100 protein-coding genes and 1 tRNA gene (1 of these 101 running past the window's edge) are annotated in these 113,687 nt (G+C 64.2%); 60 read left to right on the top strand and 41 right to left on the bottom strand.

The window, feature by feature from the left end; all coding sequences use genetic code 11:
• Positions 1–517 carry the 3' portion of an AzlC family ABC transporter permease gene (locus AZSP09_RS12305; RefSeq protein ID WP_152090203.1) on the top strand. It extends 227 nt beyond the left edge of the window, so only the last 517 of its 744 coding nucleotides appear in the window; its start codon lies off the left edge, out of view; the stop codon is at positions 515–517.
• A complete protein-coding gene (locus tag AZSP09_RS12310) occupies positions 514–816 on the top strand; it encodes an AzlD domain-containing protein (protein ID WP_152090204.1) in 303 nt (100 codons plus the stop codon). Before AZSP09_RS12305 ends, AZSP09_RS12310 begins: the two co-directional genes overlap by 4 nt.
• 4 nt (positions 817–820) lie before the next feature.
• On the opposite strand, the gene ccoG (AZSP09_RS12315) is transcribed toward AZSP09_RS12310, so the two are convergent.
• On the bottom strand, positions 821–2,200 hold the full coding sequence (ccoG, locus tag AZSP09_RS12315) for a cytochrome c oxidase accessory protein CcoG (RefSeq protein WP_152090205.1): 1,380 nt from the start codon (positions 2,198–2,200) through the stop codon (positions 821–823).
• A 322-nt stretch (positions 2,201–2,522) separates the two neighbouring features.
• On the opposite strand from ccoG (AZSP09_RS12315), the gene AZSP09_RS12320 reads away from it, so the two are divergent.
• The 5 genes from AZSP09_RS12320 to nosZ all read left to right on the top strand — a co-directional run bounded on the left by AZSP09_RS12320 (position 2,523) and on the right by nosZ (position 7,172).
• On the top strand, positions 2,523–3,158 hold the full coding sequence (locus AZSP09_RS12320; protein ID WP_014235985.1) for a cytochrome c oxidase subunit 3 family protein: 636 nt from the start codon (positions 2,523–2,525) through the stop codon (positions 3,156–3,158).
• A 14-nt stretch (positions 3,159–3,172) separates the two neighbouring features.
• Complete coding sequence (locus AZSP09_RS12325) at positions 3,173–3,481, top strand: hypothetical protein (RefSeq protein WP_014235986.1); 309 nt, start codon at positions 3,173–3,175, stop codon at positions 3,479–3,481.
• A 157-nt stretch (positions 3,482–3,638) separates the two neighbouring features.
• The gene (locus tag AZSP09_RS12330; protein ID WP_232058793.1) at positions 3,639–3,956 is read left to right on the top strand and encodes a helix-turn-helix domain-containing protein; all 318 of its coding nucleotides are present in this window, start codon (positions 3,639–3,641) and stop codon (positions 3,954–3,956) included.
• Positions 3,957–3,977: 21 nt separating this feature from the next.
• Positions 3,978–4,685 carry a Crp/Fnr family transcriptional regulator gene (locus AZSP09_RS12335; RefSeq protein WP_152090207.1) on the top strand — a complete coding sequence of 236 codons (708 nt, stop codon included), beginning with the start codon at positions 3,978–3,980 and terminating at the stop codon, positions 4,683–4,685.
• Positions 4,686–4,874: 189 nt separating this feature from the next.
• Complete coding sequence (gene nosZ, locus AZSP09_RS12340) at positions 4,875–7,172, top strand: Sec-dependent nitrous-oxide reductase (RefSeq protein WP_152090208.1); 2,298 nt, start codon at positions 4,875–4,877, stop codon at positions 7,170–7,172.
• Positions 7,173–7,388: 216 nt separating this feature from the next.
• Here the strand turns inward: nosZ and AZSP09_RS12345 are convergent, their stop codons facing one another.
• From AZSP09_RS12345 to gatC, 5 genes are all read right to left on the bottom strand, one after another.
• The gene (locus AZSP09_RS12345) at positions 7,389–8,807 is read right to left on the bottom strand and encodes an aminotransferase-like domain-containing protein (RefSeq protein ID WP_043798743.1); all 1,419 of its coding nucleotides are present in this window, start codon (positions 8,805–8,807) and stop codon (positions 7,389–7,391) included.
• A gap of 128 nt (positions 8,808–8,935) precedes the next feature.
• Positions 8,936–10,483: an Asp-tRNA(Asn)/Glu-tRNA(Gln) amidotransferase subunit GatB gene (gene gatB / locus AZSP09_RS12350; RefSeq protein WP_152090209.1), complete on the bottom strand. Its 1,548-nt coding sequence runs from the start codon at positions 10,481–10,483 to the stop codon at positions 8,936–8,938.
• Between the two features lie 28 nt (positions 10,484–10,511).
• Positions 10,512–11,048 carry a hypothetical protein gene (locus tag AZSP09_RS12355; RefSeq protein ID WP_014235992.1) on the bottom strand — a complete coding sequence of 179 codons (537 nt, stop codon included), beginning with the start codon at positions 11,046–11,048 and terminating at the stop codon, positions 10,512–10,514.
• Between the two features lie 5 nt (positions 11,049–11,053).
• The gene (gatA, locus tag AZSP09_RS12360; protein WP_152090210.1) at positions 11,054–12,523 is read right to left on the bottom strand and encodes an Asp-tRNA(Asn)/Glu-tRNA(Gln) amidotransferase subunit GatA; all 1,470 of its coding nucleotides are present in this window, start codon (positions 12,521–12,523) and stop codon (positions 11,054–11,056) included.
• A gap of 64 nt (positions 12,524–12,587) precedes the next feature.
• Entirely contained in the window at positions 12,588–12,875 is a 288-nt protein-coding gene (gatC, locus tag AZSP09_RS12365; RefSeq protein ID WP_014235994.1) for an Asp-tRNA(Asn)/Glu-tRNA(Gln) amidotransferase subunit GatC, read from the bottom strand.
• 127 nt (positions 12,876–13,002) lie between these two features.
• On the opposite strand from gatC, the gene AZSP09_RS12370 reads away from it, so the two are divergent.
• The 6 genes from AZSP09_RS12370 (at position 13,003) to AZSP09_RS12395 (ending at position 19,696) form a co-directional block, all read left to right on the top strand.
• On the top strand, positions 13,003–14,046 hold the full coding sequence (locus tag AZSP09_RS12370) for a rod shape-determining protein (RefSeq protein WP_014235995.1): 1,044 nt from the start codon (positions 13,003–13,005) through the stop codon (positions 14,044–14,046).
• A gap of 156 nt (positions 14,047–14,202) precedes the next feature.
• The gene (gene mreC / locus AZSP09_RS12375; RefSeq protein WP_014235996.1) at positions 14,203–15,141 is read left to right on the top strand and encodes a rod shape-determining protein MreC; all 939 of its coding nucleotides are present in this window, start codon (positions 14,203–14,205) and stop codon (positions 15,139–15,141) included.
• Between the two features lie 3 nt (positions 15,142–15,144).
• Positions 15,145–15,666 carry a rod shape-determining protein MreD gene (gene mreD / locus AZSP09_RS12380; protein WP_014235997.1) on the top strand — a complete coding sequence of 174 codons (522 nt, stop codon included), beginning with the start codon at positions 15,145–15,147 and terminating at the stop codon, positions 15,664–15,666.
• Between the two features lie 10 nt (positions 15,667–15,676).
• Positions 15,677–17,578: a penicillin-binding protein 2 gene (mrdA, locus tag AZSP09_RS12385; RefSeq protein ID WP_014235998.1), complete on the top strand. Its 1,902-nt coding sequence runs from the start codon at positions 15,677–15,679 to the stop codon at positions 17,576–17,578.
• Positions 17,565–18,665 (top strand): rod shape-determining protein RodA, encoded by a 1,101-nt coding sequence (gene rodA, locus AZSP09_RS12390; protein ID WP_014235999.1) that lies wholly within the window; start codon positions 17,565–17,567, stop codon positions 18,663–18,665. The genes mrdA and rodA overlap by 14 nt, the downstream gene beginning before the upstream one ends.
• Complete coding sequence (locus tag AZSP09_RS12395) at positions 18,662–19,696, top strand: septal ring lytic transglycosylase RlpA family protein (RefSeq protein ID WP_152090211.1); 1,035 nt, start codon at positions 18,662–18,664, stop codon at positions 19,694–19,696. The genes rodA and AZSP09_RS12395 overlap by 4 nt, the downstream gene beginning before the upstream one ends.
• Here the strand turns inward: AZSP09_RS12395 and AZSP09_RS12400 are convergent, their stop codons facing one another.
• The 5 genes from AZSP09_RS12400 to AZSP09_RS12420 all read right to left on the bottom strand — a co-directional run bounded on the left by AZSP09_RS12400 (position 19,697) and on the right by AZSP09_RS12420 (position 28,424).
• Positions 19,697–22,321 carry a bifunctional diguanylate cyclase/phosphodiesterase gene (locus tag AZSP09_RS12400; RefSeq protein WP_152090212.1) on the bottom strand — a complete coding sequence of 875 codons (2,625 nt, stop codon included), beginning with the start codon at positions 22,319–22,321 and terminating at the stop codon, positions 19,697–19,699.
• 83 nt (positions 22,322–22,404) lie between these two features.
• Entirely contained in the window at positions 22,405–22,743 is a 339-nt protein-coding gene (locus AZSP09_RS12405; protein ID WP_014236002.1) for a P-II family nitrogen regulator, read from the bottom strand.
• Positions 22,744–22,761: 18 nt separating this feature from the next.
• Positions 22,762–25,872, bottom strand: coding sequence for an efflux RND transporter permease subunit (locus AZSP09_RS12410; protein ID WP_014236003.1), 3,111 nt, complete (start codon positions 25,870–25,872; stop codon positions 22,762–22,764).
• 117 nt (positions 25,873–25,989) lie between these two features.
• The gene (locus tag AZSP09_RS12415) at positions 25,990–27,177 is read right to left on the bottom strand and encodes an efflux RND transporter periplasmic adaptor subunit (protein ID WP_130459583.1); all 1,188 of its coding nucleotides are present in this window, start codon (positions 27,175–27,177) and stop codon (positions 25,990–25,992) included.
• Entirely contained in the window at positions 27,177–28,424 is a 1,248-nt protein-coding gene (locus tag AZSP09_RS12420; protein WP_130459582.1) for a TolC family protein, read from the bottom strand. The genes AZSP09_RS12415 and AZSP09_RS12420 overlap by 1 nt, the downstream gene beginning before the upstream one ends.
• 328 nt (positions 28,425–28,752) lie before the next feature.
• On the opposite strand from AZSP09_RS12420, the gene AZSP09_RS12425 reads away from it, so the two are divergent.
• From AZSP09_RS12425 to lipA, 5 genes are all read left to right on the top strand, one after another.
• On the top strand, positions 28,753–29,922 hold the full coding sequence (locus AZSP09_RS12425) for a D-alanyl-D-alanine carboxypeptidase family protein (RefSeq protein WP_014236006.1): 1,170 nt from the start codon (positions 28,753–28,755) through the stop codon (positions 29,920–29,922).
• Between the two features lie 27 nt (positions 29,923–29,949).
• Complete coding sequence (locus tag AZSP09_RS12430; protein ID WP_152090213.1) at positions 29,950–30,813, top strand: D-amino acid aminotransferase; 864 nt, start codon at positions 29,950–29,952, stop codon at positions 30,811–30,813.
• Between the two features lie 23 nt (positions 30,814–30,836).
• Positions 30,837–31,136: an HP0495 family protein gene (locus AZSP09_RS12435; protein ID WP_014236008.1), complete on the top strand. Its 300-nt coding sequence runs from the start codon at positions 30,837–30,839 to the stop codon at positions 31,134–31,136.
• Positions 31,137–31,219: 83 nt separating this feature from the next.
• Entirely contained in the window at positions 31,220–31,777 is a 558-nt protein-coding gene (lipB, locus tag AZSP09_RS12440) for a lipoyl(octanoyl) transferase LipB (protein WP_232058899.1), read from the top strand.
• Positions 31,774–32,742 (top strand): lipoyl synthase, encoded by a 969-nt coding sequence (lipA, locus tag AZSP09_RS12445; protein ID WP_152090215.1) that lies wholly within the window; start codon positions 31,774–31,776, stop codon positions 32,740–32,742. Before lipB ends, lipA begins: the two co-directional genes overlap by 4 nt.
• A gap of 370 nt (positions 32,743–33,112) precedes the next feature.
• Here the strand turns inward: lipA and AZSP09_RS12450 are convergent, their stop codons facing one another.
• A complete protein-coding gene (locus AZSP09_RS12450; RefSeq protein WP_152090216.1) occupies positions 33,113–36,883 on the bottom strand; it encodes an SIR2 family NAD-dependent protein deacylase in 3,771 nt (1,256 codons plus the stop codon).
• 496 nt (positions 36,884–37,379) lie between these two features.
• Here AZSP09_RS12450 and AZSP09_RS12455 point away from each other — a divergent pair, with 496 nt between their 5' ends.
• Positions 37,380–37,874, top strand: coding sequence for a thermonuclease family protein (locus AZSP09_RS12455; RefSeq protein WP_152090217.1), 495 nt, complete (start codon positions 37,380–37,382; stop codon positions 37,872–37,874).
• A 106-nt stretch (positions 37,875–37,980) separates the two neighbouring features.
• The gene (locus AZSP09_RS12460; protein ID WP_152090218.1) at positions 37,981–39,576 is read left to right on the top strand and encodes a hypothetical protein; all 1,596 of its coding nucleotides are present in this window, start codon (positions 37,981–37,983) and stop codon (positions 39,574–39,576) included.
• A gap of 102 nt (positions 39,577–39,678) precedes the next feature.
• Here AZSP09_RS12460 and AZSP09_RS12465 read toward each other — a convergent pair whose 3' ends face one another.
• From AZSP09_RS12465 to AZSP09_RS12475, 3 genes are read right to left on the bottom strand one after another with little or no spacing between them, the layout of a single operon-like run.
• Positions 39,679–40,680, bottom strand: coding sequence for a hypothetical protein (locus AZSP09_RS12465; RefSeq protein WP_152090219.1), 1,002 nt, complete (start codon positions 40,678–40,680; stop codon positions 39,679–39,681).
• Complete coding sequence (locus AZSP09_RS12470) at positions 40,664–41,773, bottom strand: DUF3696 domain-containing protein (protein ID WP_197739014.1); 1,110 nt, start codon at positions 41,771–41,773, stop codon at positions 40,664–40,666. Before AZSP09_RS12470 ends, AZSP09_RS12465 begins: the two co-directional genes overlap by 17 nt.
• Positions 41,773–42,969, bottom strand: a complete 1,197-nt coding sequence (locus AZSP09_RS12475; protein WP_152090221.1) for a DUF262 domain-containing protein — start codon at positions 42,967–42,969, stop codon at positions 41,773–41,775. Before AZSP09_RS12475 ends, AZSP09_RS12470 begins: the two co-directional genes overlap by 1 nt.
• A gap of 258 nt (positions 42,970–43,227) precedes the next feature.
• Here AZSP09_RS12475 and AZSP09_RS12480 point away from each other — a divergent pair, with 258 nt between their 5' ends.
• Together AZSP09_RS12480 and AZSP09_RS12485 are read left to right on the top strand one after the other, a co-directional pair.
• On the top strand, positions 43,228–43,614 hold the full coding sequence (locus tag AZSP09_RS12480) for a hypothetical protein (RefSeq protein WP_152090222.1): 387 nt from the start codon (positions 43,228–43,230) through the stop codon (positions 43,612–43,614).
• Between the two features lie 78 nt (positions 43,615–43,692).
• Entirely contained in the window at positions 43,693–44,148 is a 456-nt protein-coding gene (locus tag AZSP09_RS12485) for a 3'-5' exoribonuclease (protein ID WP_152090223.1), read from the top strand.
• A gap of 15 nt (positions 44,149–44,163) precedes the next feature.
• Here AZSP09_RS12485 and AZSP09_RS12490 read toward each other — a convergent pair whose 3' ends face one another.
• Positions 44,164–44,859 (bottom strand): metallophosphoesterase family protein, encoded by a 696-nt coding sequence (locus tag AZSP09_RS12490; protein WP_152090224.1) that lies wholly within the window; start codon positions 44,857–44,859, stop codon positions 44,164–44,166.
• 47 nt (positions 44,860–44,906) lie between these two features.
• A complete protein-coding gene (locus tag AZSP09_RS12495; RefSeq protein WP_152090225.1) occupies positions 44,907–45,710 on the bottom strand; it encodes a WYL domain-containing protein in 804 nt (267 codons plus the stop codon).
• A 70-nt stretch (positions 45,711–45,780) separates the two neighbouring features.
• Here AZSP09_RS12495 and AZSP09_RS12500 point away from each other — a divergent pair, with 70 nt between their 5' ends.
• From AZSP09_RS12500 to AZSP09_RS12515, 4 genes are read left to right on the top strand one after another with little or no spacing between them, the layout of a single operon-like run.
• Entirely contained in the window at positions 45,781–47,241 is a 1,461-nt protein-coding gene (locus AZSP09_RS12500; RefSeq protein ID WP_172974754.1) for a Wadjet anti-phage system protein JetA family protein, read from the top strand.
• Positions 47,231–47,917: a DUF4194 domain-containing protein gene (locus AZSP09_RS12505; protein ID WP_172974755.1), complete on the top strand. Its 687-nt coding sequence runs from the start codon at positions 47,231–47,233 to the stop codon at positions 47,915–47,917. Before AZSP09_RS12500 ends, AZSP09_RS12505 begins: the two co-directional genes overlap by 11 nt.
• A complete protein-coding gene (locus AZSP09_RS12510) occupies positions 47,914–51,315 on the top strand; it encodes an SbcC/MukB-like Walker B domain-containing protein (protein WP_152090228.1) in 3,402 nt (1,133 codons plus the stop codon). Before AZSP09_RS12505 ends, AZSP09_RS12510 begins: the two co-directional genes overlap by 4 nt.
• Complete coding sequence (locus tag AZSP09_RS12515) at positions 51,312–52,574, top strand: Wadjet anti-phage system protein JetD domain-containing protein (protein ID WP_152090229.1); 1,263 nt, start codon at positions 51,312–51,314, stop codon at positions 52,572–52,574. Before AZSP09_RS12510 ends, AZSP09_RS12515 begins: the two co-directional genes overlap by 4 nt.
• A 53-nt stretch (positions 52,575–52,627) precedes the next feature.
• Here the strand turns inward: AZSP09_RS12515 and AZSP09_RS12520 are convergent, their stop codons facing one another.
• Genes AZSP09_RS12520 through AZSP09_RS12535 form a run of 4 tightly spaced genes read right to left on the bottom strand, consistent with a single transcriptional unit; the run spans position 52,628 to position 57,086 of the window.
• Positions 52,628–53,650 (bottom strand): TniQ family protein, encoded by a 1,023-nt coding sequence (locus tag AZSP09_RS12520; protein ID WP_172974756.1) that lies wholly within the window; start codon positions 53,648–53,650, stop codon positions 52,628–52,630.
• A 1-nt stretch (position 53,651) separates the two neighbouring features.
• A complete protein-coding gene (locus AZSP09_RS12525; RefSeq protein ID WP_197739015.1) occupies positions 53,652–54,548 on the bottom strand; it encodes a TniB family NTP-binding protein in 897 nt (298 codons plus the stop codon).
• Entirely contained in the window at positions 54,538–56,442 is a 1,905-nt protein-coding gene (locus tag AZSP09_RS12530; protein ID WP_152090231.1) for a Mu transposase C-terminal domain-containing protein, read from the bottom strand. The genes AZSP09_RS12525 and AZSP09_RS12530 overlap by 11 nt, the downstream gene beginning before the upstream one ends.
• Positions 56,439–57,086 (bottom strand): TnsA endonuclease N-terminal domain-containing protein, encoded by a 648-nt coding sequence (locus AZSP09_RS12535; RefSeq protein WP_152090232.1) that lies wholly within the window; start codon positions 57,084–57,086, stop codon positions 56,439–56,441. Before AZSP09_RS12535 ends, AZSP09_RS12530 begins: the two co-directional genes overlap by 4 nt.
• Positions 57,087–57,422: 336 nt before the next feature.
• Here AZSP09_RS12535 and AZSP09_RS12540 point away from each other — a divergent pair, with 336 nt between their 5' ends.
• From AZSP09_RS12540 to fumC, 8 genes are all read left to right on the top strand, one after another.
• Positions 57,423–58,574, top strand: coding sequence for an HD-GYP domain-containing protein (locus AZSP09_RS12540; RefSeq protein WP_152090233.1), 1,152 nt, complete (start codon positions 57,423–57,425; stop codon positions 58,572–58,574).
• On the top strand, positions 58,571–59,239 hold the full coding sequence (locus tag AZSP09_RS12545) for a histidine phosphatase family protein (protein ID WP_130459574.1): 669 nt from the start codon (positions 58,571–58,573) through the stop codon (positions 59,237–59,239). The genes AZSP09_RS12540 and AZSP09_RS12545 overlap by 4 nt, the downstream gene beginning before the upstream one ends.
• A complete protein-coding gene (locus tag AZSP09_RS12550; protein WP_152090234.1) occupies positions 59,236–63,528 on the top strand; it encodes a PAS domain S-box protein in 4,293 nt (1,430 codons plus the stop codon). The genes AZSP09_RS12545 and AZSP09_RS12550 overlap by 4 nt, the downstream gene beginning before the upstream one ends.
• 97 nt (positions 63,529–63,625) lie before the next feature.
• Complete coding sequence (locus tag AZSP09_RS12555; RefSeq protein WP_152090235.1) at positions 63,626–65,647, top strand: TonB-dependent receptor; 2,022 nt, start codon at positions 63,626–63,628, stop codon at positions 65,645–65,647.
• 29 nt (positions 65,648–65,676) lie between these two features.
• Positions 65,677–66,825: a PepSY-associated TM helix domain-containing protein gene (locus tag AZSP09_RS12560; RefSeq protein WP_152090236.1), complete on the top strand. Its 1,149-nt coding sequence runs from the start codon at positions 65,677–65,679 to the stop codon at positions 66,823–66,825.
• Positions 66,826–66,900: 75 nt separating this feature from the next.
• Positions 66,901–68,361 (top strand): permease, encoded by a 1,461-nt coding sequence (locus AZSP09_RS12565; protein WP_152090237.1) that lies wholly within the window; start codon positions 66,901–66,903, stop codon positions 68,359–68,361.
• A gap of 2 nt (positions 68,362–68,363) precedes the next feature.
• A complete protein-coding gene (locus tag AZSP09_RS12570) occupies positions 68,364–68,606 on the top strand; it encodes a thioredoxin family protein (RefSeq protein ID WP_014236032.1) in 243 nt (80 codons plus the stop codon).
• Positions 68,607–68,671: 65 nt separating this feature from the next.
• The gene (fumC, locus tag AZSP09_RS12575) at positions 68,672–70,063 is read left to right on the top strand and encodes a class II fumarate hydratase (protein ID WP_152090238.1); all 1,392 of its coding nucleotides are present in this window, start codon (positions 68,672–68,674) and stop codon (positions 70,061–70,063) included.
• A 10-nt stretch (positions 70,064–70,073) separates the two neighbouring features.
• Here the strand turns inward: fumC and AZSP09_RS12580 are convergent, their stop codons facing one another.
• The 3 genes from AZSP09_RS12580 to AZSP09_RS12590 all read right to left on the bottom strand — a co-directional run bounded on the left by AZSP09_RS12580 (position 70,074) and on the right by AZSP09_RS12590 (position 72,793).
• The gene (locus tag AZSP09_RS12580) at positions 70,074–70,460 is read right to left on the bottom strand and encodes a c-type cytochrome (RefSeq protein WP_172974757.1); all 387 of its coding nucleotides are present in this window, start codon (positions 70,458–70,460) and stop codon (positions 70,074–70,076) included.
• 180 nt (positions 70,461–70,640) lie between these two features.
• The gene (ccoG, locus tag AZSP09_RS12585) at positions 70,641–72,056 is read right to left on the bottom strand and encodes a cytochrome c oxidase accessory protein CcoG (RefSeq protein WP_152090240.1); all 1,416 of its coding nucleotides are present in this window, start codon (positions 72,054–72,056) and stop codon (positions 70,641–70,643) included.
• Positions 72,057–72,076: 20 nt separating this feature from the next.
• Positions 72,077–72,793: an MBL fold metallo-hydrolase gene (locus AZSP09_RS12590; protein ID WP_172974758.1), complete on the bottom strand. Its 717-nt coding sequence runs from the start codon at positions 72,791–72,793 to the stop codon at positions 72,077–72,079.
• Between the two features lie 277 nt (positions 72,794–73,070).
• On the opposite strand from AZSP09_RS12590, the gene AZSP09_RS12595 reads away from it, so the two are divergent.
• Positions 73,071–74,420 (top strand): sigma-54 interaction domain-containing protein, encoded by a 1,350-nt coding sequence (locus AZSP09_RS12595; RefSeq protein WP_130459565.1) that lies wholly within the window; start codon positions 73,071–73,073, stop codon positions 74,418–74,420.
• A gap of 167 nt (positions 74,421–74,587) precedes the next feature.
• Here the strand turns inward: AZSP09_RS12595 and AZSP09_RS12600 are convergent, their stop codons facing one another.
• Entirely contained in the window at positions 74,588–75,097 is a 510-nt protein-coding gene (locus tag AZSP09_RS12600; protein ID WP_050804257.1) for a TlpA family protein disulfide reductase, read from the bottom strand.
• 12 nt (positions 75,098–75,109) lie between these two features.
• Here AZSP09_RS12600 and AZSP09_RS12605 point away from each other — a divergent pair, with 12 nt between their 5' ends.
• The 3 genes from AZSP09_RS12605 (at position 75,110) to AZSP09_RS12615 (ending at position 78,484) form a co-directional block, all read left to right on the top strand.
• On the top strand, positions 75,110–75,814 hold the full coding sequence (locus tag AZSP09_RS12605) for a DUF4197 domain-containing protein (protein WP_152090242.1): 705 nt from the start codon (positions 75,110–75,112) through the stop codon (positions 75,812–75,814).
• A gap of 196 nt (positions 75,815–76,010) precedes the next feature.
• On the top strand, positions 76,011–78,020 hold the full coding sequence (locus tag AZSP09_RS12610; RefSeq protein ID WP_152090243.1) for a UvrD-helicase domain-containing protein: 2,010 nt from the start codon (positions 76,011–76,013) through the stop codon (positions 78,018–78,020).
• Between the two features lie 167 nt (positions 78,021–78,187).
• Positions 78,188–78,484 (top strand): hypothetical protein, encoded by a 297-nt coding sequence (locus AZSP09_RS12615; RefSeq protein WP_014235723.1) that lies wholly within the window; start codon positions 78,188–78,190, stop codon positions 78,482–78,484.
• 107 nt (positions 78,485–78,591) lie between these two features.
• Here AZSP09_RS12615 and AZSP09_RS12620 read toward each other — a convergent pair whose 3' ends face one another.
• Positions 78,592–79,035, bottom strand: a complete 444-nt coding sequence (locus AZSP09_RS12620; RefSeq protein WP_152090244.1) for a c-type cytochrome — start codon at positions 79,033–79,035, stop codon at positions 78,592–78,594.
• 129 nt (positions 79,036–79,164) lie between these two features.
• Here AZSP09_RS12620 and AZSP09_RS12625 point away from each other — a divergent pair.
• Positions 79,165–79,241: transfer RNA gene (locus tag AZSP09_RS12625), tRNA-Arg, on the top strand.
• Positions 79,242–79,340: 99 nt separating this feature from the next.
• On the opposite strand, the gene AZSP09_RS12630 is transcribed toward AZSP09_RS12625, so the two are convergent.
• Positions 79,341–79,661, bottom strand: coding sequence for a hypothetical protein (locus AZSP09_RS12630; RefSeq protein ID WP_152090245.1), 321 nt, complete (start codon positions 79,659–79,661; stop codon positions 79,341–79,343).
• Positions 79,662–79,817: 156 nt separating this feature from the next.
• Here AZSP09_RS12630 and AZSP09_RS12635 point away from each other — a divergent pair, with 156 nt between their 5' ends.
• From AZSP09_RS12635 to nifA, 3 genes are all read left to right on the top strand, one after another.
• Entirely contained in the window at positions 79,818–80,897 is a 1,080-nt protein-coding gene (locus AZSP09_RS12635; protein WP_152090246.1) for an HD domain-containing phosphohydrolase, read from the top strand.
• A gap of 97 nt (positions 80,898–80,994) precedes the next feature.
• The gene (locus tag AZSP09_RS12640; protein ID WP_152090247.1) at positions 80,995–82,857 is read left to right on the top strand and encodes a GGDEF domain-containing protein; all 1,863 of its coding nucleotides are present in this window, start codon (positions 80,995–80,997) and stop codon (positions 82,855–82,857) included.
• Positions 82,858–82,950: 93 nt separating this feature from the next.
• Positions 82,951–84,684, top strand: a complete 1,734-nt coding sequence (gene nifA, locus AZSP09_RS12645) for a nif-specific transcriptional activator NifA (RefSeq protein ID WP_014236046.1) — start codon at positions 82,951–82,953, stop codon at positions 84,682–84,684.
• 152 nt (positions 84,685–84,836) lie between these two features.
• Here nifA and AZSP09_RS12650 read toward each other — a convergent pair whose 3' ends face one another.
• Both AZSP09_RS12650 and AZSP09_RS12655 read right to left on the bottom strand, forming a co-directional pair.
• Positions 84,837–85,265 carry an ArsC/Spx/MgsR family protein gene (locus tag AZSP09_RS12650; RefSeq protein WP_152090248.1) on the bottom strand — a complete coding sequence of 143 codons (429 nt, stop codon included), beginning with the start codon at positions 85,263–85,265 and terminating at the stop codon, positions 84,837–84,839.
• 153 nt (positions 85,266–85,418) lie between these two features.
• Positions 85,419–85,988 carry a hypothetical protein gene (locus AZSP09_RS12655; protein WP_014236048.1) on the bottom strand — a complete coding sequence of 190 codons (570 nt, stop codon included), beginning with the start codon at positions 85,986–85,988 and terminating at the stop codon, positions 85,419–85,421.
• A 333-nt stretch (positions 85,989–86,321) separates the two neighbouring features.
• Between AZSP09_RS12655 and nifB the strand changes: the two genes are divergently transcribed.
• From nifB to AZSP09_RS12685, 6 genes are all read left to right on the top strand, one after another.
• Positions 86,322–87,845: a nitrogenase cofactor biosynthesis protein NifB gene (gene nifB / locus AZSP09_RS12660; protein ID WP_130459556.1), complete on the top strand. Its 1,524-nt coding sequence runs from the start codon at positions 86,322–86,324 to the stop codon at positions 87,843–87,845.
• A 44-nt stretch (positions 87,846–87,889) separates the two neighbouring features.
• Positions 87,890–88,105 carry a 4Fe-4S binding protein gene (locus AZSP09_RS12665; protein WP_014236050.1) on the top strand — a complete coding sequence of 72 codons (216 nt, stop codon included), beginning with the start codon at positions 87,890–87,892 and terminating at the stop codon, positions 88,103–88,105.
• A gap of 156 nt (positions 88,106–88,261) precedes the next feature.
• On the top strand, positions 88,262–88,678 hold the full coding sequence (locus AZSP09_RS12670) for a HesB/IscA family protein (RefSeq protein WP_014236051.1): 417 nt from the start codon (positions 88,262–88,264) through the stop codon (positions 88,676–88,678).
• 10 nt (positions 88,679–88,688) lie between these two features.
• On the top strand, positions 88,689–89,183 hold the full coding sequence (gene nifT, locus AZSP09_RS20385) for a putative nitrogen fixation protein NifT (protein WP_014236052.1): 495 nt from the start codon (positions 88,689–88,691) through the stop codon (positions 89,181–89,183).
• Between the two features lie 5 nt (positions 89,184–89,188).
• The gene (locus AZSP09_RS12680) at positions 89,189–90,046 is read left to right on the top strand and encodes an SIR2 family NAD-dependent protein deacylase (protein WP_152090249.1); all 858 of its coding nucleotides are present in this window, start codon (positions 89,189–89,191) and stop codon (positions 90,044–90,046) included.
• Positions 90,047–90,051: 5 nt separating this feature from the next.
• Entirely contained in the window at positions 90,052–90,471 is a 420-nt protein-coding gene (locus AZSP09_RS12685) for a hypothetical protein (protein ID WP_152090250.1), read from the top strand.
• A 40-nt stretch (positions 90,472–90,511) separates the two neighbouring features.
• On the opposite strand, the gene AZSP09_RS12690 is transcribed toward AZSP09_RS12685, so the two are convergent.
• The 5 genes from AZSP09_RS12690 to AZSP09_RS12710 form a co-directional block, all read right to left on the bottom strand.
• Positions 90,512–90,727, bottom strand: coding sequence for a DUF3820 family protein (locus AZSP09_RS12690; protein ID WP_014236055.1), 216 nt, complete (start codon positions 90,725–90,727; stop codon positions 90,512–90,514).
• Entirely contained in the window at positions 90,724–91,173 is a 450-nt protein-coding gene (locus AZSP09_RS12695; RefSeq protein WP_152090251.1) for a MaoC family dehydratase, read from the bottom strand. The genes AZSP09_RS12690 and AZSP09_RS12695 overlap by 4 nt, the downstream gene beginning before the upstream one ends.
• A gap of 100 nt (positions 91,174–91,273) precedes the next feature.
• Complete coding sequence (locus AZSP09_RS12700; protein ID WP_172974759.1) at positions 91,274–91,897, bottom strand: protein phosphatase CheZ; 624 nt, start codon at positions 91,895–91,897, stop codon at positions 91,274–91,276.
• A gap of 93 nt (positions 91,898–91,990) precedes the next feature.
• Positions 91,991–92,914 carry an ADP-ribosyl-[dinitrogen reductase] hydrolase gene (gene draG / locus AZSP09_RS12705; protein WP_152090253.1) on the bottom strand — a complete coding sequence of 308 codons (924 nt, stop codon included), beginning with the start codon at positions 92,912–92,914 and terminating at the stop codon, positions 91,991–91,993.
• Positions 92,915–92,927: 13 nt separating this feature from the next.
• A complete protein-coding gene (locus AZSP09_RS12710) occupies positions 92,928–93,779 on the bottom strand; it encodes an NAD(+)--dinitrogen-reductase ADP-D-ribosyltransferase (RefSeq protein WP_014236060.1) in 852 nt (283 codons plus the stop codon).
• Between the two features lie 381 nt (positions 93,780–94,160).
• On the opposite strand from AZSP09_RS12710, the gene nifH reads away from it, so the two are divergent.
• From nifH to AZSP09_RS12730, 4 genes are all read left to right on the top strand, one after another.
• The gene (gene nifH / locus AZSP09_RS12715) at positions 94,161–95,036 is read left to right on the top strand and encodes a nitrogenase iron protein (protein WP_014236061.1); all 876 of its coding nucleotides are present in this window, start codon (positions 94,161–94,163) and stop codon (positions 95,034–95,036) included.
• A gap of 82 nt (positions 95,037–95,118) precedes the next feature.
• Entirely contained in the window at positions 95,119–96,561 is a 1,443-nt protein-coding gene (nifD, locus tag AZSP09_RS12720) for a nitrogenase molybdenum-iron protein alpha chain (protein ID WP_014236062.1), read from the top strand.
• A 132-nt stretch (positions 96,562–96,693) separates the two neighbouring features.
• A complete protein-coding gene (nifK, locus tag AZSP09_RS12725; protein WP_014236063.1) occupies positions 96,694–98,214 on the top strand; it encodes a nitrogenase molybdenum-iron protein subunit beta in 1,521 nt (506 codons plus the stop codon).
• Positions 98,215–98,278: 64 nt separating this feature from the next.
• The gene (locus AZSP09_RS12730; protein ID WP_014236064.1) at positions 98,279–98,626 is read left to right on the top strand and encodes a 2Fe-2S iron-sulfur cluster-binding protein; all 348 of its coding nucleotides are present in this window, start codon (positions 98,279–98,281) and stop codon (positions 98,624–98,626) included.
• Between the two features lie 212 nt (positions 98,627–98,838).
• Here AZSP09_RS12730 and AZSP09_RS12735 read toward each other — a convergent pair whose 3' ends face one another.
• The 3 genes from AZSP09_RS12735 to sigZ form a co-directional block, all read right to left on the bottom strand.
• The gene (locus AZSP09_RS12735) at positions 98,839–99,078 is read right to left on the bottom strand and encodes a thioredoxin family protein (RefSeq protein WP_152090254.1); all 240 of its coding nucleotides are present in this window, start codon (positions 99,076–99,078) and stop codon (positions 98,839–98,841) included.
• Between the two features lie 9 nt (positions 99,079–99,087).
• On the bottom strand, positions 99,088–100,143 hold the full coding sequence (locus AZSP09_RS12740) for a permease (RefSeq protein WP_152090255.1): 1,056 nt from the start codon (positions 100,141–100,143) through the stop codon (positions 99,088–99,090).
• Between the two features lie 96 nt (positions 100,144–100,239).
• On the bottom strand, positions 100,240–100,803 hold the full coding sequence (sigZ, locus tag AZSP09_RS12745) for an RNA polymerase sigma factor SigZ (RefSeq protein WP_014236067.1): 564 nt from the start codon (positions 100,801–100,803) through the stop codon (positions 100,240–100,242).
• Between the two features lie 140 nt (positions 100,804–100,943).
• Between sigZ and ubiU the strand changes: the two genes are divergently transcribed.
• From ubiU to AZSP09_RS12770, 5 genes are all read left to right on the top strand, one after another.
• Entirely contained in the window at positions 100,944–101,957 is a 1,014-nt protein-coding gene (gene ubiU / locus AZSP09_RS12750) for a ubiquinone anaerobic biosynthesis protein UbiU (RefSeq protein ID WP_152090256.1), read from the top strand.
• 17 nt (positions 101,958–101,974) lie between these two features.
• The gene (locus tag AZSP09_RS12755; protein ID WP_014236069.1) at positions 101,975–102,886 is read left to right on the top strand and encodes a U32 family peptidase; all 912 of its coding nucleotides are present in this window, start codon (positions 101,975–101,977) and stop codon (positions 102,884–102,886) included.
• A gap of 1 nt (position 102,887) precedes the next feature.
• A complete protein-coding gene (gene ubiT, locus AZSP09_RS12760; protein ID WP_152090257.1) occupies positions 102,888–103,385 on the top strand; it encodes a ubiquinone anaerobic biosynthesis accessory factor UbiT in 498 nt (165 codons plus the stop codon).
• 185 nt (positions 103,386–103,570) lie between these two features.
• Positions 103,571–105,598, top strand: a complete 2,028-nt coding sequence (locus AZSP09_RS12765; protein WP_152090258.1) for a methyl-accepting chemotaxis protein — start codon at positions 103,571–103,573, stop codon at positions 105,596–105,598.
• A gap of 98 nt (positions 105,599–105,696) precedes the next feature.
• On the top strand, positions 105,697–106,032 hold the full coding sequence (locus AZSP09_RS12770; protein WP_130459542.1) for a hypothetical protein: 336 nt from the start codon (positions 105,697–105,699) through the stop codon (positions 106,030–106,032).
• 54 nt (positions 106,033–106,086) lie between these two features.
• Here AZSP09_RS12770 and nfi read toward each other — a convergent pair whose 3' ends face one another.
• Together nfi and AZSP09_RS12780 are read right to left on the bottom strand one after the other, a co-directional pair.
• A complete protein-coding gene (gene nfi / locus AZSP09_RS12775; RefSeq protein ID WP_152090259.1) occupies positions 106,087–106,740 on the bottom strand; it encodes a deoxyribonuclease V in 654 nt (217 codons plus the stop codon).
• A 10-nt stretch (positions 106,741–106,750) separates the two neighbouring features.
• Entirely contained in the window at positions 106,751–107,911 is a 1,161-nt protein-coding gene (locus AZSP09_RS12780; RefSeq protein WP_152090260.1) for an alkaline phosphatase family protein, read from the bottom strand.
• Between the two features lie 138 nt (positions 107,912–108,049).
• Here AZSP09_RS12780 and AZSP09_RS12785 point away from each other — a divergent pair, with 138 nt between their 5' ends.
• Positions 108,050–109,339: a sensor domain-containing diguanylate cyclase gene (locus AZSP09_RS12785; RefSeq protein ID WP_172974760.1), complete on the top strand. Its 1,290-nt coding sequence runs from the start codon at positions 108,050–108,052 to the stop codon at positions 109,337–109,339.
• A gap of 72 nt (positions 109,340–109,411) precedes the next feature.
• Here AZSP09_RS12785 and AZSP09_RS12790 read toward each other — a convergent pair whose 3' ends face one another.
• A complete protein-coding gene (locus AZSP09_RS12790) occupies positions 109,412–111,241 on the bottom strand; it encodes a PHA/PHB synthase family protein (RefSeq protein ID WP_152090262.1) in 1,830 nt (609 codons plus the stop codon).
• A gap of 18 nt (positions 111,242–111,259) precedes the next feature.
• Positions 111,260–112,294, bottom strand: coding sequence for an MBL fold metallo-hydrolase (locus AZSP09_RS12795; RefSeq protein ID WP_152090263.1), 1,035 nt, complete (start codon positions 112,292–112,294; stop codon positions 111,260–111,262).
• Positions 112,295–112,527: 233 nt separating this feature from the next.
• On the opposite strand from AZSP09_RS12795, the gene AZSP09_RS12800 reads away from it, so the two are divergent.
• Both AZSP09_RS12800 and AZSP09_RS12805 read left to right on the top strand, forming a co-directional pair.
• Complete coding sequence (locus tag AZSP09_RS12800; RefSeq protein ID WP_152090264.1) at positions 112,528–112,998, top strand: MerR family transcriptional regulator; 471 nt, start codon at positions 112,528–112,530, stop codon at positions 112,996–112,998.
• Positions 112,999–113,083: 85 nt separating this feature from the next.
• The gene (locus AZSP09_RS12805; RefSeq protein ID WP_152090265.1) at positions 113,084–113,548 is read left to right on the top strand and encodes a PaaI family thioesterase; all 465 of its coding nucleotides are present in this window, start codon (positions 113,084–113,086) and stop codon (positions 113,546–113,548) included.
• Positions 113,549–113,687 lie beyond the last annotated feature (139 nt).

Raw genomic sequence — 113,687 nt, forward strand, 5'->3', positions numbered from 1 at the left:
CGGCGTGGGCGCTCCCCTTCTGCTCATGGTCGGCGCCGCCGCGGTGCTCAACCTGCGCCATGCCCTGTACAGCGCCTCGGTGGCGCCCCTGCTGGGACATCTGCCATGGCGCTGGAAGCTGGCCCTGGCCTATCTGCTGACCGACGAGGCCTACGCCGCCGCCATTCCCTACCTGCTCGATCCGGCCCACAAGGCAGTGCGCCACTGGCTGCTGCTGGGCAGCGGCCTGGCCCTGTGGAGCAGCTGGCAACTAGCCACCCTGGCCGGGGTGCTGCTGGGACGGGGGCTGCCGGCGGATCTGCCCCTGGACTTCGCCCTGCCCCTGACCTTCATCGCCATCGTGGTGCCCCTCATCGACAGCCGCAGCCGGCTGGCGGCGGCCCTGGTGGCGGCGGCCGTGGCCGTGGTTGCCGCGGCGCTGCCCTACAAGCTGGGCCTGTTCTGCGCCGCCCTGGCCGGTCTGGCGGCCGGCGTCCTGCTCCTGCCCCGGCGGGGCATAGGGGAGCCGCGGCCATGAACGGCGAGCTGTGGCTGTTGTTCGGGGCGGCGGGGCTGCTGACCTTCCTCATCCGCCTCTCCTTCATTGCCGCCGAGGGGCGTTACCGGGCGCCCGCCTGGTTCGTTGCCGCCCTGCCGTTCGTGCCCATCGCCGCCCTTAGCGCCCTGGTGGCGCCGGAACTGTTCCTGGCGGCCGGGGAATTGCGCCTGGGGCCCCGCTTCTGGGCCGGCCTGGTGGCCATCGCGGTGGCGGCCTGGCGGCGCAATACCCTGCTCACCATCGGCAGCGGCTTCCTGGCCTTGTGGCTGTTCTCCTGAACCCTCAGGGCAGGACGAAGGTGCTGCGCTCCTCCCGCCGGGTACGCGGATCGTCCATGGCGACAATGTGGAAGCGGATGGGCTGGATGCCTTGCCGCTCCGCCGGCCCCGGGACGGCCACGGTGACATGGACCGGGGCCGTGGCGCCGGCGGGGGCGGCGAAGCGCTGCGCTCCCTGGATCCGGATGCCCGGCAGGCCTTCCGCCCGCACTTCGAATTCCCGCTCCTGCTCCGCCAGGTTCATCAGCTTCAGGGTGTAGGCGTTCTCGAAGTCGCCCTCCGCCGTTTCCCGCACCAGGGAGCCCCGGTCCCGCAGCACGTCCACCAGCAGCAGGGAGCGCTCGGACAGGGTCCAGGCGCCGAGCAGGGTGAAGCAGCCCAGCACCGTGGCGTAGACCGCCAGGCGGGGCCGCTTCCAGTGGCGCGAACTCTGCCGGCCGCTGGCCAGTTCGGTTTCCGAGGCGAAGCGGATCAGGCCCCGGGGGCTGCCCACCTTGTCCATCACCGTATCGCAGGCGTCGATGCACAGGCCGCAGTTGATGCACTGGTATTGCAGACCGTCCCGGATGTCGATGCCGGTAGGACAGACCTGGACGCAGATGCCGCAGTCGATGCAGTCGCCCTGGCCGCTCTGCCGCCTGGCGCCGCGGGGTTCGCCCCGGGCCGCGTCATAGGCCACGTTGCGGGTTTCCGGATCGAACATGACACCCTGGAAGCGGGAGTAGGGGCACATGTGCTGGCACACCATCTCCCGGGTGAAGCCGGCCTGCACATAGGTGAACAGGGTGTAGAAGATCAGCCAGAAGGCTTCCCAGGGGCCCAGGGTGAAGGCGGCCAGGTGGGGCAGCAGCTGCCGGATGGGGGTGAAGTAGCCGACGAAGGTGATGCCGGTCCACAGGGCGATGGCCAGCCACAGGCCGTGCTTGGCGCCCTTGCGCAGCAGCTTGTCAGCGTCCAGGGGCCGCTCGGCCAGCTTCAGGCGGGCCAGGTGGTCCCCTTCCACCTTGGCCTCCACCCACATGAAGATGCTGGTGTACACCGTCTGGGGACAGGCGAAGCCGCAGAAGAGGCGGCCGGCCACGGCGGTGACGAGGAACAGGCCGGTGGCCGAGAGGATCAGCACCAGGGCCAGCAGCAGGGCATCCTGGGGCCACAGCACCAGGCCGAAGAGGTACAGCTTCTCGTGCACGATGTCGAACAGCAGGGCCTGGCGGCCATCCCACTCCAGCCAGCAGGCGCCGTAGAAGACGATCTGGGTGGCCCACACCATGAGCCAGCGCAGACTGTTGAAGCGGCCGCTGACGGCCCGGGGGTGGATCTGGCGCTTGTTGCGGTACAGGGCGATGCGGGCGCTCTGTACCTTGTTGACGGTCTTGTGGCTCATGCTCGGTCTTTCGCTGGCAATGGGAATAGGGGGATTTCCGTTGCTGCGAGTAGAACACCGGCCAGGATTCGTATACAGATTCAGTAAGTCGTGTTTTCGATAGGAACAGATTGCCGGCCGACCTTCATCCAGGGCACTCCCAGACCTGCACATGGCCTTGATTCCCATCAAATTATTGCCCCGATCCGAAGTGCCAGACTGGGAGTCCCGGCTGTTCCCATGGAAAAGCTCACCGGCTGTACCCGCTGCCGGGCGGCGGGACGGGGAACAATGGGGCCCATGTCCGGACAGTCCGGACCGTGGGGTCATGAGGAGAAGCAGGATGGAGGCGGTCATCAAGCCGGAAATCGACATCGGCGGCCTGGGGCAGTCCGGGCCGGGGCATAGCCTTGCCCAGGGCAGGGGCTGGATTCCCGGCAACAAGGGCATCTGGGTCGGCATCACCTGCGAATTCGTCGAATTCGCCCTGATGTTCGCCGTCTATTTCATCGCCCGGGCCCATTACCCCGAGGCCTTTGCCAACGGTTCGGAACTGCTCAACAAGACGGCGGGCACCACCATCACCGTGCTCATGGTCACCAGCAGCTTCTTCGTCGCCTGCGCCGTGGCGGCCCTGCGCGCCGGCCGGCCCCGGCGGCAGGCGGTGCTGTGGCTGGTGGCGGCCCTGGTGGTGGCCCTCGGCTACCCGGTGGTGAAGGTCTACGAGATTACCGGCAACCTGGCCCAGGGCATCGACGGCAGCGCCGGCATTTTCTACACGGTCTATTACTACCTGACCTTCAACCATCTGGTGCACGCCTCCTGGGGCATCCTGGGCATGCTCTGGGTGCTGGTGCGGCTGGTCCTGGGCGGTTATTCCCGGGAGGACCACAGCGGCCTGGAGGCCCTGGCCAGCTACTGGCACGCCACGGACATCATCTGGCTGATCCTCTATCCCCTGTTCTACGTCCTGGCCTGAAGGAGACCGACGCCATGCATCCGTCCTCCCCGTCTTCCCTGCTGCCGCCCGGCGCACCGGTTCTGCCCTGGCTGGCCCTGGTGGTCCTGACCTTCCTCAGCCTGTTCCTGGGGGAATGGTTCCACGGGGCGGCCTGGCTACCCCTGCTGGTGGCCGCCATCCTGTGGGGCAAGGGCACCCTGGTGGCCCGCCATTTCATCGAATCCCACCGGGCCCACCCCTTCATCGCCTGGCTGTTGCGGGCCTTCATCCTGCTGACACCCCTGCTGCTGTTGCTCACCGCCTTTTTCGGCCGGCCGGTGGCCCGCTTCTTCTCCCTGTAATCGCGTACTCCCACCAGCCCCGGTCCGCCTGTCCCAGGCACCGGGGCTTTTTTGTCGTCCGGGGCAACTGTTCCTAGCGAATTAGCGAAGTTCTGACGCTGTTATTGCCGGCAGGGGAATGGTCTACTCGGCTCCCATACAGTTCTTGGAGCCGGTGATGAAAGTCGTTGCCCTGTTGGTTCAGCCCAGCGGTGTGGAGTGGGATATGGCGGACATGGCGGAAATGGCAGCCCGCCTGCCAGGCCTGATTCCCCTGGAGTCCGTTGTCCCGGGGGAAGTGCCGGATGCCTTGTCCCTCAGCTGGGCCCCATTGCCGGCCGCCGCTCCGGGGGCCCCGGGCAAGAGCCTGAGGGAGTTGGAGCGGGAATTCCTGGAGCGGGTCCTGGCGGAATACAAGGGCAACAAGAGCGCGGCGGCCAAGTCCCTGAAGATGCATCGCCGCACCCTGCAGCGCAAACTGGCCCGCGGCTCCTAGTCGCGAATTGGAGGCGAGCCGATGCGCAACCTGCTGCCAGGTCTGATTGCCAATACGGAGCAGGGACTGGCCGACCGTCATGTCTGCCTGCGGCGCTACGGTCCCGGCCGCCTGGTACTGGACGGCTACGACCGGCCGGGCCTGTTCTACATCCAGCATGGCCGCATGGAACTGTTGATCACCACGGCGGACGGCAACGAGCGCTGCATGCGCATCCTCGCCGAATCCGACCTGTTCGGCCTGGAATGCCTCCATGCCGGGGCCACGGTGCCGGGCTACCAGGTGCGGGCTGTCACCTATTCCTCCGTGGTCCACGTGGATGTGGAACTGCTGGACCTGTGGCTGGCCACCGTGCCCGAGTTCCGGCACCGGCTGGCGGCCCGCATCGCCGCCGACATCGCCCGCCTGGAACAGGAGCGGGAAAAGACCGTGGCCTTCTCCGTGGCCGAGCGGCTGGTCTGCTACCTGCGTTGCGGCGAGACCTGCGCCCATTTGTCGCCGGCACCGCCGGAGCCGGCGGGCCCCCTGCCCATGGCCATCCTGGCGCGGCGCATCGGCTGCAGCCCGGCCTATCTTTCCCGGGCCGTGCGCAAGCTGGCCCAGCAGGGCGTGGTGCAGCGGGTCAATCACCTGCCCCGCATCGACCGCATGGAAAACTTCTCGCCCTGTCCCTGCAGCGTCGTGCCGGAAGGCGGCGAGCTGCGCCATGCCCTGCGCCGCTTGGCTTGAGGTGCCCCGCGGCCGGCTACGGTTTTGATATCGGTGCCGATCTGTAGCTATCGGAAATCCGGTGTTCTGCCCCCGTTCCCCGGAGAGTCCCGGTGGTTTACTGACGCGGCAGTCATGGCAGCCCGTTTGCTGCCGTGGCGTCCGCCTCCGTCAGGGAGGCGGGTCCATATTTCAAAAGGGGAGCGTTCAATGAAACCTCAAAAACCCATTGCGGCCTTTCTCGCCGCAGCCCTGGGCATCGGCGCCCTGTGGGCCGGCTCGGCCGCCGGGGCCGAGTCCTTGCAGGACGTGATGAAGCGCCGCAACCTGTCCCAGCAGGACCTGCTGGCGGCGGCCAAGACCTATGTGCCGACGGGCAAGCGCGACGAGTTCGTCGCCTTCTCCTCCGGCGGCCAGTCCGGCCAGGTGATCGTGTATGGCATTCCCTCCATGCGCATCCTCAAGTACATCGGCGTGTTCACCCCCGAGCCCTGGCAGGGCTACGGCTACGACGAGGAATCCAAGGCGGTGCTGGCCCAGGGCAGGATCGACGGCCGCGACATCACCTGGGGCGACACCCACCACCCGGCCATGTCCGAGACCCAGGGCAAGTACGACGGCCAGTTCCTCTTCATCAACGACAAGGCCAATCCGCGCCTGGCGGTGATCGACCTGCGGGACTTCGAGACCAAGCAGATCGTCGCCAATCCCATCTTCCGCTCCGAGCACGGCGGCGCCTTCGTCACTCCCAATACCGAGTACATCATCGAGGCGGCCCAGTACGCGGCACCCCTGGACAACAAGAAGTTCGTGCCCCTGGAAGAGTTCAACGAGAAGTACCGGGGCGGCGTCACCTACTGGAAGTTCGACCGCAAGGAAGGCCGCATCCAGACCAAGGACTCCTTCTCCGTCGAACTGCCGCCCTACAGCCAGGATTTGTCCGACGCCGGCAAGGGCCCCTCCGACGGCTGGTCCTTCACCAACTCTTTCTGCTCCGAGCGCTATGTGGGCGGCATCGAGAAGGGCCGTCCGCCCTATGAAGCCGGCTGTTCCGCCAAGGACACCGACTACATGCACGTGGTGAACTGGAAGAAGGCCGCCGAACTGGTGGCCAAGGGCATGGCCAAGAAGATCAACGGCCACAACGTGCTCTCCATCGAGACGGCGGTGAAGGAAGGCATCCTCTTCCTCATTCCCGAACCCAAGTCGCCCCACGGCGTCATGGTCTCGCCGGATGGAAAATTCATCACCGTTTCCGGCAAGCTGGACACCCACGTCATCGTCTATTCCTGGGAGAAGATCCAGGCCGCCATCAAGGCCGGCAACTTCGAGGCCAAGGACGCCTACGGCATCCCGGTGCTGGGCATGAAGGAGACCCTGCACAAGACCGTGCAGGTGGGCCTGGGCCCGTTGCATACCCAGTACGACTCCAAGTCGTGCGTCGCCTATACCTCCCTCTATGTGGACAGCCAGATCGCCAAGTGGGACTACTGCGAGGGCCGGGTGCTGGACAAGATCGCGGTGCATTACAACGTGGGTCACCTGATGACCATGGAAGGCGACTCCATGGACCCCAAGGGCCGCTACCTGGTGGCCATGAACAAGCTCTCCATCGACCGCTTCACCCCGGTGGGCCCCCTGCACCCGCAGAACCACCAGCTGATCGACATCAGCAACGACAAGATGCAGCTGCTGTACGACATGCCCATCCCCCTGGGCGAGCCCCACTACGTCGTTGCCATCGATGCCGCCAAGCTGAAGCCCGGCGTCCGCTACAAGGTGGGCACCAACAGCCGCACCGATGCGCCGAGTGCCGGTGCCGTGCGGGCCGGTGAAGAGAAGACGGTGAGAAAGGGCAACAAGATCGAGGTCTTCGGCACCCTGATCCGCTCCCACATCACCCCGGAAACCATCGAGGCCGAGGTGGGCGACGAAGTCACCATCCACCTGACCAACCTGGAACGGGCCCAGGACGAGACCCACGGCTTCACCGTCTCCACCTACAACGTCCACGCTTCCGTCGAGCCGGGCAAGACCGTCACGGTGAAACTGAAGGCCGACAGGGAAGGCGTCTATCCCTACTACTGCACCGAGTTCTGCTCCGCGCTGCACCTGGAAATGCAGGGCTACCTCCTGGTCAAGCCGAAGGGCTGGAAGGCGACCAAGACCGCCGGTGCCGAGAAGGCGATCTACAGCGAAGACGACTACAAGAAGCAGCTGAAGAAGGTGGCCGATACCCAGGCCGTCATCGATCAGGTGGTCGGCTACATCACCTCCGTGAATTACAAGGATTTCCCGGACGTGGTGAACATGATGGACGACGCCGTCGATCAGCTGAACAAGATCAAGGACGCCAAGGCCAAGCATGAAGACGCTGCCAAGAAGAAGGACTGGAACCAGGCCACCCTGTGGGCCGAGCAAGTCTGGCAGTACCAGGTGAAGGCAGCCGACCTCGGCCTGCGCGCCAAGACCTATCTGGAACAGAACGGCGCCCGCAAAGGCAAGTAGGCAGCGCCCGCCAAAGAGTTACACGGCAGCAGCACTGCGGGGAACGGCCTTCGGGTCGTTCCCCATTTTTTTGAGGTGGGGCAGCGGCGGCTGCCCGTGCCGTCGCGACGGACGTCCCGTCACGGACCCAGCAAGCGTTCTTTATGAGGATTCGGCGGGAGGGGAAAATCGGGAGGGGGAAAAAGTGCGGCGGGGCCGCGCCCCGCTTCAGTGCCCTTAGCGGGGCAGTAGGCTGTCGATGATCTGGCCGAGGACGGCGATGGCCTTTTCCGTCGCCGGCGTCCATGGGTGGCCGTAGTTGAGGCGCAGGCAGTGGCCGTATTCCCGCTTGGCGGAGAAGATGGGGCCGGGGGCGATGCTGATGCCCTGGTCCAGGGCCAGCCGGTGCAGCGCCAGGGTGTCCACGCCCGGGGGCAACTCCACCCAGAGGAAGTAGCCGCCGCTGGGCCGGGCCAGCCGGGTGCCGGCGGGGAAATGCCGCTCCACGGCACCGACCATGGCGATCTCCTGCAGGGAGAAGGTGCGGCGCAGGCGGCGCAGGTGGTTGTCGTAGCCGCCGTGCTTGAGGTATTCGGCCAGGGCGATCTGCACCGGCACCGTGGTGGCCAGGCTGGTGGTCAGCTTGAGGCGCTGGATCTTCTGGGTGAAGCGTCCGCCGGCCACCCAGCCGATGCGGTAACCCGGTGCCAGGGACTTGGAGAAGGAGGAGACGTGCAGCACCAGGCCGTGCCGGTCCTCGGCCTTGGCGTGGGCCGGCGCCTGGTCACCGAAGTACAGTTCGGCGTAGACGTCGTCCTCGATCAGGGGCACCTGGTAGCGGGCCAGCAGGGCCACCAGCTCGGCCTTGCGGGCGTCGCTGAGGCTGCCGGTGATGGGGTTGGAGAAGTTCAGCATGCACAGGCAGGCCTTGATCGGATGCTGCCGCAGGGCATCCTCCAGGGCTGCCAGGCTGATGCCTTCCCGGGGGTGGGTGGGGATTTCGATGACCTTCAGGCCGAGGCGCTCGATGGCCTGGAGATTGGCGTAGAAGGTGGGGGATTCGATGGCCACCAGGTCCCCGGGCCGGGTCACGGCCTGCAGGCAGAGGTTGAGGCCTTCCATGGCGCCGGAGGTGACGACGATTTCCTGGGGCGAGACGTTGGCGCCCCGGGAAAGGTAGCGCAGGGCGATCTGGCGGCGCAGTTCCTCGTTACCCGGCGGCAGGTCGGTGACTGTGGCCCGCGGGTCCAGGTGGCGGGCGGCGGCGGCGAGGCAGCGGCCCAGCTTGTCCAGGGGGTACAGCTCCGGGCTGGCGAAGCTGGAGCCGAAGGGCACCACCGCCGGATTCTTGACGCTTTCCAGAATCTCGAAAATGAAGTCGCTGACATCGAGGGCGGTGGATTGGCCCTGGGGCCGGGTCATTTCCGGCTCGGGCAGGGCCTGGCCCAGCCGGGCCCGGACGAAGTAGCCGGACTTGGGCCGTGCCTCGATCAGCCCCCGGCCTTCGAGCAGGTAGTAGGCCTGCAACACCGTCACCGGACTGACGTCGTGGATGCGGCAGGCCTGGCGCACCGAGGGCAGCCGGTCGCCGGCCCGCAGCAGGCCGTCGCTGATCAGCTTTTCCGTTTGCAGGGCGAGGGTCTGGTAGCGGCTCATGGCAGCCATGGTAATGAAGCGCCCCCCGTTCCGGAAAGAGGTGAATCAAATCCGGGAAAAAGCGGGGCCGGCAAAGAAAAAGGGCAGCTGCTGCTGCCCTTTTCGGGAGTCTGGCCAAGGCTTGGCAATCAGCCGCCCAACTTGGCCTTGAGCAGGTCGTTCACCTGCTGGGGATTGGCCTTGCCCTTGGCCGCCTTCATCACCTGGCCCACCAGGGCGTTGAAGGCCTTTTCCTTGCCGGCCTTGTACTCGGCCACGTTGGCGGCGTTGGCGGCCAGCACCTCGTCCACCAGCTTCTCGATGGCGCCCGTGTCGGTGATCTGTTTCAGGCCCTGATTCTCGATCACTTCGTCGGCGCTGGCGCCGTCGCCGTTCCACAGGGCCTCGAATACCTTCTTGGCGATGTTGTTGGAGATGGTGTTGTCGGCGATGCGGGCGATGAGGCCGGCCAGCTGGGCGGCACTCACCGGGGAGGCGGCGATGTCCTTGTCCTCCTTGTTGAGGCGGGCGGAGAGTTCGCCCATGATCCAATTCGCACAATTTGCTTGCACTTTAAAACGAGCAATATCGATATGAACAGGCAAGTCCGACTTCCGCTCATCAGTTGGAATAGCGGAGGCAATAACTTTTGTCATGTCGACAGTATTTAGGCAGTTAGCGACCGTAGCTTCATAGTATGCAGAAATTTCTACCGATCCAGTAAGCACCGTGGCTGCATAAGGGGAAAGACCATAGTCACTAATAAAGCGCTGGCGCTTGGCTTCGGGCAGCTCCGGCAGGGTGGCCTTGGTGCGCTCCACCCACTCCCGGGAGATGACCAGGGGCAGCAGGTCGGGATCGGGGAAGTAGCGGTAGTCGTGGGCGTCTTCCTTGGTGCGCATGACCCGGGTCTCGCCGGAATCCGGGTCGAACAGCACGGTGGCCTGCTGGATCTTGCCGCCGTCTTCCAGGGTGTCGATCTGCCACTGGATTTCGTAGTCGATGGCCTGCTGCAGGAAGCGGAAGGAGTTGAGGTTCTTGATTTCGCGACGGGTGCCCAGGGGCTCGCCGGGGCGGCGCACGGAGACGTTGGCGTCGCAGCGGAAGGAGCCTTCCTGCATGTTGCCGTCGCAGATGCCGATCCAGCGCACCAGGGCGTGCAGGGCCTTGGCGTAGGCCACGGCCTCGGCGGAGGAGCACATGTCGGGCTCGGTGACGATCTCCAGCAGGGGGGTGCCGGCCCGGTTGAGGTCGATGCCGGACTTGCCGTGGAAGTCCTCGTGCAGGGACTTGCCGGCATCCTCTTCCAGGTGGGCCCGGGTCAGGCGCACCACCTTCTCGTAAGCCTTGTCACCCTGGCCGACCTGGATGCGCACACCGCCGCCCACCACCACCGGCAGCTCGAACTGGCTGATCTGGTAGCCCTTGGGCAGGTCCGGGTAGAAGTAGTTCTTGCGGGCGAAGACGGACTTTGCCGCCACCTCGGCGCCGATGGAGAGGCCGAACTTGATGGCGCATTCCACGGCGCCCCGGTTCAGCACCGGCAGCACGCCGGGCAGGGCCAGGTCCACGGCGCTGGCCTGGACGTTGGGCTGGGCGCCGAAGGCGGTGGAGGAGCCGGAGAAAATCTTGGATTGGGTGGAGAGCTGTGCGTGGGTCTCGATGCCGATGACCACTTCCCAGTTGCGTGCGCTCATGTCGTTCTCGAAAGCAAAAATTCAAGCGTTAAAAACAGCTGCGGCGTTCCAGCTGGATGGGCCACAGGTAATCCACGGCCTCACCGCTGCATTGGGCCTGGCAGCCGTTGAAAGCCACCGTCACTTTCTTGTCCTGCTCCCACATGCGCACCGAGCAGCCGTCGGCGGCGGCCAGGCGCACCTGGGGCAGGGTTTCCACCTGGCGGAAGTCCTTCAGGGCGAACTGGCAGGAGCCCTTCTTCGGCACATCCACCTTGGCGGTGAAGCGTTTCACTTCGGCTTCCTTCACCTGCAGCTGGATGTTGCCCCGGTAGCCGGTGGGATCGCGGAAGGCGCAGTTGCCGGCGACGTTGAGGGGCCGGGTGGGGATGGGCTTCAGGTTGCGGCCGTTGAGGTGCTTCAGGGGCCGGCTGAAATCGTACTTGTCCGCCGGCGGCGGTTCGCTGGCCACGTTGTCCGGCAGAGGTTCGGCAGGGGGGGGCGGCGTGGCGCATCCGGCAAGGATCGTGGCGATGATGCCGCCAAGAACCAGTACCCATGCGCCGCGGCGACCAGGCAGCCCCATCCGCCTTACTCCAGGCCGGCGGGCGCGCGCCCGTGCCAGTCGGTGACCTGCTGGTAGCGGTGGGCGACGTTGAGCAGGCGGGCTTCGTCGAAGTAGTTGCCGATCAGCTGCAGACCCACCGGCAGGCCCTCGGCAAAGCCGCAGGGCAGGGACATGCCGGGCAGGCCGGCCAGGTTCACGGCGATGGTGTAGATGTCGGAAAGGTACATCTGCACCGGGTCGCCGGCCTTGTCGCCGAGCTTGAAGGCGGTGGAGGGGCTGGTGGGCCCCAGGATCACGTCGCACTGCTTGAAGGCGGCGACGAAATCCTCGGCAATGAGCCGGCGGATGCGCTGGGCCTGCAGGTAGTAGGCGTCGTAGTAGCCGTGGGAGAGCACGTAGGTGCCGATCAGGATGCGGCGCTTCACCTCGGCGCCGAAGCCCTGGGCCCGGCTCTTGGCGTACATGTCGTCCAGGCTGTCGTACTCCGGGGCGCGGTAGCCGTAGCGCACGCCATCGAAGCGGGAGAGGTTGGAGCTGGCCTCGGCCGGGGCGATGACGTAGTAGGCCGGCACCGACAGCTTCATGTTGGGCAGGCTCACTTCCACCATCTCGGCACCGAGGGTCTTGTACTGCTCGATGGCGGCCTGGATGGCGGCCATCACGGCGGCGTCGCAGCCTTCGCCGAAGAACTCCTTGGGCAGGCCGATCTTGAGGCCGGCCAGGGGCTTGGCGGCAGCCGGGGCGTTCAGTTTCCGGGTGTAGTCCTCCACCGGGCGTTCCAGGCTGGTGGAATCCTTGGGGTCGAAGCCGGCCATGGCGTTGAGCAGCAGGCCGCAATCCTCGGCGGAGCGGGCCATGGGGCCGGCCTGGTCGAGGGAGGAGGCGAAGGCGATCATGCCCCAGCGGGAAACCACGCCGTAGGTGGGCTTCAGGCCGGTGAGGTTGCACAGGGCGGCGGGCTGGCGGATGGAGCCGCCGGTGTCGGTGCCGGTGGCGGCCGGCGCCAGACGGGCCGCCACGGCGGCGGCGGAACCGCCGGAGGAGCCGCCGGGCACCCGGCTCTGGTCCCAGGGGTTCTTCACCGGGCCGAAGAAGGAGGTTTCGTTGGAGGAGCCCATGGCGAACTCGTCCATATTGGTCTTGCCCAGATTCACGGCGCCGGCGGCGTCGAATTTCTGGATCACCGTGGCGTCGTAGGGGCTGACGAAGTTGGCCAGCATCTTGGAGCCGCAGGTGGTGAGCCAGCCCTCGGCGCAGAAGATGTCCTTCTGGGCCAGGGGGATGCCGGTCAGGGGGCCGGCGTCGCCAGCGGCGAGGCGGGCGTCGGCCGCCTTGGCCTGGGCCAGGGAGCGCTCCGGCTGGGTGGAGACGTAGGCGTTGATGGCCGGGTTGAGCCGGTTGATGCGGTCCAGATACAGCTGGGTCAGCTCGACGCTGGAGATCTTCTTGCCGGCCAGGGCCTGGGCGAGTTCTTTAAGGCTGGAATTGAGCATGGTCGGTAGGGAGCGAGTCGGGGGCAGGGGAGGGCGCGAAGCAAGGGCGCGGCAGCGCTCCCGCCTATTCGATGACCTTGGGCACCAGGTAGAGCCCGGCTTCGGTTTCCGGCGCCACGGCCTGGAAGGCGGCGCGGCGGTCGCTTTCGCTGACCACGTCGTCCCGCAGGCGCTGGGCCAGGTCCTGGGCGTGGGCCATGGGCTCGACCCCCTGGGTGTTCACGGCCTGCATTTCCTCGATCAGGGAGAAAATGCCGTTGAGGTGCTCGAGGGTGGTCTGGACTTCCGCTTCGGAGGTTTCGATGCGGGCAAGATGGGCGATGCGCCGGACCTGATCGGGAGTAAGGGACATGGGCTGGCTGGGGGTGAAAGCCGGCGAAGCGCCGGGTGATTAAATTCTAGGCAAAAACTTATGCTGCAAAGCGATATAAGGTATCATAAATCCCCTTCTCCCCGCTGTTTTACGGATTCAATACCCCATGTTCGGCTTTCTCCGCAGCTACTTCTCCAACGACCTGGCCATCGACCTGGGCACCGCCAACACGCTGATCTACGTGCGCGGTCAGGGCATCGTTCTCGACGAACCCTCCGTGGTCGCCATCCGCCTCGAAGGCGGACCCAACGCCAAGAAAACCATTCAGGCAGTCGGCAAGGAAGCCAAGCAGATGCTCGGCAAGACCCCCGGCTCCATCACCGCCATCCGCCCCATGAAGGACGGCGTGATCGCGGACTTCACCGTGACCGAGCAGATGCTCAAGCAGTTCATCAAGAAGGTCCACGATTCCCGCATGTTCTCCCCCTCGCCGCGCATCATCATCTGCGTGCCCTGCGGCTCCACCCAGGTGGAACGTCGCGCCATCCGCGAATCCGCCATCGGCGCCGGCGCCTCCCAGGTGTACCTGATCGAGGAACCCATGGCCGCGGCCATCGGTGCCGGCCTGCCCGTGGCCGACGCCACCGGCTCCATGGTGGTGGACATCGGCGGCGGCACCACCGAAGTGGGCGTCATCTCCCTGGGCGGCATGGTCTATGCCGGTTCCGTGCGGGTGGGCGGCGACAAGTTCGACGAAGCCATCATCAACTACATCCGCCGCAACTACGGCATGCTGATCGGCGAGACCACCGCCGAGAACATCAAGAAGGAAATCGGCTCCGCCTTCCCCGGTTCCGAAGTGAAGGAAATGGAAGTGAAGGGCCGCAACCTGGCCGAGGGCATTCCCCGCAGCTTCACCATTTCCTCCAACGAAATCCTGGAAGCCCTGACCGATCCCCTGAACCAGATCGTCTCCGCCGTGAAGAGCGCCCTGGAACAGACCCCGCCCGAACTGGGCGCGGACATCGCCGAGAAGGGCATGGTCCTGACCGGCGGCGGCGCCCTGCTGCGGGACCTGGACCGTCTGCTGATGGAAGAGACCGGCCTGCCCGTGATCGTTGCCGAAGACCCCCTGACCTGCGTGGTGCGCGGCTCCGGCATGGCGCTGGAAAAGATGGACAAGCTCGGCAGCATCTTCGCCTCCGAGTAAGGCCGCACCGGGTGAGGATGAGCATGGAACGGGAACGCCAGCCGATCCCCGACACCCCGCTCTCCTCCCTTCCCACCACCGCCCCGGCCAGTGCCGGGGCTTGGTTTTTTCCGCAGCCTTCGCGGCGCGGTCATGTAACCCCCCGGAAAGTCTGACGTGGCCGGCATCGACCACTCTCCACCGCCATTCTTCAAGCGCGGCCCGGCTCCCCTGGCCCTGCTCTCCCTCTATCTGGGCCTCTCCATCTCCCTGATGGTGCTGGACCACAAGTTCCATTACCTGGAATGGGTGCGCCAGGGCGTGGCGGTGTTCACCACTCCCCTGCAGATGCTGGCCCATGCGCCCTCCAAGGGCTTCTCCCAGGTGGACGAGTATTTCGCCAGCCTGATCTCCCTGCAGAAGGAAAACGACCAGCTCAAGCATACCCAACTGGAGGCGGCCACCATCCTGCAGCGGCACCAGCACCTGGAGGCGGAGAACCGCCACCTGCGCGAGCTGCTGGGGGTCAAGGAGCGCCTGCCCACCGGCGGCCAACTGGCCCAGATACTCTATGCCGCCCGGGACCCCTTCTCCCGCCGCGTCATCGTGGACAAGGGCATGCAGGACAACGTGCTGGCCGGCCAGCCGGTGGTGGACCACCTGGGCGTCATCGGCCAGGTGACCCGGGTCTATCCCCTGCTTTCCGAAATCACCCTGATCACCGACAAGGACCAGGCCGTGCCCGTGCAGGTGGTGCGCAGCGGCCTGCGCTCCGTCGTCTTCGGCCTCGGCAACGGCCAGCTGGAGCTGCGCTACATGCCGGCCAACGCCGACGTGCAGAACGGCGACGTGCTGGTGACCTCGGGCCTGGACGGCATCTTCCCCGCCGGCTTCCCGGTGGCCAAGGTGGTGCACATGGAGCGGGACACTACCTACTCCTTCGCCCGCATCATCTGCGTCCCGGTGGCCGGGGTCGAGCATTTCGGCGAAGTGATGATCCTCAACCCGCGGGAGGCCCTGCCGCCCCGGCCGGCCGAGGCCTCTGCCACCCCGGCCGAAGGTGACAAGCCTGCCTCCTCCAAGGTGCGCCGCATCAAGCGCAGCGTCGGGAACTAAGCCATGCAGCCGACCTTTACCTCCTCCCGCATCCTGCTGCCGGTCCGGCCCTGGTTCATCACCCTGACCCTGGTGCTGGCCCTGCTGCTCAATCTGATGCCCACCGCCCACTGGCCCGGGGTGCCCGACTGGGTGGCCCTGGTGTTGTGCTTCTGGAGCGTGCGCGAATTCCGCAAGGTGAGCATGGGCTGGTCCTTCATCCTGGGCCTGGCCATGGACGTGGCGGACGGCAGCCTCATGGGCCAGCACGCCCTGGCCTACGTGCTGATGAGCTACATCGCCTCCAGCCTGTCCCGCCGCATCCTGTGGTTTCCCCTGCTGCAGCAGGCGCTGCAGGTCTTTCCCCTGTTGTTCATGGTGCAGGTCCTGCAGCTTGCCGCCCGCATGGCCACCGGCGCTGCCTTCCCCGGCTTCGGCTACCTGATCGGCCCCCTGGTGGCGGCCCTGCTCTGGGTTCCCGCCACCTACGTCCTGCTCCTGCCCCAGTACCAGCCCGTGGAGCGGGACGAGAACCGCCCCATCTAAGCAGCAGGCCATGCGCTATACCGACCTCAGCAGTTCGGACCGGGAACAGGAGCAGTTCCGCTTCCGCCTCGGCTTCGCCGCCGGCATGGTGCTGCTGTGCTTCGTCATCCTCTTCGCCCGTTTCTTCTGGCTGCAGGTGGTGAAGCACGACTACTACTCCACCCGGGCCGAAGAGAACCGCATTTCCCTGGTGCCCATCATCCCCAACCGGGGCCTGATCGTGGACCGCAACGGGGTGGTGATGGCCCGCAACTATTCCGCCTTCACCCTGGAAATCACCCCCTCCCGCCTGCAGGAAGACCTGGAGACGGTGATCGAGCAGATCGGCACCCTGATCCCTATCACGCCCAAGGACAGGAAGCGCTTCAAGAAACTGATGGAGGAGTCGAAGAACTTCGAGTCCATCCCCATCCGCACCCGCCTTTCCGACGACGAGGTGGCCCGCTTTGCCGCCAACCGTTACCGTTTCCCCGGCGTCGAGGTGAAGGCCCGGCTGTTCCGCCAGTATCCCCTGGGGGACGTGGCTTCCCATGCTCTGGGCTACATGGGCCGGATCAACGACAAGGATCTGGAGACCATCGACAACGCCGAGCAGACGCCCAACTACAAGGGCACCGAGCACATCGGCAAGGCCGGCCTGGAGCAGAACTACGAGTTCCAGCTGCATGGCGAGACGGGCTACGAGGAAGTGGAAGTGGATGCGGGTGGCCGGGCGGTGCGGGTGCTGTCGCGCACGGCGCCGGTGTCCGGCAACAACCTGTCCTTGACCCTGGACTCCAAGCTGCAGGAGATCACCGAGCAGGCCTTCGGCAGCCGCCGCGGTGCCCTGGTGGCCATCGAACCGTCCACCGGCGGCATCCTGGCCCTGGTCTCCAAGCCCACCTACGACCCCAACCTGTTCGTGGACGGCATCCGCGGCGACGACTGGGACGGCCTCAACACCGACCCGGACAAGCCCCTGCTCAACCGGGCCATCTACTCGGCCTATCCGCCCGGTTCCACCTTCAAGCCCTTCATGGCCCTGGCGGCCCTGGTCCAGGGCAAGCGCACCCCCTCCCAGGCCATCGCCGATCCGGGCTATTTCAACTTCGGCGGCCACCAGTTCCGGGACGACAAGAAGGGCGGCCACGGCATGGTGGACATGTACAAGTCCATCGTCGAATCCTGCGACACCTACTACTACATCCTGGCCAACGACATGGGCATCGACAACATCGCCGCCTTCATGGGCCAGCTGGGCCTGGGCCAGCGCACCGGGGTGGACATCCAGGGCGAGAGCGAGGGTGTGCTGCCCTCCCAGGCCTGGAAGAAGCGCCGCTTCAAGAAGCCGGAGCACCAGAAGTGGTATGCCGGCGAAACCATCTCCATCGGCATCGGCCAGGGCTACAACGCCTACACGCCGATCCAGCTGGCCCAGGCGGTGGCCACCATCGCCAACGACGGGGTCATGTACCGGCCCCATCTGGTGAAGTACATCACCAACAGCCGCAGCGGCGAGAAGACCATGGTGGAGCCCCAGCCCATCCGCGACCTCAAGCTCAAGCCGGAACACCTGGCGGTGATCAAGAACGCCATGGTCGGGGTGAACAAGGCCGGTACCGGGGCCCGGGCCTTCGCCGGCGCCGGCTACGAATCCGCCGGCAAGACCGGTACCGCCCAGGTGTTCAGCCTGAAGGGCGAGAAGTACGTGGAGGGCGCCACCAAGCACCACCTGCGGGACCACTCCCTGTTCATCGCCTACGCCCCGGCGGAGCAGCCCAAGATCGCCCTGGCGGTGATCGTGGAGAACGGCGGTTTCGGCGCCGCCGCTGCCGCCCCCATCGCGCGCATGGTGCTGGACTACTACATCCTCGGCAAGGTGCCCAAGGGCCCGGCCAACGAGGACGAGGAGGGCGACGATGGAGGCCATTAGGCGCTACTGGTACAAGGCCATCGAGCACCTGGACGGCCCCCTGCTGACCATTGCCCTGGTGATCCTGGGCATCGGCACCGCCACCGTCTATTCCGCCACCTACATCGGCCTGAGCCGCATGGGGCCCCAGGCGGTGAACCTGCTGATCGCCTTTTCCGTGATGTGGATGGTGGCCCAGGTGCCGCCCCAGAAGCTGCTGCGCTTCGCCGTGCCCCTCTACGTGCTGGGGGTGATCCTGCTGCTGGCGGTGTGGCTGTTCGGCATCAAGGTGAACGGGGCCCGGCGCTGGCTGCATGTCGGCGTCACCCGCATCCAGCCCTCCGAGATCATGAAGATCGCCATGCCCCTGATGCTGGCCTGGTACTTCCACAAACACGAGGCTGCCCTGCGCTGGCGCCATTACGCCACGGCCTCCATGCTGCTGCTGGTGCCGGTGGCCTTCATCATCAAGCAGCCGGACCTGGGCACCGCCATCCTGGTGCTGGCCGCCGGCTTCTACGTCATCTTCTTCGCCGGCCTGTCGTGGAAGGTCATCGTCGGCCTCATCGCCGCCGGCGCCGCCGCTGCGCCCTTCGCCTGGACCATGCTGCACGACTACCAGCGCAAGCGCATCCTGACCCTCATCGACCCCACCTCCGATCCTTTGGGCACGGGCTACCACATCATCCAGTCCACCATCGCCATCGGCTCCGGCGGCATCATCGGCAAGGGCTGGCTCAACGGTACCCAGACCCACCTGGAGTTCATCCCGGAAAAGCACACCGACTTCATTTTCGCGGTCTTCTCCGAGGAATGGGGCCTGATCGGCAACCTGGTACTGCTGCTCCTCTACCTGCTGCTCATCGGCCGCTGCATGATGATTGCCGCCAACGCCCCGACCCTGTCGTCGCGTCTCCTGGCCGGCGCCATCTCCCTCAATTTCTTCACCTACGCCTTCGTCAACATGGGCATGGTGAGCGGCATCCTGCCGGTGGTGGGGGTGCCCCTGCCCTTCGTCAGCTACGGCGGCACGGCCCTGGTGACCCTGTTCCTCGGCCTCGGTATCCTGATGAGCATCCACACCCATCGCATGCTGGTGAAGAAATGAAGCGTTCCCTCCTGCCGGGCCTGTGCGGCGCCTTCCTGCTGACCCTGCTGGCGGCCTGTGGCGGCCCGGCGCCGCGCATTGAGCGGGCGCCGGAGGCCGGTGCCCGGCCGCCGGCCAAGAGCGGCATGAAGCCCAATCCCCTGGCCCGCCGGGGCGGCGGCTTCTACAAGGACGACGGCCTGCCCGAGGAAATTCCCGAGAACATCGACGACATTCCCGATGCCGAACCCCGCTGGGAGCCCCTGCACCGCTTCGCCAACAGGCCCTACGTGGTGCTGGGCAAGGAATACGTGCCCATGACCCGGCTCCAGCCCTACAAGGTGCGCGGCATCGGCAGCTGGTATGGCAAGAAATTCCACGGCCAGAAGACCTCCATCGGCGAGCCCTACGACATGTTCGCCATGACCGCGGCCCACCCGACCCTGGCCATTCCCTCCTACGCCCGGGTCACCAACGTGGCCACCGGCAAGTCGGTCATCGTGCGCATCACCGACCGTGGGCCCTTCCATGCCGACCGGGTGATCGACCTCTCCTTCACCGCCGCCTACCGCCTCGGCTACGTGGCCAACGGCAGCACCGCGGTGGAAGTGGAATCCATCGTCCTCGAACCCGGCGCCACCTATGCCGCTGCGCCGGCCCTGGAAGTGGCCGCCATCAAGCGCCAGACGGCACGCCAGGAAGCCCGCCCGGCGCTGGTGAGGGAGGAGAGGGACCCCATCGCCGAAATGGCCATGGCGGCCCAGGCCCAGGACGAGCCTGTCGCCGCACCGGCACCCGCCCCGACTACCGTCGCCGGCGTCGGCAACGTCTTCCTGCAGCTTGGCGCCTTCTCCAGCCAGGACAATGCGGAAAGCCTGAAGGCCAAGCTGGCCCGGGAACTGGACTGGCTCACCGACGCCATCCAGATCCAGAGCAAGGGCGGCATGCACCGCATTCACGTGGGCCCCTACCGGGACCGCATGGAGGCGGACAAGGTGGCCGAGCGCATCCGCCTGGCCCTGGGCTTCAAGCCCACCTTCGTCACCCGCTGATCAGGCGTTGCGCCTGGCCAGGTAGGCGGCGAACTCGTCCGCCGGCATGGGGCGGCCGAAGTGGAAGCCCTGGGCCTCGTCACAGCCGTGGCGGTGCAGGATCTCCAGCTGCTCCGCGGTTTCCACCCCCTCGGCGATGACCCGCAGGCGCAGGCTGTGGCCCATGCTGATGATGGCCACGGCGATGGCCTGGTCGTCCGCATCGGCAACGATGTCGCGGACAAAACTCTGGTCGATCTTCAGCTTGTCGATGGGAAAACGCTTCAGGTAGGAGAGGCTGGAATAGCCCGTGCCGAAGTCGTCGATGGACAGCATTACCCCCATTTCGTCCAGGCGGCGCAGGCAGCGCACCGTGGCTTCCGCATCCTCCATCACCGTGCGTTCCGTCAGTTCCAGCTCCAGGTAGCGCGATTCCAGGCCGGTGCGGCGCAGCAGCTCGGCCACGCTCTCGTGCAGCTCGCTCTGGCGCAGCTGCACCGCCGAGAGGTTCACCGCCACGGGGATGGCCGGCAGGCCGGCCTCCTGCCAGGCCCGGTTCTGACGGCAGGCCTCGTACAGCACCCAGTCGCCGATGGCGCCGATGAGACCCGAATCCTCGGCCACGGGAATGAAACGGGCCGGCGGTACCATGCCCAGCTCCGGGTGCAGCCAGCGCACCAGGGCCTCGGCGCCGATGACCCGGCCGCTGCCCATGTCCACCTGGGGCTGGTAGTGCAGCACGAATTCCTGCCGCTCCACCGCCTGGCGCAGGGCGTTCTCCAGCACCAGGCGCTCGAAGGCCAGCACGTTCATTTCGGCGGTGAAGAACTGGTAGGCGTTGCGCCCCGATTCCTTGGCCTGGTACATGGCCGTGTCGGCGTTCTTCAGCAGGCTCTGGAAGTCCCGGGCGTCGTGGGGAAAGAGGCTGATGCCGATGGAGGGGGTGACGGTGAGCTGGTGGCCGTCGATGACGAAGGGCTGGCCCACCCGGTCGATGATCTTGCGCGCCACCTGGGAGGCCCCGTCCAGCTGGGCGTCGGCCAGCACCACCACGAATTCGTCGCCGCCCAGGCGCGACACCGTGTCCGAATCCCGCACGCAGCCCTTGAGGCGCTGGGCCACGGACTGCAGCAGGCGGTCGCCGGTGAAGTGGCCGAGGGAATCGTTCACCGTCTTGAAATTGTCCAGGTCGATGAAGAGCAGGGCTAGGGTCTCCTGTTCCCGCTCGGCGGCGGCCAGGCACTGGCTGACCCGGTCGTGCAGCAGGGTGCGGTTGGGCAGGCCGGTGAGTTCGTCGAAATAGGCCAGCTGGTGGATGCGGTCTTCCTGCCGGCGCTTTTCCGTGATGTCCTCCTTCACCGCGACGAAATGGGTGATGCGCTGGTTGTCGTCGGTGATGGGGGAGATGGTGGCGTGTTCCCAGTACAGCTCGCCGTTGCGCCGCCGGTTGTGGAACACCCCTTCCCATTGGCCGCCGCTGGCGATGGTGGACCACAGCTCCTGGTACACCTCCAGGGGCGTCTCGCCGGACTTGAGCACGCTGGGCTTGAGGCCCACCGCCTCCTCGGCGCTGTAGCCGGTGGTGCGGGTGAACTTGGGATTGACGTACTCGATGACGCCGTTGGTGTCGGTGATGACGATGGTGGCCGGGCTCTGCTCCACCGCCCGGGAGAGCTGGCGCAGTTGCAGTTCGGCGCGCTTGCGCTCGGTGGCGTCCTCGACGATGGCGATGCCCCCCAGCAGCTGGCCGCACTGGTCCAGCACCGGCGCCGCCACCAGGGAAACCCACAGCTGGCGGCCGCTGAGGCTGGCGCGGTATTCGCCCTCGAAGCGCCCGGTGCGGCCCTCCAGCACTGCCGCCAGGGCCGGCAGGGGGCGCTGGTCCTGCAGCTTGGCCATGTCCAGGTCCTGCAGCCGCTCCAGGGGGACGCCGATGATGTTGGCGAACTGCTGGTTGCTGTAGGTGATGTGCAGCTCGGTGTCGTAATGGATGATGCCGGTAGGACAGAACTCCAGCAGGCGCAGGTAGCGCTCCTCCAGGGAGTGCAACTGGGCCTGGCTCTGGCGCAGGGCCGCGTGCTCCAGGGCCAGGCTCACCAGGTTGGCCAGGGCCACGCCCAGCAGGCGCTGTTCCTCGTTCCAGGGCCTGGCCGGCCCCGCCTGCTCGTGGCAGAGAACGCCGGCCAGGCGCCCCTGCTGGCGCACCGGGTAGTCGAGCAGGGCGCCGATGCCATGGGGCGTCAGGTAGGCGTCGTTGAGGTCCCGGGTGGCCGGGTGGTGCAGGGCGTCGTCGGCGACGATGGGCTCGCCGCTTTCCAGGGCGGCGAAGTAGGCCGGGCAGTCGGCCTCCTGCAGGCGCTGGCCGCTGCTGTGGCAGCCGCCGGCCCGTTCAAAGAGATCGGCGCAGCGGATGGTGCGCTGGCTGTCGTCGAACAGCCAGATGCCGACCCGGTCCACGCCGAGCAGCCGGGCGGCGGTTTCGGTGAGGTAGGGGTAAATCTCCTCCAGCCCGGCCTGGGCCAGAAACTCGGCCCGGCTCAGGCGCTCCAGCCAGGCAGCCCGGGACGGTGCACCTGGCCGGGGGCCGGCGGCGCACTGCTCTGTCTCGGGAAAAGCTGGCCAGGGGGGATGGGGGGGAAACGGCATCGGCGACTACCTCCATCGCCCCATGATGCCTGCCGCATCGTGAAATCTGCCTTGCGCTGGATCAAATCAGCCCGGTGCCGGGTTCAGATGGAATCCTTGCCCGGCATGGTCTTGAAGATGAAGGCGGCCCGGTCCACCGGCGTCACCCACACCAGGCCGTCGCCGATCTGGCCGGTCTGGGAGACGGCGATAATGCGGTCCACGATCACCGTGGCCAGGTCGTCGTCGGCGATGATCTCGATGCGCACCTTGGGGGTGTAGTCGGTCAGCTCTTCCTTGATGTTGTGCGGCACGTGGCGGGAGGGCGCGCTGCAGCCCTCCGCCTTGCTCACCGTCATGCCGGGAAAGCCCGGGATGTCCCGCAGGGCCTCGCGCAGGGCGGGCAGCTTGTTGGGGCGCACTACGGCCTTGATTTCCTTCATCGGTGCGTCTCCTTACAGTTAGGCTTCCACCGGCTCTTCGTCGAACCAGCGGTAGAGGGTGGGCAACACCACCAGGGTCAGCAGGGTGCAGGTGATGAGGCCGCCGATGACCACGATGGCCAGGGGGCGCTGCACTTCGGAACCGGGGCCGGTGGCGAAGAGGAAGGGAATGAGGCCGAGCATGGCCACCGTCGCCGTCATCATCACCGGGCGGAAGCGCAGGATGGCGCCCTTGGTCACCGCTTCGTCAAGGCTGGCGCCTTCCTGGCGCAGGCTGCGGATATAGGATACCAGCACCACCCCGTTGAGCACGGCGATGCCCCACAGGGCGATGAAGCCCACCGAGGCCGGCACCGAGAGGTACTCGCCGGTCACCGCCAGGCCGATGATGCCGCCGATGGAGGCGAAGGGCAGCACCAGGATGATGAGGCTGGCCATGCGCAGCGAATTGAAGAGCAGGAACAGCAGGAAGAAGATGGCGCCGATGGTGATGGGGATGATGATGGTGAGGTGCCCCAGGGCCCGCTCCATGTTCTGGAACTGGCCGCCCCACTCCAGGTAGTAGCCTTCCGGCAGCTTGATCTTCTCCGCTACTTTCTGCTGCAGTTCGGCGACGAAGCTGCCCAGGTCCCGGTCCTTCACGTTCACGCCGACCACGATGCGGCGCTTGGCCGTCTCCCGGCTGATCTGGGCCGGACCGTCGGCCAGGCGGATCTCCGCCAGGGCTTCCAGGGGCACCTGGGCGCCGCCGGGGGCGCTGACCAGGATGTGGCGGATGGCTTCCACGTCGTTGCGGAATTCCTTGGGCAGGCGCACGGTGGCGGAGAAGCGGCGTTCGCCCTCATAGACGTCGGTGGCCACCTTGCCGCCGATGGCGGTCTCGATCACGTCGTGCACGTCGGCGGCGTTGAGGCCGAGACGGGCGATGGCCTGGCGGTCGATCTCGATGATCAGGTATTGCTGGCCGGAGATGCGCTCCACCCGCATGTCCTGGGCGCCCTGGATGGACTGGGCCACCTTGGCGATTTCCTCGGCCTTCTTCTTCAGGGTGTCCAGATCGTCGCCGAAAACCTTGACGGCGATGTCGGAACGGACCCCGGTGACCATTTCATCCACCCGGTCGGAGATGGGCTGGGCCATGACGATCTGTACCCCGGGTAGGGCCTTCAGCTTGTCGCGCATGGCCTCGGCGATGTCGTCCTGGTTCCAGCCGGAGGGCCATTCGCTGCGCGGCTTGAGGCTGACGATGGGGGTGGATTCGTTGGGGCCCTGGGGGTCGGCCGGCGATTCGCCGCGGCCGACGCCGGAGACGGCGGACTTGACCCCCGGCACTTCCATCACCAGCTTCATGGCCTGCATTTCCATCTTGATGGATTCATCCAGGGAAATGTTGGGCACCCGGTTGATGCCCGGCACCACGGAGCCTTCCTTCATCTCCGGGATGAAGGCGGTGCCAAGGAAGGGCAGGATGGCCAGGGTGGCGACGAAGACGCCGACGCACAGGGTCACCGTCTTCCTGCCGTTGGCCAGGGACCAGTTGAGCATCTTCAGGTAGGGCTTCTTCATGGCGGCGATGGCCCGGGTGTCGTGGTCGCCCTGGCCCGGCGGCACCTTCAAGAGGTAGGAGCAGAGCACCGGCGACAGGGTCAGGGACAGCACAAGGGAGACGGCCAGGGCGATGGCGATGGTGTAGGCGAGGGGGGCGAACATCTTGCCCTCCATGCCCTGCAGGGTCATCAGGGGCAGGAACACCAGGATGATGATGCCGACGCCGAAGATCACCGGCGTCGCCACTTCCTTGACCGCGTTGAAGATGATGCGGATACGCGATTCCCCCGTTTCCGCCTTGCGCCCCAGGTAGGCGAAGGCGTTCTCCACCACCACCACCGAGCCGTCCACCATGAGGCCGATGGCGATGGCCAGGCCCCCCAGGGACATCAGGTTGGCCGAGAGGTTGATCTGGTTCATGGCCATGAAGGTGAGCAGGGGCGTCAGCACCAGGGTGGCGACGACGATGATGGAGGAGCGCAGGTCGCCGAGGAACAGCAGTAGCACCACCACCACCAGAAAGACACCTTCGATCAGCACCTTGGTCACGGTCCACAGGGCCGCGTCCACCAGCTCGGAGCGGTCGTAGTAGGGCACGATCTTGAGGCCGCCGGGCAGCATGTCCTTGTCGTTGATCTCCTTCACCCGCTCCTGGATGCGGCCGACGATCTGCTTGGCGTTGCCGCCGGCCAGCATCATCACCACGCCGCCCACGGATTCGGTGACGCCGTTCTTCACCAGGGCGCCCTCGCGCACCGCGTGGCCCAGGTCCACCGTGGCCACGTCGCGGATGTACACCGGCACCCCGTCCCTCTCCTTCAGCACGATGGAGCGGATGTCGTCCAGGTCCCGCACCAGGCCCACGCCGCGGATCAGGTACTGCTCGGCGTAGTGGGGTAGCACGCCGCCGCCGGAGTTGGCGTTGTTGCGGCCCACGGCCTGGTACACGTCGGCCACGGTGAGCTTGAAGTGGCGCAGCTTGTCCGGGTTCACCAGCACCTGGTACTGCTTGACGAAGCCGCCCTGGGAGTTGATTTCGGCGACGCCGGAAATGGAGCGCAGCAGGGGCCGCACCACCCAGTCCTGGGCGACGCGGCGCTGGGTCAGCTCCTCCGGGGTCAGGGCCCGCTCACCGTCGTCGGGCCGCTCCAGGGTGTACTGGTAGATCTCGCCGAGGCCGGTGGAGACGGGCCCGAGCACCGGGGTGATGCCCTCGGGCAGGCGCGAACCCACTTCCAGCAGGCGTTCCATGACCAGCTGGCGGGCGAAATAGACGTTGGTGCTGTCGGTGAACACCAGGGTGATGAGGGAGAGGCCCGGCTTGTTCAGGGAGCGCATCTCCGTCAGGCCGGGCAGGCCGGTCATGGCGATTTCCAGGGGCACCGTGGCGAAGCGCTCCACCTCCTCCGGCGAGCGGCCGGGGGCCTCGGTGGCGATCTGCACCTGGATGTTGGTGACGTCGGGGAAGGCATCCACCGACAGCTTGCGCGCGGCGTTGAGGCCGAACACCAGCAGGGCGACGGCGATGACGACGACGATCAGGCGTTGTTTGAGGGCGGCGCGAATCAGGGATTCGATCATGACATTCCTTCGATGCCCGGAAAGGCAATCAGCAAGCCACTCTCCAGCATGTGTATGTGAAGAGTGGCGTCTTTACTGCGTTGTGGCGATGCTGCCTGTGAAAACCGGAGCCGGGGCTCAGCTGCCCTCCAGCTCCTTGCGCTTGCGTTCGTTGTTGAGGTGGAAGGCGCCTTCCACCACCACCACTTCGCCTTCCTTGAGGCCGGACTGCACCGGCCGCACGCCGCCGGCTTCGGCGCCGAGGATGACCGGGGTCAGGCGGTACTGGCCGGGAGCGACCTGGACGAAGACGTGCTCGTTGTTGTCCTCCCGCACCACGGCGGCGGCGGGCACGGCCAGCTTGGGCATGGCCTTGCCGGCGATGAGCATGGTGGCCAGCATGGCCGGCTTGAGGCGGCGGTCCGGGTTTTCCACTTCGGTGCGCACCAGAACGGTGCGGGTTTCCGGGTTGAGGGTGTCGCTGATGTAGATCAGCCGGCCGGTGAGCTTTTCGCCGGCCAGGGAGGGAATGTCCAGTTCCACCGACTGGCCGGTGCGCACCAGGGCGGCCTGCTGTTCCGGCACGTCGGCCACGGCCCACAGGCGGGAAAGGTCGGCCACGGTGAACAGGGCGTCGGCCGGTTCCACCACCTGGCCCTGGGTCACCTTGCGTTCCACTAGAGTGCCGGGAATGCTGGCCACCACCGGGGTGAGGGAGTTGATGGTGCCGCGGCTGGCGAGGGAGGCGATGTCCCGGGGTGCCATGCCCAGCACCCGCAGCTGGTCTTCCGCCGCCTGGCGTTCGGCCTGGGTCACGGCGGCTTCGCTTTCCCGGCGCTGCAGTTCGGCCTTGCCGATGACGTCGGCGGCGAAGAGGTGCTGGGCCCGCTCCACGTTGTTCCGTTCCAGGCTGGCCCGGGCGTTGGCCTTGAGGAAGGTCAGCTGGGCTTCGCCGAGGACGGTGGAGTTGATGATGGCCAGGGGCTCGCCGGCCTTCACCTCATGGCCGAGCTGGCCGCTGATCTGGGTGACGCGGCCGGTGACGGTGGCGCCGATGCGGGCGATACGCTGCTCGTCGAAGTCCAGGCGGCCGGCCACGCGCAGGGTCTCGCTGACCGGCACGCTGCCCACCGGCGCCAGCTTCAGCTGGGCCTGCAGGGCTTCCGGCGCGGTCACCAGATTGGGGTCGGTGGGGGCGGCGGCGACCGGGGCCGGCTCCTTGCCGCAGGCCGTCAGCAGGCTGACGCCGGCGGCCAGGAGCAGGGCGGTGAAGGCGGGGGCGAGGCGGCGCGCGCTACGCGGGGACTGGGGGGCGGGGGCGGACATCAGTGCTTTTCCTCTTGGGCGGGAGCGGTCAGGGCGCCGGTGAGACGTTCGATGTCCACGGCGGCGGCCCGCAGTTCATAGCGGGCGGCGATCAGTTCGTTGCGGGCGGCCCGGTACACCCGCTGGGCGTCCAGGTAGTCGAGAATGCCGCGCTCGCCGAAGCGGTAGGCCGATTCGGCCACCTTGAGGGCGGCTTCGGCCTGGCGCACGATGCCCTGCTCCAGGGCATTGACCTGGGCGGCGGCGATCTGGTGCTGCTGGTAGGCGTTTTCCAGGGCCTGGCCGAGACCGAATTCCATCTGCTCGAGCAGGTTGCGGGCCCGGGAAAGATTGGCGCTGGCCTCGCCCACGGGGCCGGAGCGGCGGTCCCACAGGGGAATGGTGACGGCGATGCCGACGCGGGAGGTCTTCAGGTCCGGCTCTTCGTCGCTGCTGGCCTTGAGCGCCACTTCCGGGGTGCGCATGCGGCGCTGCAGGTCCAGCTGGTGTTCGGCCTGGGTCAACTGGGCCCGGGCCTGGGCCAGGTCCGGGCTGCGCTGCAGCAGGGTCTGGCGCAGTTCGGGCAGGCTGCCCACGTTGAGGGGCAGCTGGGTGGTGGCCGGCACTTCGAAGTCCGCCGGCAGGCCGGTGCCCACGTTGCGGCGCAGGGCGGCCTTGGCCTGGGTCAGGCGCAGCAGGGTGCTCTGGGTCACTTTCTGGGCATTGAGCAGTTCCGCATCGGCCTTGATCAGCTCGTAGCGGGGCGCCTCGCCGACGCCGACCCGCACGCTGACCCGGGTGCGGATGGCTTCCATGAGGGCCTGGTCTTCCTGGGCCGCCTTCAGTTCGGCCTGGCGCCGCAGCACCTCGTAGTAGCCCAGCTTCACGCTGGCCAGCACCTCATGCTCGTAGCCCCGGCCGGCGGCGCTGGTGGCTTCCAGATTGGCGCTGGCGGCATCGATGCGGGCCGAACGCACCCAGGGCAGGTCCAGGCGCTGGGTGAAGGTCATGGTCTTGACGTTGCCGGGATTGGCGCCCGCTACCCGGGCCTTGGCGTCGCCGCTCTGGTATTCGATCTCCGGGTTGGGGAAAGCGCCGGCGGTGGTGACGCCGGAGCGGGCCGCCTCCACCGCGTCGCGGGAGGCCTGCAGACCCCGGTTGCCGGAGCGGGCCAGTTCCAGCAACTGGTCGAGGGAATAGACGTCGGCCAGGGCGCTGCCGCACAGCAGCAGTCCCAGCAGGGAGAGGAGAGCGATCTTGGTTTTCATGGGGTTGTCTCAGCAAAGGCCATGCCACAGGGCACAACCATGCCCCGGGCGCGCTCCATGAGGAGCGTAACCGATCCAGGACTTCTCAGGGAATGCCGTCAGGATGCGGCGATGGGGGGCGAATCCGCCGGGGTGTCACGCCAGGGTCAGAAACCTGACCGAAAACTGACACGGGCGAGTATAACGCACCGCCCAGGTGCATCGTGTCAGTGAGTTCACTTACTGCGGCAAGTCCCTAAGATCGGCAGGTTACGGCCGGTCCCGGCCGGAAGGGCCTGCCCGGCTGCGCTATAATCAAGCGCTTTTCTCCCGCTGGAGCCTGACCGGCATGTCTGACCGAATTTCCCGCCGCTTCTCTTCCGTTTTCCGTGCATCCGTCCTCGCCGGCTGCGCTTCCCTGCTGCTGGCCGGCCCCGCCGGCGCCCAGCAGATGCCCCCGGCTCCCGGCATCGCCGCCAAGGCCTGGCTGCTGGTGGAATTCGGCTCCGGCCAGACCCTGGTGGCCGAAAACGCCGACCAGCGCGTCGATCCCGCCTCCCTGACCAAGCTGATGACGGCCTACCTGACCTTCTCCGCCCTCAAGCAGGGCGTGCTGAAGCTGGACCAGGGCGTGCCCGTCACCGAGAAGGCCTGGCGCACCGGCGGCTCCAAGATGTTCATCAAGGTGGGCACCCAGGTGCCGGTGGAAGACCTGATCAAGGGCATGATCGTGCAGTCCGGCAACGACGCCTGCGTCGCCCTGGCCGAGGCCATCGCCGGCTCCGAGGAGCGCTTCGCCCAGATGATGAACCAGGAGGCGGCCCGCCTGGGGATGAAGAACACCCACTACATGAACGCCACCGGCCTGCCCGATCCGGAGCACTACGCCACCGCCCGGGACCTGGCCACCCTGACCACCGCCATCATCCGCGACTTCCCCACGGAGTACGCCAAGTACTACTCCATGAAGGAATTCCGCTACAACAACATCACCCAGCCCAACCGCAATCGCCTGCTGTGGGCCGATCCCACGGTGGACGGGGTGAAGACCGGCCACACCGAATCCGCCGGCTACTGCCTCATTTCCTCCTCCAAGCGCGGGCCCCGGCGCCTGCTCTCCGTCCTGCTCGGCGCCGAGAGCGACGGCATGCGCGCCCAGGAATCCCTCAAGCTGCTCAACCACGGCTTCCAGTATTACGACGCCGTCTCCCTGTACACCAAGAACCAGACCGTGTCCGAGCTGAAGGTGTTCAAGGGCAAGGACAACACCGTCCGCGCCGGCTTCCAGAACGACTTCATCCTGGCCGTGCCCAAGGGCTACTCGAGCCGGATCCAGGCCCAGCTGGAATCAAAGCAGCCCCTGGTGGCCCCGGTGAGCCAGGGCCAGGTCATCGGCACCATGAAGGTCAGCCTGGACGGCAAGCCTTACGGCGAATACCCGGTGGTGGCCCTGGACGCCGTGCCCGTGGCCGGCATCCTGGGGCGCGGCATCGACAGCATCAAGCTGTGGTTCAAATAAACCGCTCCCCTAGCTGACGGAGGGAACATGCTGGCCTACCTCAACGGCAACTACCTGCCTCTGGACGAGGCCCGCATTTCCCCCATGGACCGGGGCTTCCTCTTCGGCGACGGCGCCTACGAGGTGATCCCGGTCTATTCCCGGCGCCCCTTCCGCCTGCAGCAGCACCTGGAGCGCCTGGAGCGCACCCTGGCCGCCCTGCAGCTGGCCAATCCCCTCTCCAAGGAGCAGTGGGCGGAGGTGGTGCAGCGTCTGGTCGATGACCACGGCAGCGAGGACCAGGGCGTCTACCTGCAGGTGACCCGGGGTGCCGCCCCGGTGCGGGACCAGGCCTTCCCCAGGCCGGCCGTGGCCCCCACCATCTTTGCCTACGCCGACCGCCTGCCGACGCCCTCCGCCGAACTGCTGGCCACGGGGGGCACCGCTCTTACCGCCGAGGATTTCCGCTGGTTGCGCTGCGACCTGAAGACCGTCTCCCTGGTGGCCAACGTGCTGCTGCGCCAGCTTTCCGCCGCTGCCGGCTGCACGGAGACCATCCTGCTGCGGGACGGCCTGGTCATGGAAGGCTCCGCCTCCAACGTGCTGGTGGTGCAGGACGGGGTGATCCTGGCGCCGCCCAAGAGCAATCTGATCCTGCCCGGCGTCACCTACGACGTGGTGCTGGAACTGGCGGCGGCCAACGGCATTCCAACCCAGGTACGTCCGGTGGCAGAAGCGGAACTCCGCGGCGCCGACGAGGTCTGGGTCACATCCTCCACCAAGGAAGTGCTGCCCATCACCCGCATCGACGACGCCCCCGTGGCCGACGGCAGGCCCGGCCCCCTGGCCGCCCGCATGAATGCGCTGTACCAGGACTTCAAGAATCAGGTGATGCGCCGCGCCGACGCCTGAGCCGAATCGAGCAAGAGAACACCATGAGCCAGACCCCAGCCAATCCCGACAATCCCCAAAGCCGGCAGGAAACCCTGCTCGAATTCCCCTGCGCCTTCCCCCTCAAGATCATGGGCAAGATGGAAGTGGATTTCGCCCAGACCATCCTTACCGTGGTGCAGAAGCACGATCCGGAATTCGACGGCGCCTCCATGGAAATGCGTCCCTCCAGCAAGGGCACCTACATCTCCCTGACCTGCACCGTCACCGCCACCTCCAAGGAGCAGCTGGACAACCTGTATCGGGAACTGTCCGGCCACCCCCTGGTGAAGGTGGTGCTGTAAGCGGCGGCGGACGGACCTAAGTGATTTCCCCGCTGGTCATCCGCGAACTGGGTCGGGCAGACTACGTGCCCACCTGGGAGGCGATGCAGGCCTTCACCGCCGCCCGCACCCCGGAAACCCCGGACGAGCTGTGGCAGGTGGAACATCCGCCGGTCTACACCCTGGGTCAGGCGGGCAAGCCGGAGCACGTGCTGCGGGACATCGGCATTCCACTGGTGAAGATCGACCGGGGCGGCCAGGTCACCTACCACGGCCCCGGCCAGGCGGTGGTGTACCTGCTGCTGGACCTGCCCCGGCGCAACCTCAAGGTGCGGGAACTGGTGAACCGCATCGAGCAGGCGGTGATCGACCTGCTGGCCGAATACGGCGTCAATGCCGAGCGCCACGACGGCGCCCCCGGCGTGTACGTGGGTCTGGCCAAGGTGGCGGCCCTGGGCCTGCGCATCCGCAACGGCCGCAGTTACCACGGCGTCAGCCTCAATGTGGACATGGACCTGTCGCCCTTCCAGGCCATCAACCCCTGCGGGTATGCCGGCATGCCGGTGACCCAACTGAAGGACCTGGGCGTGGCCCGGACCCTGCCACAAGCAACGGCGGACCTTACCCGGCATCTCGTGGCACAACTGGAGAAGACTCAATGAGCAGCGAACGCGGCGTCAAGCAAAAAGGCGAACTGAAGACCGCCCGGATTCCCATCAAGATCGTGCCGGTCGAAGAGACGCTGAAAAAGCCCAGCTGGATTCGCGTCAAGGCCGGCAACGACGCCGGCCGCTTCGGCGAGATCAAGCAGCTGCTGCGGGAACAGAAGCTGCACACCGTGTGCGAAGAGGCCGCCTGCCCCAATATCGGCGAATGCTTCGGCCGGGGCACCGCCACCTTCATGATCCTGGGCGACATCTGCACCCGCCGCTGCCCCTTCTGCGACGTGGGCCACGGCAAGCCCCTGCCCCCCGATCCCCTGGAGCCGGCCCATCTGGCCGAATCAGTCTCCAAGCTCAAGCTCAAGTACGTGGTCATCACCAGCGTGGACCGGGACGACCTGCGGGACGGCGGCGCCCAGCACTTCGTGGATGTCATCAAGGCGGTGCGCGAATCCTCCCCCAAGACCACCATCGAGACCCTGGTGCCCGACTTCCGCGGCCGCCTGGAAGTGGCGGTGGACGTGCTCGGCCAGGGCCTGCCCGACGTGCTCAACCACAACCTGGAAACCGTGCCCCGCCTCTACAAGCAGGCCCGCCCCGGCGCCGATTACGAACACTCCCTGCAGTTCCTCAAGCAGTTCAAGGCCCGCTATCCCCAGGTGCCGACCAAGTCCGGCCTGATGGTGGGCCTGGGCGAGACCGACGAGGAAATCCTCGAAGTCATGCGCGACCTGCGGGCCCACGACGTGGAACTGCTGACCATCGGCCAGTATCTGGCCCCCTCCAACCACCACCTGCCGGTGCAGCGCTACGTCCATCCCGACGTGTTCAAGATGTACGAGGAAAAAGCCAAGGAAATGGGCTTTTCCGGGGCCGCCTGCGGCGCCATGGTGCGCAGCTCCTACTGGGCGGACCAGCAGGCCCATACTGCCGGCGTGGTTGTAAATTCCAACGATAAAAGCTAATGAACAATGATATTGGCTAATTTCCATTGATCATGACTACTAATAGCCATAAAGCGAAAGCCACTCTTATGAGTGGCTTTTTTTTCGTCTGGTCGTCGGCCAGAGCCGCCATCGCGTTCTACCGATAACAGCCGTTCGCGAATGTCCGCTGTCCCTCCGGTTGAACGGCCTTGCTGTCCATTTCTGGATCATAAAACTTCGGGCGTCGGGGTTCGCACCTTGCACATTTCGGTCGGTCACTTTCAAAGCGCGGACAGACAGCCGCCTACTTCCTCTAGAGGATCATGCCAGTGCAAATCGTCTGAAATACGATACGAGACCATCCTGTCGGCAAGAAGCGGTCATCGCGGCCGCCAAGAATCGAGGAAAACTAGCTAGCTGGGCCAACTGCAAAACGTACCTCGGGAAGAGCGTCCGTCTTGGCCGCACTTAGCATATCTTGCAGAGCGCGATCATCAGGATAGTATCTGGCAAGCGTTCCCGCCACCTTCACGCATGCTTCTCGAATTGACGACGCGCTAATGGCTTCCTGGCTTTTGGGTTCGATGCTTGCGTAGTCCATTGCCGCAAATAGATTCGGTATCGCTGCGATCAGCGTTTCCGTTTGCTCCTGGGACAAACGCTGTTTCTCGATAAGCTCGCCCGCAACCCATATCAATTGCTGCAAGCCGATAGTCCGCCCTGACTCGATAATCACAATCACCCTTGCAATAAGGCGCTCCAGAGACCGGGGCATGCTCGACTCGTTCGTCAATTCCACCCATTTATTGACCGTGAGAGCTGCATAGCCGACTTCACGCGAATCGTTGCGCTGTAACGATTTTCGAATAATTTGTTCGACCGAAGTGGCCACTTCATCATTGATATGCGTGAAATAAGCCAACGCTATCGCCGCGCTGAATGCGCCCTCAGCCTCATCGATGAATGCCCGCAAGCACGCAAATCGCTCAACGGTCTTCGCGTCGTCAGATAGCGCTGGCGTGATCGCATAGGAAAGCGCATTACCGATGCTCTCAACAACCTGCCTCCGGGCGTCGCGAAGGAAGTCTTCGTCACCATTGATCGTTGGACGGTACATGACCAGACGGTCGAACAACACCAACGCGTGCTCCGCTGTTGGAAACAGTCGCGTCGCGTCGTTGACTGCCGCATTGGCCATCCCGATATAAGTCGAGGCAGCCTCATCAATCTCGGGCGACGGATAGACTCGTAAGTCTGCCTGCGTCCTGGTCAGAAGGTCTTCGCCATGCTCGTACAGGCGATGGTATACCTGTCGCTTGACTTGACTGGGATCGGATGCGGGCAAGAACAGCATGGCGTGCGGCAAGAGATTTGTTGACGAAGGCAGGGCTCGATAGTCCGGCGGATCACCCCAAAGTGCGCAGGCCAATTTCTGCCGCTCGTTATCTGCGAGAAACCCGTTCCTTGCCAACGGAAGAAGTCGCTTCAGAGCGGTGCCGCGTGATAGCCCCCTATTTGTCGCGACGAAGCCTATCAACTCGTCAATTCGCCGTTCCAGACCAAGATACATAGCACGAGCGTTGAGATGGTCAATAGTCGGATTAGGCCAGCGCGGAAAATTGCCGCCCATCACTTCGCACTGCAACGGGAAATCCAATATGTCCGGCAGCAAGTCTCCACGGTCGACTTTGGGGATGCTGTCCAGCGAGTGAGTTATCAGGCCACCGATGACCTCGGACAGCCAATGATGCTGGAAGTCTTGTTGCTTGCCGATCGAAATGGCAAGCCGAAATATCTCCTTGGCCTTTTCCGGCGATACCCTGACCACCAAACGGGCAAGAACCTCCATTTGCACGCGAAGCATGGTCAATGCGCTGCCTTGCTGCTCGTCGGTGCCTTTTTGGCGCAGGGCGCACCAGTATCCAATGGCCTTCAATACCCGCTCAACCAGCCTGTCCGCCGCTTCCTTAGACATTCTTGCCACACCAACACGGGTAAAGACGTCCTTGATTGACAGTGAACTTTCGCTCGATGCCGCTCGAATGGCCAAGGTGTAATCCCACAGTTCGACGCCGATACCACCGGACAGGACCAGCTTCTCGGCGGTACCTGCAAGGAGATTGACATGCAGGAAAGCACTGCCGGACCGCAGTGGAATCCCCACGTTCGTCGTCAATCCGTCCAGCATCAGGAAGTCAGACGTCTCGTTGCTGAAGGAAACCCTCTTGGAATTATCTCGATACGCGCCCTGTTCAAATGAGGGTTCGATCGGATTGCGATCCTTCCAATACTTTTCTTGGCGCTCGATAGCCTTGCCCCGGATGTTCTCGATCCAAGTCCAGGGGTCACACTTCCATTCGCGGTACATGCTTTCGGCAAACGCAGGCAATTTCTCCTGGGCTCCATCATGTGTGCCTCGACGGATGGACTCCAACAACCAGTGTGCCCACATCAGACGAGACAAAATAGGAATTGAATTTCGATCGCGCCGATGAAACTCCCGTAGATCACCGTAGGCCTTGGCAATCAATTGATCGGCTTCGCCCGATTTTCCGAGTTCCATCAACAATGCTGCCTGCCGAAGCGGCCAAACCCGATCTTCGCCGACCATTCGCTGCACGGCAGCGTCCATCCCTGCGTAGTCAAGCGCGTCGCGCGCCGTAAGCGCTTTGTGGTACGCCAGTTCGGCAGCAGCGTCTGGCAGAAATCGAGCATGACGCTCCAAAATGGCTACCAAGGCCTCGACGTGCTGGGTCATGACTTGACGCTCCTCAGCGCTTTCCGCGGTTAGCCAACGGCTATTTCTGAGCAGCACCACGCAGATTTCCAACTGCTGGCGGCTGCTTAACGCGCATGGCTCGTCGGGATCTGCAACGCGAGCCATGGCCTCTGCCAGCCAAGGAAAGATGTACTCCCACATGATGCCGTATCGCCAAGCAATTTCGTACAGCAGCTTGGCGCGATCGTCCGAGGAGAGCGCAGCAAGATTTTGGGCGGTCGGGAACGGGTCATTCAATTGATGTCGAATCTGCCAGCGTACGGATGGCGGGCACAGCAGCCATCCCGGGTACGATTCACGGCTGACCCTTAATGCTTCCAACTGTGCCGATAGTAATGAGGCCGCATACTCCGGCTCCTTGAACTGACGCATGTGATCGTCCGGCGCAACTTGCTGACGATGCAAGCCTACTGCTGCCCACTCATGTGGCTTCAGCCTGGAATTGCCTTCGACGCTCAACGCCTGCAGGAATAATTCGATCGCCAGCCGATGTCGTTGGTCGCGGTCGTCAACGTGCTTGACTGCGTTCCAGAGGTCGACTGGGGCGACGTTCATCGACTCCAGGTGCTTTCGCCGTGCCGCTGTCAGATTGAGTGCCCCGACCAGGTATATTTTTCGAGCATGCCCGGCCAGATGATCTCTTACCCATCCAGACCACTGGAGAAAATTTGGGTCGTCGCCCGAGAAGCCGAGCAGGCAAAGCTCGTTTTCGATAAATACCTGCCGAGCGAAATTGACGAAAGGCGCAAACTTGGTTGGATAAGTCCGGTAGTCCTCTTGTGCGCCGATAAAAGTCTCCGTGATGCCGATCGTACCGTGAAGCTTTACGATTCTGGGAGAAGGGGCCCATGCCAAGTCGGACGGTTTGGTAACCGGTGTGTAATAGGGGCGATGGACGTCCTTTGCCGCACGCTCCAACAGAGTGTCCCAGTTGGTGGTCATGATTTCCGACCACGGCAACTCCAATAGCGACTTGTAGAGCTCTCCTACCCGCCAGGCATCATCATCGATATCGGAACGAATCCGATCATTGAACGCAGCTTGCCCGAAGTAGGCGCGATACTCCTCTGCAACGCGCAATGGATCCAGGAAGCTAATGTCCTTATCGTCAGGATTGAGCTCTGCTGCGAGCTTCCTGCTGAAGTCGTTCCAGAGCGGCATCTTCTTTTCGCCACCCACATGATGCGCGGCACTGCGGCTGAAGCCAGCCCCGATCATGATGGCCGCACCATGCTGGCAGCTATCAAGCTTATACAGGGCGGATGCCAGTTTCCTGATTGCAGGATAGTCGGAGAGGTCGTTTATCGCATACATCGGATTCACCGTTAGAGCTAACGAGTTGTCATATTTAGGTTGAACTGAATAGTAACCCACGGTTGAATCATTCAATGTACGTTGCATGGCCGAACTCCTGGTAGGCGTCGCCGCTAGATATGTCGATAGCCGGGGCCGTGCCTAGACACCGAACATTGAAAGGAACCATGCTCGAGGCCGCAACGTGTAAGGACCGGACTCAACGCTCAATAAATTGGACGTCGGTTTTCGACCGGATAAGCTTCAATGAGGACGAAGCGGAAAGCTGTCATTTGCTCAAATTGAGCAGCGATGCCATCCGTCCGCAACGGCCGAAAAGAAGAGTTTCAATCAACCAAACTAACTTGCCCGGTATTGTTCAATATTCGAATGCCATTAGAATGAAAAACGGATTCCAATGGGGTATGCGTTATGATTCTTGCCACTATTCCGGTTTCAAAACTCAAAGAGATGCTGCGGTTTAACCAGATTGCCACCCAGCGACGACTGTGTCGAAACAGGATGTCGGTCATTGTCATGGCAGATGGTCAGTGTGTTATGGCCCTAGGTCGGGACGCCTCCCTGAGCTGTCGGTAGGAGTCCTATGCGGTTTGCACTGTTTTGCCTAGCCACTTTCATTTTTGGATCCGCATGTGCTGATCAACTGATAGGGCGGGTGGTCTCCATTGCCGATGGAGACACCTTGACGGTATTGGATCGTTTTCAGGTCCAGTACAAGATTCGCCTCGTCGGAATTGATGCTCCGGAAAAACGTCAGCCGTTTGGATCTGGCTCCAAAGCTAGCCTAGCTTCACTATCCTTTGGCAAGACAGTAACGGCTGATTGGCACAAGCGAGACCGCTATCAGCGCATCGTCGGAAAAGTATGGTGTGACAACCAGGACGCAGGCCTAGCCCAAATAGGGAAGGGTATGGCTTGGTGGTATGAGACCTATGCAAAAGAGCAAGAGGTTACTGACCAACACCTGTATAGCCAGGCTCAGATGCGTGCTCGCAGCGAAAGAATCGGCTCGTGGCAGGACGGCAATCCCTCGCCCCCATGGACATGGCGAAGGACTCTGAAGCATGCTGATCGATAATCCTTTATTGGCGTATCGGGACCATGATCCTGCTTCTAGATGTGAATTCCAACGATAAATGACAGCGGACACCGATATCTGAGAATCGACAAGGCTATTCGAGAACATGAATCCGGATAGCCAGCCGACTCTTCCCAACTTAACGCCCGATGATCGGGTTTGGCGGTTGGATTGGTTTGGCGAGTGTGCCTACCCTGGTGGTGTTCGGCGCTACGCTCAGCCCAGTATCAAAGTTTCACTGTCAGCTCTGAGGTGTGATCCGTCTGATCACACTGCTTTACTTCTTCCAGATAGCACCGATCATCAGCACTCCCATGAAGCCTGGGTGCCGGTTGCTGCTTTGCCCATCCTCGCAATTGGTGACCTTTGGCAGTACGGGCACCAGATCGCCTCGCCTAGCTATCAGAGGGAACTGTTCAAGGGATTGCGGATATCCCATGAGACGAGTGCCTTTGTGAAGGCGGGGCTCGCCATTGACGAGCATTTTCTATTGCCGCTGAGCCATCATCCTTGGCATCGATTGCATACGCAGTCCTATTGCGTTGCTGTCACCATGGCAGACGGCCGTCGACTGCTGGTTCCTTGCGTGGAGCTCATCCGGTTCTACTTTGGCTCTTCAGGAAACTTCCTGCAGCGCCTGTTTACGTCCCCTTTAACGTCTGCTGCCTTGTGGACCAGCAAGCGACTCAACCCAGCCAACAAACATTTGCACTTGGTGCTGGCCAGCAGATTGTCGGGAGTGTCGGCCGCTGATATCGGGCGTATCGCCGAAAGTCAGTTTGCCTGGAGATCCGCAGCTGGAATTCATACCTCATGCCAGAAGGCATCCGTTGAGAGACATCCTGCATACCCCTATACCGGCTTCCCTTTCGAGGGCCTCACCAATTTAGTTGCAAGCGGTATTTGGTTGCCATTTGGTGATCAAGATTGCGCGACCTTTCTTGTTTATCGGCTTCACTCGTGCTCCTATCCGTTCCCGTTTAAATCCCTGTCTTACGAGGCGGCAGATCGGAAGGTATGGCATGGCAACGCCGGAGGCCAGAAGTCAGAGGGCGGCAGCGTCTCAAGGGAACGAAAGAGGAGCAAGTCGGAGGGAGTGGATTCCGATCCTGGTGCCAACAAGGCGCAACGCTCAACTTTTTTCCGTAGCCAGCATCGGTTCCCAGACCTTGTGCGAAAGCAGGTGTGGCGAGAGAAGCTTGAGGCCATGCCGAAAGCGGATGTGTTTTTGCGTCGATCGGATGGAAGCCTGGAAGCAGTTGCGTTTGGGGAGAGCGATGGCTCTTCGACGGTCACGGGGTTGGATGTCGAGCAGGACTTGGCAGATCGCGATAGCCCTAAAGCGAATGCCTCTATGCCTAGATTCGTGGATCAAGGGTTGAAAATGATTGCCCAGGATCCGGAGTACGCGCCATCTGGCGCGGAACTTAAAGTAGTGTGTGCTGCCGGGAAAACAGCCCCTGTGTTCAGCTTGCCTGTGGTGATAGATGAAGATGGTGAAATCGCCAGCAAGCTTCTGTTTACGGCGGAGACGGGGCGTGTGCGTCAGCGGCGCGCGTGCTTCGTAGAAGCAAGCCATGAGTCCAGTCTGCAGTACTTCATGATCGTCGAAGGGAATACGAGATTGGCCCAACCAACTGTGTTGGTTGTACCCAATTTAACGGGTGAGGAAGCCGTTTTATTGCTTCTTGACGCAGATTGATGAAGGCGAGAGACGGTATGCTTTCGCCACTTATAAGAAAACTCCAGAAAGCTTTACGCTCTCCTGTGAGACGACTTCTGCAAAACTCAGACGGCCCTCAGTTTAGTCGCCTGGCAGTGGTAGATGTCGCGCGATAATTGCGATGACTAACTTTCCCTCGCTCTCTATCACCGGGGAATGTATGTGCACCCGGTTCTGGTGTGCTTGCAACTTGCAATGCCACTCACAATATAGCGACCTTCCGCCAATCACTATCTCGCGAGCCCTACGGCAAACCCCGTTTCTGAAGACATCAGGATTTTCGGGGGCAATGACGAGACCAAGCAGCTCAAACCGCCGTTGAATGAGCTGAGCGGTCGGATCTATCGTCGCTGTGCCTGCTGGATCATTTCTATTTTCTGCAGGTGGTGGAGCGGTGAAAACCCAGATACCGTGCTCATTTAATGTTTTGAGGTAATGCTTCAATTGGGGCAGATTAGAGTAATAACCCCCATTAAACTGGTCGGCATTGTGCAAAACATTGTGAGCAAAGTGCAGATTCGGATATGCCCGGTGGCACAAACGTTCCAGAACATCCTTAGTATCACCTTCAACCACAATCGCAGACTGCCAGAAGTCTACTTCCGAAGCCTCATCTCGGATCCAATGCACATCTGCGGTTCCGCTCTTCGTTGTAGTTTGAAGCGGGCCTCGACGTTTTAGGCCAAGGCACGCCACGGCTTTTCGAGCACGTATATGGTGATGAGCCCACGCCACGTCTATATTGTCCCGGGCAGCCTCACTCCCGATTGCAATGCAGAAATCATCAATCCCGTCGGGCCAACGGTCTTCGTCGTCGAGGTAGCGCGGGATTCGGCCTAGATGGGCTGCCAGCTCTTGCCAAACCTCATCATCCAGTTGAATCTCCGACTCTACATCGCGCAGTCTCCAAAGATCCATGCCCTTGTATACCGCGCGAGTTTGGAGGTCATCTCCTACCCAAACCTCCTCGCGATTTTCTGCAATGTGAGCTAATTGATCTAGAAGTCCTTCGATTACGTGTTGGACGTCAGACGAAGTCCAACCATTGAAGTCCCATTCCGCGCTGTCAATGACGAACGCCATTCACACTTCCCTTCCGACGAACTCTACCTAACGCTGCAGTATCGATCTGATACTGATCGAAGAAACCGGTAGGCCAGTGGGATATTCCTCCAGTGTTTGTGAATTGCAGTTTGGAAATATGGCCCGAATCTTCGGAGTTGAAAAAGTGCACTATGGCGTCGGAAGCACTGAGTATTTCGTACTCTCCAATTGCTCGACGTATGCCATTCAATACATGATCGGAATGGGTTTCGACAATGACCTGTACTCCCTTAGAAGCAAGCCAGGCTAGGAAAGTACCCATCCGAGACTGCCCCGCAGGATGTAGATGCGCTTCAGGGTTCTCTACTAAGACTAATCCCCCTCTCTTCGCCGTTAGACCAGCAAGGATGATGGGGAGTGCATAGGAGACGCCGAACCCCATGTTCGTTGCTCGTACCCACTCACCATCCGGCACCTTAAACTTCATTGCATATGCTGTGGCACCAGCGTGGTGAACGGCATCAATGACGACCGGTCTAGCGATTTCACTAAGCCAGCGCTCGACCTCATATTTCAGCAAATACGGACTACTGGAATCTGGATGTCGTCTATCCTCTTGCGCAGGCCTATTGCCAAGCGCTTCAAGCAGTTGTGCGGAGTGTTCTCCTTGGACTCCAACCTCAAGCTGATTAATTGGAAGAGAAGATGCGCTAAGGCTTGACCGCGGGCCCAATCTTTCTGCAGCCAAGTATGCGAACGCACCTTGATTCGATTCAAAGCCAGCAGGTATGTCGGTAGGCAATGCATCCAATGTAAGGTACATCGCTTCATCGTCGGGAATGCCCAGGGACCACGTGTAGGTTCCGAATTCATCCACCACTTCAAACTTAATCCGGCGATCTCCCGATTGCCAGTTGGAGATGTCTTCTGCTGTTCCTAACTGCAAGCCAAATGGCCCGTTCAAAAGAACGACCCCATTCGAGGTAGCCCGTATCGACTCTCGCATCAAAAGCAGCGCATGAATTATCGAGGTTTTGCCTGAACCATTAAGGCCAGCCAAGACAGTGAGAGGTGCCATGCACAGCGAGACTGAGTTGAATCGTTTGAACCCAGCAATAGATAGCTCGCGCATTATTTGAACACCTCGGCAAGGGCCGACCTAGTCCGAGAAAGCCGATAAGCGACACGACGAGGATCGCCCGTTCCAACCGTAATCGAGCGTACATACTCGTCATCGCTGAATAATGACTGTAGCGCACTGACTACCGCCGATTCACGTCCCCACAACTCTTCTCTTGTGTAGGCAGCAAGGGCTGTAGCTTGAGCTTCGAAAAGAGCCCGATTGATCGGCCCTCGCTTGCTCGCAGTTCTTTGGTTACGTCTAAAAGCGAATTTCTTCAAAACCTCAAAAGCATTCGTCATGGCTTGGTCAAACTTGGCCTTCAGTTCGTCAAGGTCAGCCTCGCTAAGGTTGGGTTCATTTGTCGAACGCTCGTCCAGTCGTTTGGTGTAGTCCGCTAAGTAAGCGTCTAGACTCGAGTATTGTCGATACACGTCTTCTTTGAAGTCGAGAAAGGCACAAAACCGGAGAACTAACTCGCGGTTCATCATCCGCCCGCTATCTCGTACCCACTCAGACGGATTGTCAGGGTTTCTTCGAAAGAAATTTCTTGCTGTTGCTTGGTCGAATGATTCCAACTCAGAGAGGGTATGTAGAAACTCCCTTGAGCGCTTCCGGCTCATCGCGTGTCGGATTTCTTGAGCGGATAGCGGGCTACCAAGAGTATTTACACGACCAAAGATGTCGTACTTCACCTCATCAGGAGTTTGAGGCTCAATGATGTGCACTACGATTTGGGTGCTGCGAAACCTGCGCATGGAGGCTTGATCAAGTTCCGAATACTTGAGTCCATCAAGATCCTTTAGGTACTCAAGGTCAATGGAACCTAGAACGTGACCATCGTTCATAAACAGATTGATGGTTGATAGACGCTGTACGCCGTCCACAACTTGATAGGTGCCATCATCTTCTTGATTGAAGTAAAAGGCGGGAAGGGGGATTCCTAGCAAGATTGACTCAATGAGCCTTGTCCTTTGACGTTGCTTCCAGACATACTCTCGCTGAAAATCAGGAGTCAAATCGATCTCCCTGAGTTTGATTTGCTCAACGACCTCTCGCAATGTAAAGCTTTTAGTCGTGATCCTAATTTTGCTTGGGTTCCACGGCTGCACCAGAGTGTCACCACTAGCCGTATCGTTGTCATCAACGACGTCCGCTGCCAAATCATTATCTTCGTTGACGCTGTCAAATGTATGGGTAGTTGTCATGGGCATATAGCGAAAGGCATCAGATGTATTGTCCAAATATCGAAAATATATTAGCGCACGAGTGCTTTCTGTTCCAACGGTCTCAAGTGGCGTGGCTCCCTACATTCGCATTGTCAGCTATTCCTTATTAGGTAGAACCAATCCAGTGATACCGGGCCAGCCTTACAAATAGCGCCAGACGGCGCAAGCCTTGCTATTGCCATCGGTATAGAAGCGGCTTAGAAACGCGGCAGCAAAGACGAGCGAATCGCCACCGCCATGGGTCTGCGACAAATGACGATGGACGAGATGCGCAGAGAGCACGGTCTACCGGAGGATGCGGAGTACCTGGGATATGCCGTGCATCTGGAAAAGCGGGACGAATTTCTTGCCGAGTTTGTGGACAACGAAATCGTCACGTCAAAAGTGTGGGCCAAGATGCCAGAACTGGCGCACACCTTCGAGTCCATCTCAGAAGCGATAGAAGTGTCCAGAAAGTGCCCTGGCTCAATCGTCGTCGTTAATTGGCTCATCATCGAGGGGGCGCTGCGCTATGCCAAGCCGACGACGGTGTCTGTGCCCGCCGCGGAGATGGGCACACTCATCTCGACGCTCAACGCGAGAAACAACTCTTGTGCTGTCGTAGCGCAGGCGACCTCGACATGAATTAAGCAGATCATTTGCCAAACCGATGGTCTGCCCACAAAATGAAGTGGTCCCACGCTAGATGCTGCTGATCAAGCCATGCGCCTGTTCCTCGATACCGAGTTTACCAACCTGCGAGTACCTGAGTTGCTCTCGCTCGGGATCGTCTCGGAGGTGGCCGATGAGTTCTATGCCGAACTGACGTTCAACCGTGCGGTTTGTTCTCCGTTCGTAGAAGAGACTGTCCTCCCCCTTCTGTCGAATCGGCCTCGCGCAAGGGAAGAAGTTGCTGATGATCTTCGTAGCTGGCTGGCGAGGTTTGAAAGGCCAGTAGTCGTCTACGATTCGCCGACAGATTGGGCGATGTTTCTCTGGCTGCTCGGGAATGCTCAAGTGTCTGTCGATGGCTTGCTACTCGATTACGATCAATGGGATTGGCAGCGATTTGAGCAGAGTATTGATGCGTATTTCGAGCACCATCAGACGGAAAGTCGTCACCATGCGCTTCACGATGCCAGGGCATTACGAGGTGTATGGCTGCTGATGCAGCCGTAGTATTGGATGATGGCACTAACCACCGGATGATCCAGCAACGGTTACATGGCCGTTCTGGTCTGTGATGCCGCATAGTCCAACGCCATAGGCTGCGAAAGCCTGTTGTGTGGAATGGCTGCTGTAGTCCTGACTCTCATGATGGTGACCATGGAAGGCAGCGCGGACACCAAGATTTCGTGCCAATTCGTCGATTGCATCGAAGCCATGCGGATGACAACTCGGTGCTTCGTGCGTCACAAGAATCTCCGCCTGTTCGCTAACAAGGTACGAATAATTGACTGGGAAAATCGAACTGCGATGCTTGCGTGGCAGACCGCCGCGCCAAAGGTTGCCTCTGCCGCACTGGTTGGCGTAGCTCTGCGGCGAATTATGCTTGGGCTGTTCGGGCGGCATCCATACCTGGCCACGGAATACTCCTCCCAATCCTGCAACTCGAACTCCGGCAATTTCCACCACACGCCCATGGAGGTTTCGGTCTGCAAGTGCCGATCCAAACAGGTTGTCATAGTCTGAGTCACTGTCCGTGTCGTGATTCCCGTGAATCCACCAGACGTCCGTCAGACCGAGAATCGGCTGTAGTTCTTGATCGAGAGGGTGCGAGGACTGAAGGTCACCCAGGAATACGATGGCCGATGGTTGGTGTTTCCGCACTGCTTCGACGACGTGATCGAAGCGTCCGTGGGTATCACCACAGAAGAAGATGCTCCCCATAAATATTTACCTTGGCTGGGTAGATCTGCCGGTTCTGATATCGTTGTTCACGACGCCCCAAACAAGCAAAGTTGATATTGCGGTGGTCGATCGCGCTCAGGATCGATTGCCAGTTGCAAGTCTTGGACAACATAGAGCTGTAGGCATTTCCTAATACGCAGTCTTAGCGAACGGGAGCCGGGGAAAAACTCCTCCGCGATCATGTCTTGCTGATCCGGAGTCAAGTCGGGGTGGGGAACAATCACCATCTCAACCAGATCATTCCAATCGGCATCTTGCTCGCGCCCGCCTGGGGCCGTAGTCGCGACCGGCGTTGCCGACAGTATGCGGCCAAGCACAAAATCCCTAAATTCTTGGCGTTGAGAACACCATGCGCGCATGTGCCAGCGTCGCGGCGCCCGCACGATGGCATGGGGAAAAACCGTTCTCGTTTGGCCTTTGGGATTTGTCATTGACCGGTAACAGATCTCAAGCCCTTCCTTCCGCCGGATGGCCTGAACGATGCTAGCAAACAACTTTTGCGAAACGAGCGAAAGATCGATACGGCTATCGTAGATGCCGATGCCATCCAGACAGTTATCGGCTTGGGATAGGCGGTTTATTGCACGCAGATAATCGTCCGGAGAACCGCGCATTCCGGCTCCTGTAGCCTGGTGATGGAATTGCACAGGTCCATTGGCGTGGGGACGACTCCAGTGGTTTCCGATGCTCCCCACAAGTTCCGCCAACGTCCGGCTTGCCTGAACTGTTTTGATATCCAGTAACTCACGAATGCGGGTATTCGTAATTTCCCCTTCCCACATGAGGACTTCCCGAAGATCAAGGATTCGTTGTTCGTTTGTCGCCGGCATTTATCTCTTGCGATAAGTTATCGTACTGTATATATTATATCATCAGATAACACGTTTCAGGGGAATTTCGATGTCCATGCGGGCCGAATCCGCCAGTAGCCTCTTCGATCTCCTTCCTGCCAACATCTTTTCAGTGCTGAGCGGTAAGAATGCCAAGCGCGCCTGGGCGTTACTCCATCGATTGGCCACACAGTATTTCGGCCCGGATTGTGACCCCCCGTACCCCGATGGCTATCTGCATGGCGATATCACCAAAGAGATCGAGCGGTTCTTGCTGGATAACGGATGGGAATCCGATGAGTGTGGCCCCGGGCAGGCTACGCCATTGAACGTCATTGCCAACATGCTGTTGGCGCGACTCATCGAGACCGGGTGGTTGGTAGAAGACCGCATAGGTGGCCGGGATTTCATCTCGATGCGGCCGACGATTTCTCGGCTATTCGACACACTCGATCAATTTGCCAACAGTGGACCATCGGCCATTGGCGGAAGCATCCAGATGGTGTTCGCGATGGTCAAGGAAACCAAAGCCAACCCACGGCGAAATGCCGAAGGGTTTGAGGCTGCCGCAAAGCACTGCGTCAATTTGATTTCATCCCTCAACGGCACCGCGTTCCGTGTTCGAGACCTGATGGCAGACATCAGCCGGGAAACGGAGGTGCACGTTTTTGTTCGCCGCTTTTTTGTCGAGCAGATCTCGGAAATCTATATTCGCGACTTCAAGGATCTGAGAACTGAAAATCATCCATTGCGTCATCGCATGGAGATTATCGAGATGGTCAACGCAATCACACGCGAAGATCCATTGCGCACTGAACTTCTGAACGGATACCGGGAAATGCATGGCAACCATGCGGATGTAGAGGCGCTGATGGAGCGGGACGTCGAACGATTCCACCGTTTACTGAACATCGAGCGCTTCCTCACACGAATCGATCGCATCATCGATACGGTCTATCAGCGCGCAAATGCAACTCTCGCCTATCGCCTCAAAGCGACTGACCGAATTGAAGCCGTGATCTCCGACAGTATCGCCGCCGTAAAGCAAGCGGACGATCTGGGTATGCCGATCGAGTCGCTACTTCTTTCACCGTCTCCGATTGTCAGCGAAGATGCGTTGTATCAGGCGCCGGCGCGTCGGACAAAGCCAGCGCCGGTTGCAACATGCAAGCGAATCATGACCCCAACCGAGCGCGCACTATATCGCTTGCGCAAGATCATGATTGCCCACCGTGACACGTCACCGGCGGCTATCCGCCGCCATCTTGCAGAAAACTTCCCTGCGGGCAAAGCAATCTCTGCCGCCGATCTGCCAGCAAATTCGGTGCACGATGTCGTCCTGCAGGCAGCGCTAAGCCGAGTCGCTTTCATCGTGTCGAACTCATCGCCCGAGGCACTTGGAGAAGGCAATCTATTGCATGGCCTCGGTGCGATGTTCGAGACCTTCCCAGGGCAACGGGTGGACACCGAATATTTCAACATGCCGAATTTCGTCATCAAGAAAATCAAAGGAGGCGAACGTGCCGCGTAACTGGGAAAGCATCACCAACAATGACGAAAACTGCCCTTACGCTCCCGATGATTTTCGCCGGGCGATGTACCAACTGGTCTGTCAGCAGTGTCTCTATCTGCGGTTCCCCCAGCATGCAAAAGCGTACCGGCTGATCACAGCTTATGAGTCGTATTTTCGCGAGGCTCTGGATTTACTGGGCTTGCGGCTGATTCACAAGATTGATCGCGAATTCCTCGTGGTGATTCAAACCGTGGCGCGGCCACAAAGAATGTCAAAGGCCCAAACGCTTTTCCTCTTGGTACTTCGCCAGGCCTACCACCTACGGGCGAGCATCGGTGACGTCGCCAATGGGTTTGGGGACGTCATCTACAACATCCCCGAATTCGAGGATCTGTATCGCGAAATGACCGGCCTTACTCTTGTCGAAAAGAGCCTCGCCCCCCTCAGGGATCTGCTCCGCGACGCGGCACAACACGGACTGGCACGAGAAACCCAAGCGCCAGACGGTGATCCGCAGCCATTCGAGATTTGTATCCTGCCAGGCATCGTAGAAGTTCTGGATGAGAACACAGTCGGTCGGTTCGGAGCTGCATTGAAAGCCGAGCTTGCGGTGTCCTCCTCTGAAACCCTTTCTGAAGGAGAAGGGATATCTCCAGAAAATGAAGAGATGGATGTAGAGGAGGCGATGCAATGAAGCGCTTGGTCGAGGTACATCTCACACACTTCTACCTATGGGATTACGAAACGTTCGATCTGGACCGACAGGTAACAGGCTTCATCGGCGCCAACGGGGCCGGAAAAACGAGCCTCGGTGACAGTATTCAAGTCGCCTTAGTTGGCGGGCACGGCCAGTATATGCATTTCAACGCTCAGTCCGTCCAGAAGGACGCACGCTCGTTGCGCGCCTACGCTCTTGGGATGATCCGGTCTGGGGACGACAACCAAGTTGTTCGGAGGAAGCGTGACGAGGCACTGACTTACATCACGTTGGTATTCAAAGGCGAGCGGGAACAGGACGTTGTCAGTGCTGGCATCTGCTTCCATTCGCGCCTGTCGGAACGCGACCATCATGTCCTTGGACTTTACGTCCTACCAGGTGTTTGCTTAACGCTAGATAATCACCTGGAAACCGTCGGCGAAGGTCGACGGCCGATGGACTGGCCGCTGTTTGAGCGGAGCGTACGGAACTTGGCAGCGCACGCCGGCCGCACGTGCACGATCACACTAAAGCCGGAAAAATACGTGGAAGAGTTGCTGCACAACATTCAGCAATCAGACAAAGCTATCAATGTACGTACTTACCTGCGCACACTTAGCCATAGCGTCAACCTCAAGCATGTGGAAAGTGTCGGCGATTTCCTTCGTAAATATCTTGTTGAGGCCGAGGCCATCGATAAGCAAGGAACGCTTCGACACATGCAGTCCCTACGCCAACTTTCCGCAAAGATCGCGGACGTAAAGCAGCAGATAGCCACGCTGGATATCATTGAGAAGCGTTTCAACGTCCTTCGTGAGCATCTTGTCCATAAAGTAGTGATGGAAACCGTTCGCACTCAGATTCAATACGAATCGGGTGACGCAAATCTGGACGCGTTAACAAAAAAAATCCGCGCCTTGGAAAATAAAATAAAAATCGATGACGAGCGCCGTGAACTACTCCAGAGCACGCTTCCTGAAATGCGGGAAATCTGCGGACAGCTACAGAGTAGGTTTGATACAGATCCGCTAATCGTCAAATCGGCCCAAAGCAGCGCAATCCGTGCAGCGAAAGACGGCGAGTCAAAAGTTCGACGAAAAGACATTGACCGTGTCCAAGTTGCCGTCCGTACGGCGTTAAGCTCAATTGCTGCCGCCCTTCAGCGAATGGGGTATGAAGGTGACCTTGCCGGCGCGGAAATATTGCTCACCCGATGGGATTCGCTCGCCAAAAACGGCGTAGTGCCGTCTGGCGATGACATGGGCACTGCGATCGCTTTCTTCAGCGAGGTAGGGGCAGTACTCAACCGACTGAAGGAGGCGCAGGATAAAACATTCGATGTGGCAGAGAAGCAACTGGATGTCGCGGAGGGCCGCGTAGCGGCAAATACACGAGGATTCCGCATTACCGGCGAAGAAATACTTCGGGCGATCGCCGCGTTCGCAAAATCTGGCATTTCCGCAACACCTGTCGGAAGCCTTGTTGAGATCAAGGATGCTTCTTGGCAGGCCGCAATCGAATCCTTTCTGCGGCGCAATCGGTTTTCCCTGGTAGTGGATGCTGGGAAGGAGAGCGCGGCAATTGCGCTTCTAAAAAAGCAGGGCATCCGGGAAGTAACGGTTGTCGTGCCGAACCATCTGTCGTCATCGATTCACAAGGTGCCAGAGCCTGACAATGTTGGCGCTCTACTCGCGAGTAATCACCCGGTGGCTCTTGCATACCTTAGGCAGATCATCGGCAATATGCGGCAGGTAGAGACGGAGGAGGAGCTTGAAAGGTATTCGCGGGCGCTCTCCAAAGATTGCATGCTGAGTGCGAACGGTGGAACCAAAGGACTTCGCGAACTGCCTCCGAGCGAATGGATTATCGGTGTTCGTCTATCCGAGATAGATCGGAAGGAGGCGCATAACGCCTATATTGACGCAAAAGAAGCCAAGGAAAAGGCAAAGCGGCAATGCGCCCTGACGGAATGCGCTCGTACCCAGGTGGGTACGCTTCTCAACTCCATTGATGTTGCAGCGTACGCCAACGACATCGACGAGTACGCGACCTGCTGTCAAGAAGCGAGTGCCATTCTGGTGGATGCTAAAGATTTACCAGAACACCTCGCAACTCTGAAGAAAAAAATCGAACTTCAAACCACAGCAATAAAAAATGCAGACAGCGAGTTGGTTACGTTACTGCCTGCAATCGGAGTACTTCAGGGTCAGTTAGTTGAGCTTGAGAAGAATAAAGTGGAGTGCGCGAAGTCTCTCGATGAGTACGTAAAACAACTCGACCTTTTGAAAAGCGGTGTTGATTACGAATCAGAAGTCTTCGAGCGTATTTACGCAAAATGCATGCACATGGCTGACACTCACCATATGGGTGCAGCGGCTCCAATCTCGTGGCTGGCAACGGAAGTGAAAAGTCGCGAGCAGAAAGCGATAACGGCGGAATCGGTAGCACGTTCTGAATTCATCACGTTCACTGAGTCGATGGATCTACGGGAAGAGCGTAAGGATTGGCGCTTGGCTGCTCAGTGGGTACATCAACGGCTGGAGCTACTACAAGGATCCACACTAGGACTGTACGAAAAGGATGCTGATGACGCACGCAACGCTGCCGAATTGTCCTTCCAGTCGGATGTGAAGTTCAAAATTCGGGAAGCATGTAGTGGTGTCGAGCAAAGTATCCGTGATCTAAACAAGATCTTGGAAGCTTGTCCGGCATTTACGGGCGGGGAACATTACGAATTTTGCTGGACCTTGTCGCCAACACATGAGCCCCTTTACAAAGCCATTACGGACCGGTCGATGGATTTTCAACCAGGCTCGATGTTTGCGGTGGAAGGCTTGCAGGAACAAGTGGCTATGCTGCTCGAGAACTGCCAGTCAGGTAATGATAAGGAAAATAATCCATTTGAAGACTATCGGCTGTTTTTTAATTTCGATCTGAGAATTATGGTTGGCGGGAAAGAAGTTGACCGTCTGAGTCGGCGTATGGGTGTGGCCTCCAATGGAGAACACCGGGTTCCATTCTATGTAATTGCCGGTGCTGCTTTGGCCAATGCGTTCCGCATCAAGAATCCAACAACCCATCAAGGTGCAGGCGTGATGATCGTCGATGAGGCGTTTTATGGCATTGACGCTCAGAACACCTTTGCGACGTCAGAGTTCCTTCGCAGTCTGGGGCTGCAAATAATTCTCGCCGGACCCGATACGGAGGTCGGAAAGTTATTGCCGACGATGGATGCCTACTACGATCTGTACCGTCCGGATAATGGACTCGATGTATTTAGCGAATTCAATGGAGTGAAACCTGAAACCCGAAGGAAGCTTCTGAGCGACATGCCCGACCGAAACCCGGAACTCGTTGAGGGAATGATCGCCAAAATCGAGTCGGAAACGGCATGAATAAGCTTGCGCGCAGTGCGCTCGAAAAATTGCTTGTAAAGGCCGAAGATAAGGCATGTAAGCCAACGGATGAGAGCGGCGAGGCAAATAATCGCGTCCTTTCATTGTGTTTCACGGAAAAGTATTTCCCAGCTTATCTTCGCATTGGGACGCGCGACGATAAAACGGATTGCCATGCTGAACTGATAATTGCTGAACGCGCGGGTGCAATCAATATTGACTGGGATCCACGCGCCGGTACTCACGGGGCTATCAACCGAATCACGTTGGCTGACCCAGAAAAACTAGCTACCCATCTCAAAGTAACACCCCGATGGGTGGTCATGGCTCACGTCGGTGCTGTGCTCGGTCCGCTGTGCGAGCGTTACCCTGTTCTAAAACAAGTCATCGAGGCTTGGCGACGAGGTGTTCAGGCTCGAAGCACATGTCCCAGCGATCTTGAAGATTGGCTTGACGCAGTGCGTCTGGTTGATTATTGCTACGGGGCTGTACGCGAAGGAAGCGATGAGTTGTTGCCGATTCGCCGCTTGAGCATCGAACTGTTTCGAGATAGCAAGCGGATAGAAGCGATTGCACCGCAGGTCGACGTGTTGCTTCAGGCCGATATCTCAGCTGTTGCGCGGGAACGCGAAGAAATCTTGGCCGAAATTGGGGTATTCAAATACCCGCAAACCATTTTGCTTGCTGGGAAACTGTCCATCGACACCATCAGAGGGGAGAAGTTTGATATACCACGGCCGTATATAGGCCTTGCTCCATCGAGTATTGATCGGTTCGTTGCAAACCCGTCCATTAAGTATCTCTTGTCTATCGAGAATCTGGAGAGTTTCCATGCGTTCGTTGAGGGACAGGCTCCCGATAATCCGGGTGTGGTTCTATACAGCGGTGGTATGCCTAGTCCTTCATGGTTAGCAATGTATGGCCGTTTGCTTAATGCACTCCCAAACGGCATCCAAGTTCTCCATTGGGGTGATATTGATGCCGGCGGTTTCCGTATCGCCGGTCACATTGCATGTCGTTGTGCAGCACATGGTCGTCGGTTAGGTCTCCATCAAATGGCTGTGACCAACGTAATGCCCGCAGGTAGCGGTTCAACCGGCATTGTGTCGCGGAAGAATCTATCCTCAGCAGAACTAGCTCAAATTTGTCGAATCTGCGACCGATGGGAATGGCATGCGGAGCGGGATTCGGTCATCAAGCGGCCCACAGCAATTGAGCAAGAAGGTTTGCCACTCCATAGCATATTGATGCCTGTGTAACGCCCGCTCTTCGAATGGTGGCCGTTCTTCTCTACGCGTAGAGAAACAACCGGCTACAGGCATCGGCGAGCACCCGCCCTTCGCCAGTTGGAAAACCTTCCCACCAGATGTCGATAGTCAGTAGGCGCCCCTTCGAAGTCCTTAAGCAGATGGTTATACCGGACAGCCTTGCTAGCCCAAGCTTCGCCTAGACGGGCTGCTAGGCCTTTCATCAACCAGAGCCCATACTGGACAAAGTGATGGCGTTCATCGATGGTATATCCCTCAATCGGTAGTCGTATTCGCGCCCTGGGCACGAACTGCACCCCCAGACGACGACAGATGAATTGCTCCAGTCGTCCATTGTTGCTCAGGCTTACCAGGATCGAGCACAGCTGATGTAGTACCGAGAAAAGCCCTAGATCGAACTTCCCCGTCTGTTCGATTGGCCCTGACAGCGAAACCAGCATCTCATCAAAGAGCAGATGAATTTCCTCCGAGAAAAACTCGGCTTGTTGCCCCTCCATCCCTGAGTAGTCATAGCCACACCCATGGCAGACATGCATGGGCCTGGCCTCCTGAATCGTCCGCCCAAAATCTCCTCTGTAGTGCATCACTGAAGCACCGCAATTCGGGCACGAATCCACCATCCTGACCTGGTGGATAGGGCAGTAAGTGAATAGAGCTAGTCTCCACTGTTTTCGGAAGTAAGGAACCTTGTCTGTCGCCAGGCATTGAGGGCATAGCAGCTGGCCATGCCCAAGTCGCTGCATCCCATACGTGTGTATTGTTGAGATCCATGGCAACTGGCCGGATAGGCGCCGCCTGGGATAAAGACGCTGACGGTAGGTAGCTAGCGTGGTGTGGAACACATCCCAGTAGTTGGTTCCGGTGTGGAGAGCCAGTTCCTTGAGTAGCCATGGAGGGGCAGAACGGTCTATGTCCCGATTCCAGGGAGACCGCTCATTCCCAAAAAGCATCCAAGAGAGGGTTTGCAGCTTGATCGCATTGGCCTGGGCAACCCGAACGATCCACGAGGACAACAGTTCGTCCTGAAACGGCTTGGGATGGGCTGGCCACACCTTGCCGTAGGCCATCTCAACCTCTCGGTTCCTTGCGACGCTCTGAGGGGGGCGTCCATCCCAGGCCATCCAAGATCCGCTTGTCGATGAGCTCCTTCCCGCTGCCCATCGCTTGAACCCCGGCCTTTACCAGGAGACGTGACAGCTCTCCCAGGTAGCCCTCGGTCATGGAGTAGATCTTGTCGGCCAGGGGGCCATCTATTAGGTTGGAGGGATTGCAGAGAGGGATGGCTTGCTCAAATGAGGCCAACAGCCTTAGAAAATCATCATCGTTGTGCCACCGGGGGATGTTGATGTGATCGAAGCGGTTGGATAGCTGAAGGTCAGTCTGAATTGCCCGAAAAGCGTCCTTGGTGCCGATCCCTACAATCGGTATCTCCAGTTCATTACCGAGATACTTGATCACATTGAGGAAGGCTTTCTGCTTGGTCATTGATCCCGCCAGGATGTGGTGGATTTCATCAATGAGCAGCATCTTGAGGCCCACAGCCTTCATCACCTTGATGGCCTGGAATTGCTTCCGGTCGGCCCGATCTCCGGGTTTGTAAGGGGCGAACAAGAGTTCCAGGATTGCGTTATAGAACCGTCCCTCATCGGGAACTGGCGGAGCCTGTACATAGAGGACAGGAACGATGGCTGCTTCGCCCTCTGGATTGTCTGCAGGTTTGTGCTGTTTGCAGAAGCGCTGGACCAACATGGTCTTGCCGTTATTGGTGTCACCAATAATTAGCAGATTGGGCATCCGGTGGGATTTCGGGTAGTTGAGTAGCTCTTCCAGCTTGCCTAGGGCTTCCTGGGCTCTGGGGTAGCCAATCCACCGTGGGGAACGAATGTAAGCAATGCGCTCTTCATCGGGGCGATCCAGATAAGCAGCCGCCTTCTTCAGAAGATGGGAGCCTGGCTCAGTCATCATCGTCCCCCTGCATGTCGTCTATGTCCTCGAAGGGTTTGATGACTCTGGCTGGCGGTGCCCTTTCTTGGGGAGGAGTGGGTACTGCTTTGGGAGAGACAGGGGGAATGTGGCTACGAGCATTGGAGATACCCAGTCGGGTACGTTCCCGGTTACGTCGAACCCTCTTGGTCATGACCTTGGCGTTCTCCTCGATCTCGCGCATCTTGTCGTAGGCGTCGAAGATCAGCATTTCATCCACGGGAGTCCCGGGGTGTTCCTGCTGGATGCGCTTTTCTGCTTCACCGAGCTCCCAGATGCTGATGGCTGGGTGAGCGGTGTTCCGATAAGGGATGGGGTAATACTCCTGGACCTCCGGGTCGTAGAACCAGATGGTGCTGATGTCCCGGGGGTCTCGCCGGCAGAGGAATTTGCGCTTGAGCTTGGGGTTTTCTGGATCCGGTGAAATGATCCAGCGGCGCAGCACGTCGTGCTGGTATTCGATGTGGTCCCAGACGATGCCGTACTGCTGGACTGTGCGGGTCTCGAAGGGCATCAGGTCCAGCTTAAGGCGAAGTTCGTCTGTGATACGCGGAGGGATGCCGATCCCAGGCTTCTTCTTGGTACCGAAAACACCCTCCTGCCACTTGGCGATGGGAGGCATGCCAAGTTGGGAGTGCTCGCGCTGGTGATATACCTCCACACAGAGGATGGTGAACCACTTCTCGAACTCCGCCAGACTCATCGCTGACTGACCTACGGAGTCATAGTCGCCCTTCTGTACGGGATTGGAGAACGTGGTCCCCGGGGCTGCATGGATTTCTGTGTTGAGGGTACCAAGGAGACGCTCAATGTGGGCGCCATAGTGAGGCGTGGCCACGGGCCGCCACTCCAGATCGATGCCATATTCCTTGCAGGCATTGCGGAGCATGTTCCCCCGGAATTCCTTGGCATTGTCGGCATGGATCGTCCGGGGGATTCCCCAGCAGGGCCAGGCGGTCTCGATGCCTTGCTTGGCCAGCCATTTCTCCTTGGGCAGGAAGGCATGGGTCAGGCACAGGCCGAGAGACAGGTTGCCGGGAGGGTCGAAGGAAATATAGAAGCCCAGGACCATGCGGGAGAACACGTCGATCAGGAGGGTTAGCCAGGGACGTCCGATCGGCAGCCTATAGATGTCATCCACCAGGATGATGTCCAAGGGCGTGTGGTCTACCTGGACCACAGAGAGTGGGAAGTCAGCTCCGGGGAAATGCCCCTTGAGGGGTGCATAGGCATCCCGGGCTGCCTTACCACCTTCGCGGGCCTTGGTTTTTTTGAAGGCATCGAGCTTCTTGATGCGATTACGGATGGTGTTGGCGTGGGGGGGCTGTAGGCCGACCTTTGCACACAGCCTTTCCACCTCCTGGATGACCTTGGCGACGCTCTTCTTCTGCTTGTTCAAGTAAACGGCACTGATAGTGTCAGTGACGATCTGCTCTGTCGCCGCAGGGATGAGAACTTTCCCCTTGTCCTTGCGATCCCGGCGAACAAACACGGTCAATTTGCCGGTCGTCTCGAAAAGTCGGAGCCACTTGTAGAGCGTGACGAAATGAACGCCTGCCTTCTTGGCACATTCCTCTACCTCTTGTTTGGTGTGGCCTGGATTGGACAAGAGGGGCTTAATGGCTTCGTACTTTCGTTCGGCCTCAGCTAACGCCTCCTTGTCGTGGGCGTTAAGATCCTTCTGGGGAGCGGACCGTATCGGCTCGGCAGGAGAAAGGTCGGTAATCGGTGCTTCAATGAACTTCCCAGAATCCGGCTCAAACAAGAGCACCGTGGCAAAGTCATGGGATTCCTGTCTAATGATGTGGCGTTTCCCTCGGTAGAAGACTGTGGAGCCATAGTCCAGGGAGAGCGGCGGGAGCCGGGTATCGGTCATGGGATGCTCCATATCGGCATGTCCATGGAGAGGTCGCCTTCCAGGTCAACTCCGATCCGATGATGGGCCATCAGATGCCAGAGTACCGGCAACCACTCAGCTCGAGCTTCATCACCGGTAGCTAGGGCAGCGGTGAGGCTGTCAGGTGTGGTGCGCTGCAGTACCTGTAACTGCTCAAGCATGCGCTCAGCTCCGGCTTCGGGGATATTCCTGAATCTGAACGGACCGAGGAAGCGGATATTGGCTAGGTAAGCAGTCCGAATTTCCATCTCGGTGACGATCCGAAAGCGCCAGTGCTTCTGCTTCGCGAGACGGATGCCTCGCCGGAGTTTTGGCTTGAGGTCTACCCAGTACTTTTTCAGGTCGGAGCGGTACTTAACTTCGCACAGCCAGGGCTGACGGCCTGTCTCTGGTTTGAATTCGACCAAGACGTCCGGTGTGTAGCTGCGAGAACTGCCATCTCCATCTCGCCACTCGATTTTGAGGGGCTGAACTTCAAAGCGCGCCACCTCCGGAGAGAACTCCAGGAGCGCCAGGAAGTCTCTTTCAAGAGTAGACTCGAATTCAGATGAACCCACCGCCTTGGTAGCAGCCGTAACCCCCGTTACATTGCGGTAGTTCTTGGGTACCTTGCGTATCGGCATATATAACCAGTTGCACAGAGGCTTGTATCTCTGGAAATTGGTAGTGCATAGCTATATTCAAGGTAGCTGGTATCGCTGGAATTTCAAGTAGGTCGTGGATCGCTAGTAGCGAGAAGCGTTGGAGTTCTCAGTGGTCTGACGGCAGCCGCCGCCCCCCGAACCCCGCCTGGAAACGCCGGTGCCTTGTGGCCCGGCGTTTTTGTTTGCTATGTTCGCCATGGCCCTGGCATTTTTTTGCCGGCCTAGGCATCGCCCCGGGTTTCTTCCCGCCGTTTTGGCGGCATACTGGGCAGATGCTGCAGGCGTCACGAAAAAGACCAGAACAAGGATAGGGACATGGGGGAAAACGGCGCCGCCGGGCGCAGCGACAAGACCATCCTGGTGGTGGACGATACCGGGGAGAACCTGACGGTCATCGGCGGCCTGCTGCAGCCCTTTTTCCGCGTGCGGGTCGCCAATTCCGGCATGCGGGCCCTCAAGGTGGCGCGCAGCGATCCCCGTCCGGACCTGATCCTGCTGGATGTGATGATGCCGGAGATGGACGGCTACGCCGTGCTCGCCGAACTGCGCCAGGACCCTTATACCCGGGACATTCCGGTGATGTTCGTCACCGCCATGGACGGCGACCAGGACGAGGAATACGGCCTTTCCCTGGGGGCCGTGGATTACATCACCAAGCCGATCCGCCCCGCCATCCTCCTGGCCCGGGTGCGCACCCACCTGGAACTGAAGGACGCCCGGGACTGGCTGCGGGACCAGAACGGCTACCTGGAGGGCGAGGTCAGCCGCCGCATGCGGGAGAATGACCTGATCAAGGACGTCAGCCTGAATGCCCTGGCCCTGCTGGCGGAAAAGAGGGACAACGAGACCGGCAACCACCTCTACCGCACCCAGGCCTATGTGGAGGCCCTGATGCAGCAGCTGCAGGACCATCCCCGCTTCCGCCACGCCCTTTCCGCCGCCCAGCGCCAGCTCATCGCCAAGGCGGCCCCCCTGCACGATATCGGCAAGGTGGGCATTCCCGACCAGATCCTGCTCAAGCCGGCCCGGCTGACGCCGGAGGAATTCGAGATCATGAAGACCCACAGCCTGATCGGCGCCGAAGCCATCGAGGCGGCCATCGAGCGGGTGGTGGGGGGCGACCGGGCGCGCCTGGACGAGCTGCAGGGCAATACGCCCCTGGACTTCCTCGTGGTGGCCCGCCACATCGCCCTGGGCCATCACGAAAAATGGGACGGCTCCGGCTACCCCCAGGGCCTGCGGGGCGATGCCATCCCCATCCCGGCCCGCCTCATGGCCCTGGCCGACGTCTTCGACGCCCTCACCTGCAAGCGCCACTACAAGAAGGCCTTTCCCCTGGAGCAGGCCGTGGCCCTGCTGGTGGAAGGGCGGGGCACCCATTTCGATCCGGATGTGGTCGATGCCTTCCTGGCCATCCAGGACCGCTTTGCCGACATCGCCCAGCGCTACGCGGACGGCGCCTCATGACGCGCCGTTCATCCCATTCCGCCCTGGCTGCCCGGCTGCGCCTGCTGCTCTGCCTGGCGGCTGCGCTCGTGCCCTGGGGCCGGGCCCTGGCCGAGCCCCTGCCGGCCTTTGTCGAGAAGCTGGCCACCCGGGAGCAGTTGCAGCAACTGCGCGAGGGCGGCTACGTCATCTACCTGCGCCATGGCATCACCGACAGCACCCGGCCCGACCGGGTGCCGGCCGTGGACCTCAACGACTGTGCCACCCAGCGGCCCCTGACCGAGGCCGGGCGCCAGCTGATGACGGAGGTGGGGCAGGCCATGCGGGAGGCCCGCATTCCGCTGGGCGACATTTTTGTCAGCCCCCTGTGCCGGGCCAAGGAGTCGGCCGAGGCGGCCTTCGGCAAGCGCTACACGGTGGATCCCCTGCTCATGTATACCGCCAACCTGACGACGGAGGAAAAGCGGCCAATCCTGGAAAGCACCCGCCGCCTGCTCTCCCTGCCAGTGCCGGCCGGCACCAACCGGGTGGTGCTGGCCCATGCGCCGAACCTGGCGGACCTCATGGGCTATTTCGTCAAGCCGGAAGGCACGGCAGTCATCATCCGGCCCCTGGGAGACAAGGGTTTCATCTACGTTGCCAGCATCCCCCCCCGGCGCTGGCCTGAACTGCTGCACAAGCCATGAAACGTCGTTTCACCTTCTTCCTCATCTTCTTCCTGCCAGTGATCCTGGTGGTGGTCATGGCGGCGGCCTACAGTTACTGGTCCCTTTCCTCCCTGCGGGACGAGCAGCAGCTGTCCAACCTGCAGCAGGTCAACGACCTGCAGATGGTGGCGGATGCCTCCCGCCTGGGGCACGACATGCTGGCGGTGCAGCAGCTGATCAACGCCACCCTGCGCCAGGCCAAGGCTGGCACCGTGGAGGAGGCGGCCGCCTACCAGGTGCACGTGCAGGTGGTGGACCGCCTGAAGGACATGGAATCCCTGCTGCAGCGGCTGTCCAACGTCCCCGGCCTGGGGCCGGAGGTGGATGGGGAGCTGAAGCAGATCCTGGTGGATTTCAAGGACTACCAGCACTACAGCATCATGGCCACGGACATCATCGCTGTGGATCTGCGGGTGGCGGACAGCCACGTGGCCCAGGCCACGGCCCGCTACCTGGCCTTTGCCGAACATGCGCAGAACGTATCGGCTCTGCTGACCCAGCGCACCCACGCCCGCATCGACGCCGCCGAGCGCAATATGGACGACTACGTCCAGCGCGCCCTGCTCATCGGCGTGCTCGGCATCACGGTGATGGGGTTGCTGTGGTTCTTCGTCACCTATTTCGTCACCCGCCAGTTGTCCCTCATCGTCGATTCCCTGCAACAGCTGAGCCTGAGCGAGGACGGGGGGCTCAGCCTGCGGGAGGTGGAGCACCTGAGCCGGATGCCCGGCGGCGGCCTGTTGACCGACATGGCCAAGGCCGTGCTGGTCTTCCGCGAGGCGGTGGTGGCCCGGGGCCATATGCAGGCCGCCCTGGAGGCCGAGCGCCAGCATCTCAAGTCCCTCATCCAGGGCATGCCCGACCTGGTCTGGCTGAAGGACCCCGCCGGCATCTATCTGGCCTGCAACTCCCGTTTCGAGAGCCTCTTCGGGCACCGGGAGGCGGAGATCGTCGGCCGCACCGACTATGACTTCGTCGGCCGGGAACTGGCGGACTTCTTCCGCGACAACGACCGCCGCGCCATGGCCCTCGGCCATGCCAGCCGCAACGAGGAATGGCTGGTGTTCGCCGCCGACGGACACCGGGAGCTGGTGGAAACCATCAAGACGCCCATCTATGACCGGGACGGGGTGGTGCTGGGGGTGCTCGGGGTGGCCCGGGACATCACGCCCCTGCACCAGTCCCAGGAAACCCTGCGGCAGAGGGAGGCGGCCCTGAAGCGGACCCAGACGGTGGCCCGCATCGGCAGCTGGAAGATCGACATTCCCGCCAACCTGCTGCACTGGTCCGAAGAGGCCCACCACCTGCTGGGCGTGCCCTGGGACCACGGCGTCGGCTTCGACGAATTCCTCGCCCAGGTGCATGGGGACGACCGGGCCTGGGTGCGCTCCGCCTGGCTGGCAGCCCTGGAGGGGGCCGAGTTCGATATCGAGCACCGCATGGTGGTGGACGGTACGGTGAAGTGGGTGCGGCAGCGGGCCGAACTGGAATTCGACGAGGCGGGCAAGCCCATGCGCGGCATCGGCATGGTGCAGGACATCACCGCCATCAAGGACGCCTCGGAGACCCTCAAGCAGCGGGAGAAGATCTTCCGCTCCATCACCAACCAGGCCGCCATCGGCATCGTGCTGATCGACGCCGAAACCATGACCTTCGCCGAGTTCAACGATGCCGCCTGCGAGTGTCTCGGCTACACCCGGGAGGAGTTCGCCAAGCTCAGCGTCTACGACATCCAGGGCGTGCACGACCGGGCCGGGGTGGATGCGCGCCGGGCCCAGATCCTGGCCCAGCGCGAGGCGGCCTTCGAGAACCAGCGCCGCCACAAGGACGGCAGCCTGCGGGATTTCTGGGTGACGGTGAAGGTGCTGCGCCTGAACGGCCGGGACTATCTCTCCTCGGTGTGGACCGACATCACCGAGGCCAAGGAAAACGAGCGGGCCCTGCTGCGCTACCAGAACCAGCTGGAGGAATTGGTGGCGGCCCGCACCGCCGAGCTGGCGGCGGCCAAGGAGGCGGCGGAGGCGGCCAACCGTTCCAAGAGTTCCTTCCTGGCCAACATGAGCCACGAGATCCGCACCCCGATGAACGCCATCATCGGCCTCACCCACCTGATCCGCCGCGACATCGCCACCGAGCGCCAGCGCCAGCAGCTGGACAAGGTCAGCAACGCCGCCCACCACCTGCTGGGCATCATCAACGACATCCTGGACTTCTCCAAGATCGAGGCCGGCAAGATGAGCCTGGAGCCGACGGATTTCGAGGTGGACCGGGTCATCCACAACGTGTGCACCCTGGTGGCCGAGAAGGCCGAGGCCAAGGGCCTGGAGGTGGTGGTGGACATCGCCCGCCTGCCGCCAGCCCTGCACGGCGACGGCCTGCGCCTGGGTCAGGTCCTGCTCAACTTCGTCGGCAATGCGGTGAAGTTTACCGAGCGGGGCAGCGTCGTCGTGCGCGGCTACGTCGCCCGCCAGGAGGCCGACAGCCTGTGGGTGCGACTGGAGGTGGCGGACACGGGCATCGGCCTCAGCCGGGAGCAGCAGCAATGCCTGTTCCAGGCCTTCACCCAGGCCGACGTCTCCACCACCCGGCAGTACGGCGGCACCGGCCTGGGCCTGGCCATTTCCCGGCGTCTGGCGGAGATGATGGGCGGCCGGGTCGGGGTGGACAGCGAACCGGGCAAGGGCAGCACCTTCTGGATCGAGGCCCCCTTCGGGAGCGTCGCCGCCCACGACCATCTGGAGCTGCCGCCCTGCCTGCCCCGCAATCTGCGGGCCCTGGCGGTGGACGACAGCGAGGACGCGCGGGAATCCCTGGCCCACACCCTGGCGGCCCTGGGCACCCGGGTGGATACGGCGGCTTCCGGCGAGGCGGCCCTGGATGCGGTCCTGGCCGCGGACCGGCTGGGGGACCCCTACCAGCTGGTGCTGCTGGACTGGCTGATGCCGCCGCCCGACGGGCTGGAGACAGGGCGGTGCATCCGGACCCTGCCCCTCAACGTGCAGCCCCAGCAGCTGCTGGTCAGTGCTGCCAAGGACATCCCCGCCACGGCCCTGAGTGAAGCAGGCTTTGCCGCCTTCATCGCCAAGCCGGTGACGCCGGCCAGCGTCCTGGTGGCCCTGGAAGGGGCCTTCGGTGACACCCCGCCCCTGTCCCGCAGCCCGGGGGACGAGATGGAGCGCAGTCTGGCCCGCTACCGCAACCAGCGCATCCTCCTGGCGGAGGACAATCCCCTCAACCAGGAGGTGGCCCTGGAACTGCTGCGCCACGTGGGCCTGGCGGTGGACCTGGCGGAGAACGGCAAGGAGGCCCTGGAACTGGCCCGGGGCAAGGCCTACGCCCTGATCCTGATGGACATCCAGATGCCGGTGATGGACGGCCTGGAGGCCGCCCGCCAGATCCGGGCCCTGCCGGGCTACGCCGGCACCCCGATCCTGGCCATGACCGCCAACGCCTTCAGCGAAGACCGGGACCTGTGCATCGCCGCCGGCATGAACGACCATGTGGCCAAGCCGGTGGACCCGGACCAGCTCTACGGCACCCTGCTGCGCTGGCTGCCCGAACCCAGCCGGGACGTGGTGGTGCGGCCGCCGCTGCCTGCCGCCGAGGCGCCGGCGGCGACGGCCGATGCCCTGGCAGCCGCCCTGGAGGCCGTTCCCGGCCTGGAGCTGGCCCAGGCCCTGCGGGTGGTGCGGGGCAACCGGACCCGGCTGGCCCAGTTCCTGCGCAAGTTTTCCGTCGACCACGGCGGCGACGGCCGCCGCATCGAAGCCTGTCTCGGTTTCGGCGAAACGGCCGAGGCCGCCCGGGTGGTACATACCCTCAAGGGCCTGGCCGGCTCCCTCGGACTCGCTGCCATCCAGACCCACACCCTGGCCCTGGAAGAGGCCCTGCGCGGCAGCCTGCCCCAGGCCGAGGTGGATGCGCGCCTGGCCCGGCTGGAAGAGGCCCTGGCCGAATTCAATGCGGCCCTCGCAGGTCTGGAGGGAGCGGTTGAGGCAGCGGCCCCGGGCATCGACTGGGCACAGCTGGGCCGGGAGGTGGAGGTCCTGCAGCGCCAGCTGGCGGTGGACGACCTGGACGCCTCCCGCACCTTCCAGAGCCTGCGCCCCACGCTGGAGGCGGCCCTGGGGGCGGAGGTGCGCACCCTGGCCGCCCAGATCGACGACTTCAACCTGGAAGAGGCCCTGCATACCCTGCAGGCCTTGATCGACGCCGAACCCCGTCTGCAGGAGGCGGGGCCGCCGGCAGCCTCAATGAAGGAGGCATAACCCCGTACAACACCGTACGGAAATGCGACTTTTTGTCGCAGGGCCAGGGCAGGGGCGGCTCCTATAATCGCCCCTCCTTTTTTGCCCCGGTGGCCCCATGCTGACCCAGATCGCCCGCGCCGTTTCCCTCTGCTGCCTCGGTTCCTTCACCCTGGCCGCCCTGGCCCAATCCGGCGATGCTTCCCTGGTCCTGGGCGAGGTGACGGTGCGGGGCCAGGAGGAAGGTCCCCTGCCGACCCGCCGCATCCTCAGTTCGGTGGACGTGTTGGGTGGGGAAGTGCTGGAGTCGCGCAATGCCAAGTTCGCCTGGGAACTGTTCAACCTGGTGCCCGGGGCCCAGGTCACCAGCTTCGGCCAGGGCAACTGGGGCGGCAAGTTCTCCATCCGCGGCTTCAACGGCGAGGGCGAGATCAACGCGGTGAAGCTGCTCATCGACGGCATCCCCAGCAACAGCAACGACGGCAACATGCCCTACCTGGACATGGTCTTCGCCCAGGACATCGACGCCATCGAAGTGGTGCGCGGCACCAACGCCCCGCGTAACGGTCTGCACGCCATTGCCGGTAGTGCCAACGTGGTGACCCGCATCGGCGGCAACGACACCCGCCTGCGTCTGGGGGCCGGCAGCTTCGGCAGCAACGAGCTGCAGCTGTCCAAGGCCATCGAGCAGGACGGCCTGTCCCAGAACTACTTCGTTGCCACCCAGCACAGCAACGGCCAGCGGGACCACAGCCAGGTCGACCGTTCCACCTTTGCCGGCAAGTGGTTCTACACCCCCGACAGCGGCTCCACCCGGGTCGGCCTGATTGCCCGCCACTACGAGAGCGAGGCCCAGGAGCCGGGCTATCTGACGGCGGGAGAGAACAGCAACAACCCGGACCAGTCCCTGGCCCGCAATGCCACCGACGGCGGCATCCGCCGCATGAACCAGGTCAGCGGCCACCTGGAGACGGCCATCAACGACCGCCTCTACTGGACCACCCGGGTCTATGCCAACGAATACACGGACAAGCGCTGGGTGCGCTTCTCCGCCGCGGCCTCCCAGCAGGAACGCCTGACCGAGGAAAACCACTACGGCTTCCTCTCCAACCTCACCTATCGTCCCGAGGTCAGCTGGGCCCATGCGGTGGCCATCGAAGGCGGCGTCGACGCCCAGTGGCAGGAGAACCACAGCGAACGCTACCTGACCACCAACCGGGTACGCACCACCACCCGCTGGAACCAGGATTTCGACTTCGACATCTACGGCGCCTACGTGCAGGCCGTGATCCAGCCCACGCCCCAGTGGAAGCTGATTCCCGGCTACCGGGTGGACGCCATCCGCGGCAGCTACACCAACAACCTGAACGGCCGCACCTACGACATCAACGACTACGGTCTCATCAACCAGCCCAAGTTCAGCGTCGTCTATACCCCGGACCCCCGCTACAGCCTCTACGGCAACGCCGGTCGCACCTTCCAGGTGGGTGTCGGCACCGGCTCCTACAAGGTGGGCCGCAGCGACAACATGGAACCTTCCCTCAACGACGGCTGGGAACTGGGGCTGAAGCTGGCACCCGTCGCCGGGGTCGAAGGGCGGGTGGCCCTGTGGCAGCAGAAGGCCAGCAACGAGGCCCGCCGGGTGCTCAACGGCGCTTCCAACGACTCCGAATACATCGGCGACACCCGCCGCCGCGGTCTGGACCTGCAACTGTCCGCCAAACTCGGCAGCCAGTGGCGCCTGTGGGGCGGCGTCGCCTTCCAGCGGGCCATCATCACCCAGGCCGAGGCCGCCAATCCGGCCTCCCAGGGCAAGGAAGTGGACCACGTGCCGCACCGCATCTACTCCCTGGGGGCGGATTACCAGGCGACGCCGGACCTGAAGCTGTCCCTGTGGGCCAACGGCCAGAGCAGCTACTACCTGGAGCGCACCAACAGCACCGCCAAGTTCGGCGGCTACAACCTGCTCAACGTTTCCGCCGCCTACCAGCTGCGGCGCGATACCACCCTGGAATTCCAGGTGAAGAACCTGGCCGACCGCTACTACGAGTACGTCTGGTGGTACGACAACACGGTGCGTGACCTGCATTCCCGGGGCGACGGCCGGGCCGCCTACGCCACCGTCAACGTCAAGTTCTGAGGCCGGCCGGCGGGCCCCCTGGAGGCGGCATGAGGTCCTGGCGACGGCGCTGCCGGGTCTGGCTGCTGGCCCTGCACCAGTGGCTGGGCCTGAGCCTGGGCCTGCTGTTCTGCCTGCTCGGCCTCACTGGCTCCCTGCTGGTCTTCTATGTGGAAGGGGACCGGCTGCTCAACCCGGAACTGGTGGTGGTGCCGCCGTCATGCCAGTCTCCCGCCGGCACTCCCTGCCAGCCCCAATCCCTGGACCGGATTTACGCCCTGCTCGAAGCGGCCCATCCCGGGCGCAACGGCGGCTGGCGCCTGGAACTGCCCATGGGCCCCGGGCAGCCGCTGACGGCCCGCTACTACCAGCCCGAGGAAAAAGCCGGCCTGGGCTTCGCCCCCCTGCTGGTGACGGTGGACCCCTACCGCCTGCAGATCACCAGCCAGCGCTTCTGGGGCGACTTCGCCGCCACCTGGCTCTACGACCTCCATTTCACCCTGCTGCTGGACCGCAGCGGGCGCACCCTGCTCGGCGCCGCTTCCCTCCTGCTGCTGCTCCTGCTGGGGCTCGGCGTCTATCTCTGGTGGCCGTCGCCCAGGCGCCTGGGGGCGGCCCTGCGGCCGGGGGCGGGGCGCAGCAGCCAGCGCCGCATCTACGACTGGCACGTCCTCGGCGGCATCTACGGCCTGCCCCTGTTGCTGCTGCTGACCCTGAGCGGCGCCATGCTGGAGCAGCCGGCCTGGTTCAAGCCCGTCCTCGCCCTGTTCTCGCCCGTGGATGCGCTGCCGGTCCCGGCGGCCGAATCCGGCTCCATCCTCATTGCTCCCCAGCAGGCCCTGGAGATCGCCCGCCAACACCTGCCCAGGGGCGAGGTGCGCTGGCTGGAGACGCCGCCGGCGGGCGGCGGCAACTACCGCCTGCGCATCTACCAGCCGGGGGACCCGAGCCGGCGCTTTCCCCACACCCTGATGTGGATCGACGCCGCCAGCGGTGAAGTCCTGGCCCTGCGCCGGCCGGAGCAGGGCAGCGTCGCCGACAGCCTTTTCAACTGGCTCCATCCCCTGCACAACGGCGAGGCCTTCGGCCTGCCCGGACGCCTGCTGACGGCCCTGGCCGGCCTGCTGCCCCTGCTGCTGTTCTACACCGGCCTGCGCCGCTGGCGGCAGAAGGTGGCCGCCCGGGCCGCCCGCCCCTGAGTCGCTGCCGTCGCCGCTTACCTCGGCCCGCCGCGGGGCGTACCATTGGGGGGTGAGCCTTGGCGGAGGAAAGTCTTGGAAGACCTGCTGTCGCTGTTGCCGGCCCTGATCCGGGGCGGCCTGGGGAATCTGGCGGCCTACCTGGCGGCCCATGTGCTGCTCTGTCTGCTGCCGGCCTTCTGCATTGCCGGGGCCATGGCGGCCCTCATTCCCAAGGAAACCATCACCCGCTTTCTCGGGCGGCAGACACCCAAGGCGGTTTCCTATCCGGCGGCGGCCGCCGCCGGTTCGGTGCTGGCGGTCTGCTCCTGCACCATCGTGCCCCTCTTTGCCGGCATCTATCGCAAGGGGGCTGGCCTCGGCCCGGCCACCACCTTCCTCTTCTTCGCGCCGGCGGCCAACATCCTGGCCCTGGTCTACACCGGCGGCATCATCGGCGTGGACCTGGCCGTGGCCCGGCTGCTGTTGTCCCTGACGTTCGCCATCGGCATCGGCCTGATCATGGCCCTGCTCTTCCGCGCCGACGACAGTGCCCGGGACCGGGCCACGGACGCCCTGTTCAGCGCCCAGGCCGCCGCCGGCCTGTCCCGGGGCGCCCTGGCCTTCCTCCTGGTGTGGATCGGCCTGCTCCTGGCCGGCACCCTGAAGGTCGGCCTGCTCACCGGCAGCCTGTGGCAGTTCGATCTGGCCTGGGCCGGCAGCGCCGACTGGCAGGCCCTGCTCGACCGCCTGGTGCCCTATGACGCCAGCCGCGGCGAGGAGGGCGTCTCCCTCCAGGGCGTGCTGCTCATCGGCCTGCTCGGCGGCATCGGCCTCAGCGCCCGCCTGGGCCTGGAGAACATCGAGGCCGGGGCCAACGGCTGGACCCGCCTGTGCCTCGCCCTGGTGGCCCTGACCCTGCTGGTGGCCGCCCTCTCGGTGCAGGCGGTGCCCGGCGGCCTGCGCCTGGGGCTGGGCGGCAAGTTCCTCGGCGTCGCCCTGGCCCTGGCCGTGCTGGCCTGGCTGGGGAGCCGCCACCTGACGGCGGAGGATCGCCGGGCCTGGCTGTGGGAGTCCTGGCGCTTCGTCAAACAGATTTTCCCCCTGCTGGTGATCGGCGTCTTCGTCGTCGGCATGATCCGGGTGGTGCTGCGGCCGGAATGGATCGAGATGGTGGCCGGCAGCAACACCCTGCTGGGCAATCTGGCCGGCGTCGGCTTCGGTGTCTTCATGTACTTCCCGACCCTGGTGGAGGTGCCCATCGCCAAGATATTCCTCGACCTGGGCATGCACCGGGGCCCCCTGCTGGCCTACCTGATGTCGGACCCGGAACTGTCCCTGCAGAGCATCCTCATCATCACCGCCATCATCGGCCGCACCAAGACCTGGACCTATGTGGGCCTGGTGGCCCTGTTCAGCGCTGCCGCCGGCCTCACCTACGGCGCCTGGGTGGATGGCGCCCCGCCCCTGCTGCTGGTCCTGGGCATCGGCGGCGCCATGGCCGGCCTGGGCCTGCTGCTGGCGGCGGCCAACCGTTTTTCCGCGAAAGGAGTGTGATCATGCTGACCATCAAAGTGCTCGGCCCCGGCTGTGCCAACTGCAAGAAACTGGAGGAGGTGGCGCGGCAGGCGGTGACCCTGGCCGGCGTCGAGGCGGAGGTGCTGAAGATCACCGACATGGGCGAGATCATCGCCCACGACGTGCTGCAGACGCCGGGCCTGGTGATCAACGGCAAGCTGGTGTCCTCCGGCCGCATTCCCACCGCCGGCACCGTGGCCGACTGGCTGCGGGCCGCCGGCTGAAGCTCCGCACCGCAACCCTCCGGCCCGGCGCCGGTCCAATCCGGCAGTGCAAGCGGAGCAAGCCCATGTCCCAGCGTCTCGAACACGATACCTTCGGTCCCATCGCCGTGCCGGCGGAGCGCCTGTGGGGCGCCCAGACCCAGCGTTCCCTGGAACACTTCGCCATTTCCAGCGAGACCATGCCGCCTGAGCTGATCCGTGCCCTGGCCCTGGTCAAGCAGGCGGCGGCGCAAGTGAATGGCGAACTGGGTCTGTTGCCCCCGCCCGTGGCCGGGGCCATCGCGGCGGCGGCGGATGAGGTGCTGGCGGGCCGGCACCCGGCGGAGTTTCCCCTTTCCGTGTGGCAGACCGGCTCCGGCACCCAGAGCAACATGAACATGAACGAGGTGCTGGCCAACCGGGCCTCGGAGCTGCTCGGCGGCCCCCGGGGCGAAGGGCGCCTGGTGCATCCCAATGACCAAGTGAACCTGGGCCAGTCCTCCAACGACATCTTTCCCACCGCCATCCACGTGGCGGCCACCCTGGCCGTGGACGGCCGCCTGCTGCCGGCCCTGGCGGAACTGCGCCAAGCCCTGGCGGCCAAGGCGGAGACATTCGCCGACCTGATCAAGATCGGCCGCACCCACCTGCAGGACGCCACCCCCATCACCCTGGGGCAGGAGTTCTCCGGTTACGTCGCCCAACTGGAGCAGGCGGAGCGCGGCATCCAGGCCGCCCTGCCCGGACTGCGGCAGCTGGCGGCGGGCGGCACGGCGGTGGGCACGGGACTCAATACCCATGCGGAGTTCGGGGCACGGGTGGCGGAGAAGCTCGCCCATGGCTGCTCCCAGCCCTTCGTGCCGGCGGCTAATCCCTTTGCCGCCCTGGCCGGCCACGAGGCCCTGCTTTTTGCCCACGGCGCCCTCAAGACCCTGGCCGGGGCCCTCATGAAAATCGCCAACGACCTGCGCTGGCTGGCCTCCGGCCCCCGCTCGGGCCTGGGGGAGATTGCCCTGCCGGAAAACGAGCCGGGCAGCTCCATCATGCCGGGCAAGGTGAACCCGACCCAGTGCGAAGCCCTCACCATGGTCTGTGCCCAGGTCTTCGGCAACGACGTGGCCATCAATATCGGCGGCGCCTCCGGCAATTTCGAACTGAACGTGTTCAAGCCCCTGCTGGCCCACAACTTCCTGCAGAGCGTGCGCCTTCTCGGCGACGCCATGGAGAGCTTCAGCCGCCATTGCGTGGTGGGCATCGTGCCCAACCGGGAGCGCATGGATGAGTTGCTGGAACGCTCCCTCATGCTGGTCACTGCCCTGGCGCCCCACATCGGCTACGAACGGGCGGCGGCAGTGGCCAAGCAGGCCCACCGCGACGGCAGCACCCTGCGCCAGGCGGCCCTGGCCCTGGGCTACGTTACGGCGGAGGAGTTTGATGCCTGGGTGCGGCCCGAGGCCATGCTCGGGCCTCGGGGCTAGGGGCTAAGACTTAGGGATTGCTGCTGTAGCGGGCCGGCGGCTCGTCCAGGGAGAGGACCCATTCGGCCAGGGTCTGGGCTTCGGCCTCGCTTACCGGATTGGCCGGCATGGAGAGTTCCCCCCAGTTGCCCTTGCCCCCGTCGCGGATTTTCTTCGCCAGCTGGGCCACCACGTCCGGCGTGTGGGGGTACTTCTTGGCGATCTCCTGGTAGGAAGGGCCGATGCGCTTGCTGTCCACCGTATGGCAGCCCAGGCAGCCGCGGAACACGGCGATTTCGGCACCCCTGGCCAGCTTGCCGCTGTCGCAGAAGGCGCGGGCGGCGGAGGCGCTGTTGTCGGCCGCCTGCACGGCACCCCAGGAAAGGACCAGACCCATCATCAGCAGCCGGTAAATCATGATGCATACCCCTGTCTTGTTATTTGGCTCACACCGCTGCATTGCAGCATGGGGGCCAAGTTACGCCAAAAGGCAGAGGGGAAACCCTGAAATAGTTGGCATTTCTCGACAAATTGCGGGCAAAAAAAGGCCGGGAAGGCTGATGCCGACCCGGCCGAATGGAAGCCTCGTCAGAGGCTCTCAGGGAAGCATGAAGACGGCTTTTTCCCGGATGCGGATGTTGGAGCCATCCATGGCCTCGATCTCGAATATGATGGGGTTCGAGCCCTTCTTGCCCGCGTCGGGCTGGACCTGCAGGGAGGTCATGAGGGAGGTGGTGGTGGCTGCCGGCACGTCCACTTCGGCGGCGCCGCCCACTTCCAGGCCATCCAGGCCGGTGGCCTTGATGCGGTAGCGGTGGGCCTGCTCGTCGGTGTTCATGAAGCGCAGGGTGAAGGTGTTTTCGATCAGGCCCATGTCCGTTTCCCGGGCCAGGGCGCCGCGGTCGCGGATGACGTCCACCTTGAGCGGGATGCGGTGGGCGATGAACCAGGCGGTGGTCAGGGTGATGGCGGCCAGGATCACGGAGTAGAGGAGGATGCGCGGCCGCACCACGTGGCCCAGGATCTCCTTCTTGGTGAGATGGCGGGCCATGGCGTTTTCGGTGGAGTAGCGGATCAGGCCCCGGGGGTAATTGACCTTGTCCATCACCTCGTCGCAGGCGTCGATACAGGCGGCGCAGCCGATGCACTCATATTGCAGGCCGTTGCGGATGTCGATGCCGGTGGGGCAGACCTGGACGCAGATGCCACAATCGACGCACTCGCCCAGGCCCAGGGCCTTGGGATCGGCGCCCTTCTTGCGGGTGCCCCGGGGTTCGCCGCGCTCGGGATCGTAGGTGATGATCAGGGTGTCCGGGTCGAACATGACGCTCTGGAAGCGGGCGTAGGGGCACATGTACTTGCACACCTGCTCGCGCATGAAGCCGGCCATCATGTAGGTGAAGCCGCCGTAGAAGAAGGTCCAGAAGGTCTCCCAGGGGCCGAAGCTGAAGGTCTTCAGTTCCGTCAGCAGCTCGCTCATGGGGGTGAAGTAGCCCACCAGGGTGAAGCCGGTGAAGACGGAGAGGATCAGCCAGAGGGCGTGCTTGGTCGCCTTGATGCGGAGCTTGCGGGCGTCCATGGGCGCCTTCTCCAGCTTCATGCGGGCCGGGCGGTCGCCTTCGATCCAGTTCTCGATCCACATGAACACTTCCGTGTAGACCGTCTGGGGACAGGCGTAGCCGCAGAACAGGCGCCCGGCGACGGCGGTCACCAGGAACAGGCCGTAGGCCGAGATGATGAGCAGGATAGCCAGGTAGAAGACGTCCTGGGGCCACAGCACCAGGCCGAAGATGTAGAACTTGCGCTCCACCAGGTGGAACAGCACGGCCTGGCGGTCGTTCCACATCAGCCAGGGGGTGCCGTAGAACAGCAGCTGGGTGAACAGCACCAGGAAGATCCGCCAGTTGGCGAAGCGACCGTGGGCGGTGCGGGCGTGGATCGTCTTGTGCTTTTCGTAGAGGCTGCCGGTATCGCCGTTGTCGGGCTGCGGCTGCTCTGGGGCGTTAGCGCTCATGGATCATTTCCTCTCGGGCTTTAGTTATTTGGAGATACGGGCGACCGTTCACGCAGGACCGAACCGCCGCCCTGGCGATTGGCTGCAAGCATGGCCTCGGCCCGTTCGCCCATGGGCTGGGAACGGTCCTGGGCCATGAATTCGTCGCGGCTGATGCCGCAGAACAGGGGATTGCCCTGGCGCTCGTCGCCGATGCAACTGACGCGGCGGCCGTCCCGGTCGTGGCCGGGGAAGACTAACAGTTCGTCGGGCAGGGGCAGCAGTTTTCGCGTGACGCTGTCGTAGTGGGTGCCGGCATTGCCGCCCGGTTCGCCGGTGGCGCCGCAGCTGCCGATGAGCAGGGCGTCGCCGGTCAGCAGGCGGTCTTCCCAGAGCAGGGTGATGCAGCCGGGGGTGTGGCCCGGGGTGGCCAGCACTTCCAGGTGCAGGTCGGCTAGGTCCAGGCTGTCGCCGTCGGCCAGCTGCCGGTCGGTGCCGCCGATGCCGCTGCACAGGCCGGCGGCGTAGAGGCAGCCGGTATGCCGGATCAGGGTGGGGGCGGCGGAAAGGTGGTCGCTGTGCAGGTGGGTGTCCACCACGCAGGCCAGGTTCAGTTCCAGTTCGCCCAGCAGGCCCAGGTAGAGGGGCGACTGGTCGGCCACCGGGTCCACCAGCAGGGCTGCCCGACTGGCCCGGGAGCCGATCAGGTAGGTGTAGGTGGCGCTGCTGCTGTCCCGCAGCTGCCGGAAAATGAACACAAACGACTCCTGGTTGGAAAGTGGTGGAAACCGGAGTCTTGTCCCACGCCCGGGAGGGGAGGATGCCGTGTCGGAGAGGCTGCGGACGGGGCTTGAAACCGGTTTCCTGTCCATTCCATAACAAGAGCCGTGCCAGCCCCGGCGTCTGCCTGGAGTTTCCATTTAATCAATGGCTTGTGTTTTGTCCGGGGCTCGGGGCGGGCGCTTGCGGGCCATCGCTTGTCAAATATGGCGGCAAATAATTGCACAACTGACAAAATCGGCAGAAGATTCGCCCATGGATTATTCGGCCAGCCAGCTCAACGAGCTCATCTCCTTCCTCGACGGCCTGCCCGAGCCCCGCATCGTGATGGACGCGGATTACCGCATCGTCGCCGCCAACAAGGCCTACCGCCGGGAATACGCGGGCAGCGGCAGCGGCGGCGTCGCCTCCATCCTGGGGCGGCGCTGCTACGAGGTTTCCCACCACTTCACCGTGCCCTGCGACCAGGCCGGGGAATCCTGCCCCCTCAAGCTGTCCCAGGAGGAGGGCGCCTCCCGCCGCGTCCTGCACCTGCACCACACGCCCCGGGGCGAGGAGCACGTGGACGTGGAAACCACGCCGGTGCGGGACCAGGAAGGGCGCATCGTCTACTTCGTCGAAACCCTGCGCATGGTGCAGCAGGCCAGCAGCCGGCCCGCCGCCCAGGGCCTGGTGGGGCGCTCGCCGGCCTTCCAGCAGATGCTGGAAAAGGTGCTGCGGGTGGCGCCGGCCCAGGCCACGGTGCTGTTGCTGGGGGAGACCGGCACCGGCAAGGAACTGGTGGCCCAGGCGGTGCACGAGGCCAGCGGGCGGCGGGACAGTCCCTTCGTGGCGGTGGACTGCACCGGCCTCACCGAAAACCTGTTCGAGAGCGAACTGTTCGGCCACGAGAAGGGCGCCTTCACCGGCGCCGCCTTCCGCAAGCTGGGCCTGGTGGAGTCGGCCAGCGGCGGCACCCTGTTCCTGGACGAGATCGGCGAACTGCCGCCGGCCCTTCAGGTCAAGCTGCTGCGCCTGCTGGAAACCGGCACCTACCGCCGGGTCGGCGGCGTGGACACCCTGCGCGCCGACTTCCGCCTGGTGGCCGCCACCCACCGGGACCTGAAGGAAATGGTGCGCCAGGAGCGCTTCCGCCGCGACCTCTACTACCGGCTCAACACCTTTCCCATCCACACCCCGTCCCTGGCCGAACGGCGGGAGGACATTCCCCTGCTGGCCGCCTCCCTGCTGGAGCGGGTGGACCACCGGCCCGGCCGCCACTTCTCCGCCGAGGCCCTGGCCTGGCTGGCGGGCCGCAACTGGGAAGGCAACATCCGGGAGCTGCGCAACCTCATCGAACGGGCCACCCTGATGAGCGACGGCGAGGAAATCAGCGCCGCCAAGCTGGCCGAGGTGGCGGATGACGGCGGCGAGAGCAGGGCCCTGGCGGAGGGCGTGGGCGGTGGGGCGGACGACAGTTTCCGGGTGCCGGGCCCGCTGCCCCTGGCGCAACTGGAGCAGCGCTATCTGACCTGGCTGATGGCCCGCCCGGGCGCCGACGTGCGCACCCTGGCCCCGGCCCTGGGAGTCAGCGAACGGACCCTCTACCGCAAGTTGCAGCGGTGAGGGCTTGTTTTTAGCCACAGAGGGCACAGAGATCACAGAGGAAAGACAATGCTCCCATCACGCCTGGGGTGCATCAGGCCGTGCCGCCCAGGGTTTTTCCCCGCTGTGATTTCTGCGCCCCGAAGGAAGTCCCCTTGGGGGATGCCCTCTGTGGCCAGGGGCATTCCTCAAGGCCGTTCCGCCAGCAGCTTTTCCACCATGGCCCGCAGGCGGCCGGGGTCGGGCTTGCCGGGCAGGCGCTGGGCGATGCGGCCGCTGCGGTCGAGGAGGAAGGTCAGGGGCGGATTGGCACTGCCCAGGGCGAAACCCCGGGCGGCGCTGCCGTCGTCCTGGGCGACGCGGAAGGGCAGGCTGTTGGCGTAGGCGTAGCTGGCCACCTGGCGCGGCTGGTCGTAAACCATGGCCACCGCCAGGGTCTCCAGGCCCCGGGCCTGGTAGCGGCGATGCAGCTGGGCCAGTTCGGCCAGGGTGTGGTCGCAGTCGCCGCAGGTGGTGGCCCAGAACTGCAGGATCACCACCTTGCCGCGCAGCTGGGCCAGGCTGACGCCGGGGGCGCCCAGCACCTTCAGTTCAACCGCCGGGGCGGCCTGCCGCTTGCCGAGAAAGGTCAGCATGGCGCCGCTCATTGCGAGCACGGCGAGCAGCAGGATAAGCTTGTGGCCCCGGGACATCATCATCAGGAGCAGGCTATGGAATTGAACACGGTCATCAATCGCTTCGGCGGACGCTGCATTGTGGGCATTTTGACGGCCCTTGTCATCAGCATGCCGGCCGCCGCCCAGGTGAGCAACGGCGAGGCCGTCTCCGGCCTCAAGGAAGCCCTGACCCGGGGCGCCGAGGTGGCGGTGAGCCAGCTGGGCAAGACCGACGGCTTCCTCGGCAACGACAAGGTGCGCATTCCCCTGCCCGGTGCCCTGGAGGATGCCGCCGAGATGATGAAGAAATTCGGCGCCGGCAAGCAGGCCGACCAGCTGGTGGAAACCATGAACCGGGCGGCGGAGGCGGCGGTGGTGGAAGCCAAGCCCCTGCTGGTGAAGGCGGTCAAGGAAATGAGCGTGAAGGACGCCCAGGGCATCCTTACCGGCGGCGACGATGCGGCCACCCAGTATTTCAAGCGCAGCACCTCCGAGCCCCTGGCCAAAAAGTTCCTGCCCATCGTCAAGAAGGCCACGGCCAAGGTGCAGCTGGCGGACAAGTACAACCAGTTCGCCGGCAAGGCCGCCAAGTTTCACCTCATCGACGCCAAGGACGCCAACCTGGATGACTACGTCACGCGCAAGGCCCTGGACGGCCTCTACCTGATCATCGCCGAGCAGGAGAAGGCCATCCGCAAGGACCCCATCGGCACCGGCAGCAAGGTCATCGGCAAGGTCTTCGGCAGCCTGCTCAAGTAACCCGGCCCGGGATCCAGGAAGGACGCGGCTTTCCGGCGGTGCATGCCGGAGAGTGGCGTCCCTCCTGTCTCCTGGCAATGCCTCCCGGCGCGGCGCAGGCCGCTCCGAAATGGACTAAAATCTGCCCCACCGAATCACCCGCGCCCCGCTCTGCCGGGGCGCGGCGTTTCTGCCCTGCCGAAAGCCCCTTGATCCCGTGTCCAGCCCCGTTCCCCTGCACAGCCTGAATCCGCCCCAGCGCGAAGCCATCTACTACCTGGACGGCCCCCTGCTCGTCCTGGCCGGCGCCGGCTCGGGCAAGACCCGGGTGATCACCCAGAAGATCGCCTACCTGATCCAGGAATGCGGCATGAACCCGGCCAACATCGCCGCCATCACCTTCACCAACAAGGCGGCCCGGGAAATGCAGGAACGGGTCGGCCAGCTGCTCCAGGGCGGCTCCACCGCCGGCCTCACCATCTGCACCTTCCACTCCCTCGGCGTGCGTATCCTGCGGGAGGAGGCCAAGGCCCTGGGCTACAAGCCCAAGTTCTCCATCTTCGATTCCACCGACTGCTACAGCATCTTCGCCGACCTCTCGGCCAGCGTGGACAAGGCCACCATTCGCAGCATCCAGTGGCTCGTCTCCGGCTGGAAGAACGCCATGAAGTCGCCGGACCAGGCCGCCGCCGAGGCCAAGAGCGAGATCGAGGTTCTCGCCGCCAAGGCCTACCGGGATTATGCCGCCACCCTCAAGGCCTACCAGGCGGTGGATTTCGACGACCTGATCCTGCTGCCGATGCAGCTTTTCCAGGAACACCCGAAGATCCGCGACAAGTGGCAGAACCGCCTGCGCTACCTGCTGGTGGACGAATACCAGGACACCAATGCCTGCCAGTACCAGCTGCTCAAGCTGCTGACCGGGCCCCGGGCCATGTTCACCGCCGTGGGCGACGACGATCAGGCCATCTACGGCTGGCGCGGCGCCGACGTGGAAAACCTGCGGGGCCTGCCGCGGGACTATCCCAACCTGAAGCTGATCATGCTGGAGCAGAACTACCGCTCCACCGCCCGCATCCTGCAGGCCGCCAACAACGTCATCGGCAACAACGAAAAGCTGTTCGAGAAAAAGCTGTGGTCCGACCTGGGCCACGGCGAGGCCATCCGCGGCACCGTCTGCCGCGACAACGAGCACGAGGCCGAGTCGGTGGTGATGAAGCTGCTGGCCGACAAGTTCGAGAAGCGCAGCAAGTTCTCCGACTACGCCATCCTCTACCGCTCCAACCACCAGGCCCGGCTGTTCGAAACCCACCTACGCAACAACCGGGTGCCCTACGTCATGTCCGGCGGCACCAGCTTCTTCGAGAAGTCCGAGATCAAGGACGTCATCGCCTACCTGCGCCTGCTGGCCAACCAGGACGACGATCCGGCCTTCATCCGCGCCGTCACCACGCCCAAGCGGGGCGTCGGCGGCACCACCCTGGAAGCCCTGGGCACCTATGCCGGCGAACGCCACATCTCCCTCTTCGCCGCCGCCTTCGAGGAAGGCTTCGCCCAGCGCGTCAGCCACCGTCAGCTGGAGCCCCTGCTGCAGTTCTGCGAGTTCATCAACCGGGTCGAGCAGCGGGCCCTGCGGGAGCCCGCTGGCGAAGTGCTGAACGACATGCTCACCGCCATCGGCTACGAGGCCTGGCTCTACGACCACGAGGAGACCCGGGCCGCCGACAGCAAATGGGGCAACGTGCGGGAGTTTTCCCAGTGGCTGGCGGGCAAGGGCGAGAAGGACGAAAAGACCCTCATCGACCTGACCCAGACCATCGCCCTCATCAACATGCTGGACAAGCAGAACGAGGACAGCGAGTTCGACGCGGTGCAGCTGTCCACCCTGCACGCCGCCAAGGGCCTGGAGTACAAGAACGTCTTCCTGGTGGGGGTGGAGGAGGGCATCCTGCCCCACAGCAGCTCGGTCGAGTCGGGCACGGTGGAGGAGGAACGGCGCCTGATGTACGTCGGCATCACCCGGGCGCGGCAGCACCTGCACCTCTCCTGGTGCGAGAAGCGCAAGCAGGGCAAGGAAATGTACCCCTGCGAACCCTCCCGCTTCATCGCCGAAATGGGCAACGACCTGCGCATCAGCGGCGGCAAGGCGGCCGCCGAGCCGGACAAGGCCATCAGCAAGGCCCGCTTCGCCAACCTGCGCAACATGCTGGGCAGCGGCGAAAGCTGAGCCCGTCCCATCCCTTTCCCTGTTCCGGCTCCCGGCCGCGTTACAAGGCGTTACGGGGAGTTACCGTTCACCTGCAAACCGGAAGTTGGTGGTTGGCGTTATTGCCCTCAAGGGAGCGAAATGGTTTCGCGACCGGAAGGACAAGCCAAATTTCAGGAGATAGAGAAATGACCAAGAACCTCATCGCTGTTGCCCTCTTCGCTGCTTTCGGTACCGCTTTCGCCCAGGCTCCCGCCACGCCGGCCACCCCCGCCACTCCTGCGGCGCCTGCCGCTGCACCGGCCAAGGCCGCGGTGGAAGCACCGAAGGCCGAAGTGAAGGCGGAAGCGAAGGCCGAGGCCAAGCCGGCCGTGAAGCACGGCCACAAGAAGGTGGAGAAGAAGGCCGAGCAGGCCGGCGAGAAGGCTGAAAAGGCCGAGGCCGCCAAGCCCGAAGCGAAGCCTGCCGAACCCGCCAAGAAGTAAGGCTTACGCGGCCAACCCGAAGGCCGCTGCAACATGAAAAAAGGGCGCCGGATCGTAAGATCCGGCGCCCTTTTTTGCGGGACCGGAAAGCTCCGGTCCGTCGCGGCTTACTTGGACAGGCCGACCAGGTAATCCACCACCTTCTTGAAGTCGTCGTCGCTCAGGCTGGAACCGCCCTTGGGAGGCATGGCGCCCTTGCCGCCGATGGCGTTCTTGTACAGGGTGTCCTTGCCCGCGGCGATGCGGGGAGCCCAGGCAGCCTTGTCGCCGGCCTTGGGAGCGCCGGCAGCGCCGGAAGCGTGACAGGCGGCGCAGACGGCGTTGTAGGTGGCCTTGGGATCGACGGGGCCGGCGGGAGCGGCGGCGCTGGCCACCTGCAGGGCCACCTTGGCCACCGGAGCGATGCGGGCATCGGCGTCTTCGGCGCTGGCGCCGCCGGCGGTGCCCTTGCCCAGCTTGGACAGGGGAACGAGGGCCACCATGAGGACGATCGCGATCGCGATCGACCAGTACATGATGGACTTGCTGGAGTGGTCTTGTTGGTCAGCCATGGGGAAAATTCCTTTTATTTCATGCCGGGGGGAGGGTGCGAGGGGCGAATTATATCCGCAAAGTCAGAGTGATCCCAAGGGCGGGCATGGACGCCCGGGGAAAAACCGGGTATTCTTGCCGTCCCTTTTGCGCCCGTAGCTCAGCTGGATAGAGTACTGCCCTCCGAAGGCAGGGGTCGTGCGTTCGAATCGCGCCGGGCGCGCCAAGTTTCAGAAAATGGACACCTCCGGGTGTCCATTTTCATTTCCGCCGTCCCTTTTCCCTTCCGTCCTGTTCCCGCTCCCGGCATTTCCCGTGGCCGGCCCTATTGCCCGTCCTCCAGGCCGCTGGCGGCGAGGAAGCGCTGCCGGGCGGCCTCCAGTTGACCCTGGGCCTGGGGCGGCACCAGTTGGCGGCATTCGGCGTAGAAGCGGGACCAGGCCTGGCCCAGGGCGGCCCGGTCCGCCGCCGGCGCCGCGGCGGCAGGGGTGCCGGCAACGGCGCCGGCGGCGGCCTGCAGCACCATGTAGCGGGGCACCACCCGGGTTTCGCCGCCTTCGCCGCGGGCCATCATGGGGCCGGTCTTGACGTAGGTTTGTCCTTCCAGGACGAAACGTCCGCCGAGGGGAATGTCGTTGATCTTCATGGTCGTTCTCCGGGTGTTGCCGGGCAGGTTGGGGAGCCGGCCGGGCGGCCGGGCAACGGGCCGCATTCTAGTCCGCCGGGCGGCCACCGCAAGGGCTGGTTTGGCCGCATCAAAGGCGTATGATGGACTAAGCCATAAGTAATAGGCCAAGCCATCATGACACTCTGCGAACCCCTCCCGTCCCTGGGGGACCCCGTTGCCAGGCCGCCATTCGAGGAAGCCGGAGCCCGCTTCCGGCCCATCATGGACGCCATGACCGCCCATATCGCCCTGCTCGACGGGGCCGGCACCATCGTGGCGGTTAACGAGGCCTGGAAACGCTTCGCCGACAGCAACTGCGGCCGTTCCCCCGGCTATGGCCTGGGCCTCAACTACCTGCAGCTGCTCGACGGCATGCAGGGCTGCCAGCCCTGCGCCCGGTGCAGTGCCGAAGAGATGGAGCTGGCCCGCCGCATTGCCGGCGGCATCCGGGCCGTGCTCAAGGGGCGGTCGCCCAAGTTCCAGATCGAGTATCCCTGCCACTCGCCCACGGAGCGGCGCTGGTTCCTGCTCACCGTTTCCCCTTTCCCCGACGATGGCGGCCCGATCCGCGCCGTGGTGGCCCACGAGGATTTGACGCCCCTGCGCGCCGCCCAGGAAGCGGCCCTGCACCACAGCGCCCAGCTGGCGGCCTCCTTCAGCCGGACGGTGGATGCCATCGCCCTGGCCATCGAGAAGCGGGACGCCTACACCGCCGGCCACCAGAACCAGGTGGCGACCCTGTGCGAGGCCATCGCCCGCCGCCTGGAGCTTGATGAAGAGCAGCGCCAGGGGCTGCAGCTGGGCGCCCGCATCCACGACATCGGCAAGATCTCCGTCCCCCTCGACATTCTCGGCAAGCCGGGGAAGCTGTCGCCGCCGGAACTGGAAATCATCCGCTACCACCCCCAGGTGGGTTACGAAATCCTGTGCGGCATCGATTTTCCCTGGCCCATCGCCGACATGGTGCACCAGCACCACGAACGGGTGGACGGCAGCGGCTATCCCCAGGGGCTGGCGGGCGAGGACATCTGCCTGGAAGCCCGCATCATCGCCGTGGCCGACGTCTTCGACGCCATCATTTCCCACCGCCCCTACCGGGCCGCCCGTTCCCGGGAAGAGGGGCTGCGGGAGCTTGCCCTGGGCCGCGGCAGCCGTTTCGATGCCCGGGTGGTGGATGCCCTGCTGGCCCACCTGGCGGAGGCGGAGGGCGCCTGACCACCGTGCTGCCATGACCCTCCCGCGCTGCGGCCGGCGTACAATGCCAAACGCCTAGAACCGGGAACAACCCGGCGGGATCAAGGGAGGTGGGATCGTGGTGGCAGGAGCGTACCCCGGCCGGGAGGTGCCCGGACATGTGCCCTGGTGGCAGCGCATTTCCGTGCGCATCGGCGTCGGCGCCATGCTGGTGCTGGTGGCCGCCCTGGTGGTGGTGGGTTGGCTGGTGACCCGGCAGGAGGAGCGCCTCTACGGCGAACAGCACACGGCCCACGCCCACAAGATTTCCAGCCTGGTGGCCGAGGGCCTGGTGCGGCGCATGCTGGCCGGCGGCGGTGCCGCCGCCTGGGACGGCGTCACCCGGGAAGCTTCCACCTACATCGAGACGGCCGGCGTCGGCCGCATTTCCGTGCTGGCCCGCAACGGCAGCGTCAAGGCCAGTACCGACCCGTCCCTGCGCGGCGGCAGCATCGAGGTGGCCGGCAACCCGGCCTGCCCCGGCTGCGACGGCATGGTGCCCGAACAGTTTCCCGTCACCCGGGCCGTGGTGGATGCGGCGGGCCAGCACTGGCTGCGGGTGGTCGGCGCCGTGCCGGCCCGGCCCGAATGCAAGGGCTGCCACCAGGACCCGGGGGAAAAGCTGCGGGGCCTGGTGCTGGTGGATTTCGACCTGACCCCCCTCAACCAGGCTGCCGCCGAGCGGCGCCGCGGCCTGCTGCTGATCGGCCTGGCCTGCGGCCTGGTGTCCCTGGTGCTGATCTACTGGTTATTCCGCCGCTCCGTGCTGGAGCCGGTAGAGGTGCTGGTGGACACGGCCGGGCGCCTGGCCGGCGGCGACCTGCAGGCCCGGGCGCCGGTGGCCGAACGGGGCGAACTAGGCCATCTGGCGGCCCATTTCAACCACATGGTGGACCGCATCGAGGACCAGGTGGCCCGTCTCGAATCCTCCAACCTGGAGTCGGGCCTGCTGTACACCCTGGTGGTGGAGGTCTCCCGCAACATGGAAATGTCGGCGGTGGCCTCCACCGTGGTGCGGGTCCTGGAACAGAAGCTGGCGCCGGCCTTCGTCGCCTTCTTCGCCGAATCGGCCGACGGCACCTGGGTCTGCGCCAGTGACCGCAGCGAGGCCCTGTTCACCGGCGAAGGCGCCCTGGCGCCGGCCCTGCTGGGCCAGGAAGCCCTGGCCCGGGAGGCCCTGGACGGCTTTCCCCTGTCCATGGCCCAGGCGGCGGTGGCCAGCCTGGAACTGCAACTGGGCGTGGGCGGTGGCGCCCTGCATTTCGCCGTGCCCCTGGGCAGCGGCGGCCGCCTCTCCGGCCTCCTGGTGTGCAGCATGGAAGGGGCTTCCCGGGTCCAGGCCGACGAGGAACTGCTGGCCAACCTGGGCGGCCACCTGACCCTGGCGGTGGAAAACTCGCGCAACTACACCGGCGCCGTCACCGATCCCCTGACCCGCTGCCGCAACCGCCGCTACGGCCTGGCCCGGCTCGACGAGGCGGCCTACGCCTCGCGCCGCCACGAGATCGAACTGGCGGTGGCCATGCTCGACATCGACCACTTCAAGCGCATCAACGACAGCCACGGCCACCCCGCGGGGGACCAGGTGCTGCGGGAGACGGCGCGGCGCCTGATGGACACCATCCGCAAGGCCGACGTGCCGATCCGCTACGGCGGCGAGGAGTTCCTGGTGATCCTGCCCCAGACCCGGGAGGAGGACCTGGCGGCCGTGGGCGAGCGCCTGCGGGCGGCCGTCGGCGCGGCGCCGGTGCGGGTGGTGCTGCCCGGCAACGTGGTGCTGGAGATTGCGGTGAGCGTCAGCGTCGGCCTGGCCAGCTACCGGGGCGAGGGGGACGAGGCCGATGCCCTCATCGCCCGGGCCGACCAGGCCCTGTACCGGGCCAAGGCGGGGGGCCGCAACCGGGTGGAGGTGGTGGGCGGCGACGACGGGGGCCAGGCGTGAATTAGGTCACGATCGTGGCATGGAACCTGCTCTGATTCAGCCACAAGAAAAAGAGTTCGCGGGGGAGGCAGAAGAACTCTTCAGGAGCTGGTTATGACGGCAACAAAACTGGATCGGGATGCTGACCTGGAACTGGTCACCATCTATGAGATCAGCAAGATTCTCACCTCCTCGCTGGACTTCCAGAAGTCGGTGCGGGAGGCGCTCAACGTCATGCTGACCCACCTCCACATGAGGCATGCCATGGTCAGCATGGTGCAGGGCGAAGGAAAACTGCACGTACTTGGTGCAGCCGGGGTGCCTTTTGCCGTCCAGGAAGACATCATCCTCGACGCCGAAAGCGGCATCGTCGGCCAGGTGCTCAAGCACGGCAGCCCCATGGTGGTGCCCGACATCACCGCCGACCCGGTCTTCATCAACCGTACCGGCCGGGATCTGTCCCAGTGCGCCGGGGTGGCCCTCATCGCCGTGCCGGTGAAGATCGGCCGCGAGGTGGTGGGCGTGCTCAGCGTGGACCGGCCTCCCGGCGCCTCCAAGCCCGCCAGCTTCGACCGGGACGTGCGCCTGCTGTCCCTGGTGGCCAGCCTGGTGGGCCAGACCTTCAAGCTGCACCAGGCCATCGCCGCCGAGCGGGCCCAGCTGATGCTGGAGACCCACCGCCTGCAGAAGCAGTTGCAGGGCAAGTACGACGTGGAAAACGTCATCGGCCGCTCCAAGCGCATGAAGGAGGTGTTCGCCGACGTGCACCAGGCGGCACCGGGCAACTCCACCATCCTGCTGCGGGGCGAGTCGGGCACCGGCAAGGAGGCCATCGCCCACGCCATCCATTATCTGTCGCCCCGTTCCAAGGGCCCCTTCGTCAAGGTGAACTGTGCCGCCCTGCCGGAGACCCTGCTCGAATCCGAACTCTTCGGCCACGAGAAGGGCGCTTTCACCGGCGCCACCGCCGAGCGCAAGGGCCGTTTCGAGATGGCCGACGGCGGCACCCTGTTCCTGGACGAGATCGGCGACATTTCCTCCTCCTTCCAGGCCAAGCTGCTGCGCGTCCTGCAGGAGCACGAGTTCGAGCGGGTCGGCGGCAACAAGACCCACAAGGCCAACTTCCGCCTGGTGGCCGCCACCAACCGCAACCTGGAGGAAATGGTGCAGAAGGGCGACTTCCGCGCCGACCTCTATTTCCGCCTCAATGTGGTGGCCATCCTGCTGCCGCCCCTGCGGGAGCGCAAGGAGGACATCCCCCTGCTGGTGGATTTCTTCCTTTCCCGCTTCAACCGGGAGAACAACCGCAAGCTGACCATCACGCCCGGTGCGGTGGAGATCCTGCAGCACTGCAACTGGCCGGGCAACGTGCGGGAGCTGGAGAACTGCATCGAGCGGGCCGCCACCATGACCCGGGGCGCCCTCATCCGGGAGTCGGACATGCGCTGCCAGAAAGGCCAGTGCTTCTCCTCCGTGCTGCTCGAATCCTCCGCCTCCCGGGCCTGCCATCCGGTGATGGACATGCCGGGCACCCATCCCGGCGGCCACACCACCTTCCCGGCCCGGGAGCCGATCCAGCCCCAATCCCAGCCGGTTCACTTCCGCGACCCCATTCCGGTGGTGGCGGCGCCGGCCCGGCCGGCCATGCCTGCGGCGGCACCGCCCGACTACGGTGACGACGACCTGGCCGAAGGCAGCGACGCCTTCGTCTCGGAACGGGAACGGCTGATCGAGGCCATGGAACGTTGCGGCTGGGTCCAGGCCAAGGCGGCCCGGCTGCTCAACCTGACGCCGCGGCAGATCGGCTACGCCCTGAAGAAATTTAACATCGAGGTGAAGCGCCTGTAGCTTCCGGCGCACCTCGTCCATAGCGTTCGAGGCGCCGGATCGGCCGGGTGGTTCGCCACCCCGGGGCGGGTCGTTGGCGGAATTTAGGCGGGGCGCGGGGTAGGGTGCGGCTCATCCGGGAGATGCCCGGAGGGCCTTATGGGACGGCGATTCTAGGCTGTGGGCGGCGGACAGGGCCGGTGCTCTTCGCCCTTGGGGCAGTCCTCGCTGACATCCTTATCCCCTGCGCCTTCCAGGCCGATCCATTGGGCGATGGCGGTCGTGTCGAAGCCCACCCGCCGTTCCTCGCCCACCTGCAACAGGGGGCGGCGGATCAGCAGGGGCTCGGCCAGCAGCAGGGCCAGGGCATCATCCCGGCCCAGGGTTTCGGGCTGCACTTCACCATTCTTGAGGCGGGGAGCGGCCCGGTTGAACCACTCGCTCACCGGCAGGGGCTCGAGGAAGGCCAGCAAGGTGGCTGCCGTCCATGGCTCGCCCAGCAGGTCGCGCACCGTCAGGGTGTGGCCGGCGGCCTGGAGCAGGGCCCGCTGTCGGGCATTGCCGCCGCAGCCGGGCTTTTCGTAGAAGATGACGTGGGCCATGGCCGTTGCCGTCGGGAAGCGTCAAAAAGGGATACGCCACTCCCGGCCGGAAGGCCGGCCCTGGCTTGCACCCGTGGCTGGGAACGGCCGCCGGCGGGAGCGACGTAAGCAAAAGGTCCGCGCCCCGGGGGCAGGGTGCGGACCGAGGAGAGATCAGACGGGGCGGTTCTCGGCCACCTTCACCGGACCCATTTCGGCCAGGGCCTGGGCGTAGGGGATCACCGGCAGCTTGCCGTTGTACTTGGCCGCCGCATCCACCACCGCGTCCACCTTGGCTTCGGCGGAGGCCTTCTTCAGGTCGCTGCGTTCCAGGTAGAGCAGGTCCAGCAGTTCATTCCACACCGTGGCTTCGTCCAGGGGATACACGTTCCAGCTGACACCGCCCACTTCCACGGCGTACTTCTTGGAGAAGTCCACGTTGCCGGCGAAGAGGAAGTACTTCCCGGCGGGCACCAGGGAATCGCCCATCATGGCGACGATGTGGTCCAGGTGGGCGAGGGAGTCCACGTGGGCGGCGAAGAACACCAGCTGTTCGCCTTCGGCGGCCAGGATCACTTGGTCGGCCTTGGTGATGGGGGGACGGGCTTCGCCGGCGACGCTTTCCGGGAATTCCAGGCCCAGTTCGCCGCGGAAGCCGAAGCGCCCGGCCTTGCCCGTGGGGCCGCTGATGAGGGGGGAGAGCAGTTTGCCGGAGAGTTTGGAGAGTACGGCGTTTTGGGTCATGGCAGCCTCAAGGGATAAGTAGGTTGGATTGAATGACGCCACCACCAGTGCGAGAACTGTGCCAGTGCCGGTCATGCCTTGGAGATGCCCTATCCACGCGGGTTTCGGCGGCACAGCGAGGGGCGCTCGGCGTCCCGGGCCATTGTCGGCTTCGATACAGGGGCGTCGTGTCCGCGACAAAGGGTAAAAGCCGACACCGGTTGCCCAAGTGATTGTTTACTCGCAATAAAAATGGAAATTCCGGACCTGGCACATGGGTTGCTCTAGGGGTGTTGCAGGGCCTGCAGTCAAGGGCCCCGAGACAACGAGCCCCAACCCCGACAGGAGCGGACCATGCAGAACCCGAGCGCCCAAACTGGCATGAGCGGCATGAGTGGAACGGCGGCAGGAGCCCCGGCTTCCCGCCGCATCATCCCCATCGCTTCCGCCCACAGCGGCGCCGCGTCCGCCGGCGGCTGCAGCTCCTCCAGCTGCGGCTCCGGCGAAGGTCCGGCCGACATGCCCGCCCACATCTGGGAGAAGGTGAAGGACCACCCCTGCTACAGCAGCGAGGCCCACCACCACTTCGCCCGCATGCACGTGGCGGTGGCCCCGGCCTGCAACATCCAGTGCAACTACTGCAACCGCAAGTACGACTGTGCCAACGAATCCCGCCCCGGCGTGGTGAGCGAGAAGCTGACCCCGGAAATGGCGGGCAAGAAGGTGCTGGCGGTGGCCGCCGAGATTCCCCAGCTTTCCGTGGTCGGCATCGCCGGCCCGGGCGACGCCCTGGCCAATCCGGCCAAGACCTTCAAGACCTTCGAACTGATCCAGCAGAGCGCGCCGGACATCAAGCTCTGTCTCTCCACCAACGGCCTGGCCCTGCCGGACCACGTGGAGACCATCAAGAAGTTCAACGTGGACCACGTCACCATCACCATCAACATGGTGGACCCGGAAGTGGGCCAGCACATCTATCCCTGGATCTTCCACAACCACAAGCGCTACCACGGCCTGGAAGCGGCGAAGATCCTGCACGAGCGGCAGATGCTGGGCCTGGAGATGCTCACCGCCGCCGGCATCCTGGTGAAGGTGAACTCGGTGCTGATCCCCGGCATCAACGACCATCACCTGAAGGAAGTGAACAAGGTGGTGAAGGCCAAGGGCGCCTTCCTGCACAACATCATGCCGCTCATTTCCGACCCGGCCCACGGCACCCACTTCGGCCTCACCGGCCAGCGCGGCCCCACCGCCGCCGAACTGAAGGCCCTGCAGGACGAGTGCGAAGGCGACATGAAGCTGATGCGCCACTGCCGCCAGTGCCGCGCCGACGCCGTCGGCATGCTGGGGGAGGACCGCAGCCAGGAATTCACCAGCGACAAGCTGGACGCCATTGCCGCCACCTACGACCCCACCGCCCGCCAGGCCTACCGGGACTTCGTCGAAAAGGAGCGGGCCGATCAGCGTGCCGCCGAAGCGGAGAAGAAGGCCGGCCTGGCCGGCGCTTCGGAGAAGGCCCTGGTGGCCGTGGCCACCAAGGGCGGCGGCCGCATCAACCAGCACTTCGGCCACGCCAGCGAGTTCCAGGTGTACGAAGTCTCCGCCGCCGGCGCCAAGTTCGTCGGCCATCGCAAGGTGGAGCACTACTGCGCCGGCGGCTACGAGGAAGAGGAGGCCATGCCCTCCATCCTCGACGCCCTCCAGGACTGCGCCGCCGTGCTGGTGGCCAAGATCGGCCACTGCCCCATGAAGGAACTGCAGGCCGCGGGCATCGAGCCGGTGCAGGACTACGCCCACGAATACATCGAAGCCTCGGCCCTGGCCTGGTTCCAGCAGCGTCTGGAGCGGCGCCAGGGCGCCACCAGCCTGGTCGCCTGAGGCCATCCAACCCATCCGTCACCCCCTAAGACAAGGAGCCCATCATGGCCTACAAGATCAACGCCTCCGCCTGTACCGCCTGCGGTGCCTGCGAACAGGAATGTCCCAACGACGCCATCTACGAGAAGAACGGCCTGTTCGCCATCAAGGCTGACGGCTGCACCGAGTGCATCGGTCATTACGACGATCCCCAGTGCATCGCCGCCTGCCCGGCAGACTGCATCGTCGTGGACAAGAGCGTGCCGCGCTACCAGGCCTGAAGGCAGCCACAGAGGACACAGAGAACACAGAGGGAAAATCCCTGGGCGCTGTGCCCGAAGGTCAGGCCGGCAGCGCGGGAAGTTGTCGCCGTTGCTCTGTGTTCTCTGTGCCCTCTGTGGCTAAACAAAAAAACCCCAACCCCCGGAGGTAAGGATATGTGCGTCAACATCACCCCCCGCGCCGCCAAGTACATGCGCCAGATGGTGCGTTTCGGCGAAGGCTCGGCGTCCGCCGGTTTCCGCCTCTCGGTCAAGCCCGGCGGCTGTTCCGGCTTCGATTCCAGCTTCACCGTGGCCGAGACGCCGACGCCCGGCGACACGGTGATCGAGCAGAACGGGGCCCTCCTGTTCCTCACCGCCGAGAGCTGCAGCCTGCTGCACGGCTACACCATCGACTTCAAGGAAAGCCCCTCGTCCTCCGGCCTCTCCTTCACCAACCCCAACGGCCCCCACGTCTGCGGCTGCGGGGCCGGTGACGGTGCCGCCGCGGGCGGCGTCGGCGTGGTCACCTTCATGAAGCGGGACCAGGCGCCCCAGGGCGCCATGGCTGGCTGCTCCAGCCACAAGGGCTGAGGCCGGGATCATGTCGGCCCGGGACAGCGATGTGGTGGAACTGGATGGCCCGCCCCAGTTCCATTTCGGCGAGAAAGTCGTCGCCCGGAAGTATGTGAAGAACGACGGCACCTATCCCCTCAGGGAAATCGGCGAGGTGCTGGTGCACAAGGGGGACGTGGGCTACGTCACCAGTATCGGCACCTTTCTGCAGCAGTTTTACATCTATGGCGTGGACTTCGTGGACCGGGGCTGCCTGGTCGGCATGAAGGGACGCGAAATCGAATCTTTAGACCAAGTGGGAGAGGGCAACATGAAAATCACCTTGCGCAAGGACAAGAACGGCAACCTGTCGGTCTACGTCCCCAAGAAGGACCTGGAGCAGGACGTGGTGTTCACCGAGAAGGCTACCCTGTGGGGCGGCCAGATCACCCTGGGCAACGGCTGGAAGCTGCAGCTGCCGGAGATGGCGGTGGACACCCCCATGCCCATCACCATCGAAGCCGCCAAGCTGAGCGAGGAGTGAAGACCATGGGCGCCGACAGCACCGACGGTCTGCTCGCCACCGTTGCCGACGGTCTTGGCAGCGGCGCCCTGATTCCCTACCTGGGGGCCGAGGCGGTGCTGCTGGCACCGGCCAACGCCGCCCTGCCCCTGGCGCCGGAGGCTCTCGCCGCCTTCCTCTCCAAGCGGGCCACGGTGCCTTCGCGCATCCGCCGCAACCCCACGGCCACGGCCCAGTACATCGAGAATTTCCGCCATCGCAAGACCCTGCGCAAGCTGATGTTGGAGGCCTTCGCCACCCCGGCCGAAGTGCCCGCCTTCTACCGCCTGCTGGCCCGCCTGGCGCCGCCCCTGGTGGTGGACACGGGCTACGACACGGCTCTCGCCGGCGCCTTCGCCGGCAACAGTGATTGGGCCCAGATCCAGGGTGTCAGCCGGGCCGAGGTGCGGGAAGGCTGGTATCTCTGCTACGACGCCGCCGGTGCCCCCCTCCCCGAGGCCGGGGCGGCGGCCTGCCGCACCCTGGTGTACAAGCCCCTGGGCGGGGTGCAGCCGGCAGGCAACTTCATCATCTCCGATTCCGACTTCGTCGAAGTGCTGACGGAGATCGACATCCAGACCCCCATCCCCGAGGCGGTGAAAAGCCGCCGCACCAGCCGGGGTTTCGTCTTCTTCGGCTGCCGCTTCCGCGATCAGCTGACCCGCACCTATGCGCGCCAGGTGATGAAGCGCTCCGCCGGCCCCCACTTCGCCGTGCTGCCGGCGGTGGAACTGACCCGCAACGAACTGCGCTTCATCGCCGAGCAGGGCATCACGGTCATCGACCGGCCCCTGGCCGAAGTGGCGGCGGCCCTGGAGGCCGCCCTGGACTGCGCGGTGGCCTGAGCCCCATGCTGCTGGTGCGCTACCGCCTCGGCGGCCGGCCTTCCCTGTGCGGCCTGACCCTGGCGGCGCCGCCGGAGGGGGAGGGCATCCTGGCCATCCTGCACGAGCTGCCGGAGAACCCGGGCGTCTCCATCTCCGTCGCCATCGACCGGGTCATCGCCGCCGCCCTGAGCCAGCATCCGGCCCTCCTGGCCGCCGCCCCTTTCCATCGCATCCGCTGGATCGAACGCTACTACGGCATCGAGGACGGCATCCCGGAAATGCTGGCGGAGACCGTGGCCGACATCAGCCCCGGCCCCGACGGCTGGCAGGTGCGGCCGAAGGACTGCCTGCCCGTCGGTAGCCAGCTGCTGCGCCACATCCGGCGCGAACTGGCGCGCCTGGGCGATGATGCCGAGACGGCGGGCTGCTTCAACATCCATTGAAAAGAAAAGGGCCCCGCCGGGGCCCTGTGTTCTGGCGCCGCTAGCGCCCCTGGCGCAGGGGCTGGAGCAGATGGGAGAGGCCGTTGTGGTCGATCTCCTGCATCAGGGCCAGCAGCCGGCCGATCTCGCCGGGGGGGAAGCCCTCCCGGGCGAACCAGTTGAGGTAGTTGCCCGGCAGGTCGGCGATGAGCGTGCCCTTGTGCTTGCCGAAGGGCATCTCCCGGGTCACCAGCAGCTGCAGGTCCTCCGGCTTCACGCGCCGGCCCGCTTGAGCAGGTGCATGACGATGAAGCTCAGCACCGCCTCGCCGCGCTGATTGGCCGCCACGTACTTGAGGCGGGCGATGCCCCGGTCCGGCTTGGAGGAAGAGGGCTTCACTTCCAGCACCTCGATTTCCGTATGCAGGGTATCGCCGGGCCGCACCGGCGCCAGCCAGCGCAGCTCGTCGATGCCCGGGGAGCCGATGCTCGAGCGGTTGAAGATGCCGCTCTGGATGAACAGGCGGAAAGCCAGGGCCAGGCTCTGGAAACCGCTGGCGATGAGCCCGCCATAGGGCGATTCCGCGGCGGCGTTCACATCCAGATGGAAGGGCTGGGGATCGTAGCGCCAGGCGAAGTCGATGATCTCCGCTTCGGTGAGGGTAACGCCCGGCGTGGTGAAACGCTGGCCGGGGGCTAAGTCGTCGAGAAAGAGAGGGGGCATGGGAATCGCTCCTTGAACAGGTTGGGAACGATACAAAAGCCGGCTGCCGTTGTCAGCCCCGGCTGGCGCTTTTACTGGAGCCGGCCAGTGGCAAAGGCAGCTAGAACCCCAGGCTCTCGAGGAAGTTGTCCACTTCCGACTGGGAGCCGAAGGCCTGTTTCTGGTTCTTGTCCGAATCCATGGCCGGGCCGTTGAGGAGGCCGTCCTTGGGCTGCTTGCCTTCGCCGGGGGCGGTGCGGGCGAGCAGGGTGAGGAGCTGGCTTTCCATGTCCTGGGCCAGGTCCACGATTTTCTTGATGACCTGGCCGGTGAGGTCCTGGAATTCCTGGGCCAGGATGATTTCGGTGAGCTGGGCCTTGTTGGCGGCGGCCTCGGCGTCGCTCTGCTGCAGGTAGGCTTGGGTGCGGGCCAGTGTTTCCTGGTAGTCCCGGGAATCCTTGCGCTTGTCGGCCACCCGCTCCCAGTCGGCGAGGAGCTGGCGGGCGCCTTCCTGGGCCCGGTCCTGGGTGGGACTGATGCTGTCCACGGCGTTGAGCACGCGGGAGACGGCCTGTTCGGTCATGGAGAGCACGTAGTTGAGCCGTTCCCGGGCGTCGGGAATGGCGTCCACGGTGCGTTCCAGGGCCTTGTCGTGGCCCAGGGCCTGCAGGGTTTCGTGCAGGTCCCGGGTCATCTTGCCGATTTGTTCGAATACCTGGTGCTGATCGCTGGAGCCGGTGGTCATGGGAAATGCCCTTGGGGGTTGCGCCGTAAGAGACGTAACCATAGCGCATATGGCGCCGGCTGCCGACCCCCGGGAGGGGGGCCGGGGAATGGCTCAGGGGGCGGCGCGGCGCTGGGACAGGGTGAGCAGGCCCGCCGCCTGGGCTTCCACGGCCATGCGGGCGTGCCGGTCCAGGCGCCGCAGCCAGCGGAAGGGAATGGCGGCCTCGCCGTAGTGGGCGCCGGCGAGCATGGCGGCCAGGGCGCCGTTGGTGTCCGCGTCGCCTCCCAGGTTCACCGTCTTCACCAGGCAGGCTTCGAAGCTGTCGGTGCTGAAGAAGGCGTGGCAGACGGTTTGCAGGGTATCCACCACATAGCCGGTGGCCCGCTTGGGGTAGGGATCGAAGCGGAAGTTGCGGTGACCGGCCACCAGGGCATCGGCCAGCTGCCGCGCCCGCTCTTTGCCTTCGCCCCGCAGCAGGGCCCGGGTCATGCAGCCCAGGGTCAGGGTGGCCACATCGGAGAGGGGATGGTTGTGGGTCAGGTGGGCCTGTTCCAGGCTCCAGCGGGCAAAGGCGTCGTCGTCCCCCAGGGTGGCGATGACCACCGGCAGGTTGCGCATGACGGCGCCGTTGCCGGCGTCGCCGTCGCTGTAGGGGGATTCCAGTGTGCCCTTGTGCATGTAGCGGACGATGCCGCGGCGGCAGGTGTTGCCCACGTCGATGGGCTTGGTTTTCAGCCAGGCGAGGAAGTGTTCGGCGACGCAGGTGAGGTTCCATTCCGGGTGTTCCAGGATGGCGTCGCCCAGGGCCAGGCTCATCTGGGTGTCGTCGGTGATCTGGCCGGGCTTCAGGCGCAGCCAGCCGCCGCCGGTGATGTGTTCGTGCACGCCGTACTGGGCGGCGATTTCGCCGGGGGTGAGGAACTCCACCGTGGCGCCGAGGGCGTCGCCGATGGCAAAGCCCAGGTAGGCGGCCCGCACCCGGTCGAGCAGGGAGCCGGACGGGGCGGGGGGATGGCGGGGCTGGGTGAGGAACACGGCGCAGGCTCCTTCAGTAGTAGCTCATCTGCACCCGGTAATCGCCGCCGATCACCAGGTATTCGCCTTCGCCCTTGAGCACGGGGCCGGGCAGGAGGCCGTTGAAGAAGAGGATCTTCACCAGGGGCACCTGCACTTCCAGGATGGTGTCGCCGAACTGGTCGGCCACCTCCCGGTCGTCGGTGAAGGAGATCAGGTTGTTCTGCCGCACGATGGCTTCCCGCCGCGACAGGGTGCTGACCACGTGGTGTTCGGAGAGGTCGTTCACGCCCCGGTAGAGGGTCAGGTGGCGGCGGCTGGGAAAGATGTAGCGGGCCAGCATCCACTGGCAGTACTCGTAGAGCAGGTCCAGCTGCAGCTGAATGGAGTTGTTGTGGAAGCGGGCGCACATCTTTTCTTCCACATAGGTCATCCAGGCCCGGGAGGGATAGCGGCCAAGGGGCTCCTTGTGGAAGGTGGGCAGGAGGCCGAAGCGGCTTTCCACCCAGCCCTTGAGCACCGCCCCTTCCGGGTTGTTGGCATCGAAACCCCAGCCCTGCAGCAGGCGCCGGTAGCTGGAGCGGAAGAGACGGGGGCCGGGGCGCGCTGTGCCGTCGTCCCGGGGCCGTCGCTCCGGCCCCTCGTTCACCCCGAACACGGCCGCCATGTATTTCTGGAAGGCGTCCATGGCCTCCTCGGCGCAGGTGGAATCCTCCAGCATGCGGAAGAGGGCCGGGCTGGTCTCCCGCACGCCGCTGATGTGCAGGCGCAGGGGGTGCTCGTTGAAGGCGGGGCTGGCGAGGAGGCCCGAGGGCACGCCCACCAGGTTGGTGCTGTGGCCGGGGGGCGGCGGGGCGAGGGGGACGGTGGGCAGGTCGGGCTTCATGCCCGGCACATAAGCAACATCTATTCCCCGTTCTGGCGCACCCGGCCGGCGAGGGCGGCGGCCTGGGCGATGCCCGGCCGGGGAGGCAGGAGGGACGGACCTCCCGGCCGTGGGGTGGCGGCGAGGTCCATCCGGCGCGCCTCCTGGCGCGGTCCGCTTTGGGGGCGTCGTCCGGGGCCGGGGAATGCGGTCTTTACGACAGGGGCGGGGGCCTTTGTCGTGTTCGCAACATGGCCGCGAGGGTCCGGTGCAAAACACATTTTCCAGTCGTATCAAGGCATTGCGGCGCAAACGAGGACCTGGCACGGCCCTTGCCATAGTAGGTCAAGCCTGGCACCGCCGGGATTGATTTTGTGACTTCAACCATCGAGGGGAAATGAAATGAGTGCATTGCGTCAAATCGCCTTCTACGGCAAGGGTGGCATCGGCAAATCCACCACCTCCCAAAACACCCTGGCGGCCCTGGCTGAAATGGGCCAAAAGATCCTCATCGTCGGCTGCGACCCGAAGGCCGACTCCACCCGTCTGATCCTGCACGCCAAGGCCCAGGACACCGTGCTCTCCCTGGCGGCCGACGCCGGCTCCGTGGAAGACCTGGAACTGGAAGACGTGCTGAAGGTGGGCTACCGCGACATCCGCTGCGTTGAATCCGGCGGTCCGGAACCCGGCGTCGGCTGCGCCGGCCGCGGCGTTATCACCGCCATCAACTTCCTCGAAGAGAACGGCGCCTACGACGGCGTGGACTACGTTTCCTACGACGTGCTGGGCGACGTGGTGTGTGGCGGCTTCGCCATGCCCATCCGCGAGAACAAGGCCCAGGAAATCTACATCGTCATGTCCGGCGAAATGATGGCCATGTACGCCGCCAACAACATCTCCAAGGGCATCCTGAAGTACGCCAATGCCGGCGGCGTGCGTCTGGGCGGTCTGATCTGCAACGAGCGCAAGACCGACAAGGAATACGAGCTGGCCGACGCCCTGGCCAAGAAGCTCGGCACCAAGCTGATCCACTTCGTCCCCCGCGACAACGTGGTGCAGCACGCCGAACTGCGCCGCATGACCGTGCTGGAGTACGACCCTGAGTCCAAGCAGGCCGGCGAATACCGCGCCCTGGCCCAGAAGGTCCATGCCAATGCCGGCAACGGCGTGATCCCCACCCCCATCTCCATGGACGAGCTGGAGGACCTGCTGCTCGAGTTCGGCATCATGAGCAAGGAAGACGAGTCCATCGTCGGCAAGTCCAAGAGCGCCGCTTAAGGATCACCGGCGCGGAAACCGGCAGGGCTCCCTCCGGAGCGGCCGGGTTCCGCTGAGCGAATACGCAATTTAGGAGAATCACATGAGTGCGGTACTCGACGACAAAACGCGCAACCAGGCGCTGATCCAGGAGGTGCTCGAAGCCTACCCGGAGAAGGCCGCCAAGAAGCGCGCCAAGCACCTCAACGTGTACGAAGAGGGCAAGCCCGACTGCGGCGTGAAGTCCAACATCAAGTCCCTGCCCGGCGTCATGACCATCCGCGGTTGTGCCTATGCCGGCTCCAAGGGCGTGGTGTGGGGCCCGATCAAGGACATGGTGCACATCTCCCACGGTCCCGTGGGCTGCGGCCAGTACTCCTGGGGCACCCGTCGCAACTACGCCTCCGGCACCGTCGGCGTGGACAACTTCACCGTCCTGCAGGTCACCTCCGACTTCCAGGAGAAGGACATCGTCTTCGGCGGCGACAAGAAGCTGGACAAGGTGATCGACGAGATCACGGAAATCTTCCCCCTGGCCCGCGGCATCTCCATCCAGTCCGAATGTCCCATCGGCCTCATCGGTGACGACATCGAGGCCGTGGCCAAGAAGAAGACCAAGGAAATCTCCAAGACCATCGTGCCGGTGCGTTGCGAAGGCTTCCGCGGCGTCTCCCAGTCCCTGGGCCACCACATCGCCAACGACATGGTGCGCGACTGGGTCCTGGACAAGGCCGACAACAAGGGCTTCGAATCCACCCCCTACGACGTCACCATCATCGGCGACTACAACATCGGCGGCGACGCCTGGTCCTCCCGCATCCTGCTGGAAGAGATGGGCCTGCGCGTGATCGCCCAGTGGTCCGGCGACGGCACCCTGGCGGAAATGGAAAAGACCCCCAAGGCCAAGCTCAACCTGCTGCACTGCTACCGTTCCATGAACTACATCAGCCGGCACATGGAAGAGAAGTACGGCATTCCCTGGGTCGAGTACAACTTCTTCGGCCCCTCCAAGATCGCTGCCTCCCTGCGGGAAATCGCTTCCCACTTCGACGACACGATCAAGGAAAACGCCGAGAAGGTCATCGCCAAGTACCAGGCCATGGTGGACGGCATCATCGCCAAGTACAAGCCGCGCCTGACGGGCAAGAAGGTCATGCTGTACGTGGGCGGCCTGCGCCCCCGTCACGTGGTCGGCGCCTATGAGGACCTGGGCATGGAAGTGGTCGGTGCCGGTTACGAATTCGCCCACGGCGACGACTACCAGCGCACCACCCACTACGTCAAAGACGGCACCCTGATCTACGACGACGTGACCGGCTTCGAGTTCGAGAAGTTCGCCGAAAAGATCCGTCCCGACCTGGTGGGTTCCGGCGTCAAGGAAAAGTACATCTTCCAGAAGATGGGCATCCCCTTCCGCCAGATGCACTCCTGGGACTACTCCGGCCCGTATCACGGCTACGACGGCTTCGCCATCTTCGCCCGCGACATGGACATGGCCATCAACAGCCCGGTCTGGAGCATGACCAAGGCCCCCTGGAAAAAGTAAGCCCAGGCCGCCTGCAAGTACGAAGTCCGTCTCCCATGCCTGCTGCCGGTCGGCAGAGGGTTAGGGGAGCCGGAAACTTGAAGCGCTGTCGGTGCGGGGATGACCGCCCGGCGCGTAAAAAGGAGATTCAAAATGCCGCAATCCGCTGAGAAAGTGCTCGACCACAACGAGCTGTTCAAACAGCCCGAATACCAGGACCTGATGGCCCGCAAGAAGCAGTTCGAGGACTGCGCTTCCGCCGACAAGGTCAAGGAAGTCGAGGCCTTCACCAAGTCCTGGGAATACCGGGAAATCAACTTCAAGCGCGAAGCCCTGACCGTCAATCCGGCCAAGGCCTGCCAGCCCCTGGGCGCCGTCCTCTGCGCCTCCGGCTTCGAAGGCACCCTACCCTATGTGCATGGTTCCCAAGGCTGCGTCGCCTACTTCCGTTCCCACCTGAACCGTCACTTCAAGGAGCCTTCCTCCTGCGTTTCCGACTCCATGACGGAAGACGCGGCCGTGTTCGGCGGCCTGAACAACATGATCGACGGCCTGGCCAACGCCCACGCGCTGTACAAGCCGAAGATGATCGCCGTCTCCACCACCTGCATGGCCGAGGTGATCGGCGACGACCTGGACGGCTTCATCAAGAACGCCAAGCAGAAGGGCTCCATCCCGGAAGACTTCCGCGTGCCCTTCGCCCATACCCCGTCCTTCGTCGGCAGCCACATCACCGGCTACGACAACATGCTCAAGGGCGTGCTGACCAACCTGTGGGCCGGCCAGGAACGCAAGGAAGGCGCCGCCATCAACGTGAACGGCGGCTTCGACGGCTACTGCGTCGGCAACAACCGGGAAATCAAGCGCCTGCTGGGCCTGATGGGTGTGGATTTCACCGTCCTCTCCGATCCCTCCGACGTCTTCGATACTCCGGCCGACGGCGAATTCCGCATGTACGACGGTGGCACCAAGATCGACGACGGCATCGCCGCCGTCAATGCCAAGGCCACCTTCCTGCTGCAGGGCTTCTCCACGGCCAAGACCGGCGAGTTCATCAAGGAAAAGGGCCAGGAAGTCGTCGCCTTCCACAACCCGGTGGGCGTCACCGCCACCGATGCCTTCCTCATGGAAGTCTCCCGCGTCACCGGCAAGGCCATCCCGGCCGAGCTGGAAAAGGAACGGGGCCGTCTGGTGGACGCCATCGCCGACTCCCAGGCCTACCTGCACGGCAAGAGCTTCTCCCTGTTCGGCGACCCCGACATGGTCTACGGCCTGGTCAGCTTCCTCCTGGAAGTCGGCGCCGAGCCCAAGCACATCGTGGTCACCAATTCCACCAAGGACTTCGAGACCAAGCTCGGCGCCCTGCTGGAAGCCAGCCCCTTCGGCAAGGAAGCCAAGATCTACGCCGGCAAGGACCTGTGGCACATGCGTTCCCTGCTCGCCACCGAGCCTTCCGACTTCCTCATCGGCTCCTCCTACGGCAAGTTCCTGGAGCGTGACACGGGCGTGCCCCTGATCCGGATCGGCTTCCCGATCTTCGACCGGCACCACCACCATCGCTTCCCCATCTGGGGTTACCAGGGCGGCCTCAACGTGCTCGTGAAGATCCTCGACAAGATCTTCGACGTGCTCGACAAGGATCCGAAGGGCACCAGTTTCGACGTCGTGCGGTGACGATCTGCCCGCCCGTCCATCAGGTCTTCGATGGCGGGCGGGATTTTTTTACAGGAGTGATTCAATGCCGAACGTGACGTTTTCCTCCCCCAAGCAGAAGAAGGACGTGACCGTGTATGCCGTGGCCGGCAACCGTTCCACCATCCTCGGCCTGGCCAAGGAACACAAGATCCCCGTGGATTTCGAGTGCCAGGACGGCAACTGCGGCTCCTGCGCCGTGGAAGTGCTGCACCTGGGCAACAAGCAGCCCATGGCCGCCCACCTGACGGAAAAGGAAAAGACCGCCCTGGTGCTGGCCGGCAAGGTCAAGCAGGCCGAGCTGGACGAACTGGTGGTGAAGGACCTGGCCCCGGGCTGGCGCCTGGCCTGCCAGTACATGCTGCTGGACGAGGACATCGCGGTCAAATTCTGAGCGCCGGTCCGCCGACTCTCCCGTGCGACGGGGAGCGAAGGCGGGTCGTGACAGCAAAGCTTGCACGGTTTCGTCGCACCGGTACGGGGGTGTAACTCTCCCAGCTTCCGTACCTCCCCAACAGAGAAACAATCAAAAGAGAAAACCGGCCCGGGGCGACCCGGAGCCGGTTTTTCATTGGCACGCCGCCGACACCCGGCGGACCGGAAATGTCAGGATTCCTGCAGCAGCCGGTCGATCCTCCCTGCCTCCGGCAGGCTGCCGCTGTGGACCACCCGGCCCTCGATCACCAGGGCCGGCGTCGCCATGACGCCGTAGCCGATGATGCGGGCCATGTCCTCGACCTTTTCCAGATTGATGGCGGTGCCGGTACGCACGGCCGCCTGTTCCACCATGGCCACCAGGGTCTTGCATTTGGCACAGCCCGTGCCCAGGACTTTCACTTCTTTCATCATGCTTCCTTATAGAACGGCGTTGAAGACGTAACCGACGAGGAGGATGCCCAGGGCCACCACGCCGGCGAAAGTGGCGATCAGGCGGGGCTTGAGGGCCTTGCGCAGAATGATCATCTCCGGCGCCGAAAGGGCGATGACGCTCATCATGAAGGCCAGGACCGTGCCCAGGGCGGCACCCTTGCCGATGAGGGCCTCCACCACCGGGATGATGCCGGCCGCGTTGGTGTACATGGGCACGCCGAGCACGACTGCCGCCGGCACCGCCCACCACACGTCCTTGCCCATGAAGGAGGCCATGAAGTCCTCCGGCACGTAGCCGTGGATGCCCGCGCCCAGGGCGATGCCGGCCACCACGTAGGGCCACACTTTGGCGACGATGTCCCGCACATGGTCCAGGCCGGCGCGGCCCCGCTGCACCCAGCTCATGCCGCCGCCGGCAAAGCTGGCGGGGGCGCCCGCCTGGATCGCCTGCACCCAATCTTCCAGGTGGGCCTCCATCTTAAGGTGGCCGATCACCAGTCCGGCCAGGATGGCGACCAGCAGCCCCAGTCCCAGGTAGAGCAGGGCCACCTGCCAGCCGAACATGCCGAAGAGCAGGGCCAGGGCCACCTCGTTGATCATGGGGGCGGCGATGAGGAACGAAAAGGTCACTCCCAGGGGCACGCCCGCCGAGAGGAAGCCGATGAAAAAGGGCACGGCGGAGCAGGAGCAGAAGGGCGTGACGATGCCCAGGCCGGCCGCCAGGACGTTGCCCACCCCGGTGCGCCTGCCGGAGAGCAGGGCGCGGGTGCGCTCCGGTGCGAAGAAGGTCTGGATCACGCCCATCAGGAAGACGATGCCGGTCAGCAGCAGCAGGACCTTGGGCGTGTCATAGACGAAGAAGTGCAGGGCTTCGCCCAGGGCCGTCTGACGGCTCTGTCCCAGGGCGGCAACGACGAAATCGGCCATGGCCGTCAGATTGCCGTAGAGCCAGAACCAAAGTCCGGCGGCTGCCGCCGTGCCGCATAGCCAGCGCCATCCCAGGCCCCTTGCCGGGGCCGCCGTGTTCATTTCCACATTCATCTTCACTCCTGTTCGCGAAAGGCGGTGTTGGCCCCGGCCGTGGCCGGCAACGGGGCATCTCGCACAGAAGACGAAGCAGGGGCAAAAAGGATGCAGCTAGTCCCGGGGAAGGAGGGGCGGCCGGGGCACGAAGCAGCAGACCTGGCCTTCGCCGTCGAAACGCACCTGGCAGGCCTGCACCAGACGGGCCCGCAGCCGGCGGCGGGCCCTTTGCACGCGGGACTTGGCCGCAGCCAGGGAGAGTCCCTGGCGCTGGGCGAATTCCTGCTGGCTCAGGCCTTCGATGTCGCACAGGCGGATGGCCTCCCGGTCGGCCTCCGCCAGTTCGCCGAGAACCCGGGGCAGGCAGTCGGCCAGCCTGTCCACCGGGGGGACTTCGGGGATCTCGGCGGCGGGCCAGTCTTCGTCCAGGGGCAGTTGCTGCCGCTGCAGGCGGAAGCGGTCGATCAGCAGGTTGCGGGCCACCTGGAACAGCCAGGCCCGGGGATTTTCCACCCCGCACAGGGCATCGGGTTGCCGCAGCGCCCGCAGGAAAACCTCCTGGAGCAGGTCCCGGGCCTCCTCCCGGTCGGGCAGGCGGGCGGCGATGAACCGCATCAGTTCCGCCTCGTGGGCTTTCCAGGCTGCATCGACGCACTTCATGGGATTCATTCGGGGCATGGGGAGCGCATCAGCTTACACGTTTGTCCCAGCCCGGCTGCAGTCCGCCAGGCGCTCCCTGCCCCCTGTTTGACCGAAATCAAGGGGTTGCGCGGGGGCGGGGCTATACTCCCGGCTTCCCCGGATTCCCCATTTTTGCCATGTCGAACAATCCCTTGCCCGAACTGGTCTGCCCCGCCGGCAGCCTGCCGGCGCTCAAAGCCGCCGTCGATAACGGCGCCGACACCGTCTACCTGGGCTTCAAGAACGACACCAACGCCCGCAACTTCGCCGGCCTCAATTTCGACGAGAAGACCATGGCCGAAGGGCTGCATTACGCCCAGAGCCGCGGCAAGGAAGTGCTGCTGGCCCTCAACACCTATGCCCAGCCCGGCCGCGTGCAGGCCTGGCGGGAGGCGGTGGACGTGGCCGCCGGCCTCGGCGTGGACGCCCTGATCCTGGCCGACGTGGGCCTGCTGGCCTACGCCCGGGAGAAATACCCGAACCTCAACCTGCACCTCTCCGTGCAGGGTTCCGCCACCAATTACGAGGCGGTCAATTTCTGCCACAAGGAATTCGGCATCCGCCGCGCCGTGCTGCCCCGGGTGCTGACCCTGGCCCAGGTGGAGCACGTCATCAAGAACACCCCGGTGGAAATCGAGGTCTTCGGCTTCGGCAGCCTCTGCGTCATGAACGAGGGCCGCTGCTGGCTTTCTTCCTACGCCTGCGGCGAATCCCCCAACACCGTCGGCGCCTGTTCCCCGGCCAAGTACGTGCGCTGGGAAAAGAATCCGGGCCGCATGGACGCCCGCCTCAACGGCATCCTCATCGACAGCTACGGCGACCAGGAAAACGCCGGCTACCCGACCCTGTGCAAGGGCCGCTTCGAAGTCCAGGGCGAGACCTACTACGCCCTGGAGGAACCCACCTCCCTCAACGTCCTCTCGGTGCTGCCGGAGATCGTCAAGATCGGCGTCCGCGCCATCAAGGTCGAAGGCCGCCAGCGCAGCCCCGCCTACGTCACCCAGGTCACCCGCACCCTGCGTGCCGCCCTGGACAGCCTCAAGGACGGCAACGACCGCTACAGCGTCAAGCCTTCCTGGCAGGCCGAACTGACCAAGGTTTCCGAGGGCCACCAGGCCACCCTGGGCGCCTACAACCGGCCCTGGCGCTGAGAGAGGAAAGCACGAACATGACCATGAAACTCTCCCTCGGCCCCCTGCTGTGGTTCTGGCCCAAGCAGGAAGTGATGAATTTCTACGCCTCCATGCTGGAGACGCCCCTGGACCGCATCTACCTGGGCGAAGTGGTGTGCTCCCGCCGCCAGCAGCTGCGCACCAGCGACTGGATCGGCCTGGCCAGGGACCTGGCCGAATCGGGCAAGGAGGTGGTGATCTCGGCCCAGGCCCTGCTGGAATCGGAAAGCGACCTGAAGGCCCTGCGCCGTCTGGTGGAGGAGGGCAACTGCTCCCTCGAGGCCAACGACCTGGGCGCCGTCAGCCTGGCTCGGGAAAAGCAGCTGCCCTTCGTCTGCGGCCCCCACCTCAACATCTACAACGAATCGGCCCTGGCCTACTTCGCCGGCCTCGGCGCCAAGCGCTGGGTGCCGCCCCTGGAGGCGACCCGGGAACTGGTGCAGACCCTGCACCAGGCGCGTCCGGCAGGCATGGAGACGGAGGTCTTCGCCTTCGGCAAGATTCCCCTGGCCTTCTCCGCCCGCTGCTTCACCGCCCGGCACTACAACCTGAACAAGGACGACTGCCAGTTCAAGTGCCTGGACCACAGCGAGGGCCTGACCCTGCTGACCCGGGAAAAGCAGCCCTTCCTGGTCATCAACGGCATCCAGACCATGTCGGCCCAGACCTACAGCCTGCTGCACCTGATGCCCGAACTGTCGCAGATGGGCATCGACGCCGTGCGCATCAGCCCCCAACCGGCGCATACTGCCGCCATCGTCGCCGCCTTCGAGCGCGCCCGCCGCGGCGAAGAGGTGGCGGAACAGCCCCAGTGGGCCGAGCACGGCCTGTGCGACGGCTACTGGTTCGGCCGCGCCGGCATCGATCTGGCAGCGGCGGCCACCACCGAACTGCATGCAGGAGCCTGACATGAGCCACTTCACCATTCCCACCTTCAAGCTGCCCGAGTTCGTCGCCAAGATCGGTGCCCGCCTGCCCCAGTGGCCCCACGCCCTGGCCCTGGTCTCCGGCCTCAACACCGCGGCCAAGCTGAAGCTGTTGCCGGAAGACAGCCTGCAGAGCCTGGCGGGCAAGACCTTCCTGGTGGCGGTGAACGACACCGGCGGCGAAGCCCGCTTCACCTACGCCAACGGCTGGTTCCGTCCCGTCTTCAGCGCCGCCGGCGAGCCCGACCTGACCTTCCGCGCCGACCTCTCCGCCTACCTGCAGCTGGTCAGCCGTCAGGAGGACCCGGACACCCTGTTCTTCAATCGCCAGCTCTCCATCGAAGGCGACACCGAACTGGGCCTGGTGGTGAAAAACATGCTCGACGCCATCGAGTGGCCCCCCAGCGTCGGCCGCATTCCCGGCCTGGAGCGTCTCTCCGCCCTGGTGGCCACCCTGCCCGGCAGAAGCCGCCACGCTTGAACCTTCAGCCTGCCATGTCCAGGAGCGATGATTGACGCCGCTCCTGGCTTAGGCAACCCCAAGATGCCCGTCCCGCCTTATTGGCAGACGGGCATTGTCGTTAACATCATTACAAACGCATTTCATCGGCGTGACACATTGGGCCGTTAACCTGAAAAAAGTCACACTTTTTCGGACCGGACTCCATGAAAGCGCTATTCGCCCCCGCCGCCTGGCTGGTTGGCCGCCTCTCCTACCGCCAGAAGCTCCTGGCCACCGGCGCCCTGTTCGCCCTGCCCCTGATCCTCCTCGGCGGCCTGCTGCTGGCGGACCGCCAGAGCGCCCTGGCCGAGCTGGAGCAGGAGCGGGCCGGGCTGGCCCTGCAGCTGCCGGCCCTGGAACTGATGCTGGCGCTGCATGACCTGCACGGTGCCTTCCAGGGCGCTGCCGCCGGCGAGGCGGATTTCCAGCAGCGCCTGCCCCAGCGCCGGGCCGCCGTGGAACAGGCCCTGGCCCGGGTCGGCAAGCTGGCCCAGGAACAGGCCGGCGCCCTCGGTCCCGCCCCGGCCTGGGGCGAGCTGCAGGGCCGCTGGCAGGCGGTGGCCGCCCTGCGTCCGGAAGACGAGGCGGACGGCGGCCTCGATGCCTTCCTGGAATTGTCCCAGCTGAGCCGCCAGTGGCTCGGCCAGATCTCCGACGGCAGCCGCCTGCGCCGGGACGGTGACGTGGCCGCCGCCGCCCTGGTGGACACCCTCTCGGTGAAGCTGCCGCTGCTGGTGGAGAGCCTGGGCCTGGCCCGGGATGCGGGTCTTGGCGCGGTGGCGCGCAAGCGCCTCAAGTCGGGCCTGCGCAATCGGCTGACGGTGGTCCGCGGCGGCCTGGAACCCCTCATCGGCTGGACCCTGGAGAACGTGGACAAGGCCGCCCAGCTGCGGCCCGAGCTGAAGGCCGGCCTGGAGGGCCCGGCGGGCAACGTCGGCACCGCCTCCCTGGGCCTGCAGGAAGTGCTCACCACCAAGGTCATCGACACCACCGACTTCGACATCGGTGCCGCCGAATACGCCGCCCGGGGCGACGTGGCCATGGCCGCCGTGCTGGACCTGGCCCGGGCTCTGACCCCGGCCATCGATGGCCTCCTGGCGGAGCGCCAGGGCAGGCTGCTGCTGGTGCGCAACCTGGTGCTGGGGGGCCTCGCCCTGCTGCTGCTGGTGATCGTCTACGGCTTTACCGGGGCCTACATCTCCATCATGCGCGGCATCCACAGCCTGCGCGGCGCCGCCGCCGTGATGGCCGGCGGCGATCTGCGGGCCCGGGTGGAGCTGGTCTCCGGCGACGAGGTGGCCGAGGCCGGGCACAGCTTCAACCACATGGCGGAAACCTTCGCCGGCCTCATCCGCGGCAACGGCCAGGCGGCCCGCGCCGTGGTGGAGGCCAGCGACAACCTGGCTCGGGCCAGCCAGCAAGTGGAACATGCCTCCGGCCGCCAGAGCGAGGCCGCCGCCCGCACCGCGGCGGCAGTGCAGCAGATGAGCGTCAGCGTCGCCGAAGTGGCGGAACACGCCCGGGAGACGGCGCGCATGACCGAGGAGGCGGACACCGCCGCCGGCCGCGGCGCCGTCCAGGCCGAAGCCGCCGCCGCCGACATGGCCGGCGTGGTCAGCGGCGTGCGCGAGAGCGTGCAGCTGATCCAGAGCCTGGAGGAGCGCAGCCGGGAAATCGGCAAGGTGGTACAGACCATCCAGGAGATCGCCGACCAGACCAACCTGCTGGCCCTCAACGCCGCCATCGAGGCGGCCCGGGCCGGTGAGCACGGCCGCGGCTTTTCCGTGGTGGCCGACGAGGTGCGCAAGCTGGCCGACCGCACCGGCGTCTCGACCCGGGAGATCGGCAGCACCATCAGCGCCATCCAGCAGGACATCCACCAGGCAGTGGCCGGCATGGACGACAACAGCGCCCGGGTGGACGGCAGCACCCGCCGGGTGGAGGAGCTGTCCCGCAGCCTGGCGGAAATCCGCCACGCCGTGGGCCGTTCCGCCGAACACGTGCGCGACATCGTGGATGCCACCGCCGGCCAGCGCGACGCCAGCACCGAGATCGCCCGCAACATCCAGGAGATCGCCGACATGGCCGAGGAGAACCACGCCGCCATCCGCGCCTCGAGCCAGGCCGTGGCCGAGCTGGGCACCCTGGCCGTGGGCCTGACCGACTCGGTGGCCGGGCTGGTCACCGACTGAGGCTTGCGGCAACGGGTCGCGGGGAACCCCCGGCCCCTTTTGCTATTCTTAGGAACAGGTGCCGCCGGCCGGCGGCGCCGTTTCTGCGGGAGGGCATCATGGGCATGTTGCATCGTCTGCCGGGCAGCCGGCGGGAAGCCTCGGGCTTCGAATGGACCCTGCTGCGCAAGCTGCCCCGCATCGCCCTCATCGGCACCCTGCTGCCGGCCCTGGCCGCCCTGGCCATGCGCCTGGTGCCCCTGGAAGGCTCCCTGGCCCAGGTGGAAAAGCAGTTGCAGACGGCCGACATCCTGGCCATCAGCGTCGTCGTCCTGCACTGGACCCTGGTGTTCACCCTGGCCATCGCCTGCATCATCGTGGTCCTGATGAAGGGCCACGGCTATGTGGCCGACGCCTACGAACTCAACGATGCCGAGCAGCCGGCCCGGGACTAGCCGCCCGGCGCCGTTTCCCTTTCACTCTCCCCTTGTAGCGGCGCAGCGCCGGCCTCAGCCCGAGGCCAGGCGGTGGGCCTGGCGCGTCGTTTCCGGCAGGCGGTAGCGGGGCGTGCAGGCCAGCACCAGCTCGATGGCGGTGGCCAGGCTGACCCGGTGGCCGATGGAGATGTACAGGGGCAGGCAGCCGCGACGGCTGCGCAGCACGGCGCCGATCACTTCGCTGCCGCCCCGCCTGTCCCACAGGGGCACCCAGTCCCCCTTCTCCAGCCCCACGGCCTCGTGCCAGCCGGTGAGCCGGCTTTTGCCGACGCCGATGCTGGGCACATCGAGCAGCACTCCCAGGTGGCTGGCGATGCCCAGCCGGCGCGGGTGGGCGATACCCTGGCCGTCGCACAGGAGGAGGTCCGGCAGGGTCTCCAGCTGCCCCAGGGCCGCCAGCACCCCCGGCCCTTCGCGGAAGGAGAGCAGACCGGGCACATAGGGAAAGGTGGTGGGCACCCGGGCCACCGCCTGGGCTGCCGGCGTCAGGGTCGGGAAGTCGAGCACCGCCACGGCGGCCCGGGTGACGGCGCCGCCGTCCTCGAAGCCCACGTCCACCCCGGCCACCCGTCGCAGGGGGCCGAGCCGGTCCTGCCGTTCCACCCGGGCCGCCAGTTCCAGCTGCAGCGCCCGGGCCTGGGCCGGGCTCAGGTTCCACGCGTGCATGGGCGCATGCCTAGGGCCGGGCCACCAGCAGGGGCACCCGCATTTCCGCAGGGCTGAGGCCGCCATGGTGGCCGATCAGGGTGTAGGGCGTCTCCCCGGGCAGGGTGTCGTGGATGACCCAGTCGTCGGCCATGAGCAGGGCGTAGTCGCCGATGCGGGCCGCCAGTTCGGGGTGGCAGGGGCCGGGCCCGAACCAGCCTTCGGCCAGCAGCTGTTCCCGGGGCACGGCCCGGGCCGCATGGGCCAGGTGCTGGCGCACGTAGGCCTCGAACACGGGGGCCATGCCCGGCTTCAGGTAGCACCAGGCGGCCCGCCGCTCGCCGCACAGGGGCAGGGCCAGGCATTCGGCCAGCAGGGGATGGTCGGCCAGGGCGATCTGCCGCTCCGGCGGGCAGTCGATGAAGCCGTGGTCGGCGGTGACCAGGACCAAGGTGTCGCTGCCCCGGATCTGCTCGAGCCAGGCGCAGAAGGCCGTGGCGAAGGCATCCACGGCGGCCAGGGCCTGGGGACTGCGGCAGCCGTGTTCGTGGGCGGCGCTGTCGTAGTCGGGCCAGTAGCCGTAGACGAACTTGCGGCCGGCCTTGGCGGTGAGCTGCCCGAGGGCTGCGAAGAGGCCGTCGAGCCCGTGGTAGGGCTGCTTCACGGCGCCCCGGCTGTGGTAGCGGTTGAAGGGGCTGTCGGCAATGAAATGGGGCGACACCACGTAGCTGGTGCGGTCCATGGACTGGTACAGGGTGTCGTGCCGGAACAGGCGTTGGGGCAGCTCGGCCCGGGGCGGCAGGGGCTCCGCCAGGGGCGCGCCGGGACGGGCGCTGAGGGGCAGGATGGCGAGCAGGGCGCCCACTTCCCGCAGCCACATGTGCCAGCCGGTAAGGCCGTGCCGGCTGGGAGGCAGGCCGGTCATGAAGGAGGGAATGGCGGCGGCGGTGGTGCTGGGAAAGACCGAGGTGAGATGGCCGCGCAGATAGGGGGCCAGCGCCCCGGGGCGCTCCGCCAGCAGGTCGTAGCCGAGGCCGTCCACCACCAGCAGCACCAGGTTGCTGACGGCGGCCAGGCGGGCCGGGGGCAGTTCGGCCAGGGGCGGGCAGGGGCTGGCCGAGCTGCCGCAGGCCCGGGCCAGGGAGGCCATGAGGTTGGCGATGCTGCCGCCGTCGTAATCGGGAAGGTACATGTGCGTTTCCGTGCTGCCGTTTCCCTTCAGGCTAGCACGGCGGCGCCGGCCGTGCAGAAACCGGAGAGGAGGAATACCATGTCCTCAGGCTGCCGCCTCGGCAAAGAAAGGCAGCCGCAAAAATGGGGGGGCCCACAGATGAAGAAGCGTATCGCTGACGACACTTCGCTGCTGCAGGCGATCTACGACAGTTCCAGCGTCGGCATCTTCCTGCTCGACATGAGCGGACGCATCGTCCATGCCAACCGGCGCATGGCCGACCTCTTCCGCTACACCCTGGAGGAGTTGATGGGTAGCGAGTATGTGAGCCTGATCCATCCCCTGGAACGGGAGGCGGGGCGGCAGAACATGCTCAACACCATGGCCCGGGGCGTCGGCCATGTGGACGTGGAGCGCCTCTACCGGCGCCGGGACGGCAGCGAGTTCTGGGGCAACCTCACCGGCAAGGCCCTGGTGGACGCCAACGGCCGCACCACCGGCCTGGTGGGCAACATTGCCGACATCGACCAGCGCAAGCGCACCGAATGGGAACTGGCCGCCAGCCAGGAGCGCTTCGAGCGCCTTGCCCGCACCGTCCCCTGCGTGCTCTACGACTACATCCTGCACGGCGACGGCGACAGCCGTTTCCTCTACCTCAACTCCCGCTGCGAGGAAATCTTCGAAGTGCCGGCCGAGGTGCTGATGGCCAACATGGAGTGTTTCTGGCAGCTGGTGCATCCGGAGGACCTGCCCCGACTGCGCCAGGAGGAGCAGGCTGCCAACCTCAGTGCCAGCCAGTTCAGCAGCGAGATCCGCATCCTCACCCCCTCGGGGCGGCAGAAGTGGCTGCGCCTCTCGTCTCGCCCCAACGTCATCGAGCCGGGCCAGTCGGCGGTGTGGAGCGGCTTCATGCTGGACATCACCCAGGCCAAGCAGCTGGAGGACGAACTGCGCCAGCTGGCCACCACCGACGCCCTCACCGGGCTATGCAACCGGCAGAGCTTCCTGCGCCTGGCCGAGCAGGAGATGGCCCGCTTCAACCGGGCCGGCAATCCGGCCTCGGTGCTGATGCTGGACCTGGACTACTTCAAGCACATCAACGACACCTACGGCCATGGCGTCGGCGATGCGGTGCTGCGGGACTTTGCCCGCCGCACCGGCATCCTGCTGCGCCAGGTGGACCTCTTCGGCCGTATCGGCGGCGAGGAATTCTGCATCCTTTCCCCCGATACCGACCAGGACGGCGGCCTCGCCCTGGGCCAGCGCCTGTGCCAGGCCATTGCCGGCCAGCCGGCCCACTGCAACGGCCTCTCCATCGCCTACACGGTCAGCATCGGTGTCACCGGCTTCCGGGCCGGCGATCCGAATTTCGATGCGGTGCTGGCCCGGGCCGACAGCGCCCTCTATCAGGCCAAGCGCCACGGCCGCAACCAGGTGGCCCAGATGTAGACGGAGCCGGCCGGCACGCCGGCATGAAAAAAGGGCGCCGTCGGCGCCCTTTGCTTTTGCGGCCTGCCAGGATCAGGCTGATTCCTTCTTCTGGGTGTCGAGCCGGAACTTGACGTAGGAGCCGGGGGCCTCCTCGAGCACCTTGAGGCTGCCGGCGCCGGGCTTGCGCGCTGCCACCTTCTTGCCGCCGTCCAGGCCGGTGACCCATTCGTTCCAGTCGGTCCACCAGGAACCCGGATGCTGGGTGGAGCCGGCCAGGAAGTCGTCGGCGGTGGCGGGCAGCTTGGCGGCGTCATTGATCCAGAAGCCGTACTTGTTGGCGGCCGGCGGATTGACGATGCCGGCGATGTGGCCGGAGCCGCCGAGGACGAAGCGCACCGGGCCGGAGAACAGCTTGGCCCCCAGGTAGGTGCTCTTCCACGGGGCGATGTGGTCTTCCACGGTGGAGATGAAGTAGGCGGGCACCTTGATCTTGGAAATGTCGATGGGCACCCCGGCGATGCTGATGCCGCCCGGCTCCTTCAGCTTGTTGGCCATGTACATGTTGCGCAGGTAGAAGCTGTGCATGGCGTAGGGCATGCGGGTGGAGTCGCTGTTCCAGTAGAGCAGGTCGAAGGGGAAGGGGTCCTTGCCCAGCAGGTAGTTGTTCACCACGAAGGACCAGATCAGGTCGTTGGCCTTCAGCAGGTTGAAGGTCATGGCCATCTCGCTGCCCTCCAGATAGCCCCGTTCGGCCATCTTGTGCTCCAGGCTGGAGACCTGCTGCTCGTCGATGAAGACGCCCAGCTCGCCCGGATTGGAGAAGTCGATCATGGTGGTGAAGAAGGTGGCGGAGGCCACCCGGTTGTCCTTCTTCGCCGCCATGTAGGCCAGGGTGGTGGCCAGCAGGGTTCCGCCGATGCAGTAGGCGGCCACGTCGATCTGCTTCTCGCCGGTATCCTTTTCCACGGCGGCGATGGCCGCCAGGGTGCCCTCGGTGACGTAGTCCTCGAAGGTCTTCTGGGCCAGGTGGGCGTCCGGATTGACCCAGGAGATGATGTAGGTGGTGTGGCCCTGGTCGGTGGCCCATTTCACCAGGGAGTTTTTCTCGCGCAGGTCCAGGATGTAGAACTTGTTGATCCAGGGCGGCACGATCAGCAGGGGCTTCTTGTACTGCTCCTTGGTGGTGGGCTCGTACTGCACCAGCTGGAACAGGTCGTTCTGGAAGACGACCTTGCCCGGGGTGGTGGCCACGTTCTTGCCCAGCTCGAAGGCGCTGGTGTCGGTCATGCGGATGCGCAGCTGGCCGTCGCCGGCTTCGATGTCCTGCAGCAGGTTGTTGAGGCCCTTGACCAGGTTCTGGCCGTGGCTCTTCACCGTCTCGCGGAACACTTCCGGATTGGTGAAGGCGAAGTTGGAGGGGGACAGGGCGTCCACATACTGGCGGGTGTAGAAGGCCACCTTCTTCTGGGCTTCGTCCGGCAGGCCCTCGACGCAGCACACGGTGTCGTGGATGTGGCGGGAGGCGATCAGGTAGGACTGCTTGATGTAGTCGAAGAGGAAATGCTGTTCCCAGTCCTCGTCGTGGAAGCGCTTGTCGCCCTTGGCCGGTGCGGCGATGGGCTGGATCGGCATGCCCATCATCTTGAGCATGGAGCCCTGCCACAGGGAGAAGTAGTCCCACATCATGTTCATCTGGGTCTGGGCCAGCTTGTAGGGATTGGCCAGCAGGCGCGAGGACAGGTCCATGAAGGCCTTGGCGATGCCCATCTCGTCACTGGGCGGATTGATGCCCTCGGCGGCCTTCTTTTCCATGAACTGGGTCAGCAGGCGGGAGGCGCGCTGGGCCACTTCGGCGTAGGACTTGGCCAGCTCGGCCGGGTTGGGGAGGTTGTGGTCTTCCTGTTGGGTCTGCTGCGACATCGTGAATCCCCTTCTTGGTCAATGCGTGGTTTGTTTCCGGACATACCGGAGAATGCCGTCCGCGCCCTGCTGGCAGGTGAGGCGGCCGGATTGCTCCAGGTAATTCAGGTGGGCGATGGCCTCGCCCATGGCGAACATGGTCTGGTGGGTGTCGAGGGCCCGCGGGAACAGGGCGGCGAGCAACTCGGCGGCGCTACGGGGTTCGCTGCAGTTCTCCTCCAGCACGGCCAGGCGCTCGTCGTGGTGCCCGTGCAGGTCGTCCACCCGCTGGCGGATGCCCTTGAAGGGCAGGCCGTGGGAGGGCAGCACCAGGGATTCGTCGGAGCATTCCCGGGCAAAGCGGGTCAGGGAATCCAGGTAATGCTCCAGGGCGTTGTCCCGGGGGGTGACCGCATAAACGCTGATGTTGGTGGAAATTTTCGGCAACAGCATGTCACCTGAAATTAACACGTTGGAATCAGCACAGTAAAGGGACATGTGCTCGGGCGAATGGCCGTGGCCGACGATGACCTGCCAGCGCCGGCCGCCGATCTCCAGGGTGTCGCCGTCGAACAGGCGGTGGTAGGTCTGGGGCATGGCCGGCACTCCCTTGCGATAACCGTTGCCCCGCTGCTCCAGGGCGGCGCAGCGCTCCGCGTCGAGGCCGTGCACGCGGAACTGGGCCAGCATGGGGGCGGTGCCGTGGCCGCCGATTTCGTGCCAGACGGCGTGGCCGGTCAGGTATTCGCCGGCGGTCATGTACAGCGGGGCGCCGGAGCGCTCCTGCAGCCAGGTGGCCAGGCCCAGGTGGTCCGGGTGGAAATGGGTGACGACGATGCCGGTGATGGGGCCGTCGAGGCCGGCCAGGACCGTTTCCCAGATGGCCTGGATGTCGGGCAGGCCGAAGCCGGTGTCCACCACCACCCAGCCGTCGCCGTCTCGCAGCAGCCACAGGTTGATGTGGTTGAGGACGAAGGGCAGGGGCATGCGCAGCCAGAGGATGCCGGGCGCCACTTCCAGGGTGGTGCCGGGGGCCGGGGGCTCGGAAAAGGGCAGGTGCAGCGATGGTTTCATGGACAGGAGTGGGGTGGCAGGGGCGTTATTGGAGTTTTTAACTATACCCCGGGACAAGGGCCATTGAAGCCCAGTTCCCTTACGCCAACATGACAGGCGGCTGGTCCCGGGGCGATCCCGGCCGGCCTTTGGCGGCGGCTATCCGTCGTATCGATTGAAAAATGGCGGGGCATCTGTTTAACTCTCCCGTCACTTTTCCCAACCCGCCCCACTTTCTCCGGAGATGCGCCGACGTGAGCACCGTTAGCGAAGCGGCCGAGCCTGCTGCCGCCACCCCGACCTTCACCATTTCGGACCTGGCCCGGGAGTTCAACATCACGCCCCGCACCATCCGCTTCTGGGAGGACCAGGGCCTGCTCGCGCCCAACCGGGAAGGGCGCAACCGGGTCTACACCAAGCGCGACCGCACCCGCCTCAAGCTGGCCCTGCGGGGCAAGCGCCTGGGCCTGTCCCTGGCCGAGATCCGGGACCTGATCGACATGTACGACGTGGCCCGGGACGAGACCGACCAGCTGACCCGCCTGCTCGACGTGCTGTCGGAACGGCGGGCCGCCCTGGAGCAGCAGCGGGAGGACATCGAGGCCGTTCTGGCCGAGATCGAGACCATCGAAGCCGTCTGCCGCGAGCATCTGGTGGAGGCCGAAGCCCTGGAAAAGGCCGGCCGTGGCCAGGGAGCGGCCAGCGCCGGCAAGGCGGCCGGCTGAAGGTTTTCAGCGGTAGTTGACGTTTACGTCAACGTAACATTCAATAGCATCCCAGAGAGCGCAACAATGCGCCGGAGGAGACCAGATGCACCACCCCAGCGATCCGGATTTCGCCGCCCGCGTGCGGGACAGTTTCCACCGCCAGCAGGCCATGGCCCTGATCGGGGCCACCATGCCGGTGGTGGAGGCGGGCTACACGGAGATCCACCTGCCCCACAAGCCGGAGGTGACCCAGCAGCACGGCTTCATCCACGGCGGCGTGGTCGGCATGATTGCCGATTCCGCCGCCGGCTATGCCGCCAACACCCTGACGCCCGCCGACGCCAGCGTGCTGACGGTGGAATACAAGATGAACCTGCTGGCCCCGGCCGACGGGGAACTGCTCATCGCCCAGGGCACGGTGCTGAAATACGGCCGCACCCTGACCGTGACCAGGGCCGAGGTGTTTGCGGTGAAAGACGGCAAGAAGACCCTGTGCGCGGTCATGCAGCAGACCATCATGACCATGCACGGCAAAAAAGAAAAACATGAGACAAGCCACAAGGAATAAGCCGTAACAAGCGGCATCACAAAACAATTCCTTTTCCAGGCCGCTCGTGGCGCGAAGCCAAGCCGAAGACAGTGCGAACAGCACGGCGAGGCGAAGGCGACAAAGCCACGGGTGGTCTGGGAAAGGAAAAAATCCAAAG

This window comes from Azospira sp. I09, assembly GCF_009177135.1.
Taxonomy (GTDB): domain Bacteria; phylum Pseudomonadota; class Gammaproteobacteria; order Burkholderiales; family Rhodocyclaceae; genus Azospira; species Azospira oryzae.

Bases quoted from the DNA above. Each gene is read 5' to 3' on its own strand.
- AZSP09_RS12335 (WP_152090207.1), top strand. From the start codon at position 3,978: ATGCGCAACCTGCTGCCAGGTCTGATTGCCAATACGGAGCAGGGACTG.
- AZSP09_RS12630 (WP_152090245.1), bottom strand. From the start codon at position 79,661: ATGAAGATCAACGACATTCCCCTCGGCGGACGTTTCGTCCTGGAAGGA.
- nifD (WP_014236062.1), top strand. From the start codon at position 95,119: ATGAGTGCGGTACTCGACGACAAAACGCGCAACCAGGCGCTGATCCAG.
- AZSP09_RS12780 (WP_152090260.1), bottom strand. From the start codon at position 107,911: ATGTACCTTCCCGATTACGACGGCGGCAGCATCGCCAACCTCATGGCC.
- AZSP09_RS12680 (WP_152090249.1), top strand. From the start codon at position 89,189: ATGGGCGCCGACAGCACCGACGGTCTGCTCGCCACCGTTGCCGACGGT.
- AZSP09_RS12405 (WP_014236002.1), bottom strand. From the start codon at position 22,743: ATGAAGGAAATCAAGGCCGTAGTGCGCCCCAACAAGCTGCCCGCCCTG.
- AZSP09_RS12500 (WP_172974754.1), top strand. From the start codon at position 45,781: ATGTCCATGCGGGCCGAATCCGCCAGTAGCCTCTTCGATCTCCTTCCT.
- AZSP09_RS12700 (WP_172974759.1), bottom strand. From the start codon at position 91,897: ATGACCACCGGCTCCAGCGATCAGCACCAGGTATTCGAACAAATCGGC.
- AZSP09_RS12580 (WP_172974757.1), bottom strand. From the start codon at position 70,460: ATGATTTACCGGCTGCTGATGATGGGTCTGGTCCTTTCCTGGGGTGCC.
- AZSP09_RS12710 (WP_014236060.1), bottom strand. From the start codon at position 93,779: ATGAAGCCCGACCTGCCCACCGTCCCCCTCGCCCCGCCGCCCCCCGGC.
- ccoG (WP_152090205.1), bottom strand. From the start codon at position 2,200: ATGAGCCACAAGACCGTCAACAAGGTACAGAGCGCCCGCATCGCCCTG.
- ubiU (WP_152090256.1), top strand. From the start codon at position 100,944: ATGTCGAACAATCCCTTGCCCGAACTGGTCTGCCCCGCCGGCAGCCTG.
- AZSP09_RS12595 (WP_130459565.1), top strand. From the start codon at position 73,071: ATGGATTATTCGGCCAGCCAGCTCAACGAGCTCATCTCCTTCCTCGAC.
- AZSP09_RS12790 (WP_152090262.1), bottom strand. From the start codon at position 111,241: ATGTCGCAGCAGACCCAACAGGAAGACCACAACCTCCCCAACCCGGCC.
- AZSP09_RS12740 (WP_152090255.1), bottom strand. From the start codon at position 100,143: ATGAATGTGGAAATGAACACGGCGGCCCCGGCAAGGGGCCTGGGATGG.
- AZSP09_RS12520 (WP_172974756.1), bottom strand. From the start codon at position 53,650: ATGGCCTACGGCAAGGTGTGGCCAGCCCATCCCAAGCCGTTTCAGGAC.
- AZSP09_RS12795 (WP_152090263.1), bottom strand. From the start codon at position 112,294: ATGAAACCATCGCTGCACCTGCCCTTTTCCGAGCCCCCGGCCCCCGGC.
- AZSP09_RS12355 (WP_014235992.1), bottom strand. From the start codon at position 11,048: ATGGGGCTGCCTGGTCGCCGCGGCGCATGGGTACTGGTTCTTGGCGGC.
- AZSP09_RS12770 (WP_130459542.1), top strand. From the start codon at position 105,697: ATGGGCATGTTGCATCGTCTGCCGGGCAGCCGGCGGGAAGCCTCGGGC.
- AZSP09_RS12415 (WP_130459583.1), bottom strand. From the start codon at position 27,177: ATGTCCGCCCCCGCCCCCCAGTCCCCGCGTAGCGCGCGCCGCCTCGCC.
- AZSP09_RS12555 (WP_152090235.1), top strand. From the start codon at position 63,626: ATGCTGACCCAGATCGCCCGCGCCGTTTCCCTCTGCTGCCTCGGTTCC.
- AZSP09_RS12655 (WP_014236048.1), bottom strand. From the start codon at position 85,988: ATGACCCAAAACGCCGTACTCTCCAAACTCTCCGGCAAACTGCTCTCC.
- AZSP09_RS12670 (WP_014236051.1), top strand. From the start codon at position 88,262: ATGTGCGTCAACATCACCCCCCGCGCCGCCAAGTACATGCGCCAGATG.
- AZSP09_RS12395 (WP_152090211.1), top strand. From the start codon at position 18,662: ATGAAGCGTTCCCTCCTGCCGGGCCTGTGCGGCGCCTTCCTGCTGACC.
- AZSP09_RS12420 (WP_130459582.1), bottom strand. From the start codon at position 28,424: ATGAAAACCAAGATCGCTCTCCTCTCCCTGCTGGGACTGCTGCTGTGC.
- AZSP09_RS12570 (WP_014236032.1), top strand. From the start codon at position 68,364: ATGCTGACCATCAAAGTGCTCGGCCCCGGCTGTGCCAACTGCAAGAAA.
- AZSP09_RS12540 (WP_152090233.1), top strand. From the start codon at position 57,423: ATGGGGGAAAACGGCGCCGCCGGGCGCAGCGACAAGACCATCCTGGTG.
- gatC (WP_014235994.1), bottom strand. From the start codon at position 12,875: ATGTCCCTTACTCCCGATCAGGTCCGGCGCATCGCCCATCTTGCCCGC.
- AZSP09_RS12600 (WP_050804257.1), bottom strand. From the start codon at position 75,097: ATGATGATGTCCCGGGGCCACAAGCTTATCCTGCTGCTCGCCGTGCTC.
- AZSP09_RS12325 (WP_014235986.1), top strand. From the start codon at position 3,173: ATGCATCCGTCCTCCCCGTCTTCCCTGCTGCCGCCCGGCGCACCGGTT.
- AZSP09_RS12525 (WP_197739015.1), bottom strand. From the start codon at position 54,548: ATGATGACTGAGCCAGGCTCCCATCTTCTGAAGAAGGCGGCTGCTTAT.
- AZSP09_RS12515 (WP_152090229.1), top strand. From the start codon at position 51,312: ATGAATAAGCTTGCGCGCAGTGCGCTCGAAAAATTGCTTGTAAAGGCC.
- AZSP09_RS12560 (WP_152090236.1), top strand. From the start codon at position 65,677: ATGAGGTCCTGGCGACGGCGCTGCCGGGTCTGGCTGCTGGCCCTGCAC.
- AZSP09_RS12435 (WP_014236008.1), top strand. From the start codon at position 30,837: ATGAGCCAGACCCCAGCCAATCCCGACAATCCCCAAAGCCGGCAGGAA.
- AZSP09_RS12635 (WP_152090246.1), top strand. From the start codon at position 79,818: ATGACACTCTGCGAACCCCTCCCGTCCCTGGGGGACCCCGTTGCCAGG.
- AZSP09_RS12615 (WP_014235723.1), top strand. From the start codon at position 78,188: ATGACCAAGAACCTCATCGCTGTTGCCCTCTTCGCTGCTTTCGGTACC.
- lipB (WP_232058899.1), top strand. From the start codon at position 31,220: ATGCAGGCCTTCACCGCCGCCCGCACCCCGGAAACCCCGGACGAGCTG.
- AZSP09_RS12310 (WP_152090204.1), top strand. From the start codon at position 514: ATGAACGGCGAGCTGTGGCTGTTGTTCGGGGCGGCGGGGCTGCTGACC.
- AZSP09_RS12460 (WP_152090218.1), top strand. From the start codon at position 37,981: ATGAATCCGGATAGCCAGCCGACTCTTCCCAACTTAACGCCCGATGAT.
- AZSP09_RS12650 (WP_152090248.1), bottom strand. From the start codon at position 85,265: ATGGCCCACGTCATCTTCTACGAAAAGCCCGGCTGCGGCGGCAATGCC.
- AZSP09_RS12665 (WP_014236050.1), top strand. From the start codon at position 87,890: ATGGCCTACAAGATCAACGCCTCCGCCTGTACCGCCTGCGGTGCCTGC.
- nifT (WP_014236052.1), top strand. From the start codon at position 88,689: ATGTCGGCCCGGGACAGCGATGTGGTGGAACTGGATGGCCCGCCCCAG.
- mrdA (WP_014235998.1), top strand. From the start codon at position 15,677: ATGCGCTATACCGACCTCAGCAGTTCGGACCGGGAACAGGAGCAGTTC.
- AZSP09_RS12465 (WP_152090219.1), bottom strand. From the start codon at position 40,680: ATGGCGTTCGTCATTGACAGCGCGGAATGGGACTTCAATGGTTGGACT.
- AZSP09_RS12545 (WP_130459574.1), top strand. From the start codon at position 58,571: ATGACGCGCCGTTCATCCCATTCCGCCCTGGCTGCCCGGCTGCGCCTG.
- gatB (WP_152090209.1), bottom strand. From the start codon at position 10,483: ATGAGCGCACGCAACTGGGAAGTGGTCATCGGCATCGAGACCCACGCA.
- AZSP09_RS12430 (WP_152090213.1), top strand. From the start codon at position 29,950: ATGCTGGCCTACCTCAACGGCAACTACCTGCCTCTGGACGAGGCCCGC.
- rodA (WP_014235999.1), top strand. From the start codon at position 17,565: ATGGAGGCCATTAGGCGCTACTGGTACAAGGCCATCGAGCACCTGGAC.
- ccoG (WP_152090240.1), bottom strand. From the start codon at position 72,056: ATGAGCGCTAACGCCCCAGAGCAGCCGCAGCCCGACAACGGCGATACC.
- nfi (WP_152090259.1), bottom strand. From the start codon at position 106,740: ATGCACGCGTGGAACCTGAGCCCGGCCCAGGCCCGGGCGCTGCAGCTG.
- AZSP09_RS12785 (WP_172974760.1), top strand. From the start codon at position 108,050: ATGAAGAAGCGTATCGCTGACGACACTTCGCTGCTGCAGGCGATCTAC.
- AZSP09_RS12685 (WP_152090250.1), top strand. From the start codon at position 90,052: ATGCTGCTGGTGCGCTACCGCCTCGGCGGCCGGCCTTCCCTGTGCGGC.
- AZSP09_RS12490 (WP_152090224.1), bottom strand. From the start codon at position 44,859: ATGGGGAGCATCTTCTTCTGTGGTGATACCCACGGACGCTTCGATCAC.
- AZSP09_RS12455 (WP_152090217.1), top strand. From the start codon at position 37,380: ATGCGGTTTGCACTGTTTTGCCTAGCCACTTTCATTTTTGGATCCGCA.
- nosZ (WP_152090208.1), top strand. From the start codon at position 4,875: ATGAAACCTCAAAAACCCATTGCGGCCTTTCTCGCCGCAGCCCTGGGC.
- AZSP09_RS12510 (WP_152090228.1), top strand. From the start codon at position 47,914: ATGAAGCGCTTGGTCGAGGTACATCTCACACACTTCTACCTATGGGAT.
- AZSP09_RS12765 (WP_152090258.1), top strand. From the start codon at position 103,571: ATGAAAGCGCTATTCGCCCCCGCCGCCTGGCTGGTTGGCCGCCTCTCC.
- AZSP09_RS12330 (WP_232058793.1), top strand. From the start codon at position 3,639: ATGAAAGTCGTTGCCCTGTTGGTTCAGCCCAGCGGTGTGGAGTGGGAT.
- mreD (WP_014235997.1), top strand. From the start codon at position 15,145: ATGCAGCCGACCTTTACCTCCTCCCGCATCCTGCTGCCGGTCCGGCCC.
- AZSP09_RS12370 (WP_014235995.1), top strand. From the start codon at position 13,003: ATGTTCGGCTTTCTCCGCAGCTACTTCTCCAACGACCTGGCCATCGAC.
- AZSP09_RS12475 (WP_152090221.1), bottom strand. From the start codon at position 42,969: ATGACAACTACCCATACATTTGACAGCGTCAACGAAGATAATGATTTG.
- AZSP09_RS12480 (WP_152090222.1), top strand. From the start codon at position 43,228: ATGGGTCTGCGACAAATGACGATGGACGAGATGCGCAGAGAGCACGGT.
- nifB (WP_130459556.1), top strand. From the start codon at position 86,322: ATGCAGAACCCGAGCGCCCAAACTGGCATGAGCGGCATGAGTGGAACG.
- AZSP09_RS12605 (WP_152090242.1), top strand. From the start codon at position 75,110: ATGGAATTGAACACGGTCATCAATCGCTTCGGCGGACGCTGCATTGTG.
- AZSP09_RS12735 (WP_152090254.1), bottom strand. From the start codon at position 99,078: ATGAAAGAAGTGAAAGTCCTGGGCACGGGCTGTGCCAAATGCAAGACC.
- AZSP09_RS12550 (WP_152090234.1), top strand. From the start codon at position 59,236: ATGAAACGTCGTTTCACCTTCTTCCTCATCTTCTTCCTGCCAGTGATC.
- ubiT (WP_152090257.1), top strand. From the start codon at position 102,888: ATGAGCCACTTCACCATTCCCACCTTCAAGCTGCCCGAGTTCGTCGCC.
- sigZ (WP_014236067.1), bottom strand. From the start codon at position 100,803: ATGCCCCGAATGAATCCCATGAAGTGCGTCGATGCAGCCTGGAAAGCC.
- AZSP09_RS12695 (WP_152090251.1), bottom strand. From the start codon at position 91,173: ATGCCCCCTCTCTTTCTCGACGACTTAGCCCCCGGCCAGCGTTTCACC.
- AZSP09_RS12470 (WP_197739014.1), bottom strand. From the start codon at position 41,773: ATGCGCGAGCTATCTATTGCTGGGTTCAAACGATTCAACTCAGTCTCG.
- AZSP09_RS12485 (WP_152090223.1), top strand. From the start codon at position 43,693: ATGCGCCTGTTCCTCGATACCGAGTTTACCAACCTGCGAGTACCTGAG.
- AZSP09_RS12345 (WP_043798743.1), bottom strand. From the start codon at position 8,807: ATGAGCCGCTACCAGACCCTCGCCCTGCAAACGGAAAAGCTGATCAGC.
- nifH (WP_014236061.1), top strand. From the start codon at position 94,161: ATGAGTGCATTGCGTCAAATCGCCTTCTACGGCAAGGGTGGCATCGGC.
- AZSP09_RS12450 (WP_152090216.1), bottom strand. From the start codon at position 36,883: ATGCAACGTACATTGAATGATTCAACCGTGGGTTACTATTCAGTTCAA.
- AZSP09_RS12410 (WP_014236003.1), bottom strand. From the start codon at position 25,872: ATGATCGAATCCCTGATTCGCGCCGCCCTCAAACAACGCCTGATCGTC.
- AZSP09_RS12425 (WP_014236006.1), top strand. From the start codon at position 28,753: ATGTCTGACCGAATTTCCCGCCGCTTCTCTTCCGTTTTCCGTGCATCC.
- AZSP09_RS12755 (WP_014236069.1), top strand. From the start codon at position 101,975: ATGACCATGAAACTCTCCCTCGGCCCCCTGCTGTGGTTCTGGCCCAAG.
- gatA (WP_152090210.1), bottom strand. From the start codon at position 12,523: ATGCTCAATTCCAGCCTTAAAGAACTCGCCCAGGCCCTGGCCGGCAAG.
- AZSP09_RS12400 (WP_152090212.1), bottom strand. From the start codon at position 22,321: ATGCCGTTTCCCCCCCATCCCCCCTGGCCAGCTTTTCCCGAGACAGAG.
- AZSP09_RS12320 (WP_014235985.1), top strand. From the start codon at position 2,523: ATGGAGGCGGTCATCAAGCCGGAAATCGACATCGGCGGCCTGGGGCAG.
- fumC (WP_152090238.1), top strand. From the start codon at position 68,672: ATGTCCCAGCGTCTCGAACACGATACCTTCGGTCCCATCGCCGTGCCG.
- AZSP09_RS12620 (WP_152090244.1), bottom strand. From the start codon at position 79,035: ATGGCTGACCAACAAGACCACTCCAGCAAGTCCATCATGTACTGGTCG.
- nifA (WP_014236046.1), top strand. From the start codon at position 82,951: ATGACGGCAACAAAACTGGATCGGGATGCTGACCTGGAACTGGTCACC.
- AZSP09_RS12730 (WP_014236064.1), top strand. From the start codon at position 98,279: ATGCCGAACGTGACGTTTTCCTCCCCCAAGCAGAAGAAGGACGTGACC.
- AZSP09_RS12535 (WP_152090232.1), bottom strand. From the start codon at position 57,086: ATGCCGATACGCAAGGTACCCAAGAACTACCGCAATGTAACGGGGGTT.
- AZSP09_RS12530 (WP_152090231.1), bottom strand. From the start codon at position 56,442: ATGACCGATACCCGGCTCCCGCCGCTCTCCCTGGACTATGGCTCCACA.
- AZSP09_RS12495 (WP_152090225.1), bottom strand. From the start codon at position 45,710: ATGCCGGCGACAAACGAACAACGAATCCTTGATCTTCGGGAAGTCCTC.
- lipA (WP_152090215.1), top strand. From the start codon at position 31,774: ATGAGCAGCGAACGCGGCGTCAAGCAAAAAGGCGAACTGAAGACCGCC.
- AZSP09_RS12805 (WP_152090265.1), top strand. From the start codon at position 113,084: ATGCACCACCCCAGCGATCCGGATTTCGCCGCCCGCGTGCGGGACAGT.
- nifK (WP_014236063.1), top strand. From the start codon at position 96,694: ATGCCGCAATCCGCTGAGAAAGTGCTCGACCACAACGAGCTGTTCAAA.